Here is a 115,343-nt window from a genome sequence, read left to right on the forward strand (position 1 = left end):
TTCAGATATGACTCACCAAATTGCGTTACGAATTAGTCAATTAATATTGCTTTTGGCGGGACTTGCGCTTTTTGCTCTCGTGGTTTCGGGGTCAGTCAAGGCCATCGCTTCTGAAACGCCGGTTATGCTGTCTCCAAATAAGTTGGTGATACAGGAAGATATTGTGACCGATATTCCCACTGCTGCTCTTGCTTCTCAGCCGGTTGAGGGGGCGCTCTCTCCAATACAAGCGAATATGGCTTCATCTTTTGTCATCAAGCGCGTTCTGAAAATCGACGAACCCTTTGTACATGGTTATTATAAATGGGATGATGAAGGCATACCGGATGGGCCGATCGTGATTACGGTCGATTTGAAAGCGGAATCTCTCTCTGTGTTCAAGGGCGGTTATGAAATTGGTGCGACGGTGATTAAATTTGGAGATGCTCTTAAACCGACGCCGACCGGCGTGTTCTCTATTACGCAAAAAGACGCGGACCATGTTTCCAATATTTATGATGCGCCGATGCCCTACATGATGCGGCTTACCAATGACGGGATTGCGATCCATGGTGCCGATGTGAAATGGGGCTATGGGACGCGCGGCTGTGTTGGTGTCCCGACCGAGTTTGCGCGGCTGTTATTCGAACAGGTAAAGCTGGGTGACCGAGTGATTATTACAAATGGCAAGACACTGGATATCGGTGAACAAATTGTTGCGGGTTGATGATATGCTGAAATCAATCTTCATCATCAAATTCGAAACTGGCTTGGTTATATAGCTTTGTCAGAAGCTCCATGACCTTATCCGAATGAATGTGATTTTGATCAATATGAATGTGGTCCTCTGCGCAGATTAGTTCTGCCAATGCGATGGTTTCATCAGAACACGTAAAGCACTCGCCATCAACGAACAATAAAACTACATTTTCTTCCTGCCGGATGAAGGAAAAGCGGCTGGCAGGATTGCGCTGCAAGGCGGCCCCGCTTGCAAGATATTTGCGGAGTTTTTCTGTCCCGAGCGGCTGATCTGCTTGCCAATCCATATCAGGATATTTGCGGGTGCTATTATATTGCCCAAACCATCGAGCAAAGGCTTTGCGGTCGTCCATTTTCTGCAGCAGCATCTGGTGCAATTTATCGATGGCTTCTTGCGATATCTCACCAGGGTTTTTGGGCTTCTCAAGCGGCGGATCGCGATAACGGTCATCGTCTTTCATTTCTTCAATTAGATCATCAGCCCAGTACCCAATAAGCTCACTGCGCGAAGGGGCACGGAAACCGATAGAATAGGTCATGCACTCATCCCCCATGGCGACACCATTATGTGCAAAGCCGGGAGGGACATAAAGGATATCACCCGGTTCGCATATCCATTCGTCAGTGGCTTCAAATTGGGCTAATAACCGCAAGTCTTCATGTGGCTGTAGTTCGCTATCGCCATCACAATAGCCGCCAACTTGCCAACGGCGTTGCCCACTGCCTTGGATCAAAAATACATCATATTGATCAAAATGGGGTCCCACCCCGCCACCATCTGTGGCGTAACTCACCATGATATCGTCGATGCGCCAATTCGGTATGAAACGAAATGGCTCGATAAGAGCAGCAACTTCCGGCACAAAATGATCAACCGCTTGTACCAATAAAGTCCAGTGTTTTGCATCAATCTGATTAAAACGAGCTTCGGGGAAAGGGCCATGTTCGAGTTTCCAGCCATTCTGGTGGTCAGCTTGTGTGATTAAACGGGATTCAACACCTTCTTCGCAGGCGAGGCCAGCCAGATCATTAGCGTCAAGGGGTGGGATCCAAGACGTCCATGGGCTTTTAATCAATAGCGGTTTTTGCTGCCAGTAATGCTGCAGAAATATGTCGACGTTGAAATTATGAAATTGCATTTATGTTCCATATGATATCCCCATGGATAATCATCAACAATAATGACCCGAAAAACGGAAGCACAGTCTGCCGGTAATGATTTATTCCGATAAACGACGGGAAATAAGTCACGCGATTAAGCGCCTAGTCTATCTCTTCATCAATTTGAGTGAGCTGCCGTAACTGGGCAACTTCTTTGAGGTAGGATTGTATTCCTTTTTTACCATGGCGGGTCAAAGCCACAAATTTCCTGTGGGGATCATCATCATTGGCAACGGTCACGAGTCCCTCGTTACTCAGAGCATCAATCCAGCGAAGACCAGTAGTTGCTCTCATTCCTCCCAATGTCGACATTGCGGTAAGGGAAGCACGACATTTCCCACCTGTTGTGATGAGCAGTTCCAGCAGCACATCCCAACCATATCCGGTCACAATATTCTCGCCAAAATATTTTTTCCGCAGTTCAATTTCGTCTTGTAGAAACTTCGCCAAGTCTCTGAGTGTCATGGCATTTTTGCCGTAGGCTGAAATTATTTCGGTTGCTTCGTTCTCGACCATTTAAAACAACTTTCTTCTGATGACTCTGACATGGCTATAGACAATTCAGCTCAGCGTAAAGACTTGTAAAAAAAAATCGATCGTTTCGACATCCACAAATATATTGTTAGACTGTAGTATGTTATAGAAAAAACAGAGCGAAAAAATATTTTTTTGGCACTTTAGCGCCTCAGACGCTAAGTCGATCCGACAAAGGTTGAGTGGAGGCCGTTTCCGAGTGGAAAATAGTAAAAATGAGCAGCTAAAAGAACCGCGCTTGATAGGCCAACACCCATGGTATGGTGGTCTGGAGTTTCGGACTCTAGCCGAATCCATACCGGCTCTTATATTTGTTTGCGATTGTGACGGTGGTAATATTTATAGCAATGCTCAGTTCCAACGCTACACTGGTCTGATAGCGGATGAGATTCTAGGTGACGGTTGGTTGAACGTAATTCATCCAGAAGATCGGGCACGTGCTGCTGTCACATGGCAGGAAAGCTGGACCCAAGGCCTAGAATATGAAGCCAAATATCGATTTAGAAAGTTTGACGGCGAATATCGCTGGTATTTGGTAAGAGGCGCTCCGGTTCGGGATGGAAATGATGATATCATTCGCTGGATCGGTTCGTGTACGGATATAGAAGATCTGATCGCTCATATTAGCGTACAGACGCATGCTGAAAAAATATTGGAAGCACTTGGATCGGCTTCCGATCTTATGGTCTATGCAAAGAATACGGATGGACAATTTATCTATGTTAATGGCGGATTTCAAACTTTAAGCCAAAAGCTAGAGGCGGTCCTAGGGAAAACGGCTCAAGAGCTTGCGGTGGAGGATACGGAAGGCTTGGCGATCCTAGAAAATGATGCATTGGTGCAGGCAACAGGGCAAGCCCAATCGGTGCATGAAAAATGGACACTCGCCGGAGCCGATACACGTCATTTCCGTTCTACAAAAGTGCCGCTGCCCTTGCCGGATGGCAGTGTTGGAATTGCCGCAGTAAGTGTTGATATGACCAGTTTGGTGACGCTTCAGGAAAAACACGAAGAAGTGATGGTCCACTCGCGGAACAGGATGGATACAATTCCGATCATCACATGGATTTCAGATGAGCTTGGTAATCTTACCGAAGTTAATCAGGCTTGGCATGACCATGCAGGTTTTAATGCGGGTCGGACGGTTGATTTCAAAGATATTATCACGCCGGAAGCGCAAAAGAAATTTTTAGACTATTGGGAGTTTTCTATCAAAACTGGAGAATTGATGGATATCCAGATTGAATTAAAGGACGAAATTTCGGGCAACAAAGCGACATATCGGTCGTTGGCTATTCCAATGGACCGTATGGAAGCGGGTGTAAGCAAGAGATTCTGGTACGGTACTTTTTCTTGATTATCTCGAGACAAGGGCGTTGACTGGCAGGAATATATCCCCTTGCTTCTTCGTTTTAAATATTAACTTTATCGCAAGCACCTGAATATTTGCAGATTTACGTTGCGAGTGCCAAAGGACAGGGATGTCGCAATTGATCCTATTCAACAAACCTTTTGGCGTGCTGTCGCAATTCACGGATCGCGGTACCGAGACAAGTCGGCCGACTCTATCGAACTATATAGATGTACCGGGTGTCTATCCCGCGGGGCGACTGGACCGTGATAGCGAAGGGCTGCTTCTGCTGACAGGTGACGGTAAATTCCAAGCGCGGATTGCGGATCCTAAATATAAGATGCCAAAATCCTATCTGGCACAGGTTGAAGGCGACGCGGAAGAGGCGGCTCTTGATCAGCTGCGGCAGGGCGTTCGTTTGAAAGATGGTTTGACGCGGCCAGCGGAAGTTGAACGCATCGCCGTTCCTTCTCTATGGCCCCGTGATCCCCCGGTTCGTTTTCGCAAGAGCGTGCCTGATTGCTGGCTTAGGCTGACGATCCGCGAAGGGAAAAACAGGCAGGTACGCCGGATGACGGCTGCCGTCGGCCATCCGACGCTAAGGCTTGTGCGGTGGAGTATCGGCGACTGGACTATCGAAGATTTACAGCCCGGGGGATGGCGGGAAATAGAAATCTAATCCGATGCGTGGCGATCAAAGATATTTTTGAATAACGGGTTTAAAGGATATCAAGCCACTTCCACAAAACTGTCGAGCACGCGCTTCTGTCCGCTTTTTTCAAACTCGATTTCCAGCTTATTGCCTTCTTTTTCCATCACCTTGCCATAACCGAATTTGGTGTGGAAGACGCGCATGCCGACGCTGACATCATCGCGGCCCTTATTGCCAAGGGAGACCGCACTGCGGCGCGCTTCCTTGATATTTTTGGGCGTGCTGTCGAAGCTGCCCGTATTGCGTGCGCGTTTCCATCCCGGCCCGCGGCTCGATCCGCGTGCACTATCTGCAAAGGGATCGGCACGTTCTGACCAATTTGCGCGCCACAGGCTTTCGCCTCCCATCATGCTGGATTCTTCTTCAACATGTTCCTTGGGCAATTCGCCAATGAAGCGGGAAGGGATGGAGCTGGTCCACTGACCATAAATGCGCCGATTGGCAGCGTGGAAGATGGTGCATTTCTTCTTTGCCCGGGTGATCGCGACATAGGCGAGGCGGCGTTCTTCTTCCAGCGATGCAATCCCGCCTTCGTCAAGGCTGCGCTGGGACGGGAAGACGCCTTCCTCCCATCCAGCGCAAAAAACATAGTCATATTCCAGACCCTTGGCACCGTGCATGGTTATGATTGTGACCTTTGCCTCATCGCTCGCTGCCTCATTGTCCATTACTAATGACACATGTTCGAGGAAGTCGCCCAATGTTTCATATTCTTCCATCGCGCGTGTTAGCTCGGTCAGATTTTCGAGCCGTCCAGCAGCTTCCGGTGTGCGGTCTGCCTGCAACATGGCGGTATAGCCGCATTCATCGAGCACGATCCGCGCCAATTCGGCATGGGCCATTTCATTAGCATCGGTTCGCCATCGCGTGAAATTGCGCATAAGGTTCGACAGCGTTGTTCTGGCCCGTGCGGGCAATTCGTCCGTATCGCAAATGCTCAGCGCTGCTGCGGCGAGCGGTATCCCTTGTGCCCGGGCCAACCGGTGGACTTTTTCCACAGTTTTATCCCCAAGGCCGCGCTTCGGTACATTGACTATCCGTTCAAAGGCAAGGTCATCGGCGGGTTGCGCAATTACCCGGAGATAGGCGAGGGCATCGCGGATTTCCGCGCGCTCGTAGAAACGAAAACCGCCGATAATCTTGTACGGCATGCCGATAGAGATAAACCGGTCCTCAAATTCGCGCGTCTGAAATTGCGCGCGGACAAGGATTGCCATGTCGTTGAGGGAAACGCCCTTGTTTTGCAGGCTTTCCATCTCCTCCCCCGTGCGCCGCGCTTCTTCGGGGCCGTCCCAGACGCCAGTGACTTGCACCTTATCACCATCTTTTTCTTCGGTCCAAAGGGTCTTGCCAAGACGGCCGCTATTATGGGCGATCAACCCCGATGCGGCGGCCAGAATATGGGGCGTGGAGCGATAATTTTGTTCCAGCTTGACCACTTTCGCATCGGGAAAGTCTTTTTCGAAACGCAGGATATTGGCGACTTCTGCCCCGCGCCAGCTGTAGATGGACTGATCATCATCGCCGACACAGCAGATATTTTTGCGTTCCTGCGCGAGTAACCGCAGCCAGAGATACTGGCTGCTATTGGTATCCTGATATTCGTCAACAAGGATATATTTGAAGCGTTCTTGGTACAGCTTCAAAATTTCGCGGTTGGTCTTCAACAGGTTGAGGATATGCAATAGCAGGTCGCCAAAGTCGCAGGCATTAAGCACCTTTAGCCGGGCCTGATAGGCGGCGTAAAATTCCTGTCCGCGTCCATTGGCATAGCGTTCATTCTCATTGGCATCGAGATCAGCGGGGTTCAGGCCGCGATTTTTCCATTGGTCAATCAGTCCGGCAAGCATCCTTGCGGGCCAGCGCTTTTCGTCTAGTTCCGCAGCCTGAATCAGCTGTTTGAGCAGGCGCAGTTGGTCATCCGTATCCAGGATAGTGAAATTGCTTTGCAGTCCAACCAGTTCAGCATGGCGGCGCAGCATTTTTGAACCGATGCTGTGAAAGGTACCGAGCCATGGCATGCCCTCTACGGCATCACCTACAATCGTTCCGATCCGTTCCTTCATCTCCCGCGCGGCCTTGTTGGTGAAGGTCACGGCCAGAATTTCCGACGGCCACGCTTTGCGTGAATAGACTAGATGCGCCAGCCGCCGGGTGAGGGCAGCGGTTTTGCCAGTGCCGGCACCGGCAAGAACGAGCACGGGTCCTTCGGTGGTCAGAACAGCATCGCGTTGTGGCGCATTAAGGCCGCGGACATAAGGCGGATCATTTTCCGCAGGTATATTAATGGGTTCGGTCACAGGTGAACAGTTAGGGAACATCGGCGGCGGCGGCAAGGGCTATATCATGCAATATTTATCGATCTGACCCAAAGTACAGCTTGCATTTTATGTTGCAGTGCACCATATGCAGTTTAAGTTTGAAATTATTCCATAGTTCGGAGCTTAAAATGAGCAAACGTTTGGTATTTAGCGCGATTATCGCAACCGCATTAATGGCTACAACAGCCGCTTATACGCAGTCGCAAGCTGATCAGAATGTGACGGCAAAGGCCTATATAACCGCTAATAGCTGATATAATGTTCAGGCGGGGCGCAGGATATGTAGTCTCGCCTTGCCGCTGTTGCGCTGGCTTTCCAATTCAAAACCTTTGACGCTGACCTCTTCGTTGCGAGAGGTTTCTATAGCAATCCAGCTGGAGGGCGCGAACCATCCGTGGCGGCCCAATTTGGATAAAGCCACGGCACCGGCCCCCGTTTCATAAGGAGGGTCCATCAGGATAAGGTCATAAGGTTTCCGCGCCGCACCAAGGGCCAGAACCGAACCAATGCGGACATCTGCATCGGCGCTGAGTGTGGCGATATTTTTTTCCAAAGCTTTGAGCGCCTCGCGGTCCTGCTCGACAAAAGTGCAATGGGCTGCACCGCGCGACAATGCTTCCAGCCCAAGCGCACCGGAACCGGAAAACAGGTCAAGGACTTGCAAATCCGCAAAATCGCCCAATCGGCTGGTGAGCATGGAGAAAAGTCTCTCGCGTGTACGGTCAGCGGTGGGACGAGTGGTTTCGCCTTTGGGTGCAATAATTTTCCGACCGCGCCATTTTCCAGCGATTATCCGCATTAGATCAGCTTTTTCCGGAACGCGACCAGATCGTGTTGGCGAACGGCTTCGATTTCACCTTTCGCGAGATCTCCCAGCACGAATGGACCATAGCGGGTGCGGATCAGGCGGGATACTTTAAGGCCCAAGTGTTCTAGTACACGGCGAACCTCCCGGTTTTTACCTTCGGTCAGGGTCATCTCTATCCATTGGTTACGCCCGGTGCGCCGCTCCAGATTTGCTTCAATCGGGCCGTAATGCATGCCTTCTACTGTGATTCCGCGGTAGAGCTCTTCCAGCTGGTTTTGGGTAATGTCGCCGAAGGTTCGTGCGCGATAGGTCCGCTCGACACCGGTCTTTGGTAGCTCCATCTCGCGCTTAAACTCACCATCGGTGGTCATCAACAGCAAGCCTTCAGTGTTTAGATCCAGACGACCGATCGGCATGACGCGTTCCATATCGTCCGGTATCACATCATAAATCGTCTTGCGACCAGCGGGGTCGCGTTCTGCTGTCAAATAGCCATTTGGTTTGTGAAAACGAAATAGTTTGGCGGGCGATGGTTCGGATACAGCTTGGCCATCAACGGTGATGCCGGTCAGATTTTTGAGCAGCAGTGATGGATGGTCAACGGTAACACCGTTTAGCGCGATCCGTTCCTCGCTAATCATACGTTCAATTTCGCGCCGTGATGCGACGCCGGCACGCGCCAGTAATTTGGCAATGCGCTGCCCCTCACGGTTATGCGCTTCTGGCGGTTTGGCCCGGGCGGGTTCTTGCTTTGCACCGCGCGTGGGTGTTGCTTTGTACAGTTTACCTGATTCTTTATCGGTCATGGTTTTTTGCATGGCGGAAAATAAACTTTGCCGCAATCTGTAACCTGTCGGATGGTGCAGACGAATGGCTGGATAGTTGCTTATTCGGAAGGTGTCATGATGCGTCATATAATATTGTCGGCAATGGTTGCTGCAGCAGCATTTGCAGGCTTTATGGGTGTTCAAGTGGCCCAGACATCAAGCGATGTGCCCGCGCAAATAGCTTCACCGCCGCAAATTTTTGGCAATGAAACGGTTTCCCCTAATCCGGTCGTTGTCGAACTTTTCACCAGTCAGGGGTGCTCATCCTGTCCCCCCGCAGATATGCTAGCTTCCCGACTAGCAAAAGATAGCTCCCTGCTGGTGATTACGCGGCCTGTTACGTATTGGGACCGGCTCGGTTGGAAAGACACGCTCGCGCGGGAAGATAATACCAGGTTGCAGCGCAACTATGCCGCCAAGGGTAATACCGGTTCGGGGGTTTATACACCGCAGATGGTGGTCAATGGCGGCGGCGGTGCTGTTGGATCACGGGAAGGCGATATCAGATCGCTGGTCCGGCTAGCGAAAACTAATGATGGTCCGATTATCGAGGCGCAACGCACTTCGAACGGCACCGTCGCTGTAAACATTACGGGTAAGTCCCGCTATATGGCTGGTATTTCCCTTTTGGCATTGAGTTCGTCTGAAAACGTCAGTGTCGGTCGCGGCGAAAATGGCGGACGGAAGTTGCATTATACCAATGTTGTCAAAGCCGAGCGAAATCTTGGCAGTTGGGATGGAAATTCGGCACGCATCACTCTAACTGGCGAAGACCTGAATATATCCGGCGCTGATAAATATGCGATTATCGTACAGCGACCAGGCGCAGGAAAGATTATAGGCGCCAAGCTGCTCGAAATTTAGGGGCATCTGAAAAATCCGGCTAGCTTTCAAACCATTTGCCGCTAGTGTTTCCCTCAGTTCGTGGGAGATAGTAGCGTGAGTGGACAGATAGCAGACACCGGATGGCGTGGGAAATTACCAGCAGGTGTCAGGCCTTACAGTGAAGCGGCTCCGCTCGCGGCTTTTTTCTTGGGCATTTCTTCCGCTTTACCGCTGACAATGATCGCTGCGACGCTTACCACCCGGCTCGCTCAAGCAGGGATTGAAAAGTCCACCGTTACGGCCTTTGCGCTCACATTTTTGGCATATAATTTCAAATGGTTATGGGCACCCATTATAGACGTCGTAAAGCTGCCTATAATTGGCCGCATGGGGCAACGTCTATCATGGTTGATCCTGACTGCTGCAATGGCAATGGCGGCTATTATTTATCTGGGATCTCTGGATCCTTCAGCTGATATTGTCACGGTTGCAGTCGCTGCGATCATGGTCGGTATTGCAGGTGCCACATTTGATGTTGTTATTGACGCGTATCGGATCGAATTGCTGGAACCCGAGCAATTGGGCGTTGGGTCCGGCATGTCCCAATATGGCTGGCGTATCGGCGCAGCTTCAGCAGGGGCAGTGGCATTGGTTATCGCTGCCCGCAGCAACTGGTCCATCGCTTATTATGTCTGTTCGCTGTTTGCTTTGTTCGCTGTTTTTACGGGTTTGGTCATGCGCGAGCCGAGCCGGCGTCAGGAACCACAACCGCTGAAAGGCCCCGTTCAAGCCGCGATCGCATATGCTAGCCCGCTTGTAGAATTTTTTAAACGCTCAGGTGCGCCCGTTGTTTTACTTTTCGTGCTTGTTCACAAGATTGGCGACACGTTAGCCAATTTGACCTTCCGACTATTGTTTGAAGACCTTGGATTTACCAATGACGAGATCGCATTTTACGACGTCAGTCTAGGATTCATTGCTTTTCTGGTCGGCATATTTGTGGGGGGCATCGTTTATTCCCGCCTTGGTATGAAAAAGGCGGTCATGCTCAGTCTTGTGTTGATGGCGGTGAGTAATCTCTCATTTGCGGGTCTTGCTGCCAGCGGCCATAATAATTGGGCGATGGCAGGGGCCATTGGTTTTGAGAATTTCGCGAGTGGTATCGGCGGCGTTGCCGTCGTCGCTTATCTGTCTGCGTTATGTAATTTGAGCTTCACGGCCACGCAATTTGCCCTGCTATCCGCGGCGGCGAGTATCTTGGGTCGTTTCCTGACCGGAACTACCGCAGGGTCGCTGATTGAGGCAATGGGTTATGTTAATTTCTACCTGTTGACGACACTGGCTGCTTTGCCTGGTGTTATCATGTTTTGGCTAATGATCCGCTCGGGATTGGTCGACCGGTCTTTGGGCACCGCTGGGACGGAACATACGGCAGAGGATGGGGCTAAGAACCCAGACTAATCTAGCACTTGCTGATTAGCGTTTAACACCGAACCGGCCAGATACAGCGAACCGGCGACAAGCACGGTTTGCGGTTTCTGCGCAGAGATGTTTTGCAACGCTTTCGTAATATCGGAGGCCTCGGCGATGGCCACATTGATGTTGGCAAAATCATTGATGCCGTGCGCGAGATGACCCTCGACGGGCACGACTGTGATGCTAGCGATTTTCGCTTGGAGCGGTCTGACGATTGCATCGGAATCTTTGTTGGCGAGCATGCCGATGACTAGATGGATGGACCGGTTCGGATAGCTGTGAAAATGGGCTGCCAGAGCTTCTCCCGCATTTACATTATGTCCCCCATCGAGCCATAATACTGTTTTCTCAGGCAGCAATTCGTGCAGCGACCCGAAAGAAAGTTTTTGCAATCGTGCGGGCCATTTTGCCCAACCCATAGCGGCACGATAGGCGGCTTCGGATATTTTTACAGCATCCTGATGGCGCAGTATGGCAATGGCTAAGGCAGCATTATCCGCCTGATGCGCGCCGGGAAGGGCGGGCAGGGGCAGCGTTAATTTTCCGAAATCATCGCGGTAATGAAGTTGGTCTTCATATATAGCTGCATCCCAATTCTCACCGCGCGGCAAATATCGCGCGTGAGTGGATGCAGCATGATCCGAAATTGCCTTATTCATATCTTCACGATATTTCTGGGTCAGCAATGGCGTGCCTGATTTTGCTATACCGGCCTTCTCCCACGCAATACGGACCATCGGATCAGTAGGCACGCCATCTTCAGGCGATAGCAAAAAGGCTTCATGATCAATGCCCAGCGCGGCTATTCCGGTCGCTGCTGGCTTTGGCACAATATTCGTGGCGTCCAACCGGCCGCCCAGGCCAACTTCTAATATACAAGCATCAGCAGGTGTCTCGGCAAATGCGAGCATCGCGGCGGCTGTCGTGGCTTCAAAGAAACTGGGATTTATATCTTCGCTGCGGTCAAGTACGCGGGCCAGTAGTTTAGCCAGATATTCATCTTCGATCAACGATCCGGCTATTCTGATCCGTTCATTGAAGCGTACCAGATGGGGGCTGGTATAAACATGGGCTTTCAAGCCTTCTGCCTCGATCGCCGCTCGTATATAGGCGCAAGTTGATCCTTTCCCATTGGTGCCCGCGACATGAAAAACCGGTGGCAGTTTTAGATGCGGGTTGCCCAGTCGTTTCATGACTGCGCTGATCCGCTCCAGCCCCAGCACATCGCGCCCCGGGGATAGCAGCGAAAGCCGGTCGAGCTGTTTCTGAACCGCCGGATGGTCGGAGCGTGCACCGTCTGCCATAAAGGGTACGGCTAGTTTAAGCCGCAGTTTTCCAAGCCATGAGATAGCCCATGATCTGTGCCAATTGTGCGCGCAATTCCTTGCGATGCACCACCATGTCGATCATGCCATGTTCCAGCAGATATTCCGCTGTCTGGAAACCCTCGGGCAATTTTTCGCGGATGGTGTTTTCAATCACGCGCTGTCCAGCAAAACCGATCATCGCACCAGGCTCTGATATCTGGATGTCGCCGAGCATCGCGTAGCTTGCGGTTACACCGCCCGTGGTTGGATCGGTCAACACAACGATGAAGGGCAATCCCGCCTCTCGCAGCATTGAAATTGCCACTGTGGTTCTGGGCATCTGCATCAGCGACAAAATGCCTTCCTGCATCCGCGCTCCGCCAGCGGCGGTGAAAATAATATAGGGGCATTGATCCTGCAAGGCTCGGTTTGCACCATCTACAAAAGCTTGGCCCACGGCGAGGCCCATGGAGCCACCCATGAATGCAAAGTCCTGAACGGCGACCACACAAGGGAGATTTTCAATTGTTCCAGTGACGGTGATTAGTGCGTCCTGTTCTCCGGTCTTGGTACGCGCGGCTTTGAGGCGATCCGAATATTTCTTCTGATCTTTGAATTTCAGCGGGTCTTCCTGTACCGTAGCAAAGGGAATAATCTTCCAGCTATTCTCATCCATAATCTGAGCGAAACGGATCATCGGCCCAATGCGGCCATGATGTTCGCATTTAGGGCAGATATGCATGTTATCCTCATATTCCTTGAGGAAAACCATGGCTTCGCATTTTTTGCATTTGTGCCAGAGGTTGTCCGGTGTCTCTTTTTTGGCGATCGAGGCGATCTTTTTACGGACGTTGGTGAGCCAAGACATGCGTCAATTCCCTAAATTTTTAACGTGCATTTCTGATAGCATCAGAAAGCGATTTTACATAGTCTTTCACAAGCGGTGCTGCATCAGCGCCGTGTTTCCCGATGATTTCGACAATGGCTGAACCAACCACCACGCCGTCCGCAACACGGGCGATATCAGCCGCCTGTGCAGGTGTACGTACACCAAAGCCGACCGCGACGGGCAAATCGGTTCCTGCCTTCAAACGTGTCACAGCCTCTTCGATACTCGCCTGCGCCGCTTGTTGCAGGCCGGTGATGCCTGCGACCGAGACATAATATAGGAAGCCGGAGGCATTGTTCAGAATTTCGGGTAACCGTTTCGCGTCTGTTGTTGGCGTTGCGAGGCGAATGACCGCTATATTTTTAGCGCGCAATGAATCCCCTAGGCTATCGTCTTCCTCGACAGGAATATCGACGCAGATCACTCCGTCGACGCCCGCGTTGGCGCAAGCATCGGCAAACCAGTCGGCACCGCGGGTTGTCATTGGATTGGCGTATCCCATCAGCACCAGCGGCACAGTCGGATGCCGCTTACGAAAATCAGTCGCAATGCTAAATATATCAGCGGTTTTCGTGCCAGCGCTCAAACTGCGGATATTGGCGGCCTGAATGACCGGACCGTCCGCCATCGGATCGGTAAACGGCATCCCGAGTTCGATAATATCCGCGCCGCCTTCAACGAGCGCGTCAAGAATCGCCGCAGTATCGGCTGCCGTCGGATCGCCGGCGGTGACAAATGCGATCAGCGCAGCGCGGTCGCTTGGGAAAGCTCCGGATAAACGGGTCATATTTTCGTCCCTAACGCCTCAGCGACCGTGAATATATCTTTGTCCCCGCGCCCACACAAATTGGCAAGAATGATCTGGTCCTTGTCCATTTTCACGGCTTCGCGTGCGATGGCGGCGATGGCGTGGGAGGGTTCCAGCGCAGGAATAATACCCTCGGTGCTGCACAGCAGTTGGAAAGCGTCGAGCGCTTCCGTATCGGTGGCGCTGTCATAGCGCACCCGGCCGGATTCTTTCAGCCAGCTATGTTCCGGACCAATGCCGGGATAATCGAGACCGGCGCTGATCGAATGGGCTTCATCAATCTGGCCATCTTCATCTTGCAGCAAATAGGTTTTATTGCCATGCAATATGCCCGGCCTGCCGCCGGCTAAGGATGCTGCATGTTGCTTGTCCAACCCATGTCCGGCCGCTTCGATGCCAAGCATCTCAACACCGGGATCGTCAAGAAACGGATGAAACAGGCCAATAGCATTGGAACCCCCGCCAATGGCCGCAACGAGTAAATCAGGCAGGCGGCCGACACGGCTCAGCATTTGCTCGCGGGCCTCTTTGCCGATCACGCTTTGAAAATCGCGAACCATTTCGGGATAGGGATGGGGACCAGCGGCGGTACCGATAATATAAAATGTATCGTCCACATTGGCGACCCAGTCGCGCATCGCATCGTTCATTGCATCTTTGAGTGTAGCTGCGCCGCTAGTAACTGGCACCACTTCGGCGCCGAGCAATTTCATCCGGAACAGATTGGGTTTTTGCCGCTCGACATCCGTTGCACCCATATAGATTACACAGGGTAAGCCAAAACGCGCGCAAACCGTTGCGGTTGCGACGCCGTGCTGACCAGCTCCCGTTTCGGCGATGATGCGAGTTTTACCCATGCGTATGGCGAGCAATATCTGACCGATACAATTATTGATCTTGTGCGCGCCGGTATGGTTTAACTCATCCCGTTTGAACCAGATTTGCGCGCCTTTTCCTTCCGGCGCATCCTTCCGAACTTTCTCGGTCAGGCGCTCGGCATAATAAAGCGGGCTAGGACGCCCCACATAATGTTCTAACAGATCGTCAAATTCTTCCGCAAAAGCCGGATCTGCCTGCGCTGCACGATAATGTTTTTCCAGATCAAGGATCAACGGCATCAGCGTTTCAGCGACATAGCGTCCGCCAAATTGGCCAAAATGACCACGATCATCAGGTTGGTTGCGGAAGCTGTTGGGATTAGAGTTTGTCATCGGTTCAATCTATTATTTTCGCGTGAGAGGGTCAGCGCAGCTATGTTTATGCGTCGCGCACCGCTTGGCAAAAGGCGGCGATCTTGTCTACATCTTTGACTCCGGGAGATGATTCGACACCGGAAGAAACATCTACTAGCTGGGGCGTGAGGCTTTTTATAGCGTCTCTGACATTATGGATGCCCAGACCACCCGCGAGTCCCCATGGAATCCGGTGTTCATACCCATCAAATAGGGTCCAATCAAAACTGGTTCCGGTGCCTCCGGGCAATGCTTTTGCCGGTGCATCGAACAATAAGCGATCCACTACGCCTTCAAAGCGATTGCTTTTCGCCAATGTCATCTTGTCTCTTACGCCTAGGGCTTTCCACACCTCTATGCCGCCTTGATCACGGACCAGTTTTATCCATTCCGGAGTTTCGCTTCCGTGAAATTGGATCACATCGGGGCGTAAGATATTGATCGCTTGTCCGGTGGTTTTTGCGTCCGCGTTTACCAGTAATAAAACCGTTTTGACGGAATCAGGAACCGCTTGTTTTAGCGTCACTGCCTGCTCAATCGTAACGTGCCGAGGGCTTTTTTCAAAATGCACAAGGCCGATATAATTTGCGCCTGCTTTAGCGGCGGCGCTGATGCTAGCTTGGGACGACAGTCCACATATTTTGATTTGGGTTTTCATTGGTCCGGCCATATCGCACTTATCGGCGCGCGTCATCCTGAACCCGCCTCAAGCCACTAAAAACGTTGTCGTTCAAGTTTGTTAAAGCGTCGCCTCAATCGCTCGCGCCGCTGCATTGGGATCTTCCGCTGCAGTAATAGGCCGACCGATTACCAAAACACTCGCGCCATTATCGCGCGCTGCACGAGGGGTAACGGTACGCTTCTGATCAGCGGCCTTGCCATTGGCAGGGCGTAATCCCGGGACGATGAAATAGCCGCTTTTCCAAAGCTTGCGAGCTGCCGCAACTTCATTGCCGGAACAAACAATACCATCCAAACCAGCTTCGCCAGCTAGATTGGCCAGCCGCTCAACCTGGTCATGCGGGCTGCCACTATAGCCGATTCTTGCCATATCGCGCTCATCAAGTGAGGTTAGCAGGGTCACGCCAACCACTTTGGTACTGCTTCCGGCGGCTGCTTTCGCATCCTCCATCATCGCGCGCCCACCAGAGGCGTGTATAGTGACAATCGCCGGCTCCAGGACATTAATAGCCTGCATTGCTTTGGCCACAGTATTGGGGATGTCGTGCAGTTTCAGATCTAGAAAAATGGGCAGACCGACTTTCTGGATTTCATGGACGCCGTGATGTCCATTGGCGCAAAAGAACTCGAGGCCCAGTTTCAAACCGCCAACATGGCCCTTAATTGATTCGGCCAGCGTGATCGCGTCGTCAAGAACAGGGGTATCAATCGCAACAAATATCGGATTGCTCATATGCCCGTTGCCTTGTCGGTTTTCGCCGTAGTTGGGGCAATTGGTGACACCGCTGGCGCTGGTTCGGTAACTTGCTCTTTGCGCAAATCCAGAGGAGCCTCATCCGATTTTCTTGATGGGGCAGGCGAGGTCGATGATACGGTATTGCCTGTCGTCGTCGTCGGTGCAGGATTGACTGCCGCTTCCAATGTCTTGATACGGCGACTGAAACGCCATTTTGACGCCCGATGGATCAACCAAAGGGGGACGAAGCCCAATAAAAATGCGCCAATGACGAGAACGGGCAATTTGGTATCAATGCGAATATTTTCCCAGATTAGCACTGATGTCGGCGACCAGTTATTGACCGAAAATACGACCAAAATGACCGCCAATATCACCCAGAAAAGCGTTTTTATAAACTGCATATCAGACCCTTATTTGCGTATTTATTTGTGTATTACGCGCAAATTTGATCAGTGACCAGACTTGATACGATATTTGGGGCAAAGCCGGATGCTTCGCCCCGTTAAAGTTTTCAGTCGCCAAAGACGCGGGCAAAAATTGTGTCGATATGTTTGAAATGATAATCGAGGTTAAAGCGTTCTTCCAGTTCTTCGTTAGAAAGCTTTGCAGTGACATCAGGGTCTGCTTTTAGCAGATCAAGCAGAGCAACTTCGCCGTCGGATTCCCAGACCTTCATCGCGTTGCGCTGAACGATACGATAGCTGTCTTCGCGGCTAATGCCTGCTTGGGTTAGCGCCAACAGGACACGCTGCGAATGAACAAGGCCGCCCATCCGGTCGAGATTCTTTTGCATACGCTCTGGATAGATCAGTAGCTTTTCGATCACGCCGGTGAGGCGAGAAAGTGCAAAGTCGAGAGTGATAGTCGCATCAGGACCGATCATCCGTTCCACAGAACTGTGCGAAATATCCCGCTCGTGCCACAGGGCAACATTTTCCATCGCGGGCAGGGCATAGCTGCGTACCATACGGGCAAGGCCGGTTAGATTTTCTGTCAGAATAGGATTGCGCTTATGCGGCATCGCGCTGGAGCCTTTCTGGCCGGGAGAAAAATATTCCTCGGCTTCCAGAACTTCGGTGCGCTGCAAATGACGGATTTCGACCGCAACACGTTCGACGGATGAAGCGATGACGGCCAATGTTGCAAAAAACTGTGCATGTCGGTCGCGGGGAATAACCTGGGTCGAGACGGGCTCTATTTCGAGGCCCATTTTTTTTGCCACATGGGCTTCCACCTTTGGATCGATATTCGCAAATGTACCCACTGCGCCGGATATCGCGCAGGTCGCAATTTCCTTGCGCGCCAGCACTAGTCGTTCGCGGTTCCGTTCGAATTCAGCATAGGCCTGTGCCAGTTTCATTCCAAAGGTTACGGGCTCACCATGAATACCATGGCTACGGCCGATGGTGGGGGTCATTTTATGTTCATAGGCGCGTGTTTTTATGGCCGCGAGAAGCTTGTCGATATCGTCGAGCAATATATCGGAAGCACGTGTTAGCTGGACCGCAACGCAGGTGTCGAGCACATCGCTTGATGTCATGCCTTGATGCATGAAGCGTGCTTCATCGCCGACATTTTCGGCGACATTGGTCAGGAAGGCGATAACATCATGTTTTACTTCACGTTCGATTTCATCAATCCGTGCGACATCAAATTTACCCTTGGCCCAAATTGCTTCGGCCGCTTTCTTGGGGACTACGCCCAGTTCCGCCAATGCGTCGGTCGCGTGCGCCTCTATCTCGAACCAGATTTGGAATTTGGATTCAGGTTCCCAGAGGGCAACCATTTCGGGACGGGAATAGCGCGGGATCATTTTTTCTTTCCTTGATTATCATAAAGCTGGTTAGAACGGTCATTAGAGCCGATGCAGATTTGCCGCCCCGCTAGCATCATGTTGAGGAGTCGGCAATCTGGGATATGATGGGTCGAACACAGGCGGTTTGACAAGTGAGGAGACTGATATGCGTTTAGCAGTATTGACCGGCGGCGGTGACGTTCCCGGCCTTAACCCCTGTATTCGCTCGATAACTATGTCGGCCTTGCAGCGAGGATGGGAAGTTATCGGCTTGCGCCGAGGATGGGAAGGGGTGCTGGAAATCGATCCAGCCGATCCGCAGTCACTTGAGCAAGGCGCAATGGTCCTCGACAAAAATAGCGTGCGGGGCATTGATCGGCAGGGCGGCACAATCTTGCACAGTTCGCGCTGTGACCCGCGTGTGACTGCTGATGGTGATCAAACGCAAAAGGTTCTCGATATTTTAGACGCGCTGAAAATCGATGCGCTGATCATCATGGGCGGCGATGGTACGCTTCGGTTCTCAGCCCATCTGGCTAGTTTGGGCCGCAATGTTATTTCGATTCCCAAGACGATGGACAATGACGTTTTCGGGACGGATTATTGTATCGGGTTTTCCACCGCCGTCACTCGATCGGTGGCGGCTATTAATGCGCTGCGCACCACTGTGGCCAGCCATGAAAGGATCGCAGTGATAGAACTATTTGGGCGCAGATCAGGTGAGACTGCGTTGCTCTCCGGGTTTCTGTCACAAGCAGATCGCACAGTCATTGCTGAGGTTCCTGCAGATATGGATGTGCTTCTCCCTCTGTTGCTGGACGACAAGGCTACGAATCCAGAAGGCTATGCTATTTGTTTAGTGTCTGAAGGAGCAAAACTGGCTGGCAGTGATTCCGATGATAGCGATCTTAGCAAATCGAATACGAATCGCGCGGGCGTCAATATTGGCACGCAACTGGCGCGGGAAATAGAGGCCCGTTCACCGGAACGCACGATTGTGCAGGAGCTTGCCTATTTAATGCGTGCCGGGGAGCCGGACGCGATGGACCGGATGGTTGGCTTTGCCTTTGGCGCGCTAGCCGTACAATTAATTGAGGAAGGTCGCACATCGAACATGGTTTGCCTTACCGATGGCAATTATGGAGTGGTGCCCATTGATACGTTGCTGGGCGGCACCAAAGGCGTCAACGTATCAGGCCTTTATGATGCGCGCCAATATCGCGCTAATCTTGTGCAGATTGAAGGCATGCCGATGTTTCTTTATTGATGAGGTGCTTAAATCAGCCCCTGCGACCGGAAGGACGTATGGCCGTCCTTGCCGATTATGATGTGGTCATGCACCGCAATGCCCAGCCTGCGACCGGCATCGCAAATATCTTTGGTGATGGCTATATCTTGTCGACTAGGCGCACTGTCGCCGCTGGGATGGTTGTGCACTAATATAATGGCGGCTGATCCCAATTCCAAAGCACGCTTAATCACTTCGCGGGTATAAATGGCGGCCTGGTCGATCGATCCTTCACTCACCAATTCATCGCGGATCAGCCGGTTTTTGCTGTTGAGATGCAAGACTCGAACCCGTTCGTTGAGCAGATGCGCCATATCGGCGCGCAAATAGTCTAGAAGTGCCTGCCAGCTGGTCAAGATGGGCTGCTCACGAACCGGTTCAGAAATTAATCTGAGTGCGGCAGCATGAACAATCTTAATCGCAGCGGTGCTCGTCTCCCCCATGCCGGGTACTTGTTTGATCGAATCCCCATCGGCGGTCAGCAGGGCAGACAGGCTTCCAAATGTGTCGATAAGGTTTTTGGCTAGAGGCTTCATGTCCCGCCGCGGGATGGCCATGGTGAGCAGAAATTCAACAAGCTCATGATCCAATAGCGCATTGCTTCCACCGTCAAGAAGACGTTCCCGTAAGCGTGAGCGATGGCCCGCTCCATGATGGGCTTTTGAATTCTCATGGTTTTGTTTGACGTTTTCCAGTTGCGACATTCTCAAATCATAACCTGTCCGTTGAAAAATGGGATGAGAAAGCCGGTCTACATCCGAGATTGGCCGAATATGTCCAATTTCAAACAAATAGAGTAAAAACTATGCGATCCCTACACTTGTACATTGCAACTTAAGGTAGACTTCTGCATTTCAGCAGGAATGGAGGAAGAAACAGATCAAGGCCGATCAGGCAGCCGAATGCGGCCACGGCTATTCATTTATCTGATCCTGTTTTTATTGCTCGCCGGTTTTATCATACTCTGGTTCAGCCGTATCATCATCGCGGATAATTTTGTCCGCTCTGAACTCGATAAATTGGGGATAGAGGCGAGCTACGATATTGAAGACATCGGTTTTCGTAAACAAATTATACGCAATCTGGTCATCGGTGATCCCAGTGCGCCTGATTTAACCGCAGATCTGGTAGAAATTGGCAATAGCCTGAACACGGACGGCGCCGGAATAAATTGGGTTTTTGCACGCGGTGTGAAAGTTTTCGGCCGACTGAAGGACGGGAAGCTGTCTTTTGGTGCACTCGATAAATTTTCCGATCCGGAAGATGATAGCCCTTTGGCGTTGCCGGATATTTCTTTGGTCGTGGAAAAAGCGAAGTTGCGGATCGACACTGATTTCGGTGCGATCGGACTTGCTCTTAACGGCCAAGGTAATTTGCACGATGGATTTAAAGGAGAACTCGCCGCGCTCAGTAAGAAGTTAAATTTAGGTGGCTGCCGGATGTCCGATCCGAGCTATTTCGGTAAGGTGGCGATTAAAGACCGTAAACTCGCATTAGAGGGACCGCTTCGGCTCAAGTCTGCCAAATGCCCCTATTTTGATTTCGCGGCACAGGATATTGGTGTTCAGCTTGCGGTTATTTTGGGGAAGGATTTTACGAGTTGGTCAGGCGATGCCGGTATATCGACCGGGGCGTTGCGTTATTCCGAATATCAAGCAAAAGAAATAAAATCGGCCGTTGCATTCACCGGTGATCTAAAACGCAGCAGCGGCGATATTGATCTTATGCTCGGCCGGTTAAACTCACCATATGGCAACGCCAAGACTGGAACTATTATAGGTCCATTCCAAATCGGCTATGGTGATGATCCGGTAACTGCGCGGTTTAATGGACAGGCTGAAATTCGTTCGGCGCAAATTTCAAATAGCATGCTTATTCAGACATCAGCTTTGGCACAGTCGACCGATGGGACGCCCATCGGTCCGATTGCCCGAAAACTAGCCGGGGCGGTGCAGCAGGCGGGCAGTGCGCTCGATTTATCGAGTGATTTCCGCTTTGATATGGGCGCTATGGGTACGAAATTAGCAATCAACGCTTTTCATGCGTTCTCTCGATCAGGTGGGCGGATTGCGCTCGATGATCCCATTTTACTGACATTTTCGGACAAAGACGTAAAAATGCTTGCCGAAGGCGGCTTCATGTTAAGCGGTGGAGAGTTTCCGCAGGCGAGAATAGATTTAAATGACGGCAGCTTATCGCATGGCTTTTCCGGTAATATAAACATGGCAACTTATCAGTCCGGTAGTGCAAAGCTAAATATTCCCGGTCTCCGTTTCTCGCCTGCTTCGGGAGGAGGGACGAACATTGACGGTCGTGTGATTCTGTCTGGCCCACTCGCGGATGGTCAACTCACCGGGCTTCAAATACCCATCAGCGGTCAATTTGGTCAAAATGGCTTTGCCCTATTTCGAAAATGCGTTGATCTGCAATTTGCCAGTTTGCGCGCCGCCTCTTTCATTGCTGGTCCTACTACCGCGCGCCTCTGTCCGGATGGAGGCAGGGCTATGGTTTCGAGCAATGGGTCCGGCGTTAATATTGCGGCACTTGCACCCTCTTTTAATTTAAAAGGCACGATGGGCGGAACGCCGCTCTCTTTGTCTAGTGGCGCACTCGGTTTTTCGATCACAAAAGGGATTACAGCGCAAAATATATCGCTTCGTATGGGTACTTTGGACAGCATGACAAAGTTTGACGCGGCGCGGTTTAGTGCGGTATTTGGCCGCAATATTTCGGGCAAAATCTCTGGTGCTAATGGACAGATAGCCAATGTACCGCTGTTGATGGAAAATATCGAGGGCGACTGGCGCTATATTGGCGGTGAATTTTTGGCTGATGCGAAGCTGCAGGTCCGTGATGAAAATCAGGTTGAACGGTTCCGGCCTTTGATAAGCGATGACGTGAAGCTGAAATTCGCAAATGGCAAGATTCTCGCCGATGGCATGCTGCACGAACCGACAACATTACGTCAGGTCGCAAAGATCAATATTGTCCATTCGCTGGATAATAGCGTTGGTCAGGCGCTTTTGGATGTCGGTGGGATTAGTTTTGATAAAAATCTACAACCGGAATTGCTGACACCATTAACCTTGGGTATTATTGCCAATGTCGATGGTATTGTGACCGGACATGGGCAAATAAATTGGGATAATAAAGGTAACGGTATTCGAAGCACGGGTATCTTCCGCACCGATTCTGTCAATTTGGCGGCGGCCTTTGGTCCGGTAACGGGGCTTTCGGGCGAAATAAAATTTTCTGATTTACTCGGTCTGGTTACGGAGCCCAGTCAGTCGGTTAACATGGCAGAGGTTAATCCCGGCGTAGCGGTCTTTAACGGTCAGCTATTCTATCGTCTGCTACCGGACTATAAGATGCAGGTGGAGGGCGGCCAGTGGCCCTTTGCTGGCGGCATGCTCTATCTTGAGCCTACAATTTTGGATCTTGGCGAAGATGTTGCACGACGGTTGGAATTCACGGTTGTCGGCGTGGATGCGGCGCAGTTTTTGAATCAATTTGATTTCGAGAATTTGAGCGCAACAGGAGTTTTCGACGGCAAGTTACCAATGATCTTCGATCAGGACGGAGGCCGCATTGCTGGTGGCTATCTCGTTGCCCGCAAAGGGGGCGGGACACTCGCCTATATTGGCGAATTAACTTACGAGGATATGGGAACGTTTGCGAATTTTGCTTTCAACGCTTTGAAATCGATAAAATATCAGCAACTGACCATTGGAATGGACGGCGCGATTGATGGTGAAATCATAACAGAAGTGAAATTTGCAGGTCTTCAGCAAGGGGACAGCGCAAGTAAAAATTTCATTACGAAGCAAATCGCTAAGATTCCACTGGAATTTAATGTCCGCATTCAAGCGCCTTTCATGCAATTGTTAAGCAGTGCAAAGGCTTTTTATGAACCGGAATTGCTTGTTGGTCGGAATTTACCGGCTCTACTAAGGGCGCAGGAAGAACGGGCTACGGAAGCCGTTAAAGCATTGCAGAAAAATTCTGAATCATCTGTTCAGCCACGGGAAAGCGATAATGAACCATAGGATAAGCGAATTGACGTATCGTTTGGATAATGCGATTCGGACAAACATGAAGAACAGAAAGACAACCGGATTGATATTGGGGGTCGCATTGGGGCTAAGTGCCATTCTGGCAGGTTGTGTGCAGGTTTCTGCACCCGATAAACCCATCGTGATTAACCTTAATATCAATATAAAACAGGAAGTCGTCTATCGGTTGAATGGCGACGCGAAAGATTTAATTAATAGTGAAGCGGAGATTTTCTGATGTTTGAGTTTATACGGAAGAATAAAGCGATTGCCATCGTGGGCACATTGGCTTTGACCGCAATTGTAGCAACGCCGGTGATGGCCCAGCGCGATCCCGCCTATGAATCCGCGCGTTCTTCGGGAGCCATTGGTGAAAAGCCGGACGGCTATCTGGGCTATGTCAAAGCTCCATCGGCTTCGGTGAAAGCGCTGGTCGAAGATTTGAATATTAAGCGGAAGGCGGCCTATACTCGCAAGGCACAGGAAACCAATTCGACGGTTGAGCAATTTGCTTTCACTTCGGGCTGCAACCTGATTAACCGCACGGTTGCGGGAGAAAAATACCAAGCACCCGACGGAAGCTGGCAGACAAGAACATCTGTTGAGCCAATACGTGATTCGCGCTGCCCATAAGGCCAAATTGAAACAAAGTTTTGACAAAGGGCGCGCTGCCAATACCAGCGCGCCCTTTTTCGTTTCAAATCGCTGATATTTCTCCGAATTTTCTGCGCCGCAGTATGGCGGTTGACTTGGCGCATCCGCTTTTCTAAACGGGCGCGGTTAGCGGGACTGCTCGCTGTCGTGAGTAGAACCAGGTTAATCGGCTTTTTGGCTGATTTTCTATAGTTTTTCAAAGAATCACGACAGAGAGAAGGTTCGTTAAATCTGATGGACGATGATGCTAAGATAGAGGCGCTTAAGAAGCGGATCGATCAGGCGCAATCGGAAGAGGCGGTCAGATCAGGCAAAACCCAGAAAGGGGTCGATAATAATTATCGGCTCGGAAATCGGGTATTGGCAGATTTGATTGCAGGCATTGGTGGTGGTGCATTGGTTGGCTGGGTGCTGGACCATTTTATCGGAACCGCGCCTTGGCTTCTTTTGATATTCCTGTTTTTGGGGATCATCGTAGCGTTCAGAAATATTATTAAACTCTCAAACGAGAGCGCGAAAAAGAATTAAGTGATTTTGCGTACCGTTTGAATAAATGGGGTCCATTGAGTGGCAGCTGCAGAAGGTAAAATTGATCCAATGCACCAATTTGAGGTGCAGACGATTTTTGAAGGCTTTTCATTAGGTGGTCATCAGATCGCTTTGACCAATAGTGCTGTCTGGATGGGGCTGGCGGTTGTCGTATTATTCGTGTTCATGCGCGGCGGTATGAAACGGGAGCTAGTTCCGGGTCGTTGGCAGATGATGGTCGAAGGCTTTACCGGCTTTATCGACGATATGATGGACGCGAATATTGGCCCCGCGGGTAAAAAATATGCGCCTTATGTCTTTTCGCTTTTCATGTTCATTCTTTTCTCCAACGTTCTCGGGCTTTTGCCAGTTGGCGTACTGGGATTGCATCCTTTTACTGTAACGAGTCATCTGACGGTGACCGGTGTTTTGGCGATTATCAGCTTCGCGATCGTTCTGATTGTCGGCTTTGCCAAGCATAAACTGCATTTCTTCTCGCTGTTCATTCCCGACGGCACGCCAATCCCGATGATCCCCTTCATCTTTGTGGTGGAATTGCTATCCTTCCTCGTCCGTCCATTCAGTCTCGCGCTACGTTTGTTTGTTGCGATGACAGCGGGACATATCCTGCTGAAAGTTCTCGCTGGCTTTGTTATCAATAGCGCGAATGCTGGTGCCGGTTTCGGTGTATTAGTAGGATTACCAAGCTTTGCGCTGATGATCGGTATCAGTGCCCTCGAATTGCTGGTGGCGGTTGTGCAAGCCTATGTGTTTGCATTGCTGACATCGCTTTACATCAATGATGCGGTGAACCTGCATTAATTTGAAACAAGACTAATTTTCCAAACGATATTTTTTGAACAGGAGTAACTATCATGGACGCAGAAGCAGCAAAATTATTGGGCGCAGGTCTGGCAGCAATTGGCGCTGGTGTAGCTGCCGTAGGTGTGGGTAACGTATTCGGTAGCTTTTTGGAAAGCGCATTGCGTAATCCATCAGCAGCGGATGGCCAACAAGGCCGTCTGTTCATCGGCTTCGCCGCAGCTGAACTTTTAGGACTGCTGGCATTCGTTGTCGCAATGATCCTGATTTTCGTTGCCTAATAAATGATATGAAATCGGCGGAGCGGCTTTCATGCTGCTCCGCTATTTCAAAATATTGGAGCCTTTGGTTCGATGCCTCAAATAGATCAAATCGCCGCAACCTATGCGTCCCAGATTTTCTGGCTTTTGCTGACTTTCGGGTTCACATTTTTTGTCATCGGTTTAGGTATGTTTCCTAAAATTCAGGGCACTGTTGTTGCTCGGGATAAAAGGATTGCCGACGATCTGGAAGCAGCGCGTGTCGCCAACGTGACGGCCGATGAACTGGAAGAAAGCTACCGCGTCAAAATGGAAAATGACCGTAGTGAAGCGCAGGGCGTGGTTGAAGCCAGCAGAGCAAAAGCCAATGCGGCTGCCGAAAAGCGCAAAACCAAAGCCAACGCTGATATCGCTGCGAAAGTGGCAACGGCAGAAGCAGATATTAAAGCGCGAGCCGGGGAAGCATTGAAAGAAATTGAAAGCGTTTCCGCCGAAGCCGCACAAGACCTAGTTGCCAAAATCTCTGGAGCAAAAGTGACCAAAGCGGCAGCATTGAAAGAAACAAAGGCAGCGTTGAAACATGGCTGATGAACTGAAGCAAGACGCACAACCGCTAACAGTGAAGCTGGATGCGGCATCTGAGACGGTTAAACATCGCTTGGATACACCGCTGGACAATGAAGGCTTGCCCGTAACTGGCGTGGAAGGTCTTGAAACCGGCCATACCGAAGACGGGCATGTAACACCGGCTGTATTCGGTCTGGACGCGACTGTATTTGTTTCTTTGTCGATGCTGGTTGTTATAGCGCTGGTACTTTGGAAAAAAGTTCCGGCTGCCATTGGCGGATCGTTGGACAGGAAAATTGCGAACATTCGTGAGCAATTGGATGAAGCAAAGAAGCTTCGGGAAGAATCCGAAGAGCTGCGCGCAAGATATGAATCTCGTTTGCGGGCAGCAGATGATGAAGCGGCTGAAATTTTAGCGCAGGCTGAAAGAGAAGCGGAACTGGTCGTTGCCGATGCTAAACAGGCGACGACTGACTTGATTGCGCGTCGCAAAAAAATGGCTGAAGACAAAATTTCTGCTGCTGAGCGCTCGGCCATTGCCGAGGTGCGGGCCAAGGCCGCTGGAGCAGCGACATTAGCTGCGCAGAACCTGATCGCAGGTAAGCACGATGCGGCTGCGGATAAAGCGATGATTGACCAGAATATCGCGGATCTAGGTTCAACCATCAACTAAGTTAAACTATTCGGGCTAGGATTGTGCGCTGGTAATCACCTGCGCCCGAGCTTAGATATATATTATGTCAGGCCCGCAATCTCCCGACCGTTTTAACGAGGATAAAGCCACTTATACCGTGCGCGGTAATGAGACGCCTGACCTTGAAGCGGGCATGGCTGCAATCCGCGAAACATTAAACACATTGCCGACCCGACCCGGTGTCTACAGGATGCAGGATAGTCGTGGTGATGTGCTTTATGTCGGCAAAGCTCGGTCGTTGAAAAACCGTGTCGGTTCCTACGTTCAAATGAACCGCCTACCGCACCGGTTGTTGAGGATGGTCGCGCAAACCCGGTCGATGACGATTGTGACGACCGGTAGCGAGGCCGAGGCGCTGCTTCTCGAAGTGCAGCTGATTAAAAAATTCCGGCCCGCTTATAATGTTTTGTTACGCGATGATAAAAGCTTCCCCTTCATATTATTGCGCGAAGATCATGATTTTCCGCGTATTCAAAAGCACCGCGGGGCGCAAAAGACCACGGGTAAATATTTCGGTCCCTTTGCCAGTGCCGGTTCGGTCAATCAAACGCTGAACGCCTTGCAAAAGCTATTCCTACTCCGGTCTTGTACAGACAGCTTCTTCAAAAATCGTTCGAGGCCTTGTCTCCTCTATCAAATCAAACGATGTTCGGCACCTTGCGTGGATCGGATTTCCAAAGAAGATTATGCTGAACTGGTTGAGGATTCGCGTAACTTTCTCTCCGGAAAATCGACGGATGTGCAACAAAAGCTTGCCGGACAGATGGAAAAGGCATCCGGAGCGCTGGATTTTGAAACGGCGGCGCTCTGTCGGGACAGATTAAAGGCTTTGACTTTCATTCAGGGCAGCCAGGCCGTTAATGCCGCTGGGTTGCCGGATGCGGATATATTCGGACTGGCTGCCAAGGGGTCAACGGTTTGTATCCAAGCCTTTTTTATTCGCGGCGGCCAGAATTGGGGGCATCGCAGCTTTTTCCCGGCCCACACTACGGATGTCGAAATTGAAGAAGTCTTCTCGAGCTTCCTGATGCAATTTTATGACTCGATGCCGCCACCTAAGCTGGTTTTGTTGGATCGTGAATTGCCAGATGCGGCTTTATTGGCAGAGGCTTTGGGGACGCGCTCAGATTATAAAGTCAGCGTGTCAAAGCCCCAGCGCGGCGACCGTTTAAAACTTCTCAAGCAGGCGAGCCGAAATGCGGAGGAGGCGCTCGACCGCAGATTGGCAGAATCATCCACACAGGCCAAAATCATGCGGGAGATGGTCGAACTACTGGAATTGGAGGCTGTGCCAGATCGCATAGAAATATACGATAACAGTCATATTCAAGGATCACATATGGTAGGCGGGATGGTTGTTGCCGGACCCGAAGGTTTCCGTAAGAATGCTTATCGAAAATTCAATATCAAGAACCCTGAAACTAAACCCGGCGATGATTTTGCGATGATGCGCGAGGTGCTGGAACGCCGATTTGCTCGCGCCCAAAAAGAAGATCCCGGTCGGGAAAAAGGCGAATGGCCCGATCTGGTGCTGATCGATGGCGGCAAGGGGCAGATGAGCGCGGCGAAGGATGCTCTCGCTGAATTAGGTGTTGAAGATGTCAATATGATCGGTGTCTCCAAAGGGCCGGACCGCAATGCCGGGCGAGAGACATTCCACTTCATGGATGGCCGCGAACTCAACCTGCCGATTAACAGTCCGGTGCTATTCTATCTCCAACGCTTGCGGGATGAAGCGCATCGCTTCGCTATCGGGGCACATCGCCAGAAGCGAAGTAAAGCCATAGGCACCAGTACGCTGGACGATGTTCCGGGTATAGGCCCGGCCCGCAAAAAAGCGATGCTGCTGCATTTTGGTACTGCGCGGGCCGTGAAAAATGCCTCGCTCGAAGATTTGCAAGGCGCGCCTGGCGTTTCGGCGACGGTAGCACGGAAAGTATATGATTATTTCCATGGCTAGTCTGCGGACCTTGGCAATTATCTGTTCGGTCCGCCCACATGGCGAGCATGGTGCGGTTGTGCGCGCGCTGACCCCGGAAAATGGTCTGATCGCTGGCTATGTGCGGGGCGCACGGTCGCGCACGATGCGGCCCGTGCTTATTCCATCCAATATTGTGCAGGCTGATTATCGGGTAAGGACGGAGGATCAGTTGGCCTCTATGACGGCGGAATTACAGCAAAGCCGTGGCCCTTATCTAGGCGAACCGCTGGCAAGTGCCGCGCTCGACTGGGTAACTGCATTAACCGCAGCCACACTGCCGGAAGAACATAGCTATCCGCAGCTATATAGCGCGTTATCCGCCTTGCTTGATGCAATATGTAGTGCGCCCTCGGCAAAGGGGTGGGCGGTGGCGCTGGTGCGTTACGAATTGCTGCTTTTGTCGGAATTGGGATTCGGGCTATCCCTCAAGGAATGTGCAGTGACGGGCGGCACGGAGGATTTGGTCTATATCAGTCCGAAAAGCGCTATGGCAGTGAGCATTGGTGCAGGATATGCCTACAAAGACAAGCTCTTGCCGCTACCGGCCTTTTTGAAGGTGTCAGATAGCCCGGAATGGAATGATATTTTTGACGGATTGAGGGTGACTGGCTTTTTCCTCAAGCGGCATTTTTTCGAAGATCGTCGCAATGACGTCATGGCGGCACGAACGGTTTTAGTGGACCGTCTGAAAAGGGTGGTTGCCTAATTCATCCGGGCGCGGCAGGGAGTGCCAGAAAGTCACCTATAAACTCTAGGGAAATAACATGCATATTGCGGTGCTTGCCGGCGACGGTATTGGTCAGGAAATCATGGTGGAAGCCTTGCGCGTATTGGAGGCACTGCAATTGCCGACCCTGCGTTTGGATCATGCAGATGTGGGCGGCGTGGCGTATAAAAAACATGGTCATCCTTTGCCGCCCGAGACACTGGAATTGGTCATGGCTGCAGACGCTGTATTATTCGGCGCGGTCGGAGACCCTGATTGCGATAATCTCGAGCGTCATTTGCGTCCTGAACAAGCTGTGCTCGGACTGCGCAAGGAAATGCAGACATTTGCCAATTTGCGTCCGGCCAAAGCCTTTGCAGGACTGGAAAACCTTTCGGCTCTGAAGCCCGATATTGCAGGGGCCATTGATCTTTTGATCCTGCGCGAATTGACCGGAGATATTTATTTTGGCGAAAAAGGTCGCCGCACAACCGATGCGGGGTTGCGGGAAGGCTATGATGTCATGTCCTATGACGAGGAAGAGATTGGCCGTATTGCCCATGTCGCGTTTAAGGCAGCGCAGGGTCGGCGGAAGAAGCTTTGTTCGGTGGATAAGGCCAATGTTCTGCAAACCTCCATATTGTGGCGGGAAGTTGTGAATGAAGTGGCGGCGGAATATCCCGATGTCGAACTGAGCCACATGTATGTCGATAATGCCGCAATGCAGATGGTACGCAATCCGGGCCAGTTTGATGTCGTACTGACCGGCAATATTTTCGGTGATATATTATCCGATCAAGCCAGCATGTGTGTGGGGTCAATCGGGTTGCTCGCTTCTGCTTCTCTGGGTACCGGAACGCGTGGTCTCTATGAACCTATCCATGGTAGTGCGCCCGATATTGCGGGGCAAGGGATTGCAAACCCCTCTGCCATGATATTGTCTGTTGCTATGATGTTGCGTCATAGTTTTGATATGGAGAGCGAAGCGGTCCGCATTGAACAGGCTGTTGCAGATGTGCTTCAGCAAGGCATATTAGGGCATGACCTGGGCGGCAGCGCTACCACTCGTGAAATTGGCGATGCTGTTGTCGCGCAGCTTGCCAGCTAGGTAAAACAGAGTTTAGGATTGTTTCCATGAAAAGAGATACTGGCCAAAATCGAGAAATTACAAAGCATTGGCGCCCAGCGACCAAAGCGATCCGCAGCGGTACGATGCGCAGCGAATTTGGTGAAACGTCGGAAGCGTTATTCCTGACGTCTGGCTATGCTTATGACTGCGCGGAAGACGCGGCCGCACGTTTTAACGGCGAGCAGAGCGGTATGACCTATAGCCGTCTGCAAAATCCAACGGTGCAGATGCTCGAAGAACGCATCGCCATGATGGAAGGTTCGGAAGCTTGTCGGACAACGGCGTCCGGCATGGCGGCGATGACGGCCGCTTTGCTATGTCAGTTGGAGGCAGGCGATCATGTGGTAGCAAGCCGTGCGCTTTTTGGATCTTGCCGCTGGTTGACCGACAGCTTGCTGCCCAAATTTGGTATCGAAACGACGGTCATTGATGGTCGGGAACTGGGTAATTGGGAAAAGGCGATTACGCCAAAGACGAAAGTCTTCTTTTTTGAAACACCTGCCAATCCGACGATGGACGTCATTGATATGCGCGCTGTTTGCGGTCTAGCAAAGGCGAAGGGCATTACCAGCGTTGTCGACAACGCCTTTGCAACCAATGTGCTTCAACGGCCCATGGAATTTGGTGCTGATGTTGTCGCCTATAGCGCGACGAAAATGATGGACGGGCAGGGCCGTGTTCTGGCTGGTGCTATTTGTGGTACGGAAGAGTTTATCGAGGGAAGCTTGCTGGCCTTCACTCGCAATACGGGGCCAACGCTTAGTGCCTTTAATGCCTGGGTTGTATTGAAGGGACTCGAGACTCTCGACCTTCGTATCCGCAAACAGAGTAATAATGCTATCGAAGTGGCCAAGTTTTTAGAGCAGCGAGTAGAGAAAATATTGTGCCCGGGGCTGCCTAGCCACCCTCAACATAATCTGGCGATGAGTCAGATGGAAGCGGCGGGACCGATATTTTCGCTCTATGTCGGCGGCGGACGGAAAGAGGCTCATGCATTGCTTAATGCATTGAATCTTATCGATATTTCTAATAACATCGGGGATAGCCGTTCGCTTATGTGCCATCCTTCATCGACCACCCATCATGGGCTGGGTGAAGAGGCGCGATTGGAAATCGGGATTAGCGAAGACATGCTACGGATTAATGTGGGACTGGAAGACTCCATCGATCTGATCGAAGATTTGGATCAGGCTCTTTCGTCTATCGGTCTTTGAGGCTAGTGTAAGATGATGATGGAATCATTCTTCCCATTTGCAGAAACTACCGATGGTGTAACCGTCAGGGTTTCGGTGACATTTTTGCCGGAGCAGTCCGACATTGACGGTCTACGCTGGTTTTGGGCCTATCACATCCGTATCGAGAATGGGCGCGATAGCGCGGTCCAATTACTGACAAGGCATTGGCGTATTTCTGATGCCCGTGGAGGTTTGCATAAAGTCGACGGTGAGGGTGTTATTGGAGAGCAGCCGATTATCCAGCCGGGAAAATCGCATGATTATGTATCTGGTTGCCCCCTCAACACGCCTAGCGGCGCGATGGCCGGACATTTCGTGTTTGTCGGCGTGGAGCCGGATGCTTTTGAAGTCCGAATACCCAACTTCCCTCTTACCGCCCCTACAGTAGAACAATGAAGCGGACCCATTTACCGCTAAACGGGCTTCGTGTGCTCGATGCCGCAGCGCGGCATCTCAGCTTTACGCGGGCGGCCGATGAACTTGCTGTTACGCCTGCGGCTGTGGGGCAACAGATCAGGGCGCTAGAGGATATGCTGGGCGTGGTTATGTTTCGGCGTACGCCTAAAGGTTTGGAATTGACGGATGAAGCGGCTGCGGGCCTTGATGCGCTGCGGTCAGGCTTTTTAGAATTTGAAGATGCTGTGCGGGCGATGCAGGCGGGGCAATCCTCGCATAAATTGACGATAGCGGCGCCGCGCGATTTGACCGCGAAATGGCTCAATGCAAAGCTTGCCCAATTTTCTAAGGATAATGAGGGCGTTAGTTTTGCATTGGTTGCATCTGAATGCGGCGCAGATTTTACGGAAGCTAATTTGGATGTCGCCATCGGGCTGACCGATGGTCCCGGTGATAATGAAGGCGTTATTTTAGGCGACACGATGTTCGTTAAAGTCGCTGCACCAGGCGGAAAAGCGGGACCAAAAATTGACTGGCCCGGCTGCCCGATTTCTGAAGGCGAAGAAACATTGATGCGGGTCGCCGATGGCGGTCTTGCTATTGAAGCGGCAGCCAATGGTTTTGGCCATGCATGGGTTCCGAAAATGCTGGTACAACAGGATTTGAAGGACGGCCGCGTCGAAATAATCGGGGAGGATAGTAAATCCACCCGCGGTTATTGGCTCGTCGCACCGCTTCCCCAATGGCGGCAGAAAAAAGTAAAGGCGTTCGTCGCCGCATTGTCGGAATAGACTTTGCTGAAAGCGATGATTTAACGCGCGGCGGTTAGATTCAATAACCGGTTCATCATGGATATAAACTTGGTGGCATCTACCGGAATCTGGTTATTATTCCAGCTTCCCGAAACAGCATAAGTCTTGCCGGAGTGGGACTCCGTCAAAAATGCAAAGGATATGACGCCGGGTTCAGACCCGCCTTTCGCTCCGATAACAACCCACCGCAAGGCATCTCCCGGCGGTATGATCGGGTTGATTTTCAATATGTCACGAACTACCGGATCGCCGGTTTTAGCAATATAGTGCAACAGCTTGCTGATATCAGCAGGCGAAGCAAACCATTCGATCGTGTCGATATGCAGCGGCTTGTTGGCAAGATTGGATATGGATACCGAGGGCAAATCCAAACGGTCTTGTTTCGTTTCAATCAGCCTTTGTTGTTCATCTTCGGAAGCGGCAACAAAAGCTTCGCGAAGATCGTCATTGGCCGGCATTTTAAGCGCGAACATTTCCAATGTTGTGAGCAATGGTATTGTTTTTGCGGATTGCGCATGACCTGTAAGCCGCAACATTTCTTCAATATTCTTGCGGCCGAGGGCATTTATCAGGATATCGGTTGCGCTATTATCGCTGATCGAGATCATCAATGTTGCAAGTGTTTGCAGCGTAAGCGGCGCGCCATCGGGCCAATTTTGAAGTACGCCGGAAGGCAGGGATTTGCGGTCCAACGTAACGACATCACTCCACCTGTGTTCCTTCGCCGCTATGCTGCGCGACAGCTCTGCTAATATATAAAGCTTGAACGTCGATCCAATCGCCAATTGCTTGTCTGCATGGAAAGCAGCGACCGTCTGGATTTTTGCACCCGACAAGTCGGCAATCTGGAAACTGGCAATGCCCGGCAGGTCACGAAATTCCTCCGTGATTTTCTGTATGCTATCACTATTTATATTCGCTCCGGTGACTTGCAGGCCGATAACGGGATGGGGAGCGTTGCTATCCAAGACCATCCGCATGGCAACAATGGCTTTGGTATAACTTATCTCGACCGTACCGTCTGTGTTGCTTGCCGGGATAATTCTTCTGATGCTGACGGGCTGGCCATATTGGATGTTGATTTGGCTTAGAAAATTACGGAACTGGGTCAGCGGGACCGCATCTAAAAACGAGCTTGCGAAGAAACTTTCTTCCTTCTGCGAGCCTTTCAAAATTTCCAGCAATTTATCTGCGCGGCTCTGATATTCAGAAGAAACAGGCGAAATTTGGACGGTCTGTGCATAAGAAGGCGCAGAAAAAGCAGAGGTTAGAACAAACGCTGCGATGATCCAGAATCGGCTAGGCCGGTTAGGCATCAATCGCCTCTTCATCAAGGCTGGCCGCATTTTGCTGAATGAAATTAAAACGGTGTTCCGGGTTTTTGCCCATTAAGCGGTCCACAAGATCCTTAACAGCTGCGCGGTTTTCATATTCCTGCGGCAATGTTACTCGGAATAGCGACCGGGTCTCAGGGTCCATGGTGGTTTCTTTCAGCTGGCTGGGATTCATTTCACCCAGACCTTTAAAGCGGCTGACTTCCACTTTCTTGCCTTTAAACGGACCATTTTCAATGACGGCACGCGCTTTATCATCTTGTGCATAGAGGCTCTTACCACCAGCAGTCAGGCGATAAAGCGGTGGACGGGCAAGGAATAAATGCCCTTGCCGGACCAGTTCCGGCATTTCCTGAAAGAAATAAGTCATTAAAAGCGTTGCGATATGTGCGCCATCGACATCAGCATCCGTCATGATAATCACGCGCTCATAGCGCAAATTGTCGGGATCGCAGTCTTTTCGAACGCCGCATCCCAAAGCCAACGTCAGATCGGCAATTTCGGAATTGGCAAAAATCTTGGCGCTATTGGCCGATGCCACGTTCAGGATTTTACCGCGTATCGGCAAGATCGCTTGCGTCTTGCGATTGCGCGCTTGTTTGGCAGAGCCACCAGCACTGTCACCTTCGACGATGAACATTTCTGTGCCCGCCGGATCATTGCCGGAACAATCGGTAAGCTTGCCGGGCAGCCGCACTTTGCGGCCGCTTGTCGCAGTTTTGCGTTTAACTTCGCGCTCGGCTTTGCGTTTTAGCCGCTCGTCCATCCGTTCCATGACAAAGCCCAACAGTGCTTTGCCGCGATCCATATTGTCGGTCAAGAAATGGTCAAAATGATCTCGCACGGCATTTTCGACAAATTTCGATGCTTCTGGCGAAGTCAGCCGGTCTTTGGTCTGGCTCTGGAATTGCGGTTCGCGAATGAACACAGAGAGCATCATCTCCCCGCCCGAAATAATATCATCAGCGGTGAGTTGCGATGCTTTCTTGAGTTGTACGAGTTCACCAAAAGCTCGCAGACCTTTAACAAGCGCATTGCGCAGGCCGGTTTCATGGGTGCCGCCATTGGGCGTAGGGATAGTGTTGCAATACCAGCTATAGCTGCCATCGGTCCAAATCGGCCAAGTGATCGCCCATTCAACACGGCCAGCGCTATCAGGAAAATCCTGACGACCGGCAAAGAAATCTGTTGTAACGCATTCACGGCCGCTCAGCTGTTCGCGGAGATGGTCCGATAGGCCGCCCGGAAATTGAAAAACCGCTTCGGCAGGAACATCATCGCTGGCTTGCTCGGCATCGCATTTCCAGCGTATCTCGACACCCGCATAGAGATAAGCCTTTGACCGGGCCATTTTGAACAAGCGGGACGGTTTGAATTTATTACCTTCACCAAAAATCTCTGTATCCGGAATGAAAGAGATGCTTGTACCGCGACGGTTCGGCGTGCTGCCAACTTCTTCCAGTTTTGATACCGCGATACCTTGGGAAAAGGACTGGCGGTAAATGGTCTTGTTACGCGCCACTTCAACGACGGTATCGGATGATAAGGCGTTGACTACGGAAACACCAACGCCGTGCAGACCGCCGGACGTTGCATAAGCTTTGTCGGAAAATTTACCGCCGGAATGCAAGGTCGTCATAATGACTTCTAGCGCCGATTTACCCGGAAATTTGGGATGGGCATCGACGGGAATTCCGCGACCGTTATCCGTAACCGTTAAACGGTTTTGGCTATCAAGAGTGATCTCGATACGATTGGCATGGCCCGCAACGGCCTCGTCCATGCTGTTATCGATAACTTCCGCCGCCAAGTGGTGGAGGGCGCGTTCATCTACGCCGCCAATATACATGCCGGGGCGTTTGCGGACAGGTTCCAAGCCTTCCAATACCTCAATAGCAGAGGCATCATATTCACCAGGCTTCGAAGTGGTAGGCGGATCAGCGCCAAAAAGATCATCGGACATGATGATCCTATAAGAGCGTGGGAGTCAGACTGGCAAGAGGCTTATTGGGCCTCTTGCCAAATGGTCTGTAAAATATTCTGCTATAGGTCGGATTAGCGGACTCTTGGGCCGCCAAAAGGTAAGGGTGGTGGCGCACGCCGCGCACCGCGTGGCAATTGCGCCTGAAATGCCCGGCCGCAATGTTCTACACAATATGGGAAACCGGGGTTCACTTCTACGCCGCAAAAATGGAAATCCGGTTCACCGGGGTGATTCATCGGCCAGCGACAAATTTTGTCGTTCAGATCGAGCAAACTTGTCTTGTCGGCAATTTCATCACTGGGTTTCGCGGGAACCAAGCGCCGCGGTGGTGCGGGCGGGATCGGTGCCTGTTGATCGCCAGGGCCTTGGCGCAAAAAGCCGCCGGGGCCAACTGAAACGATTTTCGGGCCGTCGGTCCGTGGTACTTTTGATTGTTGCGCAGCATGGGTGCGTGCAGCCGGTGTTGGCGGCGGCATCGCACGGCGTGCAACATGTTCTTCTTTTTGTTTAGGCTTTTTGGTTTCTTTGACCGGCACTTTTTTCGGTTTGACCACCGGCTTCTCGCCTTTCGCGGTCTTCGCTTTCGCTTTTACCGGAGATGGACGGGACTTCAGGCCGAGGCGATGGGCTTTGCCAATCACCGCATTCCGGCTGACGCCGCCTAGCTCTTCAGCAATTTGGCTTGCTGTCAGGCCTTTTTCCCACATCTGTTTCAAATGATCGATACGTTCGTCGGTCCAAGCCATGCAAAATCCTAATTAATTCCAATATCCAACTCAATATAGGCCGGATGGCCATAAATTCAATCAGACATAATATGGGGCAGCAAATATTAGTTGTGATTGCCGCCGCTAGCCGATAGGCGAAAAGCCTATGTTAGACCAGCCTAAAAATAGTGAAGCCGATCAGACCGCTTTTATAGCGCCAACCTATGCAGAACCGGGGGTGGCGGTTATCCGTGGTGTTAATTGGAGCGGCTTTTTCGCGCTCTATTGGAAAGAAGTGCGCCGCTTTTTCAAAGTGCAGCTGCAAACTGTCTGGGCGCCCGCAATTACGACTTTGTTGTTTCTGGTGATTTTTACCGTTGCTCTGGGCAGGGGAGGTAGCACCGTTATGGGTGTGCCTTTTGCTGATTTTATCGCGCCGGGACTAATCTGTATGGGGATGCTACAAAATGCATTTGCAAATAGCAGTTTTGCGCTGTTGGTGGGCAAAATTCAGGGTACGATTGTAGATTATCTCATGCCACCCTTGTCTGTCGGTGAGCTCTTGGCTGGATTGGTCGGGGCAGCGGTAACGCGGGCGTTTCTGGTGGGCTTTGCCGTTTGGGCTGCCATGGCGTTATGGCCTGGGGTTGATGTCAGTATCAGCCATTGGTGGGCCGTCCTCTGGTTCGGCTTCATGGGGTCTTCCATGCTCGCTCTACTGGGTGTGCTAACATCAATATGGGCAGAAAAATTTGACCATTCTGCAGCGGTAACTAATTTCGTTGTCGCTCCAGCCGCCTTGCTGTCGGGCACTTTTTACTCAATCGATCGATTGGCCCCGACATTTCAGGCAATAAGCCATGCTAATCCCTTTTTCTACGCCATTTCCGGTTTTCGGTACGGTTTTCTTGGAGAAGCCGATTCGCCGGTGATAGTTGGCTCTTTCGTGCTGTTAGGCATCAATGTCGCTTTGACAGCCTTATGCTATATCTTGCTGAAAAAAGGCTGGAAGATTAAGTCATAGCCTTTTGTACGGGCTCTAGTGCCGGTGAATGGAGTGGAGCTGGTATTTACCGCCATTGACCGATTTGAACATCCGTCCGACTTCGGGATGCATCACGGGTTCTCCGCTATCATCTTCGAGCAGATTCTGTTGGCTGACATAAGCGACATAGCTGCTGTCGGCATTTTCCGCCAATAGATGATAGAAAGGCTGATCCTTGGAAGGCTGTAAGTCTTTTGGAATGGCGTCATACCATTCATCGCTATTGGCAAATACCGGATCAATATCATAGATGACGCCGCGAAAATCAAACAGACGATGTTTCACGACATCGCCAATTGTGAAATCGGCTCTGAGAACCGCAGGTGTGTCCTTTGGCAACGGATTATTAGATGATATATGTTTGGTTTGTACCATATACGTAATTTAGTCAGTTATCGGATAGATGCAAGCGTAAGCCGTTTGTTTGTGGTCTGTGTGTCTTGGTTGGGAAATTACAGGCCATGGTTTTCGCGCGCGGCTTGTTCGGCGTTTATGGATTTTATGTCAGTGGAGGTGCGTTAGGGATTCGAACCCTAGATACCATCGCTGGCATACCGCATTTCGAGTGCGGCGCTTTCGACCACTCAGCCAACGCACCTCATTGACGGGGCAGCGTGTAGCGATCATATCGAAACCCTGCAACCCATATCAGGGGGTAGTAGGGACTTGGAAATATTCCTCGGGGTATGAACAAGGCCAAGTTCGAACAATATCGCCATATGGTACCATAAAAAAGGGCGACTCCATCGGAACCGCCCTTTCAAAATCTGATATGTTGAACGCTTAGCTTTCGCTAGCAACCACGGGAACCGGCGCATCATTGTCGGCCACTTCGGTCAACGAACCACCCTGTGGCTCACATTCGCCTGCTTCGGTATATTTCCAAGCGTTGCCCTGATAATCGACAACGGCTGTTCCGGCGCAGGTCGTACCTTCGCCAGCGGCGCAATCATTTTCGCCCGCTTTGGCGATGCCGAAACATTTTTCTTTATCTGCCGCAACCACTTCGGTGACTTCTTCGGCGCTGGCGGTTTCCGCGCCTTCGGTTGCTTCGTTAGCGCCGCCGGAACAGGCCGACAAAGCTGCCGCCGCGATGAGTGCGGTTGCGGCTGAACCCAGGTTCATTGTCATTGTCATAATATTCTCCCGATTTTGGTCTTTGAAAAGTTGTTACCATCCTGCACAGTTAATGAGGGATTCGTACAGAACGACCCTTTGGTTACACCATAAGGGAAAAAAGGCAAAATTCTGTCTCTTTTCGGACCTTATTTATTTGATTGGGACAAATTTTAATGGCCGAACGTTTTTCTTTTTCGATCGCCGCCACCGATGGCAAGGCGCGTACGGGAAAAATCACGATGCAGCGCGGGGAAATCCGCACTCCCGCTTTTATGCCGGTGGGAACAGCCGCGACGGTGAAGGCGATGAAGCCGGAAACTGTCCGCAAAACCGGCGCAGATATTATATTAGGCAATACCTATCATCTGATGCTGCGTCCCGGAGCGGAGCGGGTGGCGAAACTTGGCGGATTACACAAATTTATGAATTGGGACCGGCCGATACTGACAGACAGCGGCGGGTATCAGGTAATGAGCCTGACTGATCTCACCAAGATGAGCGAGAATGGTGTGGAGTTCAAAAGCCATTTGGACGGATCGCGCCATATGCTGACGCCGGAACGGTCGATGGAAATTCAACGCCTTCTGGGCAGTGATATTGTGATGGCCTTCGACGAATGTACCAAAAATGGTGCGACGCGTGAGGAAGCGGTGCTTTCGATGGAACGATCGATGCGCTGGGCAAAACGGTCCCGTGATGGTTTTGACAGTGGGAAGGAACATGCCGCAAAAGCTGCGCTCTTCGGTATTCAACAGGGATCACTGGACAAAGATATTCGCGAAGCATCGGCCAAAGCACTGATCGAAATTGGCTTTGACGGCTATGCCATAGGCGGCTTGGCCGTTGGGGAAGGGCAAGAGGCGATGTTCGGTGTTCTGGACTATGCCCCGGATCAATTGCCAGCCGACAAGCCGCGCTATCTGATGGGAGTAGGCAAGCCCGATGATCTGGTGGGCGCGGTTGAGCGCGGTGTCGATATGTTCGATTGCGTACTGCCAAGCCGGTCAGGCCGGAATGGCCAAGCATTTACGGCAACCGGGCCGATCAATATTCGCAATGCGCAATTTGCCGAAGATCTGGAGCCATTGGATGAGGCCTGCGCCTGTTCTGTATGCCAAACCTATAGCCGAGCTTATCTACACCATCTGATTCGCTCAAAGGAAATATTGGGGGCGATGTTAATGACGGAGCATAATATTTCTTTTTACCAATCACTTATGGCAGGTATGCGAGAGGCTATAGCACAAGGCGCTTTTGCTGCCTTTGCCGATAAATTCCGCCGGAAATATCTCGGGCAATGATACAGGGCCTGCCTAAACCCACCAGTCTGCAAGATGCAATCAAGCGCGCGCAAAATAATGCGCCCTATCTCGCCATGGCTATGGAGATACAGCCGGAACTTAAGGCTTTGCTGTTGGGTGAGGATTTAAGTGCGGCTTTTGCTTTTGTAAAAGACGCTGGCCTCGGGGCTGAAACTGTACGCCAAAAACTAAGGTGGGAAAAGCGAGCATTGGCGCTGACACTGGCGGTGGGGGATTTGGCCGGACAGCTTAGCCTGACCGACGTCATTACACAGCTGTCCGATTTTGCCGACCGTGCGCTTGAGGAGGCTTTGGCAGATATATATGCCACCCGCTATCCTGATGCTGATCCGTCGGGTTTTGCCGTCATCGGGCTGGGCAAACATGGCAGCCGGGAACTCAACTATTCCTCCGATATCGACCCGATTTTTCTTTATGATCCAGACAAAATCCCGACGCGTGGCCGTGAAGAGCCGAGCGATTCTTCGCGCCGTATAGGCCAGCAATTGGTCGATGCGCTTAATGCCCGCGATGCTGACGGCTATGTCTTTCGCGTTGATATGCGACTGCGGCCCTCGCCAGAAGTGAGCCCGGTAGCGCTGCCGATAGATGCGGCGATCAGCTATTATGAATCAAGCGCTTTGGCATGGGAGCAGGCGGCGTTTATCCGCTCGCGCTTTGCTGCCGGTGATGCCGAGCTTGGACGCTATTTTTTGGAAACTATCAATCCGTTTATCTGGCGGCGTTCCCTGGATTATGGAGCTATTCGCAATATCGGTGCGGTGTCCGTACAAATTCGGGATCATTACGCCGCGGGTCAAAAATTCGGACCTGGCTATGACCTGAAACGCGGGCGGGGCGGGATCAGAGAAGCGGAATTTTACGCGCAAATGCATCAGTTAATCTATGGTGGCCGCGAACCGGCGCTGCGGGTGCCAGCAACAAGGGACGCCTTGCGCGAACTGGCTGATGCGGGGCGGATCAATGCAGGCTATGCTAAGACTTTGGCTGAATCCTATGAGCTTTACCGGGTGATTGAGCATCGCCTGCAAATGATCAATGATCAGCAAACCCACAGCCTTCCGGACGATAGTGCCGGGATGGACAGGGTAGCACGGCTGCATGGGCTGAACCAAGGGACGGGCCTGCTGGATTTAATAAAGACGCCTGTTGAATCGCTCGGTGTGATTTATGACGAACTGATTGCTTCTGATGATAGTAGCGCGCTCCCGAAATCGGATCAGGCGTTAGAAGCAGCGCTTGAGAGCCGCGGCGTTACACACACCGGCATTTTTGTGGAAAAAATCAAACGCTGGCGGAGCGGTAAAGTAACGGCCTTGAGAAGCACGGCTGCGGTCGAATCTTTTGAGGCAGTTCTACCCGATATGATCGAAGCTATTGCCGGAGCGCCAGATCCACAACAGGCGCTAACTCGGTTGGATGGTCTGATCGACAAGCTGCCGACAGCGATTAACTTTTTCCGCATGTTAGAGGCGCGGCCAGCGCTACGGGAAATGCTTGGCCGGATATTGAGTCATGCGCCGGTATTAGCGGACGAATTGGCCCGCAGAACGGAATTATTCGAAGGGTTGATCGATGCAACCGCATTGGATTTGCCGCCGTGCGTCGAGGAACTAGCGGTGCAGTTTGCACGGCGCGAAGATGGTGATGATTATCAGATGCTGCTCGACCGGGTACGCGCGCGGGTCGGCGAAAAACGGTTTGCCCTTGGCACGCAGTTGATTGAGTCGCGCCACGATCCATTGGCCATTGCTGCGGGATATGCCCGCGTCGCGGAGGCGGCTATTCAGGTGTTGACCGACGCCACGATTTCAGAATTTGAAACAGTCCATGGCAAGGTTGCTGGCAGCGAAATATTAATCCTCGCATTGGGCAGATTGGGCGGGGAGGCTTTGACTCATGCCTCTGACCTGGATCTGATATTTCTGTTTACGGGTGACCATAGTGCTGAATCGGACGGACGGCGTCCCTTGGGGGGTACACAATATTTTAATCGTCTCGCCCAGCGAATTGTCGCGGCCCTGTCAGTGCCAACGGCTGCCGGACCGCTTTATGAGGTGGATACACGGCTCCGGCCCTCTGGTGCGCAGGGGCCAATGGCTGTGACGTTGGAAAGCTTTTATAAATATCAGAATGAAAGCGCGTGGACTTGGGAGCATATGGCATTGACCAGAGCCCGACCTGTCTATGGCAGCGTTAAGGCGCGCGATCAGTTGCAGAGCCAGATTAAAACCATATTGCAGAAGGAAAAAGAGCCGGAAATCTTGCGTAAAGCCGTGCGTAAGATGCGGCTGGATATTGTCGAGCACAAACCACCAAAAGGACCATTAGATACCAAGCTTATGGAAGGCGGGCTAGTGGACTGGGAGTTTATCATTCACTTCCTTCAGCTGAAAACCGGGGATGCGTTGTACCCGCAATTGGACAAGGCCGCACTGGGATTGGCCGCCGCGGGGCATCTAAATGAAAATATGGTCGCTGCGCATGAACTCATGTCCCGTTTGCTTGTCGCATTGCGGCTAATGTCGCCGACATGCGATTATCCGGCGGAAACAAGTCGAGAGCTTATCGCCAAAGCGGCCGGCCAAGAAAGTTGGGATGCTCTGTTAAGCGGGTATGATGTGGCTCGCCAATGCGTTATCGACGAGTGGAATCGGCACTTGCGGCCGGACCCCGATGAAATATTAGGAGATATTATATGATAGATGTTGGCGATAAAATGCCGGACATGGACTTGACCGCCCCCGATGGTAGCACAGTGAAATTGTCTGACTATCGCGGCAAGAAGCTCGTTCTTTTCTTCTATCCTAAAGCCAGTACACCGGGATGCACGACGGAATCGAAGGACTTTTCCGCACTATTGCCGCAATTTGAAAAGGCCGGAGCTGCTGTGCTGGGCATGTCTGCAGACAGCCCGAAGCGTCAGCAAAATTTTATCACCAAACAGGAATTGACCGTCGATATTGCGTCGGATGAAAGCACTGCATTTCTTGAAAAAATAGGCGTTTGGGCCGAAAAGAAAATGTACGGCAAAACCTATATGGGCATTATTCGGTCGACCTTTTTAATCGGGCCGGATGGCATGGTACTTCAGGCTTGGCCAAAAGTTAAGGTCAAAGGTCATGCGGAAGAAGTACTGGCCATAGTTCAGGCTGCATAGGCGCGCCAGAAAATGACTGTCGTTGGAACCATGCACTCGTCTGCGGGCGAAGCGATCCGACACGTTCTTATGATGCCAGATCCTGCGACAAAGGTCATGGCTGCGCGTCTTGCCACCAGACAGTGGCGTAAGGGCATATTGACGGCGGATTTTAGCACTGAAATGCCGGATGTCCCCGCACGTCCTGCACGGCCGGAATTGTTGCGGCCCGGACAAATGCCCAGAAGAGGCAAGGGGACATCTGTCACAAAACGCATAGCATTAATTCATGCCTTGGCTCATATCGAATTTGTCGCCATCGATCTGGCATTTGATATGATCGGGCGTTTCGGCGCTGAATTTCCGCGTGAATTTGCAGATGACTGGTTTCGTGTAGGCGCAGAAGAAGCAATGCATTTCGTTTTGCTTGAGCGACGGTTGCGCGAGATGGGCAGTTTCTATGGAGCATTACCAGCCCATGATGGTCTTTGGGATACGGCGAAAGAAACAGCATATGATGCCTCTGCGAGATTGGCCATTGTCCCGATGGTACTAGAGGCGAGAGGACTGGATATCACGCTCGATACGGTTGCGCGCTTTGAAGCGCAGGGTGATCCGTTCACCGCAAAAGTTTTAAACCGCATATATCATGACGAAATAAATCACGTCTTTTTTGGAACCAAATGGTTTGAGTGGTGTTGTAATAGGCAACAAAGCGATCCTTATCGCCACTGGAAAAATCTTGTAAAAACCCACTTTCGAGGCGGGTTAAAGCCTCCATTCAACGACTCAGCGCGCCTTGCTGCCGGTCTGACCCAAGAATATTATCTTGGTATTGAATAATTAACCAAAATAAACTTACTTCGAGTCTCAGAGACGGGGGACAGACATTCTGTCAAAAATTAGGACCAAGGTTTTTTGGTTCCCAGTAGCAGGACTCGATCAGTATATGACCGATAGCGTAGTAGGATTGTTTCAGAGCGTTGTGAAAAAAGTCACAACAGTCGCGATTTTTGGATCAGCAATGATTTTTTCTTCCACCGCGATGGCCGCTGCTGCGGATGATGCCGGACTTCCGGTAGATGCATTGAAAAATGCGGCTTCCGGACCCGATAATATATTGGGTGAAGCCGATCCTGCTTTTCGTCTACTTTTTAACAGCTGGTCGGGGCAGGGAAAAGCCGCTCCTGTCAAGCTGACCATTCCATCACGTAAACCCGTTGAAAATTTTAAGCTGACCAGTTCTTACGGCTTTCGTTCTGACCCTTTCCAAGGTCGCCGTGCCCGTCACAAGGGTTTGGATATGGCTGGCCCTATCGGTACGCCAATCTATGCAACAGCTGATGGTATTGTCGGCCGGTCTCAATGGGTTAATGGCTATGGCAATTATATTGAAATCAACCATGGTAACGAAATTCAGACTCGCTACGGCCATATGTCTCGTTTGAACGTGGCAGCTAATACGCGCGTTAAGAGCGGTGATCTTATCGGCTTCATGGGCTCCACGGGGCGTTCGACCGGTAGCCACCTTCATTATGAAGTGCGTATTGCTGGCGAAGCGGTTAATCCCATACCTTTCATGCAATCAGGCGATTTTCTTTTGGCTCAAAAAGCTACTCCCGGTGCTGCTTTAGGTGGACCTGCGGAATAATTTAGTCTAAACAAGACACACCTTTGGGAGAGGGTGCTCTAAGGGATCGATGATGCTGAAACGCTGATCGGTCCTTTTTTTTGCCTGAATCAATTTTCGACGCTTTTTCTCTCGGCTTCTTTTGACACTGTGCTGCACAGTCCCTATCTTAAGAGCATGACCCAGACCGTCCAAACTTCCGAACAAGAAATCGGTCAGGATATTTTCCTGACTAGCAATGCTGCGAAACGTGTGGCAGCTATTGCCGAAAAGCAAGCTAAGCCAGCGATATTGCGTTTGTCAGTAGAGGGCGGGGGATGTTCCGGTTTCCAATATCGCTTCGGTTTAGCCGAACAAATCGAACCAGATGATATCGCGGTAATAGAGTCCGGCGTAACTCTGGTCGTTGATGAAATTAGCCTTGACCTTGTCCGTGGTAGTGCCGTTGATTTTGTCGAATCTCTGGGCGGCAACGCGTTTCAGGTTACAAATCCCAATGCTGCATCCGGTTGTGGTTGCGGTTCCAGCTTTTCCATCTGATCGCGCCATCAATGAGAATCGCTAGTTTCAATATTAATGGTATAAAAGCTCGCCTGCCGCGCTTGTTGGAGTGGCTCGAAGAGACCAAGCCGGATGTTGCCTGTTTGCAAGAAATTAAAACGCAGGATGAAGGTTTTCCAGCCGCCGAGTTTGAGAAAATCGGCTATGGTGCGATTTGGCACGGGCAAAAAAGCTTTAACGGCGTTGCCATTCTAACCAAGGATCAGCAACCCGAAGAGATTAAGCGCGGTCTTGACGGGGAACCTGAGGATGAACATAGCCGCTATCTTGAGGCAAATGTCAAAAACCTTAATGGCGAAACCGTGAGGGTGGCGAGCATTTACCTGCCCAATGGTAATCCGCAACCGGGCCCCAAATTTGATTTCAAACTGCGTTGGATGAAGCGGTTGCGCGACCGTGCGGCGGAAATTTGGCAAGAGGAAGTTCCTGCCGTCCTTGCAGGGGATTATAATGTTATTCCTCGCGACAATGATGTGTTCTTGGTCAAAGCAATGGAAAATGACGCTTTAATGCAGCCCGAAAGCCGGGAGGCATATCAGCGTATTTTGCATGATGGTTGGACCGATGCGCTAGGAGTCATCTATCCCGCCGGTAAAATCTGGACCTATTGGGATTATCGCAGCGGCGGTTGGCAGCGAGATCAGGGATTTCGGATCGATCACCTGCTGCTTAGCCCCTTGGCGGCAGACCGGCTGCATAGTTGCGGAGTTGATAAAGAGCATCGCGGACGGGAAAAGGCCAGCGACCATGCGCCGACGTGGGTTGAACTGAGCCTCTAACCCATTTTCAATGCGTCATACTGATTTTTGATAATCTTTTACCGATAAACCGATCAGATCGCTTTTTCATATAGCGTATAGACCCGGTTCACCTTGGATTCGATGGCATCGGCAATCGCGACCATCCCTTGATTATCTTCCAATACCCAGCCCAGCTCTCCGCGGACAGCGCCATATTTGGATACGGCTTCGCGCCGGATATATTCGATCATCATAAACGCCATCTGGCTAGCGATCCGGCTGTTTTGAAATTCCTTGATCACGCCCATTAGCGGCACGCGCATGGTCGGGGATTTTGGAAATTTTAGCCACCATAGCAATTTGGCCCAGTTAAACGGCAGCAAACTACCATTCATACCTTTGAGCCGGTCATTAAGATCGGGCAGTGTCATCAAGAAAGCAACTGGCTTGCCTTCGAGTTCTGCGATCATGATGAGGTCTTCATAGACTATCGGTTTAAGCTTCACACTGACATGGGCGATTTCATGGTCGGTTAGCGGCACAAAGCCCCAGTTGTCCGACCACGCATCATTAAGGATGTTCATGATGATTTTTGCATCGCGGTCAAAATGCGATTTATCGACCTTGCGCAGCTTGAGTTTCCTATTGCGTTCTCCAGATTTGACAATCCGGTCAATCAGCGGCGAAAACCCATCTACAATGGGTAGATCATAGGTGATCAGCTCTTTGGCGCTTTTATAACCTTCAGCCTCGATCCAGCGTTGATACTCGGGCTTATTATGGCCCATCATCACGGTCGGACTATGATCGTGACCGGTTGTTAGCAAGCCGGGTTCATCCCAGATTGATAGGCTAAGCGGTGCAATGACACGGTGCATGCCTTGCGCTTTTAGCCATTTCTCGGCTCTTTCGATCAGGCTTGTCGTAACTGCTTCATTGGCCGCTTCCAACATGCCCCAGTTGCCGGTGCCTGCTCCTAGGCCCTTTTCTACCGGTTGTTCAAGCGCCAGATGGTCAATATGCGCGCTGATACGGCCAACCGGCTTGCCGTCTTGGCACGCGAGGAAAAGCTGAACGGTGGCATGTTCGAAAAACGGATTTTTCTTTGGACTGAGCAGCGCATAGACTTCGGATTTGAGCGGCGGCACCCAATGAGGGTCGTCAGCATTAAGACGATAGGCCAGTTCCACAAATTTCTTAAGCTGGCCCTTGGTCGAAACAGCTTCTATGATTATATGCGATGACACTGTAATGATTGCACCTCTTGAGCAGATATTTGCACTAAGCTTTGCGGTTCTGTGGCGGTAATCGGGTCAATATGTCAAGCGCTCGAAACTGCCTTGTCGATGCCGCAGATCAGTTTGATAAACCATAGCAATGCCATTATCTCGCCACGATGTCCTGCTGTATATTGCCCTATAGAGAAGACAGGAACTTATGAACGCTACATCCCCTCAGGCTAAAGACGCCAATATGTTAAAGGACGCCGTTGTTGCAAAGGCGGCGAAAATCGCAGCTTTTGATGATAACGAGCTAATCCGCACTGCGGCAAATGTAACGCGTGACCTGAACGTTGTGCGCCCTGCGATCTATTGGACCGATTTGCTGACCTCGGCCCTGATTGGATATGGTGCGATGGTTGCCGCGATCATGGTCGATAGCATCGGTCTGGCCATTTTGGCGGGAATCATTTCGGTTCTGGCACTTTATCGTGCGGGCAGCTTCATTCATGAGCTTACCCATATTCGGCGCGGGTCCTTGCCGGGTTTCCGGTTCGTATGGAACGCCTTGATCGGTATTCCGCTATTGTTACCGTCCTTCATGTACGAAGGGATTCACAATCTCCATCATGCCCGTACACGCTATGGCACGGTCGAAGATCCTGAATACTTGCCGCTGGCTCTGATGAAGCCTTATACAGTGCCACTTTTTGTATTGGTGTCCGCTTTGGCTCCGGTCGGTCTATTCATTCGTTATGCGTTGCTGGCACCGCTGTCAGCAGTGATCCCGCCGCTACGCAGAGTAGTTGTCGAGCGTTATTCCGGTTTGATAATAAACCCCGAGTTTCGTCGTCGCGCGCCCGAAGCTGAGTTTAAGAAAATATGGTATGCGCAGGAAATAGCGGCGACCGTTTGGGCGATAGGATTATTGATGGCTGTGGCGGTCGGTTTTCTACCGATGAGGGCCTTTTTGATCGCGGTGGCAATTGCAGCGGGTGCGGTGGTGCTCAACCAAATCCGTACTTTAGTGGCGCATTTGTGGGAAAATGACGGTGATGTGATGAGCGTGACCGAACAATATCTTGATAGTGTCAACGTCCCGCCGCCAGGATTTTTGCCTGCTTTATGGGCGCCTGTGGGGCTGCGCTATCATGCGTTGCACCATTTGCTACCCGGTGTGCCTTATCATGGCTTGGGTGAGGCGCATCGCCGTATAACCCAAGCGCTTCCAAAGGATTCGACCTATTATCGCGCCAATCATACCGGTTTGTGGGGGCTTGTTGCTGGGCTGGTTCGGGGAAGCTCTGGTCATGCCGCATCGGCGCAACCGAGCATAACCGGTTAAGTCTATTCTTCGGTTCTGATTAATACCGTTTCGCCAATCAGGAAGAAGAGCATGAATGGTGCCCATGCGGCCAATATGGGCGGATAAGCACCGATAGTGCCCATGGCGAGCGAGAAATTGTCCGCCACAAAATAGGCGAAACCCAAGGCCATGCCGAGGACGGCACGAACGAATAATTGCCCGGATCGGGCGAGTCCGAATGCGGCAACCGCGCCTAGCAGAGGCATCAATATTGACGATAACGGGCCGGAAATTTTGTGCCACAGGCTAGATTCCAACCCCATTGTCGGGCGGCCTGCTTCTTTCAATTCAGCTATTGCTGATTGAAGTTCCATGAAGGAAAGTGCCTCGGCATTCACATTGGCAAGGGTGAACTGATCGGGACGCAAAGCCTTGCCGATCGTAATGCTGTCTTTTTGCTCTTCGGTACCGGTAACCACGTTAAATCGTGTCACGCCTGTCATCGTCCACGAAGATCCGGTGAACCGGGCTTCTTTGCCCTGCATCAGGCTACGTAAACTATTATCGACGCGGTCGTAGATTGTGATATCCCGCAAAATCACATCATTACCGCTTCCGATCACTGTTTTTGCGTTGACCAGACTATTGCCGTCCCGGACCCATATATTGGTCCGCACGTTGCTGGCTTCGGGTATTGGTCCATATTCCACTTTTTCCCATGCTGATAGCCGGGCTGTCGCGGGAGCCACAACAATTTCATTATACAGGAATGATATAATGGCGACGAGCATGCTGGCGATGATCAGCGGTGCCAGAATTTGGTGCGCGGATAATCCGCCTGCTTTCATCGAGATGACTTCGCTATTTTGGTTGAGCGTGGCAGCGGTAATGATGGTACCCAGCAATACCGCAAAGGGCAGGAAGCGGGCGACTAATTGCGGCGCTCGCAAAGTAACATAGGTCCATAATTCCCCTTGCCCATTGCCTTCTTGTGCTAGAATGCGTCCGCTTTCGCCGAGCAGATCCAGAGCTTGTAGCACCAGTACCAGCATTGCCAGCACAGCGAAGGTGCGAAGCATCAGCATTTTCGCCATGTAAATGGCCAATGTCCGCGATGGGAAAAAATCCATGGCTATGAGTCTCCGTTCATCGGGTTTTGGGTTGAGCGGTTATTCCCGGACATCGGCACGCTTTCGGCTAAAATTAAGTATGCTTTTGAACACACCACCAAATTTTGAAAAGGCCTTTTCTAGCGCTGCAATAGGCTGCCCGCCAGGGACATGGGCGACGATATAGTACATCCAGATGATCAGGCCGCTAAACATTAAAAACGGCAACCATAGGGCTATTACGGGTTCAACTATGCCCAATGCGCCGAGATCTTCGCCATATTGGTTAATCTTGTGATAAGTGACAATCATCACGATTGAGACGAAGACACCCAATGCCGAATTGGATCTTTTGGGCGGTATCGCCAAAGCCACGGCCAAAAGCGGCATGAGCAGCATCATCACAACTTCTACCATGCGGAAATGGAAATTTGCTATGCTCTGGTTCCGTTCGTTTAACGGACGCGCGCCATCCAGTCCGACACGGACCAGTTCCGGAATTGTATATTCCAGATCTTTGCCGCCTCTTGATCGAAAGGCTTCTATATCGGGCAGATCAATTGGTAAATCATGGCTGCTAAAGCTCAAAATACGGGGCTTTTTATATTTGGGGGAATCATGGATTAAAACGCCTTGCGACAAACGCAATATTATCGTGTCGGGATCATCGGTTGCCAAAAACTGTCCACTCTCTGCAGTGACTGACATAACTTGCCCAGATTTACTCTCGGCCCGCACAAACATGCCGTTTAATTTTGTGCCATTATCGCGGCTTTCCTCGATCCGCATCGTCATTCTTGAGCCCAAATTGGTAAATTCGCCGACCTTGATCGATGCGCCCAACGCACCGGACCGCAGTTCAAAGCGCAATTCCTCGTAATAATAGCGCGACAAGGGTTGGATGAAGCCGACAAGCGCGAGATTGACCAGCATCAGCGCGACGGCAAACATATAGGGAACCTTTAAAAGGCGGCCATAACCCTGACCCACAGCCCGAAAAACATCTAGCTCCGAACTAAGCGCAAGCTTGCGGAAAGCCAGTAATATGCCCAATAACAGGCCGATCGGAATGCCGAGCGAGAGATATTCCGGCATCAGATTTGCAAGCATCCGCCACACGACGCTAACCGGGCCGCCTTCCGCTGCAACAAAATCGAACAGACGCAGCATTTTTTCGAGCACCAGCAACATTGCCGCGATCACAAGCGTGCTAATCAGCGGAACAGCGATCAATCGGGCGATGTATCGGTCGGTAGAACTAAATAATTTCAACTTATAGTCGCCCTCTCACCATGTTTCTGCCGCAAATCATTCCCATAACCATAATTATATCAGGGGGCTGATTCTCTATCCGCAGCAGTTTGAACGCGGGTATAACGACTAGGAGTATTTTCGTCATGTTGAAATTTGCTGCGTCTCTTGCGCTTTCAACCGCCCTTTTGGCTGTGCCTGTATCTGCGTCTATCGCAGGACAGAAAATATCCAACGACCTGAGCAAGTGCCGGAGTGGCAATGGGCCAGCGGTGTTGGTGAATTTAAGCGGTGTTAAATCCTCATCCGGAAAAATCCGCGTGCAACTCTATCGTGGTACTAAGGCGGAATGGCTGAAAAAAGGCGCGTGGATCAATCGTATTGAAACGCCCGCTAAAGCCAATGCCATGGCCATTTGTGTGCCAGTTCCATCCAGCGGAACCTACGGGATCGCTGTGCGCCACGATATGAATAGCAATGGCAAGACCGACATTAGCAAGGATGGTGGCGGCATGTCGAACAATCCAAGCATCAATATTTTTAACTTGGGTAAGCCCGGTTACGAGAAGACCGCTTTTCCAGTGGGTAATGAAGTGAAGTCGATCAATATTGAGATAAAATATCTGTAACGGGCAGATATTACTAAGGAACGGGCAATTAAATAATGGCCAATGTAGCGCTGCTTTCTAATCCAAATTCTACGGGAAACCGCGCGATATTGCCGGAAGTGCGTTCTTATTGCGCAAAGAACAGCGATGTTTTTCATTATGAAGTCGACGATGTTGATGAAATAACCAAAGCGTTAGAGACAATAGCCAGAGTGAAGCCGAAAGTGTTGGTCATCAATGGCGGTGACGGCACAGTGCAGGCAGCCTTGACGGAATTATACCAAGGCGGGCATTTCGGAGACAATCCTCCGCCAGTTGCCGTCTTGCCCAATGGTAAAACCAATTTAATTGCATTGGATCTGGGCGCGGAAGGCAATCCTTTAAAGGCGCTGGAGCGGATTGTTGAAATGGCCAAGCATGATTTGCATGAGCATCTGGTCAACCGTGAACTGATTGCATTGTCTGATGGTAGTAAGGATAGTAAAGTCGTTCTAGGCATGTTTCTCGGCGGTGCGGGATTGTCGGAATTCATCCTTTATTGTCGGAACAAGATTTATCCGCTCGGTTTGCCCAATGCGGCTTCCCATATATTGACTGTTTTTGCCGCATTAGCCTCGGTATTATTCGGCATACGCGCGAAATTTCTGCCCAACCTGCCATCACCGATCAGCATTTCACTGATCAGGAAGGGTCAGTATCAGGGTAATTTCGCTATTGTAATTGTGACGACGCTCGAAAAACTATTGTTGATGCGCCGGCTGACAAGGGCCGCCGGTAACCCCGGGCGCCTGCAATTCATGGCGATTGACCAGAAACCAGCGGCCTTGGTCCGTTTCATGATTTCTGTGCTATTTGGCCGATTGGGAAAATCGGTCCAAAAAGGCATCCATCTGGAACAAGGTGACATGATTCGCATCGAAGGCAAGAATAGCAATGTCGTGATGGACGGCGAATTATTCTTTGCACAAGAAGGCCAGCCAATTGTTTTGAAATCAACCAAACCGGTGTCTTTCCTTCGCCTCGCTGCTTAGGCTATCATATAGCGAGTGAGCGACCTTAAACATCTGATCGAAGCGGAGCTGGCAGAGCCGGTTGAACCGCGCGTGGCCGCTTTCGCAGCGTCTATTGCGGTGCAATATGGCAATGCCTCCCGCGCCGTATTATTTTACGGATCATGCCTACGGACCACAGAGCTGGAAGGGCAGATGCTCGATTTTTATCTGATCGTCTCCTCTTATGAGGCGGCCTATGGAAAAAGCTGGCTGGTGGGCGCGAACAAGCTGTTGCCGCCGAATGTATTCCCGGCCGAAAATGACGGCCTGATCGCCAAAATCGCAGTGTTAAGCGAAGCAGATTTTCACCAGTTAAACCGACGCGAAGCCAGCGCCGTCAGTGTCTGGGCCCGTTTCGCCCAACCGTCACGGATGCCTTGGTTTGCGGATGAAGCGGCGCGCCAAGCCGTGATTGAGGCGATAGAAGGCGCGCCGGTTACGTTGTTGAACGGCGCTTTGGCTCATGCCGACGAACTGGAGCAGCCGGTATCGCTCCCGCAGTTGTGGGAAAAAGGGTTTGCCTTGACCTATGGTGCGGAATTAAGGGCCGAACGCAAAGGGCGTTCGCAATCGGTGATCGCCTTTGCCCCCGACCGTTATGAAGAATTTGGTTTAGCGGTAATTGGACAGACCGCTATTGCCGCGAAATTACTGGATGGCAAGGTTATGATAGCCACTGGTCAGGAAAAGCAGATAGCGGCAGAGAAAAACCGTTGGCCCCGATTGCGCCGCAACGGCAAGTTGCTCACGTTGGCGCGCTTGGCCAAGGCATCAGGCACTTATGCTGGCGGCATTGATTATCTTGCGTGGAAGATAAACCGCCATGCCGGAACGGATTATGTAATTAAGCCATGGCAGCGAAAATGGCCGATATTGGGCGCACTCACGATGTTACCGCGCTTAATAGCGGGCGGGGCGATTAAATAGTCGCTACGCTGTTTACCGGCTGACGGGGCTATATTTAAATCGCACCGACTGTTTTACCTGCGGCTGCGAACATGCCTAAAATCTGGTCGACTTGTTCCGATGTATGTTCGGCACAGAGGGAACACCGCAATAATGTCATATTGGCCGGTGTCGCTGGTGGCCGTGCTAGATTGACGTAAAGCCCTTCTTCTAGCAATGCCTGCCACATCATCGCACCCCGTTCGAGGTCGGGCATGATGACCGCAATAATCGCACTTTGCGCTTCGGCTGTTCCCAGTTCGAAACCCAGATCGCGCAGGCCTTTGTGGAGCTTTTTGCTATTTTCCCAAAGATGCACCCGTTTATTGCCCGCATGCATCAGCTTGCGGATCGAAGTACTGGCCGTTGCCATAACGCTTGGCGGCAGTGAGGCGGTGAATACATAGGGACGGCAAACCAGCCGCAAGATTTCAAATTTCGGATGGTTGGAAACACAAAAACCGCCAACCGTGCCGACCGATTTGCTGAACGTGCCGATGATGAAATCAACATCATCGATTACGCCTTGGTCTTCACAGACGCCGCGGCCATTTTCACCGATAAATCCCATTGAATGGGCTTCATCGACTAGCACCATCGCGCCATTTTCTTTGCACACGCGGACCATTTCCTTGAGCGGGGCGACGTCCCCCATCATGGAATAGACGCCCTCGAGGACGACCAGTTTCCCGGCGTCTATGGGCAAACGTTTGAGCCGCTTTTCCAGTGCTTCGACATCATTATGGCGAAATGCGACAATTTCGGCATTGCCCATGGAGCAGCCGTCGTAAATGCTGGCATGGCTATCAATGTCGAGAATGACATAGTCACCCTTGCCAGCCAACGCTGAGATGATACCCAAATTTGCCTGATAGCCGGTGGAAAAGACCATCGCATGGTCCATCGCATAAAATTCTTTAAGCGCATCTTCGCAGTCGCGGTGCAGGCTGTAGGTTCCATTGAAAACCCGGCTTCCGGTCGTGCCGGAACCAAATTCTTTGAGCGCTTTAATGCCCGCTTCGCGCACGTCATCGTCAAACGTCATACCCATATAATTATAGGTGCCGAGCAGGATGGTTTCCTTGCCATTGCAAATGGCGACGGTGGGGGAAATAACTTCTTCCATCACCAGAGAAAACGGGTCCTTCACGCCGGTGGCGAGCAGGGTTTCGCGTTCCTGGATCAGCGGATCATATTTGGATAAAAGATCGGTCATTTTACTCTCAATTCTAGCTATCCCTAAAAACTTTCGGGATAGCGATGATGTTGTTACTGATCCATCAACTTGGCAACCGCATCGGTAAGCTGTCCGACAGTCTCAATCTCGGCCTGCATATTCATCGTGATGATGATGTCAAACTCATCTTCCACAGCTGCGACGAAATCCATTACCGTCAGGCTGTCCCATTCCAGATTGCCTGCGAAGGTCGTGCTATCGGTCAATTCCGCGCCCTTGTTGTTGAACGGCCCGATCAAGGCTTCTACCTTGGTCATAATTTCTTCGCGACTTGCCATATAATATTTCCTAACTTTTCGGCTCAAAATTGCCCTAAGCGACCTTTGCCAACCAGACATCCCCATTGGCAAGCGAATAAGGCCGAAACAGGGCACAAGAATGGGGATATGCACGGTCGCTTGCCCAATTGCACCAACTATGCCACTCTTGCACCGCATCGGGTCGCATCCAATGAGATGAAAAGGGCAACGGAAACATGACCGAAGAGCGGAAATGGCCAGATGATGCTGTTTATGCATTGCGGACGACACAACAACATCATGTGCAACTCAGCATGATGGCGGATCACAAAGCCAATATGTTAATCGGTGCGACTTTTGTCGTTTTTACGCTGGCCATTGGTCAAAGTCAGGCGGGCGATTTATCCTTACCGCTTCTGATATTGGCGATCTCTGCCTTTGCCTCGGCGGGATTAGCAGCCATTGCGGTCATGCCTGCAACGCAGCTACGTGCCAATAGCGATCCTAACATGCTGTTTTTTGGCTGTTTTACTCGCCTTACGGAAGATGAATTTATCAACCGTCTGCTCGATCAGGAATTTAAGAGTCAGGAAACAACCTATCGGGCGATGTTGCGCGATATTTATCAAATGGGCGTCATTTTGGGGCGCAAGAAATATCGCTATCTCGGTTGGGCTTATCGCGTTTTTCTAGTGGGATTGGCGCTGACTTTTGCCAGCTATCTGACGGAGCAATTTACCGGGCCGCTTATCTAAACGGGCTGATTCTGTCAGCCGTCAGAGCCAGTCATTTTGCCGGTACCATTGGGCCGTGTCTTTCAGGCCTTGCCTCGTGTCGATATGGGGCATCCACAGATCAGCAGGTAAGCGCTTGGCAGGATCGATGGTCCAGTCATCATGGCAAAAGTAATTCACCCGGTCCGCTGTCAGCTTAGCCTTGTCGCGGCGGAACAGACGGTCGGCCTTTGCTCCGAATTTCAGGATAAATTTCGGTGTTGCCACTGGTTTGATACGCTTGCCAACGGCCCAGCCGATTGCCTTGGCGAAACTTGTTTGGGTCCAGCCGCCGATTTTACCGTCATCAACCTCAAAGATCTGGGCGGTCAGTTCTTCATGTTCGGGAATGAGCGTCATTAAGGCGCGCGACAGATCATCCACATGAATGGCCGATAGCAGTCCATCGGCATTGGGCGGCAAAGGAATGAACCCCGTTTTCGCCGATTTGAACATATCGAGCGTATCTGCATCACCGGGACCAAAAACCCAGGGTGGGCGGATGATCGTCCAGTCCAGCCCGCTGGCTGCGACAATTTTCTCTGCCTTGGCTTTGCTATCGCCATAGATGGACAGCTTGGGCAGGGTGGCGGCGAGCGATGACACATGGATGAAGCGTTTGCATCCCGCCGCTTTTGCCGCTTCGACTAACGCCAGAGTGCCGTTTACATTGCCTGCTTCAAATGCTGCGCGGTTGGGCGCGTTGACGACGCCCGCAATATGGATCACGACTTCCGCGCCATCACATAGCTCGGTAAGGCTAGCGCTATTGTCTAGTGCGCCGCGCACCCATGTCACATTGGGTCGGTCATCCTGTGTCCGGCGGGTTAGCGCACGCACTGGAAACCCGGCTCGAACTGCGAGGTTGAGCAAATGTCCGCCCACGAAGCCGGTTGCGCCGGTTATTGCCAGAGTTTGCTTGGTACGCATAATCTATCTGCTTAGGCTGTGCGTCAAACCAGAACCATCTGGTTCCGGTGCACCACCGCACTGCGCGGAGCATAGCCAAGTAGAGCTTCTAATTCAGAGCTTCGGCGTCCGATAATCTTGGCGCAATCCATCGCATCATATTCGGTCAGGCCGCGCGCAATAATCTTGTCATCTGCATCGGCAATTTCGACAACATCGCTACGGTTAAACTGTCCTTCGATGGTGATGATCCCTGCAGCAAGCAAGCTGCTGCCTTCGGTCAAGGCCGCCGCGGCCCCCGCATCGATGGTAATCGTACCGGCAGAGGTCAGCCGCCCGCCGAGCCAGCTTTTGCGTGCATTGGCATTGCCGCTGGCCTTGAACAAGGTGCCGACATTGGTCAGGGCATAGCGTTCCAAAGGATGGTCTTCTTTACCAGAGATGATTGACAATTCGATTCCCGCAAGATTGGCTATCCGGGCGGCTTCCAGTTTTGATGACATGCCGCCAGAGCCAAGGCCGGAGGATGAGCTGCCATCCGCCATTGCCATGATCCGCGCATCGACTTGCTCGACCAACCCGATAAACTGCCCTTCGGTTTCACTACCGGGCGCACGATCATACAGGCCGTCTATGTCTGACAAAAGATAGACACGGTCCGCCGAGGCCGCCTGCGCAACTCTCGCGGCCAGCCGGTCATTATCGCCAAAGCGGATTTCGTCAGTGGCCACGCTGTCATTCTCGTTAATCACGGGAACGGCGCGGTGTTCTATCAATTTTTCGAGTGTCGCTGTGGCATTGAGATAGCGTTTGCGATCTTCCATATCGTCGAGCGTGAGCAGCATCTGCGCCGCCGTAATGTCATGTTCGCCCAATAGTTCGGACCATAAGCTGCTCAGCGCGATCTGGCCCACAGAGGCTGCGGCCTGCGCATCCGCGAGGCTCGCACGGCCGCCTTTTTCCAAGCCCAGCTTGCGCGCGCCGAGAGCAATGGAACCGGATGACACAATAATCACCGATGCCCCATCTGCATGGCGTTTCGCAATATCGGAAACCAGCGTTTTCAGCCAGTCCCGGCGCAGATGGTCATCACTGCCGACCAATAAAGACGAGCCGACTTTTACAACGATTATCTCTTTATCTGGTGCGCTCACAAGGGCGACCAGTCTGCTTTTTCCCCCTCGTCGCCATCGGCTTTTGCGGCACTGGCGGAGCTTGTGTTTTTTTCAATCGAGCTATGGCCGCCCACAGCTTCCAGTACTTTATCCAGCACCACTTCTAAGCCTTTTCCGGTGGCACCGGAAAGCGGCAACACATCGGTAGCGCCTGCGGCACGGAGATCAGCGGCGATTGATTCCATCAGCTCATCGTCGAGCAGGTCCGCCTTATTCAGCGCCAATATCTGGGGCTTTTCGGCAAGACCGCCGCCATATTGTTCTAGCTCTTTCGTCACTGTTTTCCAAGCGGCAACGGGATCATCGCCAGTGGCATCGATCAGGTGGAGCAATATTTTGCAGCGTTCAATATGGCCCAGAAAACGGTCGCCAATGCCTGCGCCTTCTGCCGCGCCGTCAATCAGGCCGGGAATGTCGGCAAGGACGAATTCGCGGGATTTATGCTGCACTACGCCCAGTTGCGGGTGAATGGTGGTAAACGGATAGGCGCCCACTTTGGCATCCGCATTGGACACAAAATTGATCAGCGTCGATTTGCCCGCATTGGGCAGGCCGACCAGCCCGGCATCCGCAATCAGTTTAAGCCGCAACCAGACCGCAGCTTCTTCGCCAAGTTCACCGGGTTGATGCTGGCGCGGGGCGCGGTTGGTCGAGCTTTTATAGCTCGCGTTACCACGTCCGCCGATGCCGCCTTCCAGAAATAACTCTTCCTGCCCTTCACGGGTAAAGTCGAGCAGCACATGTTCTTTATCTTCGGAAAGAACCTGCGTGCCAACCGGTACTCTGACGATCCTGTCTTGACCGCCCGCGCCGGTACGGTTGCGTCCAGCGCCGCCTTTGCCGCGCTGCGCTTTTAAATGCTGTGCGTAGCGAAAATCGATCAGGGTATTGAGCCCTTCGACCGCTTTAAAGATGATGTCGCCACCTTTTCCGCCATTGCCGCCATCGGGGCCGCCATATTGGATATATTTTTCGCGCCGGAAACTGACAGCACCAGGCCCGCCCTGACCGGAACTGACATAAATTTTGGCTTGATCTAAGAAATGCATGATTGTGCATTTAGGGATGAAAGGCGCGAAATGCTAGGCTTTCATTCACCCATTTGCATTTGTTTCATTTGTGCGACAAGCGGATCATTGGGATATACCCATTCCTCGCCAATAACCTGATCAACGGCAAGTTGTTCCAGAACCGCATCAGCCCGACCATCTTGTCGCAAGTCTGGTGAAAACTACAGATGCGCGCTTCCTATAAATCGCTTTAAATCCCACCCGAAAACCTGGAAAGACGATCTAGTGTCCGCATGCTCTTATGTAAATGGGCCTTGTCCCAGCAAATCGGCTGAGAAACTCGACCAGTCAGAATATCCGAATGTTTCAGGGTCTTGAACAGCGAGTATCCTTCTGGATTTGTTGGCGGCAGTGTCGATGTCTTGCGGTATGATTGCACGATCCGTCATCAAAGACCGAAAGGTACGAACAATGGGCGCCGCAAAATCGGAAGGCGACTCCCCGATCACTATGGCCAATTCGTCATGGTTCATGCGCACCAACGTTCCGACGGGGAGAATACCGAGGCTTTCTACAAAATCCCGGAATATTAATTTGTCAAAGTGGCCTGACCATGTCTGCATTTTTGCAAGCGCCCGGGATGCGGACAAGGGAGTGTTATATGACCTTTGAGAGGTAATCGCATCATAGATGTCACAGATTGATGACATCCGTGTAAAAAGGCTGAGATTGTCGGCTGGAATATTCCCGGGATATCCTGTCCCGTCCATTTTCTCATGATGGCCGATGCAAACTTCTAAGGCGATATCGCACACGCCAGCCGACGCTGATAATATATCATGCCCTCTTTGCGGATGGTTACGAATCTCCGCCCATTCGGTATCAGTGAGTTTTCCTGGCTTCAGCAATATATTGTCAGAAATAGAGGTCTTGCCAACATCATGTAATAGGCCAGCCATGCCTATATCGTGTATCTGGGCATCTGGAAGGCGCAGTTTGCGAGCTAAATTTATCATCAGTGCACAGACCGCAATGGAATGAAGATAAGTATATTCATCCTTGGTTTTAAGCCTGGCCATATTGAGGATGATCGCAGGGTCAACGCTAACCGAATTTGAAATGCGATCGACCAACGGTGCCATTTTGCGCAATTTGACGGGATTGCCTAAGCGAGCGTCTTCAAACATACTCATAACCGCGGTTCGTGAGCTTTTTATGAGCGTCGACGCTTTCCGAACCTCGTTTGCGTGCTCGCGCCGAGAAAGTGGCTGGAATTCTTCTCCCACTAGCTGAGTTAATGGCGTTTGATGGTTTGTTGCCATTAGCGAGGCAGAACGGGCTGGCGATTTTCTTGCCAGAGATGGCTGATAATGCGCGGAAGGCTTTGGCAAGCCTTTGCCCTTTCTATCGTCGATGGTGACTTGGTCTATGTCGCTGGATATAAGCATTTCCAAATGCTCGGCCTCAGTTAATAAAAACCGGGAGCGCCAGAAAGGGTGCTCAAACCAAGAGCCATCAAAAGATGAAATAAACATCCCTAATTCGAGTTGGCTGGTCTTGATCTTGTGAAGCATTTGGCGCCGCCTTCATCTTTGCCGATTGCAATTTTCAATTAACGGTTAAAATGCGGTTTAGTTAAAGCGACACTTATTTTAAGTTCGGGTTTAAATGCGTAGGTTCACTATGCGCGTGAATAGTCGGACTTGATGCGTTTACTACTGCCATTGTGATATTGATGAATGCGAAAGAGCGTCTATGCCTTCCGCAGGAAGACGCTAAAATGACTGAGATATTGTACAGAACTAAGGGGTAATTATGACCATAAAAGTTGAATTTTACTTCGACCTTTCCAGTCCGTGGACTTATTTGGCATTCCACAATATCCAACCGATAATCGCGGAAGCGGGCGCGCAGATCATATGGAAACCATTTCTGGTTGGCGGCGTGTTCAATGCCGTGAACCAGAGTGTGTACGCCGCTCGCGAAGACCCTGATAACCGTAAATTTGTTCACAGTTTCCGCGTAATGAAAGATTGGGCGGCGCTGGCTGGAATAGAAATGAATTTTCCGAGCGAACATCACCCCGTCAAATCGGTGCTGGCCATGCGTGCTTGTTGCGCATTAGAAGGTGATCAGGCAGCTCTGTTCAAATTTGCGACCGCTGCATTCGAAGCTTATTATGGCGCTCAGCGCAATCTGGATGACCCTGCGACCTTGATCGCTATTGCCAACGAGATTGGCATGGATGGAGAGGAGCTAGCCGCACAAACGCAGGAACAGCGGGTTAAGGATCGACTGAGGGCTAATACAGAGGAGGCGATAGAGCGCGGAGCGTACGGGTCGCCTAGCATCTTCGTTCCGTATCTTGATAAAGACGGGAAGGGGGAAAAAATGTATTTTGGTAATGATCAGTTGCCGTTGATTAAGCGAGCGATTAAACTCTCAGGACAATCATAATCGAATCCAGCTTTTACGGAGCCTCATCATGTCAGAACGCGTTACTATCTCGGTCAAAAATCATATCGCCGATGTTCGGTTCAATCGTCCAGACAAGATGAATGCTCTCGATTCAGAGCAGATTGATGCGATTATCGACGCGACCGATAAGTTGGCGGTGATGAAGGATGTGCGGGCAATTGTAATTTCCGGCAACGGAAAAGGATTTTGTGCCGGTCTTGATATGTCGAGCTTCGCCAACTCGGCTGTCACCAGCAGCCTAATTGAACGGTCCCACGGCAATGCAAATAAATATCAGCATGTCGTGCTGCAATGGCGGCGACTGCCGGCTCCGGTGATTGTGGCTATCCATGGCGCTTGTGTTGGCGGCGGCCTACAATTTGCTTCTGCCGCGGACATTCGAATTGCAGCGCCGGATGCCAAACTTTCTATCATGGAAATGCGTTGGGGCCTGATCCCGGACATGGGGAGTTATGCAACTTGGCGCAGCTTTGTCCGGGATGACATCTTGCGCGAACTGACCTATACCAATCGGATATTTTCAGGCGAAGAAGGCAAGGAACTGGGTTTTGTGTCGCATCTTTCCGATGATCCGCTGGCCAAAGCTATGGAGCTTGCAGCAGAGATTGCAGGCAAGAATCCTGATGCGATTAAGGCGGCAAAGCGCCTTATAAACAAGCTACCGGACATGAACGAAGACGAGATTCTGATGATGGAAAGTGTTGAGCAGGATAAGATCGCTCGCGGACCTAATCAGAAAGAGGCCGTCATGTCCTTCATGCAGAAACGAACTGCGAGCTTCGACGACTAGAAGCTAGCCGCGGTTTACTTGCTGCGCTTCCAGTGCGGCCCGGAACTCTGCGTCAATTGGCTTGGCACCCTGCTTGTCGGTCAGCACTAATGTGGTCGTGCAGGTCGCGACGCATTGGTCATTCTGGAATGCTGCCGAAATAATCTCCCAAGATGAGTTGCCAATTCGACCGATGCCGCTGCAAATTTCTGCGTCATTCGGGAAGTGGGCCTCGCGAAGATAATTGATCTGCAAGGCTGCGATCAGCCAACGACTGCCTTGTAAACGGTTTTTCATACCTATAGAATGGTTAAACCGAACCCGACCATTCTCGAATAGATCGGCCATAGCGACATTGTTAATATGACCCAGCACGTCCATATCTCCAAAACGGGTTTGGGTGATATTAGAAAAAGGGTAGCTGGCTTTTGAAAGCTGCCAAAGTTCAGGTTTGGACATAGTTGTTCTTCTAATTTTGTGATTGAGAATATTAGTTCATCTTGGCGACAAGATCTTGCTGTAATGTTTTGCAAGCATAAACATACATGCTGCCAGCTACAAAGAATATACTGACAATATAAATCATCGACCAGCGGAGTCCTTCTGCACTGGCAGTCAGACAGGTTTGTGCTTTCGCAGCACCTAGCGCGGCGATCAGCTCATCCGGCTTACCCTTACAGAGTTGAGGAGTTAGGTCGGCAGCAAATTGCGATGCCGTCAGATGGGCATTCATTAAAATGTCGCTCAAAATTCCGATAGCCAGCGGACCGCACCCATAGCCGATAAGGTTTACAACAAACAGGAACAGGGCGACCGCCGTTGCCCTCGATCGTGGGCTCGCGACGCCTTGGCATATTGTATATTGCGCACCGAGATAGCCGTAATGGAGGACGGCTGCGACAATGAGTAAGCCGAGCGCAAAGGGAACACTTTCGGTTGTGAATCCGAGCCAGTAGAGCGGCACACAGACAATGAGCATGATGCCCGGCAACCAGGCGACGACATTGGGATAACGACCACTAAGTTTCTCGGTCAGGTATCCAGTGATAAACGCACCAAAGGAGGCCGCAAGACCTATGGGCACTGCGATTTGCAGCGCAACTTCCGATATCGACATTTCGTGAACGCGCTGGAAAAATGCGACTTGAAAATTGGTGATGCCGTAGCCGACAAAAGCCACAAATGCGGCCGCAAACATATTGATCCAGAAAGTCGGTTTAGCAGAAAGTTCCTTGACCGTGTCGACAATCCCCATTTTTTGAGGCTTCGTAGCGGTCGGAGGATCGGCATAGCCGCGCGGAGGCTCTTTCACGGTCCACAAGAAAATTAACCCAAAGATAATCCCTGGGATGCCCAATGCGAGAAAAGCCTCACGCCATGAAAACATCTCCGTAATAGGCCCACCAAAAGCATTTGCGAGCACACCGCCTAAAGTTATACCCATAGTATAAATAGCAATCGCCCGTGCTCGGCTGCGCGGCGGGAAATAATCAGAAATAATCGAATTAGCCGCTGGAGTCAGGCCAGCTTCGCCAACACCTACGCCAATGCGAAATACTAATAAGGCTATGAAACTGCCTGCTATTCCGCAGAGCGCAGTCATAAGCGACCAAAGAATGACGCTGGCGGCAATGATTCTAACCCGGTTTATGCGTTCAGCCAGTCGCGCGATGGGAATCCCAATAATAGTGTACATGAGTGCAAACCCAAAGCCGGACAGCAAACCAAATTGCCAGTCTTGCAGTTTGAATTCTTCGATAATCGGTTGTGCAACGACACCGATTAGGATCCGGTCAATGAAATTCAATGTGTAGAGAAGCATCAAAGAAATGAGCACGTAATTTCGATACCTGCTTGTACCAAATGCTTGTCCAGTATTGGTAGCGGGCGAGCCCTGAGTCAGGGATGCGCTCATATTGTCTCCTAACAAATTTTTTTGAATGATGGCCTGATCTGTCAAGCAAGTCCAGCACCCAATTAACTGTTTCTCGCAATAGCGAATTAACTTTATTTACATAATGTTACATCGAGATATATTTGGTAATATGCAGTCGTCGAGATGGTGGGCATCTGCTCTGTCCCTAATCGGGATCGTCTAAGCTGGTGACGTTATCGAAACATTTGGGGTACGGTAAATGAATGAGTATATTTTTCCGTCTATAGATGCCCTGCAAAAGGAACTGCTGCTTTTTGCGAGCCTATGTTTCATAATAGGATCCGTTGATGACGTCATATTTGACGCGATGTGGATTGCTCATTCGGTGAAGCGAAAGCTGTTGATCTATAGTCGATACGATCGTGCCATCGTAGAGAATTTGCCGCCTTCAGATCAAAATCAGCCACTGGCTATATTTGTCCCGGCATGGCGAGAAGCAGCCGTTATCGGCGGGATGCTACGGCGCTGTTTGGATCAATGGAGTCATAAGAATTATCGCATCTATGTAGGTTGTTATCCTAATGATAATGCAACTATCGCAGCGGTAGCCGCCGAGGCGAACAGGGTGGAAAATATACGCATCATTATCTGCGACCATGATGGTCCAACATCTAAAGCCGATTGCCTGAACCGTTTATGGCGTGCCTTGTGCCGAGACGAGATACTTGAGTCCACCAGTTACAAGGCTATTGTTCTTCAGGATGCGGAGGACTTGGTGCATCCTATGGCACTGCAGTTGTTTGATTATCTCATAGACCGGGCATCTTTGGTGCAAATACCCGTCATTCCTCGCCGTGCTTCACAGTCCATGTGGGTCGCTGGGCATTACGGCGATGAATTCGCCGAGATGCATGGAAAACAAATGGTATTAAGAGAGGCGCTCGGCGTGTCGATACCCTCGGCCGGTGTTGGATGTGCCTTTAGACGGGATGCATTGGGTAAGCTATCCGCTCAGACACGGGGTAAACCGTTCGATGCCGCAAGTTTAACAGAAGATTATGAATTAGGTCTCAACTTGACCGATGGAGAAGCCAGAGGGATTTTTGCCCGTCTTAAAGACCAGCAAGGTCAATGGGTGGCAACTCAAGAGTTTTTTCCAGATAATTTTGAAGATGCAATTAAGCAGAAAAGCCGATGGATGATTGGCATTGCATTGTCGGGATGGGATCGGCTCGGCTGGAAAAAATGTTGGCGAGAAAACTGGATGCGGCTGCGCGATAGAAAGGCCAGTTTTGCAGCGATTATTCTGGCACTGGCATATGTCGCGATGTTGCTGACTGGCCTGTTATACGTCATCGGATTGACAGGCATCTATCAACCACATCCGCTTTCTAGTCTTTTGAAGACAATGTTAGTTTTCAATGCATTTTTTCTGGTCTGGCGATTGGCAATAAAGGGCTATTTTGTTTTTGCGCTTTATGGTTTGCGCGAAGCTCTTTGGTCGATCCCCCGAACATTCGTTGCCAATATAATCAATATATTAGCCGCAAAGCGAGCGTTGACCCAATATTTTCAAATTCTAGCCGGTGCGCCAGCCAAATGGGAAAAGACAAACCACTTCTATCCTAAGATGGATGAAGTTAAACAATTGAGGGCCACCAATAATGTCCGCCGGAAGCCATGAGCCCATGCCCGTTAGAAAAGGCGCGCCATTATGGGCATTCTCGACCATATTCCTTGTATGGATATTGGGACGTTTCGCTTGGGAAGCTTTCAGCCCCTCTGTGGAGTTGCCGCCTATTGTAGTGGCAGCAGTCAAAATAAAAGGACTACAGCCGAGTGCGTCAATAGAGAGGAAGCATTCATTATCTCGATCTGTATTTTTTAATCGATCGACGAGAATCTCAGTTAGATTTGAATCCAAAGACGTTCAAAAGCAAAGAGCCATTTACGCGGTGAAGCCGAAGGTTTTAAAGACCGAACAATCAAAATCGTCGTCAGAACTTCCACTTATATTTCGAGATTTACGGGAGCAACCCAAATCGGTCATTATCGACAAGAGTTTATTTTTGGCACCGCGCCGTCCGGTTTCTAAAACGAATCTTGAATCCAGCTATTCTCGATTACCCAAACCCCTTTCTGGATATTTTTGGTCCTTCGTCCGATCAGGCGATGGTTCTGATCGTTTTGGGCAGGCCGTTCCAATGCTACAATCATCAGGTGGTCAATATGGCGGAAGCCAGGCAGGTGGCATCTTAACTTATCGATTGACGGGGGATCGACAACGGAATCTTTCGGCATTTGTTCGGACCTCAACTGCGCTTTTTACAAAAGGTGAAGAGGATGTAGCGGTCGGGATGAAGCTGAAACCGGTGGGCAAAGTTCCGATATCTTTTTTTGCTGAGCAGCGCGTTGGTGTGGGGTCGTCACTCAAACGCGGAACTGCATTTTACCTAGCGGGCGGATCTGGACCCGATCCGTTTTTATTTGGTACCGCTTTGGAGAGTTATGGGCAGATGGGGTACATATTTTCTAATGATAATAGCTACTTCTTCGATGCTTCGGCTAATGTTCAGCGAGACATTTTAAAGCATGGCATTTATAAATTAACAGCTGGGGCGGGTGTCTGGGCAGGTGGGCAAGAAGGATTGCAGCGCTTTGATATTGGGCCTCGGGCCAATCTCTATATCCCGGTGGGTGAGGCGGATGTGCGGTTTTCACTGGATTGGCGACAACGGATGGGAGGAAATGCGGCACCGGAATCCGGAGTTGCTCTGACCGTCGCGATGGGATTTTGATCAACATTTAATGTCACTTATTTGTGATTTCAGGAAATTTCTTCAACATCAATAGATCAAGTCCCTTTATCCGGTCACGAAAAGGGATTAGTCCCTGGAATTATGGATATTTACCTCCCTATTGCTAACCTGTCGGTTAATGCATTTGTTATCGTATTGCTCGGTGGGTTAGTCGGTATTCTGTCCGGTATGTTTGGCGTCGGCGGTGGGTTTTTGACTACACCGCTTTTAATATTTTACGGCATCCCTCCAACGGTTGCCGCTGCATCCGCCTCGACTCAGGTTACAGGGGCCAGTATTTCCGGTGTCGCGGCGCATATGCGCCGCAAGGGAGTCGACTTCCGGATGGGCGGAGTGTTGGTTGTCGGCGGTATATTCGGGACGTTCATTGGCACAGGATTGTTTCAAATTCTGCAAAGCTGGGGCCAGATTGATACGGTGATTTCGGTGCTTTATGTGCTGATGCTGGGTAGCATCGGCGGTCTGATGGCGAAGGAATCCTGGGGCAGTGTAAAGGCTGTTCGCTCAGGCAAACCGCTGCCGGCCCGTAAAAGGCGGCACCATCCGCTGGTTGCCAACCTTCCCATGCGGTGGCGTTTCTATCGTTCTGGCCTCTATATTTCCCCGATTGCACCTTTTATACTGGGTCTTTTAACCGGTATATTGACGATGCTTCTCGGAGTAGGCGGTGGATTTATCATGGTTCCGGCTATGCTCTATTTACTCGGCATGGGCGCACAAGTGGTGGTCGGTACGTCTCTGTTTCAGATATTATTTGTCACCATTGCTTCTACCATGATGCACAGTATGACCACGCGCGCGGTTGATATCGTTCTGGCTGGCCTGCTCCTCATAGGTAGTGTTACCGGGGCGCAATTGGGCGCCAAGTTTGCTCAGCGAATGCGGCCTGAATATTTGCGGCTGGCCCTTGCTGTCATGGTTCTGCTCGTTGCCATCCGCATGGCGCTGGGGCTTGGTTTCCGGCCTGACGAAATTTTTACAGTGCAGCTACTATGACTGACACTAGATCAAAATTTACGAAGATTATCGCGGGTCTAGGCATATTGTTTCTAGCCACCGCCAATGCGCCCATATTAGTGCCGGATGTGTCGCAGGACAAAATTAGTATTAAAGGCGATTTTAACGGTGCACAGCTCTTACTCTTTGGCGCGATTACTTATCCCGCCGGAACCCGTAATCGTGACCGTGCCGATATTGTCGTTGTTCTGAAGGGACCGACAGAATCGATCGTTTTGCGAGAGAAACAGAAAATCGCCGGTATCTGGATTAATGCCGCAAGCAGTGAATTTCGTTCCGCTCCCGGCTATTATGCCGTCGCATCTTCTCGGCCGGTGGGAGAGATTGTCGATGCGAAGACAGCTGACATTTACGAACTTGGTCTCGACCATCTGCAATTGTCGCCAGCGGGTGCGATAGACAGTAAGGAACTGGGGCGGTTCACCTCTGGATTGGTGGACCTTAACACCCGCAGCAGCCTATATAAGAATCTGCCCAACAGCGTCGAAATTACCGATTCTGTTCTTTATCAGGCACGGATCAATTTGCCTGCCAGTGTGCCTGTCGGTAAATATTCCGCTGAAACCTTCCTGATCATTGATGGCCGCGTTGAGGCTGCAGAGATTAAGGATATCACGATTGAGAAAATCGGATTAGGTCGGTTTATTACTAACCTGTCTCAGCAAAATGGTTTTGTTTATGGCCTTTTGGCGGTGCTCATCTCCGTCATATTTGGCTGGGGCGCGGGTTATATTTTCCGGAAAATGTGACGAAAACGAACTGTTTCAGCCGATGTTTACCAATTATAAAGGCTGCTAAATATTCCTTAACCATGAGGCACTAATCCTGTCGCCAGAGAAACGATACAGGATTGCGCCTTCATGTCAGATATGAGTTCCCACAATTTTCCAGCGGCACGGCCGCTACCGTCGGCTCATAGCGATCAGGTGGAGCCAGTGACGGCGCATGCTTCTGCACCGCCTCAGAAACGTTCCGAAGGCCATAAAATCGGCGAAGTCATTGAAATTGCCGGATCGGGGTCGCGCATCCTCATGGATGCAGCCGTTCTTGCTAGTCTAGCCGAACATCCTGATGCGACGGTTAGAATGGCGGGACAGGTCGGTAGTCAGGTTAAAATCCGTGTTGGTGCGACATGGCTTCTTGCCAATATCCGGACCCAGAAACTTCATGAAAGACAGAGTGGCCTGATTATCGCCGAAATTGATTTCCTTGGCGAAGGTGATGAAGAGCGTCTGACCGGACATATTTATAATTTCCGTCGCGGTGTGACCCGCTATCCTATTCCCGGTTCCGTCATCTATGCTGTGACAACGGCGGATCTGAAACAGGTATATGCATCCGATGGCCGGGCCAATGTAGAAATTGGTACAGTTTACCCCACCGATGATATTCGTGGTGCGCTTTATGTTGATGCCTTGCTCGGCAAGCATTTCGCGCTCTTGGGTTCAACCGGTACCGGTAAATCGACTTCTGCGGCGCTGATCCTGCACAAGATATGCGACATCGCACCAGAGGGTCATATTTTGATGATCGATCCGCATGGTGAATATTCCGCAGCGTTTAAAACCAATGGCCGTTTGTTCGATGTGAACAATCTCAACCTGCCATATTGGTTGATGAATTTTCAGGAACATTGCGAAGTCTTTGTCAAATCCAGTGGTGATGACAAACAGATGGATCGCGATATTCTGGCCAAATGTCTGCTTGCTGCAAAAGCAAAGAGTCAGGCCGCAGCAGGTGTTGCGAAGCTGACGGTCGATAGTCCGGTTCCCTATCTGTTGTCGGACCTTACCAATATCATCCAGAATGAAATGGGTAAGCTGGATAAATCAACCAACACTGCGCCGTTTATGCGATTGAAGACGAAGATTGACGAGATCAAGGCCGATCCGCGTTACAGCTTCATGTTCTCGGGCATGTTGGTCGGTGATACGATGGCGGATTTCCTGTCGAAAATTTTCCGTCTGCCAGCGGATGGCAAACCGATTTCGATTATTGATGTGTCGGCGGTTCCGTCCGAAATCACGCCAACGGTTGTTGCAGTGCTGAGCCGCCTTGTTTTCGATTATGCCATTTGGGCTCGTAACGAACCGAGTCGGCCAATGCTGCTGGTTTGTGAAGAAGCCCACCGTTATATTCCCAATGATGATATCGCGGGTGAAAGCAGTGTCCGTGACATATTAAGCCGGATTGCCAAAGAAGGCCGTAAATATGGCGTGTCACTTGGCCTGATCACGCAGCGTCCATCGGATTTGGCTGAAGGCGTATTGTCACAATGCGGTACAATCATCTCTATGCGTCTGAACAATGACCGTGACCAAGCCTTTGTGAAGGCCGCTATGCCGGAGGGCGCTCGCGGTTTTCTGGATTCTATTCCTGCACTCCGTAACCGCGAATGTATCGTCTGCGGCGAAGGTGTGGCGATTCCTATTCGGGTGTCGCTCGATAATCTGGCAGAAGAGCGCCGTCCTGCATCGGAAGATCCGCTATTTTCAGAACTATGGCGCGAACAGGGTGGTGAGGAAGAGATTATTACCCGTGTTATCAAGCGCTGGAGAAGTCAGGGCCGGTAAAACTGCGGGGAGGGTTGTTTTGCAATGTTCGCCACAGCAGCCCAAACGCCAAGCTTCGTCATCCTGAACTTGTTTCAGGATCTATTTGGAGGCCAGCGCCTGTCTTATTGATAGATCCTGAAACAAGTTCAGGATGACGATGTGTGTATTGTGATGAGCTTAGCCCAACCGATCCAAAGCGGCCTTTAACCGTTCCGCTTCCGCTTCTTTCTCGGCCAGATCAGCGCGCGCTTTTTCGACTGCTTCGGGTTTGGCTTTCTCGATAAAGTTCGGATTGCTCAGGCGGCCACTCAGGCTTTTCGCTTCCTTTTGCGAGGCTTCCATTGCCTTGTTCAGACGTGCTTTTTCCGCATCAATGTCAATCGCGCCAGCAAGGGGCAACACATAGGTCGCACCATCAATAACGATTTGCGCGGTCGCACCTTCAGGGGACGGATCGAAGGAGAAGCTCTCCAACCGACCGACGCGATCAAGGGCAGAGCCCTGACGCGCAATCCGTTCTTGCAGGTTGCTATCGCCATCGCGTACATGAGCGGCCATTTTCGTGCCCGGTGCGATGTTGAGTTCGACTTTTGCGGTACGGGTCGCCGAGATCAGTCTGATCAGCCAATCGACTTCAGCCTTGGCATCTGTATCAATCGCGGCCTTTGGTTCGGGCCATTTGGCGACGATCAGATCATAGTTCCGGCCGCCGGTTTCTGCCGCCATGCTGTGCCATAATTCTTCGGTGATAAAGGGCATGAAGGGATGCAGCATCACGATGATTTGATCGAGTACCCAACCGGCCACGGCCCGGGTTTCATCTGCAGCAGCGGCATCTTCGCCCTGCAAGACGGGCTTGATCAGTTCCAGATACCAGTCGCAGAACCGGTCCCACGTAAAGTGATAAATGGTGTTCGCAGCCGCATCGAAACGCAGGTCACCCAGCGCTTTGTCGAGCGAGGCCAGCGTTTCGACCACTTCGGAAATAATCCAGCGATTGACCGGAAGGCTGGCTTCGGGCGCGGCGAGTGTTGTGCTGCCGCCAATGCCATTGGCTTCACAGAAGCGTGAGGCATTCCATAGCTTCGTCGCGAAATTGCGATAGCCTTCGACCCGCTTGTCATCCATTTTAATGTCGCGGCCCTGGCTTTCCATCGCCGCCATGAAGAAGCGCAAAGCATCGGCGCCATATTCGTCAATCAGGCCGAGCGGATCGACCACATTGCCCTTGGACTTGGACATTTTCGAACCATCTTCCGCGCGCACCAGTCCGTGCAGATAGAGCCGCTTCCACGGCACTTCACCCATCATTTTGATGCCTTGCATCGCCATCCGCGCATCCCAGAAGAATAGAATGTCAAAGCCGGAGATCAGCAGGTCATTGGGGTAATGGCGTTCGAGGTCTTTGGTTTTTTCGGGCCAGCCCAGCGTGCCGAATGGCCAAAGGGCAGACGAGAACCATGTGTCTAGGACGTCTTGGTCGCGATGTATCATTACTGATCGAAGTGAACCTGTATCCATCGAGACATGTACCATGCCATCGGGCATTTCTATATCTCGATCGTTTGTGCTTAGAACAGAATAATCAGGACCATAATAAGTCCTAGCCAAGTCAATCGCTTCCTCTTCTGTTTGAGCGACAAAAATCTCTAAACCGTCGAGATTGTTTTGGTCCGTAATTAGGCGATTCCCATCCTTCTTCGGCCCAAACCATGCCGGTATCCGATGCCCCCACCATAGTTGCCGCGACACACACCAAGGCTGGATATTCTCCATCCAGTTGAAATAGGTTTTTTCCCAAGTCTTGGGGACGATTTCAATCGCTCCCGACTTCACCGCTTCAATCGCAGGTTGGGCGAGGGTCTCAGCATCGACATACCATTGGTCGGTCAGCCATGGCTCAATAACCACGCCGCCGCGATCACCAAAAGGCGTCGCAATCGTGCGTGGCTCGGCATCATGTTCTACTTCTTCGCCGTCTTTGTTTTTGCTGACATGAGGGATGAGGAAGCCTTGTTCCTTCATCTGCTGCACGACTAGTTCGCGTGCGCCCTTGATACCATCTTTTTTGAAGCGATGCAGGCCGATATATTCGTCGGGAACAAGGCCGTCAGATGTCTGGCAAACATTGGCTTCACCATCGAGCATGTTGAGCATATCACCAGCTGCAAAACCGGCGCGTTTGCCAACTTCGAAATCGTTAAAGTCATGGCCCGGTGTGATTTTTACCGCGCCGCTACCCAGTTCCGGATCGGCATGCTCATCCGCCACAATTTTGAACCGGCGTCCGGTTATCGGTTGCAGAATTTCTTTGCCGATGACGCTTTGGTAGCGTTCATCGGTAGGATGAACCGCAACCGCCATGTCGGCGAGCATGGTTTCAGGCCGTGTTGTTGCGACTTCGATATAGTCGCGGCCATCATCCAATGTTACACCATCCGCGAGCGGATATTTAAAATGCCAGAAACTGCCTTTGGTATCGACCGTCTCGACTTCCAGATCGGAAATCGCGGTTTTCAGGGCAGGGTCCCAGTTGACCAGTCGTTTGTCGCGGTAAATCAGGCCGTCGTTATAAAGGTCCACAAATACCTTGAGCACGGCTTCGTTCATGCCTTCGTCCATGGTGAAGCGTTCGTTGGACCAGTCCATCGAACAGCCCAAACGGCGAAGCTGTCCGGTGATCGTGCCGCCGGACTCTTCTTTCCATTCCCAGACTTTTTCGACAAATTCTTCGCGGGTAAAATCGGTACGCTTTTGCTGCTGCTCGTTCATCTGCCGCTCAACCACCATCTGGGTGGCGATACCGGCATGGTCCATGCCGACGACCCAAAGCGCATCCTTGCCCTTCAGCCGTTCGTGGCGGATGACAATATCCTGCAATGTATTGTCGAGTGCGTGACCAATGTGCAAACTTCCGGTAACATTGGGCGGCGGATTGACGATAGTAAACGGCTCCGCCTCGCTGCGTTCAGGACGAAACTGGCCGGATTGTTCCCAATGTGCATACCAGCGTGCTTCAATGGCCGCAGGGTCGAAATTTTTATCTAATGTCATGCGATGCCTTTGCCAGCGGTTTTGGCGAGGGGCAACCCGGAAACTAAGCGCGTTTTATTTGGCGGGCTTTTCCTTTGTCCATCTCGCCATCCAGTCGAACACTGTCTTATGCCATTGCACGCTATTCTTGCCGTTTAATATCCAATGGTTTTCATCCGGGAAGATCAGCAGTTTGGATGGTACTTCATTTTCCTGAAGCGCGGTAAAGGCCATCAGGCTTTGCGTGTAGGGGATGCGGAAATCCTTTTCGCCATGGATGACTAACGTCGGGGTTTTCCATTTCGCGATATGCTTGACGGGATTCCATTTTTCCGGATTTGGCCGCGTCGTCCAAGGGCCACCATGATCCCACTGGTCAAACCATAATTCCTCTGTGCTGAGCGACATAGAGCGCAGGTCAAACACACCGGCATGGTTGATGATACAGTCAAACTGATCCGGCCATTGGCCCGAAATCCAGTTCATCATATAGCCGCCATAAGAGGCACCCAAAGCGCAGGAACGTGACCCGTCAATCTGCTTGTCGATCTTCACCGCAGCGGCGTAACCCAGTTTCAGGTCTTCGAGCGGTTTTCCGCCCCAATCCTGATTAATGCTGTCGGTAAACGCCTGTCCGTAACCGGTCGATCCGTGAAAATCGACAGTAACAACGGCATAGCCCTGCGCCGCCATAACCTTGGGATTCCAACGGGTTGACCAGCCATTGCCAAAGCTGCCTTGCGGACCGCCATGCACCAGAAAGGCCATAGGAAGCTTGCCCTTGGCCCCTGCCGGCTTGATGATCTGACCCCAAACCTGATCGCCTCCCGCCCCTTTGAAATTAAAGCGTTGCACGGCAACTTTGTCAATTTCGGCTAGTTCTTTGGCGTTAATATTGGTGAGCTGTGTGATGGTGCCATCGGCTGCGCGGCGATATATATTGTCCGGCGCTTGCAGGCTGTTGAGCGTGTAAATCATCGAACCGTCTTTAAGCGGGGTAATGTTGCCGACGCTGCCTTCTTTGGTCAGCCGCGTCACTTTGCCGTCCGCTATGTCCACGCGAAATGCAGGACAATCCAATACGTCCTGTGCGGTGACGATCAAGGCTGTGCTGTCGGCTGTCCAAACTATGGAACTGACGGAGCGATCCCAGTCACCTGTCAGGATGCGCGGTTCTTTGCTGCCTTTGGTCAATAGCTTAATGACCATCCGGTCGCTTTCATATCCCGGACGTTCCATGGCAGCCCATGCAAATATTTCATCGTCTGGTGAGAAGGCTGGCAAACTGTCGGTCGATTGGCCGTTACCCGGCATTGGCTGGGGGGTGGCCTCTGATCCATCAACAGCTACGCCGTAAATGTCCAAATTGGTCGATTTTGGTTCATTGCGGTCTGCGTTGCGCAGCGTGAAGGCGAGGCCGTCACCTTCCATAAACCATGCAATTTCTTCGCCGCCGCCAAAGGGCTTTGAAGGGCTATCGCCGATCAGATCACCATCTAATGGCTGGCCGTTGCCACTTAATTTGCCATTGTCGAGGTCGAAAGCAAAAATCCGGCTATAATTGCCCGGCGTTTCCCAACTCGACCAGTGACGAATAAATAACTCCTCATATTCCCGTCCGGTACCGGGGCCGGACAGGGCGCGATTGCCGTCTTTATCACAACCAAAGGTCGGGCAATCTTTTGCAACATCACCCCAAACAGCTATTTTACTGCCTTCGGGTGAGAGTTTGAAACCCGCAATATCAGCCTTCAAATCACTAGCCTGAACTGGTTCGCCTTCCTGCCCTTCGGCTGTAATTGCCACTTGCCAAAGCTGTTCGGTTTTGCTGGCGTCTGAAAGATAGTAAATGGTTTTTCCATCAGCGGAGAAGGCCGGACTATGTTCGCTTGCATTAGGCTCATCGGCAATGCGTACAGGAGCCGCATCGGGTTTCGTGAGATCGAGCAGATAAAGCGCTGTTGAGCGTTCATAGCTTTGCGGATCGGTCTCTGTAACACCGAAGGCGGTCCATTTTTCATCCTGCGAAACCGCCGGTACACCAAGGCGCTTCAGCGTCGCAAGATCCTCTGCCGTCATTGGCCGTGCGGATGCAATCGGCGCAGAAAATATTGTGCTAGCGGTTAGCAGGGCGATGAATGTTGCTTTTGATAGATTTTTCATGCGACCGAACTTAGCACGTCCGTCCGTCATGGCAATCGAGATTAGATTGGGCAGGATCAGCTTCGGTAAAGCTACTTGTTGCTAATCCGCTGAATCTCGCGTGAGACCATTTCTTCAACCAGTTTTGGCAGATTGTCGTCCAGCCATTCTTTTAGCATCGGTCGCATAAGATCGCGGGTCATATCTTCCAGTGATGTGCCATTGCTCGGTTTTGCGGGTGCAGAGTCGCTAGCGCCTTCCATAGCTACCAGCGCGGAGAGTGACTGGCGCATCGAATCGAGCTTCTGATCATTAATCAAACGCTCTTCCTTACGGCGATCGCCAAACACGCCGCGAGCGGAAGAGGCAATATTGTCTGTGACCTCATTGGTAAGCTCCAGTATACCGTCATCACGATCGGAAACTTTATCGGAGGGCTGACCCATCTGGTCTTTTTTGGCGGCGATTATTTTCGGTATCGGTGCAATGGGGGTAACATTATTGGAAACAGATTTGATGCGTGGTGCGGCTTCGTTGCTTTGCGACATATCTTCGCGCTTCGCAGCCGGGCGTTCCGTGTCAATCGCCTTGTCCTCCGCGATGATCCGTTTGATCGAAGACAGAATTTCCTCCATCGAAGATTCCTTATTATGTTCCGCCATTTGCAAAGTCCCCAAACTCAATATTACCAAAGCAGCTCGCGCTATTGGGCCACCTTAGCCTATTAACCATAGCATCGGCAACTATTTGCCTGTTGATGGAGCGCTAATTTCTACCTTTGGATACTGGTAGAGGTTCAATATCGGCTGTCTGCGCCGGAGTATTGACCGTATGGGTTGCCTGGGGCTCAGGATTTGGATCGGACTGAAAATCGTAAAATTGACCTTTAACTCGGTCATAATTGACTTGCGGATCATAGAGCGGTCCGCCGTCGAGGCCCAAGTCACGGGCTTCCGCCCGCCCCATTGCGGCCAGCAGGGTGAAGCCGGCAACATAGCTGTTTCGCCGTGCCGTTACCAGTTGCACCTGTGCATTGAGCAATTCCTGCTCTGCGTTTAATATGTCGAGAATAGTTCGGTTACCGACGCTATTTTCAGCACGAACACCTTCCAGAGATAGAGCGCTAGCAGCTACTGCCCGTTCTGATGACTGGATAACACGTTCCGACGCCCGCCAGCTGGAATAGGCCGCACGCGTTTGCGCGATAATGCTGCGTTCCGTTTCGATAAGCTGTTCATAAGCCTGCCCGGATCGGGCTTGTGCCTGACGCACCTGAGCTGCGGGACGTCCACCTTGATAGATAGGAACGGTCAGGCGCACACCGGCTTGGGCATCGGATTGTTCCTGAACCAGAGTGGCGCTGGCGACGCTGCCGCCCAACGTATCCAGATAATTCACATAGCTGCCCTGAGCATAAGCTGAGACTGTCGGTTTGACGACACCGCGCGCGGTTTTAATGTCCCATTCTGCGGCCTCACTGCGTTCTTTTGCCGCCAACAGGTCGGGATTAAATTGCAAGGCAATGTCCACCGCTTCATCTGGCGATTCTGGCAAATTGGGCAGGGGCGGCGGTGATTGCAGCTCGCCGGGAACTTGTCCGACCAACGCAATATAATTTTCCTTACTGCTAATTAAATTGGCGCGCGCAGTTTCCAGCTCGCCTTTGGCTACTTCTAGCCGTGATTCGGATTGCGCGACGTCGGTGCGGGTCAGATCGCCAATTTCAAAGCGGTCGCCGGTTGCTTCCAGATTAACATCAAGCACACCGACATTGGCGCGGTTTAATTTGACGACGGCTTCATCGCGCATGACGTCCATATAGGCGGCAACTACATTGCTGAACAAACTGGCCTCTGTGCCGCGCAGATCATATTGACCGGCAGAAACCCGAGTCTTCGCGGCGCGGACCGAGTTTTTGACCCGACCGCCGGAATAAATGGGGACGCTAATGTCACCGCTTGCGCTGGCTTGCCGAAGCGGTGCTGTGAAGCTGTTAGCGTTGCGCAGGAAATTTTCCTGATAGACAAAGGTGGACCCGGAACTTGGACGACCATCTGCCTTTGCGATGGCGACATTTTCATCTTCTGCACGCTGTCCGGCCTGAGCCCCCGACAATGTGGGGTTAGTTTTATAAGCGGCTACAAAAGCTTCGCGGAGCGTATCGGCATGGGCTGGGCTGGAGAGGGTCGCAATGGCGACGGCGCTAAGCAACAGATTGCGCTTACTCATTGAAAACGTCTCCTGGAAAATATGTGCAGAACAGTCTGCATATTAGAAACTGAAGCTCTTTGCCTGTTCAAAGCCGGGCAGGACAGTGCCGCCGCAATCCGCAAAAAATTGATAGCCGATCGTGTCACCGACTTTATACCCGACGACCAGACGAACAACGCCTTTGTCCATTACTGCCCCGACCAGACGTCCTGCATCCGCAAGCTGGTCGGTCATCATTGATGGTATTGCCTCTGCAATGCCATCAATGATGATAACCGAATAGGGCGCGTTTTTGGCAAAGCCTTCGCCATGATTTGCTTGCTCAACCTGCACATTGTCGAGTGCGCTGAGATTGTCTTTTGCCTTGGCAGCGAGTTTGGCCGATTGTTCGACCGCAACGACTGAACCGGTAAGTTGCGCCAGCACAGCGGCGGTGTAACCGGTCGCAGCGCCGATAAGCAGGACATTGTCATCCTTCGTCAATTCCGCTGTGTCCAAAAGGCGCCCCGTGGCTAGCGGAGCGTTTAAAGACCGTCCCTCACCAACGCTCACACCGCGGTCGGAATAGGCGACGCTACGAGATGCAGCGGGCACAAAATCTTCCCGGGCGATGTGGCTCATTGCGGCTATAACGCGCAGATCGCTGACATCGCTTGTCCGTAATTGGCTTACCACCATGGATTTGCGCATTTCTTTAAAATTCTCGTGACCCACAATACCACCTTTGATGCGTTTGAGTTTCGCCTATGCCATTCCTGTATTATTAAGGCAATACAGTATGTTCGTCATTCATGCGCTTCTAGCTGCACTTATCGATGCCGCCAAGACGGATTTCAGCGTTTTTTCAATCATAGCGACTTTTCCGCGACATTATGTCGGGCCGCGGAGATAAGTTATTGTTGACATCTGGCATAAAGCAAAGCAATTGCGCTTCCTCTCCGGCCCGATGGCGGAGTGGTGACGTAGCGGATTGCAAATCCGCGCACCCCGGTTCGATTCCGGGTCGGGCCTCCAAACACTTGGTTTCCTCCATTTCTCTAATTATAGATATAATGAATGGTGTCCGCCGGCTTATGGCTTCGCGACGACGGCTGGCGTAGTCGAACGGAATAAAATATCGGTGTCGGTATTGCTTCGCAAAAATCTGTTCCGCCGTTAAATTCGAAATGAACAAGTTTGCAGAGAAACCGACTCAAATACATATCTTATTTCGGTAAATTGGATCCCCCGTGAGGAATCTAACTTGATGCTCGCTGATGTTCGCAGGCCGCCGTTTTCCTAGCTAAATCATAAGGTATTAAGCCGATTTTATTTGGCAGTTGTTCGTTGACAATCGCCTCCAGTCACATCACAGTGTGGGAACAACTAGGGGATCAATCTATGCCGAAATTAACCGCTCTGGCGGTCAGGAACGCCAAAACCGGAAAGCATGGTGACGGCGAGGGTCTTTACCTTATGGTGAAGCCAAGTGGCGCAAAATCGTGGGTGCTTCGAATTCAGGCGGATGGGAAACGTCGAGATATTGGTCTGGGGACCGTGGAAACATCACCCAAGACCGACGACAGTAGTCTAGAGGTCACTATTCCTATACTGCAGCGTAAAGTGCTTTCGCTCGCGGAAGCGCGGCAAAAGGCGGGGCTGCTCAGAAGCGCGGCGAAATCGGGCCTAAATCCAATCGAAGAGCGCGATCGCGAGAGGCAGAAAGTTCCAACCTTTCAGGAAGCGGCCATATCGACACACAACTCGTTGCAAAAGGGATGGACCAAAAAGAATGCGGATGCTTTTCTCAATTCCCTGACCAAGCATGCCTATCCAACCTTGGGGGGGAAAAGTGTTCATCTGATTTCTACGTCCGATATCATCACTACGCTCGAGCCCATTTGGAGCGACAAACCCCAGATTGCGAAGAAAGTTCGTCAGCGCATTGGAACGGTATTAAACTTTGCGCACGCGAAGGGCTGGCGACCAACAGAAGCACCGCAGAAATCTATTAGTAAAGGCCTTCCTAGACAACCTAAGCCTGGTCACTTTGACGTGATGCCTTACCGGGAAGTTCCGGCGTGGGTTGCTGCTCATATTCACAACGCGCCAACGCAGGGTCGTAGAGGGCAGCTCCTTCAGATATTTACTGCGTCACGTCCAGGAGAAGTTCGCGGAGCTCAATGGGGCCAATTCGACTTCGCTGAGCGTCTTTGGCATCGTCCAGCTTGGTTAATGAAAGAAAGAGTTACGCATACTGTCACGCTCAACACAGGCGCAATAGAGCTTCTTGAACAGATTCGCTCGGAACTAGAATTCGAGCCGCAGCCAACCGACCTGGTGGTTTCTAGCCCTACCGGCAAAATGCTCTCAGATGGAACGTTCAACAAAGTATTACGCGATGCCGGCCTCTCTCATGACACTCATGGCTTCCGCAGTTCGTTTCGTGACTGGGCAGCGGAGAATGTGCCGGAGATACCAGATTCTGTTGCGGAGGCGGCCATCTCACATGTCGTGCCCGATAGAGTTGTGCGTGCGTATAAGCGGACCTCTTTCATTGAGATGCGCCGCACATTATTGCAGAAATGGAGCGATTATTTGCAGGGTTTGGAGACTTTGGCGTGACGTTTATATCGCCCGTATCACTTGCTATCGCATATATGGTCGGACAATTGTTGGCGGCCCTGATGCGTAATGCTTTCAGGAAAAAGTCAGAATTATCCGACTTTAGTTACCTGGCGCTGCTATAACTGTCCTCCAACCCCTTTAAATTTTTCCACGAAAGTCGACATTTTTTCGAATACACGTTGCTTTACGACGCGGAACTGTGGGCTCAAAGGGCTCATTTTGGGTAAGACCGCATTCAGATCAGTGCCATTCTCGCTGGCAAATTCGCGTTTAATAGAAGTAACTAAATAACGTTTTGCTGCTTCTGAGTTAAGATTTTCAGCAACGATAATTTCTTCAGCTTCACGGCGCTGTTCCTTCTGGGCAAATGAGTAAAATGCCTCAAGAATATCGGCTTTGTCGCTAATTATATCAAGGTCAGTCTGATTTATGAAATCCACCAGAAGGCTCTCTTTCGCTCGGTTCCCAAAGCTGGCGCCGATTACCCGGCGGGCATCTTCGATCAGATCGTCTTTGTCCTTCACGTTTTTGTTTTTCTCAAAGATTAGCTCAAGAATATAGTCAAGATTGAATTCCTGCGATTTAAGCAGATCGACTTCAAAAATAACATCGTCCCACTCGACGGTGGATTGCGCGTTTTCATCTGACGCTCTTTCCCGGCGCAACCAATCACGAATGTCATTATACGTTGATCTGTAATCCTGGACTTTTCGTTCAGCTGGCAACGTAACAGCCGCAAGGTCGTGTATCTCAGAATCATTCAGGTAGTAGGCTTCTTTGAAGGCTTCGACGACTTTAGAATCGCTTTGATCCACTGTTTGAAATGCTTTCAGCGCGGCAAATTCATCGTAATTCTGAAGGACATTTTCGGCCCTCAGATACTCGCCAAACAGTTTTGAGAACGCCTTCTTATCTGTCTCGTTCACGATTTCATCAGGTTTCGGGAAGCGTTCCTTGAGTTCATGCAATATTTCTACAAACCCACGCCGGGCTAAGCCCGTGGCTAAGTCTGTGAAACCCTCCATGTATTCCTTATAGCTCTTTTCCAGAACCACGTTCTTGGTATTACTGTCACCAAAAAGCGTGATTGCATCGATGGTCGCCTGCTCCAAATCACGAAAAGCAACGATATTACCAAATGTCTTGGTGGCGTCATAAATCCGGTTGGTTCTAGAAAATGCTTGCAGCAGTCCATGGTAGCGTAGGTTTTTATCAACAAATAAAGTGTTAAGGGTAGGGGCATCAAATCCGGTAAGAAACATTCCGACAACAATTAGCAGGTCAATGTCTTTGGATTTTACCCGGCTTGCCAAGTCCCGGTAGTAGTTCTGAAAGCCGTTGCTCTCGGTGCTGAAATTTGTTTTGAAGAACGTGTTATAGTCAGTGATGGCAGCATTTAAAAACTCCTTTGCGCTCCTGTTCATCGCCGACACATCAAAACCCTCGTCCTGAATATCGCCGACTGCATTCTGCTCTTCATTGGCCGCAAAAGAAAAAATTGTAGCGATCTTTAGCGGCCGCTCGCTATCTGCTTGCAGCGCATTTAAGGTTTCATAATACAGCTTAGCGGCGTCCACGCTGCTGACGGCGAACATTGCATTAAAGCCGTCGCCTGTATTCATGCGATGAGTTTTCTGGCGGAAGCTGTTAAGGATATATTGCGAAACTTCGCGGATTCGCTCTGGGTGCAACAAGGCCTGCCGGTTCTCTGCAGCGTTGAGCTTTTGATCATCCTGCTCGGTTTCGATATTCCTGAATCTCGGGCGGACATCATTGTAGTCGACCTTAAACTTCAGCACTTTTTCATCGCGGATGGCGTCGGTTATAACGTAAGAATGCAGCTCCCTGCCGAATACGCTGGCGGTTGTATCTGCTCCCAAAGCATTCTCGGGAAAGATCGGGGTTCCGGTGAAGCCAAATTGATAGTAGCGCTTGAATTTCTTCTTAAGGTTCTTTTGCGCTTCACCAAACTGGCTGCGGTGGCATTCGTCAAAAATGAAAGCCACCTGCTGTCCGTAGACAGGCAGATCGCCTTCGATCTTCATCAGATTGTTGAGTTTCTGGATTGTGGTGACGATGATCTTATTATCGTCTTTATCCAGATTGCGTTTCAGCCCGGCGGTGTTGTCAGAGCCGTTGACACTATCAGGCGAAAACCGCTGATATTCCTTCATTGTCTGATAATCGAGATCCTTGCGGTCCACGACGAAGAATACCTTGTCGATGAAATCCAGTTCAGTGACCAGCTGCGCGGCCTTGAAACTGGTCAGAGTTTTGCCAGAACCGGTGGTGTGCCAGATGAAGCCGCCACTTTCAGGCTTGCTCCACCCCTTCGCTTGATAAGAGCTGTTGATCTTCCACAAAATGCGTTCCGTGGCGGCTATTTGATAGGGACGCATCACCAGCAACGTGTCGCTGACATCAAAAACCGAAAATTGCAGCAAGACATTTAGCAGCGTGCGCTTCTGCAGGAAAGTAGCAGTGAAGTCCTTCAGGTCTTTGATCAGGCTGTTGTCGGATTTTGCCCAGTTCATTGTGAAATCGAAACTGTGCTTATCGCGCTTGGTGGTATTTGCGAAATAGCGGCTATCTGTGCCGTTAGAGATCACGAAGATTTGCAGATATTTGAACAGAGAATTGTCGCTGTTGAAGCTTTCTTTGCTGTATCGGTGGATCTGGTTGAATGCCTCGCGGATAGCGACGCCGCGCTTTTTCAACTCAATTTGGATCAAAGGCAATCCATTCACCAATATGGTCACATCATACCGGTTTGCATGAACCCCGGCCTGTTCAAACTGCTTGATCACCTGCACTTTGTTGCGTGCGATATTCTTCTTATCGACCAGCGCGATGTTTTTGATGCGGCCATCATCGAACACGAAATCATGAATATGGTTGTTCTGAATTTTCTTGGTTTTCTCAATGATGTTATCGCTGGGCCTATCCAGATAGGTTTCGGTAAAGTGCGCCCATTCGGCATCGGTAAAAGTCACGCTGTTCAGCGACTGGAGCTGCACCCGCACATTGGCCAGCATGGCAGCGGGGGTTTTGAGGTTGGGTAGAAATTCATAACCCTGATTAACTAGATCGCGGACCAGCTCGCGTTCCAGATCATCTTCGCTCTGATAATGCTCGGCAGCAGTCCATTCTTTGGTGTATTTGTCCAGAACGATGAAGTTGTTCGATTCAGCTATGGGTTTCGTCTGCTCAACCATTTTGCTCGCCTTGTTGCCAATAGCCGTAATTATCGATCAGGTTATCAAGCAACAGCTTTACGATTTGCTTTTCTGGTTGCGTCGGCTCCCGGACCTCTTCGCTGGAAAGTGTCGAATGGTTGGAAAACTGGATGACCCGGTTCAGATAGGATTTCTTATCACCCTCCACCGTGTCAAGCAGATCTCCCCATTGCCTGTGGCCTAGAAAGGCTGCCGTCTTCTCGTAAAGATTGCGCAAAAGCGAAAAGTGATATCGTTCAATCCGGTTTGCAGAGATTGCCTCTTCCAGCACTCTCCTGAGATGCAAATGGTATGAAAAGCTCTTGTTGGAGTCACCGAATTTCACGTTCAGGTCATAGGTCCCATCGTCCAGGCGCTCCAAAAGATAACAACCATCACTTTTATTTTGTTTCTTCAAGCCAAGCTCGTTGTGCATGACATTGTAAAATAGTGGGCTGTGGGTTGTGATGATAAATTTCAGCTCAGGCGGAGCCTGATTGATCAATGCAGCCAAATTTACCGCCAGTTCGATAAGATGGTTTTCATCGAGCGAGGTCACCGGATCATCAATGAAAACATATTCCAGCTGATTGAACTGATCGGTATCTCTGTCATCGGGTTCTGCGACCTGAAGCACTCCACTGGCAACTTCGAGCAGGGTGTAGAAAAGGCTCCAGATGAAAATACTCTCTTCGCCCTTGGATATTTTGAAGTTACCCGAAGGCGTATTGCCGCCAGTTTCGACCGAAAAGGTCACTTCGGAAAACGCCTTTATCGTGCTCTCGTTGCCGGCTTGGTCCTGACGCTGATACTCCTGATTGAAGCTTGGGTTCAGCTTGTCATTTGTGTAGCGCTGAAAGTTCCTCGTGACATTAACCTCTTGACCCTGCTCTTTGAAAATAAAGTCAGTGAAGCTGTTCTGGTGAATCATCAGCTTGAGCTGAGTATCATCTAAAAGATCGTTATCCCAATAAAACAGATCTTCGGTGAAGGCGCTGTAATAGAGGATTTTTTCACGCCCGGGCGGAGCGTCTTCTTCATATGATTTCGGCGCAACCAAGTCCTTCAGAACGCGGGAAAGGCGGGTCTTTCCGGTGCCATTGAAAGCGTAGATCAGCTGAACCTTCTTGCCATTATTCTCCGCTCTGTCGCGAAGCTGCTGAGCAATATCTTCTAGTCTTTTGCCCATTTTATGTCGCTACCTCCGGCTTTGCGAAGCTCAGCAGCAGGTCGCGATAATATTGATATTGCTGGTTCCGCAGCGCTATTTCGCGCGGAAATCCTTCGCTGAGTGAATTGGTGAGGGTGTCCATTTTATCCAGAATACATGCAATCCGAATCTGCTCCTCTAAGGACCGTTTGGGATCGTCAGGATGAGGGATCGGAATTTTCAGCTTGGCTTTAAGAGCGTTCGAGCTCAGATTTGGCTGAGCACCCCCTCCAGCGAGTGTGTAAATCTGTTGATTTTGCGAAAGTAGAAAGTGGTATAGATACCGATTATTTAATGAATCTGGATTTGGTAGAAATTTTCCTACGCGCTGATTGAGATAGGCGGTGTTCTCGTGCGGATAGTAGCCGATCTTTCCAGTTGTCGCTCCAGACATAGCTACTAAAATATCGCCTTTTGAAATGGCGTATGCTTCTGTATTTTCTTTGTAATCAGCAGGATTGAAATATTTAACACCGTCCAATTGGATGGTTCCGCCGGATACATTTGTAATCCTGATAATTGGACGACCTTCTCCGCGAAAAAGCTTGCTTTTAAAAGCAAATCCGTTCTTGAATTCACACACTTGACCCAATGCCTTCAAGTCCATCTCACCATCTTTAAAGGTCAGGAGCTGGTTGCGGAAGTAATTGTATTGCTTTTTGCGGGCTGTAAGCTCTGCTGTAAGCTCTGCTGTAAGCTCAGTGAAAGCGTCCAGAATCCGGACAATCTCACCCTGAATCGCAAGCGACTTTTTCGGGTTCTCGGGGCAGGGGATGGGGACATTGAAAGCTTTGACCTTTCCGTCCGAAATTGCCGGATAAGCAGAACCACTCTGTTGCTCTTCAACATATGTTTTGAACTGAGCGGAGCCGATCCAGTGTAGTAGCCAACCGGGCGATACTTTAGACGGGTCCGGGCGAAGGACACAGTAACCCGTGCTTGCTACTTCACCAGACCATTCAGGTGAGATAAGGCAAAACCTTTGCTGAGCAGGTCTTGTAGTTGCGAAGATCAAGTCATCAGTTTGAACTAGCTTTTGAGCACGACTAGGAGCGGTATCTCTTGTAATCTCGTTGGTTTCAGAGATTATTCCAGTTTCTCGGTCTACCGACGACAAATCGATATATTGATACGTTCGGTCAGTATCCGACCATTTGATGTTGCTCGTGGGCAGCGTAACTTTTTCCAAAGGCACCCATTCCACATTAGCCTTGTCCAGCAGCTTCTTTAGAAATCCCGCCTCGATCATGCTTCAATCTCGGCAACGATGGCGTCGATATCGCTGCGGAGCTGGTCAATCTTGGCGACAGTCACCTTCAGTGCTGCATTCAGCTCGGTGATATTCACCACCTCGCGCGTATCTTCAGCTTCCACATAACTGCTGACCGAGAGATTATAGTCGCTTTCGACAACCCTATCATACGGCACGGTTTTCGCGATGTGCGCCACGTTCTCTTTGGTATCAAACATCTCGATAATCTTGGTGATGTGGCAATCTTCCATCAAATTATTGTTGGTGCCTTTCTTGAAGAACGCCTCGCCGCTGGCTTCGATAAACTGGACGCCAGTGTCGGTCTTGTTTTTGGCCAGCACTAAAATCGTCACCGAAATGGTCGTGCCGAAAAACAGATTGGGCGCGAGAGAGATCACAGTTTCGACGAAATTATTATCGATCAGATATTTCCTGATTTTCTGTTCCGCGCCGCCGCGGTAGAAAATACCGGGAAAGCAAACAATTGCTGCACGGCCTTTGGCCGATAGATAGCTAAGCGCGTGTAGCACGAAGGCAAAGTCGGCCTTTGACTTAGGCGCCAGAACACCGGCGGGTGCAAACCGTTCATCATTGATCAGCGTGGGATCATCCGACCCCTTCCATTTGACCGAATAGGGCGGGTTGGAGACAATCGCATCAAAGGGCTTATCATCGCCGAAATGCGGATGCTCCAGAGTGTTGCCTAACTGGATGTTGAACTTGTCATAATTGATGTTGTGCAAGAACATATTCATGCGGGCGAGGTTGTAAGTGGTGTGATTGATCTCCTGCCCAAAAAAGCCGTCTTCGATCACATGATTATCGAAATGCTTTTTGGCTTGCAGCAGCAGGGAACCTGAGCCAGCTGCAGGATCATAGATTTTATTGACGCTGGTCTGTTTATGCAACGCTAGCTGGGCGATCAGTTTGGAAACGTGTTGCGGGGTGAAAAACTCACCGCCCGATTTGCCCGCATTGGCGGCGTAGTTGGAAATGAGGAATTCATAGGCGTCACCGAATAGATCGCCTTCGTTGTCTCCAAAATCTCCCAAATTTAAGCGCGCCACACCTTTGAGAACTGCGGCCAAGCGAGAGTTCTTATCTTTCACAGTATTGCCCAGCCGATTGCTGGTCGTATCGAAATCGGCAAATAGCCCCTTGATATCCATTTCTGATGGGAAGCCGCTGGCGGATGCCTCGATCGCGGTAAAGGTCGCGGCCAGATCAGTGTTCAGACTTTCGTTGGTATTGGCCGCAGCGACCACATTCGAAAACAGCTGGCTGGGGTGAATGAAATAACCTTTGGTTTTGGTGGCATCCACTTTTACATCGTCTGGTATGTCACTGTCGGCCATCGTGGCATAGTCAATGCTGTCATCACCGGCTTCGATATAGGTTACGAAGTTTTCGCTGATGAAGCGGTAGAACAAAGCGCCTAAGACGAACTGCTTAAAATCCCAGCCATCAACCGCGCCGCGCACCTCATTTGCAATTCGCCAGATTTCTCGGTGCAGTGCGTCGCGTTGTTGCTGGCCAGTCATTTGTATTTTCCCCGAAACTTTATGACCTTGCCTACTGACTTAATCTAAGGATGCTTGCAATAACTTGCGTAGTTTAAAACACTACATTTATCCGTCCGAAGTAAACAGGTAGGTTTTTTTTAACTTTTGCGATGGTATTTGAGCGCCAGTAGGCTCAAATTTAAGCTCTTAAAAACGGTAACAGAATCCGATGACAATATCTGCGGGTGGCTAAATTAATAGGAGCAGGGCTGCAAACTTTATATTTACCGGCATTTAGCGAGCAAGAAAGTCTTTCTAGGCTCTTTTCCAGGTAGCTGCACGCGCCTCATGTCCGGAATTTCATGGGCGAAATTATATTTCAGAGCGAGCATGAAAGGCCATGTATCCTTCCGCGTTTTCCAAAGTTCTAATGATTTGCGCTCACCGTATGTTTTAATGAGCCACTCCCTGCAGATTTTAAAAACAATATTTTTCTGGTCTTGTGGTAGCTTCGCCGCGTTAAATTCTGGCAAAAGATCAGGCTGGTTATAATCAGCTAAATCCATAAACGGCGGATAGTCGCCATTTTCCAAGTTTTGGGCCAATCCTCGATTATTAATGGAGCTAATGGGGGCCGCAGTGATGGAATATTGCTGGTGATCTTTGTTTAGAAAATCGGACCACACGGAATAATTGTTTGGTTCATTATTAACGACCTCGTCCGCTTCTACCTTCGAAATCGGTTTTGTGGGGGCTTTATTTAGCACTACCTTTAAGTCCGATATCGAAATCTGTGACGCATTGTGCTTTGTTATTCCAGCGACCTCAAATTTCTGAAGAAGCTTATGCTGATAGCTGAACACTTGGCGTTGGTCTTTTACGGAGTGCAGAAGCTGTTGCTTGACGCGTGTAATTTCGAAGTTTGTGTCGGAGATCACATTGGAAATCCAATGTGCAATAATTTCTTGATTATCGCGACGCCCTTGCAGCATAGCTAATCTTTCCAGCAGCGCAAGCCTGTCTGTATTCGGTCCCGAAATATTCTTGCCGCGCTTTGGCAGTTCGAACTCAAAATCCTTTATCTCTTCAGCAATCTGACCGAACTCTATTGCGGCTTCGTTTTCTGCAATTTCGCCGTCCGTAATGCGGTCCATCAGGATGCCTAGATGTGCACATTTTTGGTCGAGCAGCTTACGATGCGCGATATCTTGCCTGGCACGCTCAATGTTGTTCGGCCTACCCATTTTCTTTTTCGCTGTCATTGCACTACAGTGTGTCCCCAAAAGTAGTTTATCAAGCTAATAATTTACTTTTGGGAAAATAGGCATCTAGATGTTCTCATTCCATAACTATTGAGACAGCAGTTTTCTGGCTGCTGTCAGGTCACTGATGACCAAATGGATGGCGCCCAGTTTCGCGCTAAGGAAATAACTATGTCGATTATCCAAGAATTAATGAGCAGCACTGCGTCACGATCACCCATTCGCGACGAAGTTAGGATACACTGGGCTTCAATTATAGAAGCTGAAGAAGCTGGCTTTTCAATGGCGAGCATTTTTCGTTTGTTGAAAAAAAATGACCATCCTGTTGGTAAAGGATACAGCAGCTTTGCAGCGGCAGTAAAATACTGGAAAACTCACCCGTCATTAGAAAATCAAAAGGCGCCAGAGCCTTCGCAAGCAGCTGTTCCGGTTAGAAGTGATGAACCATCGGCTGTTCCTCAGATCGAAAAAGGTCAGACTGCGCGTTTGCCTATAAATCCCTACGCTGATGTTCGTGGCGGCAATGATTTCGGAGGGGAGTGATCATGATTGAATCTCAAAACACTCAATCTCAGCTTAACCCTATGCAGCAGCTTATTTTGGTGATTGTCATAACAAATGCCGGTGGAGAAGGTAAAAGCCTGTTCGCACAGCTGATGAAGGCCTTGCTCCTACTTGCAGGCCGGACCGTGGAATTAATCGACGGTGATCTTGGCAACAAGGCGACAAAATTGGCTGATCCGACTGCCCGATCCCTCGGTTGGGGTATTAGTCCTGATACGGCCCAGATAATCTTCAAAGAAACTTATGGTAAAAATGTCGTTCTCGATTTTGGCGCTAACGCCATGGCATCGGGACAATACCACGAGTTTATTTTTGGCTTGCAGCAACTTTTTGGTGGTGCTGGCTATAAATGCGTGGCGTTTTTGCCAGTCACGCCTCATAAAACTGGCGCAGCCGAAGGCGTTAAAAAACTCGGCCAACAACTTACCGGATTTGAACCCATCTATGTCAAGAACAACAAAGATGGGTCGGGAAAATTTGATGGCAGCTTTGAAGGTTTGACAACACTTGATCTTGGCTACCTTAAGCCTGGATTGATTGAATACCTGAAAAGGGATGGAGAAACAATTCATTCATCGATTGTAAGCCCGCCGGAGAACTGCCGAAAGGCGAGCCACCTAATTGCTGATTGGGCTCGTCAGCTTGTTGGCGACAATACGGCAATGAGTAAAATGCTGCCTCAGGTAAAGGCCGCACTGGAGAAATTTCCAAAACCTCCATCACCGCTTAGGTTCAACTTCGACTCTATTGCTTCTGTGACTGATGTTAATCTCGAACTTAATGTGATCAAAAGCAAGGTTCTTGGAGCTATTGAAGAAGGCGGATTTAGTGGAGAAAGCCTCCGATCTGTTGCCGATCGGATGGATAACGGAACTCTCTGAACTCTTCCCGGTCGCCTCATAGCGATCGGGAAATTTTCTATTTATGTTTCGGCATAGTCATTCTAAAAATAACACATTGCACATACAACCTGATGGCATTTTGTATTTATATTAGGCGAACGTTATACGATCTAAGTGTCCAATGCTCTTCCATAGTAATTGTAGTGTTCTTAAGCGCACTTCCGCAGTTTGGGCAGGCGCCCAAACTGCCGTGCGGACAGCCTTGCGGCAGCCGTTTATTGTTAATTTCCAATCCCAGGCCAATGCCATATCATTGGATATACATTGACTTAACATTCTGATAAATAACAATAATTACTTCTACTTCAAATATCCATGTCCTATAATATGTTTTGAAGGAAATGATTATGGCAACGAATGCACAGCTCGAACTAGCAGACCGGATTGCAGCGTCCCGCATTAAATTCTCACTCATACAGCAAGGCATGCTGGAACCTGATGGATATAAGACGTCATTTAATCCGAAGGTGCGCACCGTTGCAAAAGATGAGACAGCAACCAAAGGGCGTCGCGGGCAAAATACGATATCGTTTCATATCCCATGTTCTCGGATGCACCGGTTTACCGATAAGAACGGAATGACATCGTTTCATTTGTCACACAAATCCATCACCCGGGTAACTTATGAAACTTATCAGGAAGGCACCCGCGTGTCCCCGGGCGCAGCAAAGAGTCATTGCTCCTATATCGAACGGGATGCCGCGGTTGCACGCCTTGACCCTGTAGAGAAGCTGGTCGACGAATTTGAAGTTCAATCATTAAGTCCAGACGGCGTTTCTCAGTGTAAAGATGTCGCCAAACTTTCAATTAGTTCCGACCTTCCGATTGGGAAAGCGGCGGACGGTCAGTTCGGTAGCATGATTATTGACCAGGATATTTATATCACTCGGGACAGCGCTGTTTCACGTCAGCCCGATGGGCATCGAGCACTTATCACCAACATCGATGATGATGATCGTGCTCGCGCGGAATATTGGGCTTTGGTTGAAGAAAATGAAGCCAAGCCAAGTCCGGACAAAATGTCATTTCGATTTGCGGATAACCAAAAGTTCTGGTCAGCTGTATCGAAAGATGAGCAATGTCCGCTGTCGTTAAAAAGAGCGCTTGCAGCAACCGATGCAGACTGCGTGACGAAGTTGGATATTGAATCGATTGAACAGATGCGGGATTATCTATCGTCTCAGCCGGGATGCATTCTGCCCTCAAAGGGAAAAAAATCTAAACCCACTTCCGATCCGGTTGCTAAATTTCATAAAGGTCGCGGGGGCCGTATGCAGTTTCGCCTGACAGGAGAGTTGCCGAACGAATTGTCGGCCCCTCAAATGTTTGCGCTTCTCAAGGACATCACTGAAGAATTTTCCAAACGCAAATTGCCATTTGTGGCTGTCATGCATGCACCTGATCACCAGAACAACGACCGAAACTGGCATTTTCACCTCATCTATCATGATCGGCCATGCAGGCGTATCACACAAGGTGATATCGCTACACTGGAGCAGCAGGGCTATGGCACTGATCGGTTAAAAGCCGGACAATGGGACTTCACTGCGGTCACAACAAAGCAGCACCGTTCCAATGGCCGAGCCGTGCCGCTCAAACATAAAAAAGTGCGCGAGGTAGCGGAAAAACGATGGATTGAAACCTTACGAGAAATTTGCTCGGAAATTACAAATCGTCATCTGGAGCAAGCTGGACATAAACGCCGTGTGAATCACCGTTCAAACGAACGAAGAGGGATTGCGGCAGAACCACCGGAGCATCTAGGTTCAGCATTGGCCGCCGCAGAGGCGCGCGGTGAAGTCACGGACCGAGGTATTGAAAACGAAAGGCGTCAATGGGAAGCAATTATGGCGCAGGCTGATGCAAAGCTCGAGGATAGGCTATCGGATATCGGACAGCGGACTTCAAATGCCGACCGAGAAAATAGCAGCGCCGGCAAGAACCCTGCGCTAGATCAAGAAATTATCGCTGCAATGACACAGGCCGCCAGACTTGAGCACGAGGCGTTTGTGCTTGATCAGAATATGCAACGCGCTCGCTCACGGGCAGCGACCTTGAAGATGAAGAATGAGCAATTGCTGGCTGCTTACCGGAAAGATTCCAAATCTGTATCGCGATCACAATATCAAGAGGCCAAACGCCTTGTAGATGCGGCTTCGGCATATTTGCTCGCTTTGAAAGGGGCACTCGAAGACGAAAGCCAATTGCTAGCCGATTGCCTTGAAGCGGCGAATGGAGCTAACAAAAAAACAAAACTTCTTATCGATGCTCAGAGCCAGGATAATGTCAGGTCAATGTCAGTTTCGGATACGACAAGTGTTCCAGTAATGACCACCAAGCTATCTAATGCGGTGGAGGATACTAAAGTGCCTGAACCGGCTCCTGTGCCGGCTTTTCCGGTCAATCCCGATCCTACAATCGAAAAACCGCGAACGAATGCAGGTTTCTCGCATGCTAATGAAATAAATTTCAGGAAGTGGGAAAAATATTACCATAACGCCGATCAAAAGATAGATGATTATTTGGCAAAGCATATCAAACGGCTCGAAGCTGAGGAATCTAATAAAAAGGTTGAAGCCGAGAAAAGGGAAAAAGTGGAGGCCGCTGCCGCAGAAAAATTGCGCGTAAAAGAAGCCAAGAAGAATACAGGTAATAAGTTTAATGCGCAGCAGTGGCAAATTGGCATGGATCCATTCGATCGGTTCTGAACTGCTGCCGGAATATAAAATTACATTCCTGTCCCCTTTTTCCGGCCGACTGCAATTGGGCCGGTTGCCGACAGTCCGCAATTGGTGATCCAGCACGGAAAGCTGACTTTCAGCTTTCGCCCCAATGCCGGACATAGCGACGGTTATGGGCCGACACTGAAAGCGGTCGTTTATCAAAGCGCACACACGGGTCCCTTCATAAGAACAGTAGGGAGTTTGATGGACGGACCCATAGGAACGTCGACTACTCGAATGCGCTCCAATCCCATGCGCTGGTAAAACGGCTCGGCATTAAGCCCTGCGAACGCTTGAAACTTCGTAATTTTGGAATTCGACGCCTCAATCGCGCATCGATTGTAGATCGAGCGACCTATACCTTCTCTTGCGCGATCCGGATCAGTTGCGAAGTGACGTAAGTGGGCAAGGCCCGGTTTGACCTCTCCGCTTCCCGGCTTCTCGATCGTCCAGCCCCCACAGCCGATTAGGCGTTCACCGTCTTCTATCACGTAGTAAGTTCTCGAGGCCAACAAAGTAGGATTTGCCCTCGTCATTTCTGGTAGAGCTACTGCAAGCACAGCTGCGTCATACGACGCTGCCATGAGGGTCGGATACGCCCGTTCAAAGAGAGCCGTTACGCTTGGGGCGTCGTTGAGTTCAGCAGTTCGCAGGCGCATCATTCTTCTCCGTGTTCAAAAAACTGTCGGTTGAGCTTACAGCCATCGTCATAACCACGCGACTGGAACGTCCGCAATCGTGCATTTGCAACCCATAACCGGACCGTTCGTTTCCCACCCAGTTTCGGTCATTCGAACTGATTAGAAGGCAAACAAAAGCGGCTGGTCGGCAACCGCCCCAAATTGCGACATTCCCGTCAACTCGTTTGTTTCCTGCATCCGGACGATCAAGTCACTAAACCTTATTGCAACTGCGCGCCCAATCTCGGTCACACCACTGTGGAGTTGTGCTGCCCGAAAATCGTTGTAGCTGAAAAAGCAGATGATCAGAGACGAATAGAATGATCGATACTAATCGCGAAGAGGTCCAATGGGAGTAATTAACAGCGCAAAATTTATGATTGCTGCTTGTGATAAAGAGTAGCTATAAGCAGAATTTTTACCTAGTGCTAATTCTTTGAGTAGGGGTATTCGTGAGCTTCAAAGATCTCGCAATGAATTTGGTGACGCTCGGCGGATACGAGCAACTTGAGGCTGCGAAGGCCACCTACGCTTCCCACTGCCGAGAATACCAAGATAATCGAAACAAGCTATACTCGCTGGAGAGCGAGAGAGAGAATAATATCTCTACTCTCGGAAAATTGGTAGTTGAAAGCTTCAAGGCAGCCAAAGCATCACGGAAAATGCTGAGCTATGTTGGTGGCCGCCATCTCGTTTCGTCATCTGGAATTACACTGCCCCGTTCTGAATTCTGTCAAAAAAATCCCATATCCAATGTAGATCGTATCATTGCGGACTATTCGTCATCCGTTGCCATTGCGGGAGGTGCAGGTGCTGGAGCCGCTGTAGCAGCGGGCTCTTGGTCGTTGGTTGCGCTAGTTGGTTCAGCGTCAACAGGCACCGCTATTTCGACGCTCTCAGGAGTAGCCGCTACAAACGCTACGCTCGCATGGTTCGGTGGTGGCGCATTAGCCGCTGGTGGAGCGGGTATGGCAGGCGGCACCTTAGTTTTGGGTGGAGTGACTTTAGCCCCAGTTATCGCGGTAGCGGCTTGGCATTCCCGGTCAAAGACAAAGGAAGTCAACCAGGAAACAGATAAAATTCGATACGCTGATTTACAGATTCGCCAAGCTATTGGGTCAACGCAAAACACTATCAAAATGATAAAGCTTTCCTTAGAAGCAATTCGTCCATCGGCGGAAACACTTCAACGGAAGGTGAAAGCTGCAAAATCTTCATTATTTCCAATATGGGGGTGGTCGCTAATCGTCAGAATTATGAAAAATGCATTAGGTCGGAATTTTTATTCTGATGACGAATATGAAATTTTAGATTCTCTCGAATTATCGATGATAGAATTCGTTAGTTGTTTCGAGCGGCTACAGACCGGGCACAGTGAAGATACAAATGGGGGGCTGAATTGAGAGAATTTAGCATATATTCTAATTCTAAGGGCACGTCGCGAGCAGTAAAGAATGGATGGTGTTGGCCCGCCTTCTTTTTTGGAACGGTCAGAGCAGCAAACAAAGCAGATGCCATAAAAGCACACACTGGATTGCCAACATAATCACGTGATCAAAATTCTATTCGAAGGGCGGCGTGGCAGTTGTATCGGAACGCTCGGTCCAAACCGGCCATTCTCATTCCCGCCCAGCTCAAACCATTCGGGCTATGTCCGGCTTCTCAGTTTCCAAAATAAAACGAGACTGTCGGGAATCCACCCAGTTTCGGCCATTCAAATTGATTAAATGGATTATTAAAGCGGCTGGTCAGCAACCACCCCAATTTTGGTCGTTCCAAGCTCGACCTAGCGTCCGAAACCCGACGGTATTTACCTGCTGCATATCCAGAAAGAATCTGGCAGGGTAAGTTCGAACCTTGCAGATAATATTTCAAGTAGGACGCACATGACATTTTCAATCCGCGCTGAAGAGAACGACGCAGACCGCGGGTTTATCGAAGGTCTAAACCCTCGACTAACAGAAGTCATTGAAGCTCCCGCTCACAGCAAAAGGGAGGTTGAGCTATTCCAAGACGGTTTTACCGCGACGGCTTGGAATAGCGATATAGGAGAAAATGCGACTTTTATAGCTATCCAGGAATGTGGCGAGAGAATTGGTTATGTGAATGTCCGAGAAGGCATGGACGAGATTGCTGGCAAGAAGTGCGGTTACATTGCGCTCTTGGCAGTAAAACCCGAAGCAGAGGGTCAAGGCGTAGCGCGTTCACTTGTGAATGAGGCGGAGCAATGGGCCAAGAAAATGGGGTATGCACGTCTAGCGTTGGATGTATTTGCGAGCAATGACCGAGGGTTGCGGTTTTACGAAAAGGCTGGCTTTCGGCACGAAACGGTCCGCGTGATCAAACAAATTTGACTCATAATGATGGTTTTGACCCCGACGTTTCAAGCTAATAGCTGCCAGCGAGCAAACTGCCCCGTTTCGGCCATTGCATTGAGTCACATTTGACTGGGTTTGTTAGTTATTTTGACTGTGCCCACTACATTAACCTTACGAACGTCGCTCTGCGCCATCCGCTGTGTTGCGATGACGAAGAGCAAGAAGCCGATCTGACTCATGAGCTGGGGACTTGAAATCACATACCTTAAAAGCGTGCCATCGCGCATATTAAGGGCTGTCAAAGCGAGGTTATGGGCGACGTTGGTCGTAATAACGGCAACTGTTGCCGGCACTCCGATCTTCGGTCGGACGAACAAGAGGACTGCTACCAGCGGATCAATGACCGTCAGGCTTGACCAGTAAACGGCACTTGCCAAGCTCGCCCCATGATAATCCCAGAACAATCCGTGTTGAAGCAAGATGCGAGCGTGATTGATGCCGGCAAGGAAGAGGCACGCCGCCCAGATGCTCCTGATGATACGGTCCCGACGCTCCATGGAGCCATGCTAAAATATCGACCACCGGTTTTCAAACCAATAATTCGCCTGTCAACGGTCATCCCCGTTTGAACCCAACGCTTCGCTTTCCTGATCGATCATCCTTTTCGGGAAACCTGTAATGCGCGGTGACGGCAGTAATCATCCATGTATTCCCCAAAGCAGTCTGTCAGCGTCCCACCCAGTTTCGGACATTATGGTTTGACCGCATTGAGTTCAGGCAATGGCAGCTTTCAGGAACGTGCGCCGACCTTGGGAATGACGACATTTGGGGCGCGAAGCGGACGTAGGATATAGCTTTCGCAGTCGTCCGCACTTAGAGCTGGGTGAAATTTACCAATCGGCTCCTGCTTCCACTCAATACTGCAGTGCAATCGGATTCTCAGAATTTAACTACACCCTCAAATGCCACTTGAATCCGGCGCAGCATGCGATCACAATTTGCCCGCCATGACCTTCTTTGATCTAGTAAAACTGCTCCGCGAGGAGACAATTCTGGGTGTTGAGATTGGTTTGACAGTCGCTATAATTTTTCATTTATATTCCTGAAACAGCTTTTCTTTATGTTCGCTTTCTGTTCTCGCTGAGCAATGGGTTCCAATAAGCAAAAACCGATTCTCCCGAAGGCATTTTCCACGGTTGGAAACATGCGCCTCAATGGCATCCAGATCAAAGCTTGGTGCACAAAATGCCAAATGACATTCAAAGTCGACCTTGTGGCTCTCATCATGGTCAAAGGCCCGGACTATTCATTAGTTGGCAAGCATCCGCCGTGCCGAATTTATGATTGTGACGGCCGATGCAATTTCTTGGTATCGTCTGACAAAGGAACGCCAATGATTACGCTAGACCGATGGACTGATTAATTTTCACCTTCAGCCAGCATCTGCTGCCCATAAGCTGGATCATACAAATCCTTGATCAGTCTGCCATTGACATTAACTGTGATGGAAACGGCACCGCAAACTTCTCCGCCTCATCTCCTGACAACCAATCGTCATAGTCCTCAGGATGCAAAATCACCGGCATGGCTTTGGGATGGATTGGTTTGATAAGCGGATTTGGTTCGCAGGTTAGAAACGCAAAAACATTGCCTTCATCGGAAGGTCGCCAGATCCCGGCGAAAGCGGACACAGAAGCTTCGTCGACCTTAAACCAGCATTCCTCTCTCCCCGCATTAGGCTTGGGCTCTGCAAACTGCGTGAAGGGCACAAGACAGCGATTTTCAGGCTTTGTCAGCATCGAGCGCCAGAACGAGCTGGAAAGATTGCGGACGTTGGTTATTCGCTTTGTAACGGTCGTGCCAGGGCGCTTCCCTTTCATGGTCAGCGGAACGCCCCATTGCATGGTGTCCAGTTTCTTCTGACCGTCATCCACGCGGGCAACTATGCCCTGATATTTCGGCCAGACATCGATCTTGATTTCAGAGAACGGTGTATCATCAACCGCGCCAATATATTCCTTCCAAGTGGGAATAGCTTCGGGATGGTTTTGATAATGGTTGCACATTTTTTCAGCCGTTCAAAAACTTTGTGTGTGGTGATTGCTAATCGCCATACCATAGCTCGTCAAACCGGGTTGATCCCCTAGCTAGGGCTCCACGTTGGTCGAGAGAATGGGTGGCAACTAACATTGTTGGCTCGAGACGAGGGTAGGGGGTTGGGGCCTGCAATCGGGTCAGACGTAAGATGCAGGGTAGCGCAGCATCGGGATAGGTAATTCAGAAGAGAGTAATTCTTTCAGAAAAGCAGAAAGTTTGAATCATGAAGTTGAAAGGAAAAATTCCAGCTTCGTGGTTCGAAACCACTCAGCGCGGCACAGCCGCAAAGGAAAGAATCTCATGAACTATACCATTCCAGTTAACCCATCCAACTACCAAAGCGGCGTAAATGATATCTTGCTCGCAATTGAAAACGAATTCTGTGCCTCTATTGCTACGCCATGCCCGGGTTTGAATACACTAGTTATGGGAGGCAGTAGATTAACCAAAGAAGCGGAATTCGACCTTGCTGAATACTCTTTTGAACAGGACTGGAACATAATCTATGTCGCTCTAGGTAGATCAAAATATGATTCCAAGCATCGGCTGGACGATATGAAAATCAGCTTTTTCGACGCGAGCGGATGGGGCGAAGCCATAGTGTATGATGACTGCAGAATTTGGAAAGAAGGAGCCTTGGCCCGTCTCGTGCTTCAAACTAGCGAACCGCTAGAGATGAATGTAAGAATAAACGGGGATATCGAAATACGCGATGGCGAATGTTCCTACCACGAGCACGGGTTCGACCTCGCCCGCATGGATCTGGGAAAGCGACTGACGCAGAAGCAGTTATCGGTCCCGGTCATCGGCACTATCGGAGATGCTAATGTAATCTTTGATATACAGACCTTGCCTAAAGCCTTGGTCGCCGATTGATTGGTTAAAGCGGAAGCGGTCACCCCAAAAGTTCGTCAGAAGCGAACACCTGCAAATCAATACCCGAGTAATGAAAGGGTTATTGAATTAGGGGGTAGAGGGGAAAAGCGGAGGCCGAGCCCGGCCCCGTGGCTTCGCCATAACTGGCAGACAATTAAGAAAGCGTAAAGAGCAGGAAAGATATTTGCTGACAGGCTGCTCAGCAGCCACTGGGGGACGCAGAAAAAGGTCTGCGTCCCCCAGAGCGCCTGAGAGGCGCCTTTGTCCGCTTACGGCGGACGTGCCCGAAATTCTATATATCGGGATTTTCCACTCTCCTCTTCAAATTCATCTATTGTCTTAGGCATCGTGATCGACTGCAAGTCGTTTATAATTTTTACTTTTTTCATTTTTAAGGACTCCATATGCCGCGCAGGCGGCCATATTCTTTTTTCCCTTCAACCCGGGAATTTCAAATTTCCCGTTCTTCAAACAGTTCTTTTTCAAACTGCCGCTATTGCGGCGCAGAAAAGGACCTCAATGCATGGTGTTCAAGGTATCGGCACGGTAACGGGCAAGAAGCGAAACTGCCGTTTCGGTAGCGGCCCAATTGCTCTCGTTTCGAAATGCGCCCAACATCGGTTATTGAAGTTGCGCCGCCGATCTCCCGAAAACGGACATTGATTGGTTAGAAAGCTGATTGGCTGTTTTGCGCTCGATAGTGACGTGCGATATAACTATACAAGCGACGGCATGGCAGTCTTAAACGCATGATGCTGTTTACGGGCGCGCGACGGATTTTATCTTTTTAGAAGCAATTAGCAGCAGCATCAATTATGTCGGTTACGCCATGCGTATCGAACGAACCGGCCCTGTCGAGCCACTGACCCCACGCGTCGAGCGCTTTATTCTTGAAGCTTTGCGCGGTCACTCACTCGATGATCCTGACAATTCGGAGCAACTTCGGCCAGACTACGCTTGCTTGCGCGGTCTCGTAGCCATTGAGCTGAAAACGCTTGCAGATGACGGTAAGGATCGGATTGAAAATCTGGTCGAGCAATTACGGCGTCGTCCGGATTGGCCGATTTTTCTCGGAAGCGCCCCGATGGATGCCATGATAAAGAATACGGACGACCCGGAAGGCATCGGTAAGCAGGTGCTCGAACGGGTGGGGCGAGGCATCACTCGCCCGTTACAGAAAGCCAATCGCCAGCTTGAAGCGCACGAGAAGGATTACCCGCGCACTAGTCTCGTAAAAATTCTAATCCTCGTAAACGAAGACCACGAAGCCTATGATCCGCACATTGTGTCCTATATTCTTTGGCACGCCGTGCGTCGCCTAAACAACGATGGCTCGCCGCGCTTCGCCCACGTCGATGCAATCATCTACTTCACCGAGCGTCATGCAACTATCGTGGAAAACCTTCTGACTTTTCCACTCACCGTGGTCGAAGGGAACGGCGTTTACGATGCGCCTTGGAAATCGGATGTCCTTGAGTTCATCCAACGCGCCTGGATACGCCATTGCGGTTACCCAGAACTATCCCTGAAGCAACCACAGGCGTCCGACTTCACCACCATTGACCATATTCCCGAACAGGCACCACGTCACGAGCGCTGGCGAACCAACTATCGTCGCAATTCTTACCTGCAACCTTTGACCAACGATCAACTGCGTGATCGATTTGATGAGATTATGCTGATCAACACCCTGAGCTTTCTCAAAGAGCCGCCCGTCGTAATCCCAAAGGAACAAACAACCGCCAACATGGAGCGGTTCACCCACATGATGCTCGAAATGGCCAATCGCGCCATTCCTATCACCGCGTTTGCCTACGATCCACGGCGCGATATTGCCGCTGCTCGACGGCTCGGTCTGCCCGAAAACGTCGAAACATGGATTTTGCGGATTGAAGCAGAAAAGTGACAACGAATTTGAAGTGAATGTCTCCTTTGCGCCCCAGCCTGTTTAAAACCTGCCATTCCGCTACCAGCCCAATTATCGTCAGTCCGAAATGCGCCCACTCCCGGTCATAGAAGCTCAATCGCGGATTGTCTGAAAACGGACAACTCTACCGTTCAGCCTGGAGGGTTGGCATCAGGAGACTCCTGAAAGAGCAGATCTACTTGCAGCGATGCACGAAAAGCTCGTTAGATAGGCAAGCGGATTAGTGCGAACGACGGAACATTTCTCGGCAAACGATTGCATTCGCCTGTTTTTTTGGAAGTGATGCGCCAAGATCGAGCCAGTGGACGCAATTGTAATATCTCTGAGTATCGCGGTCTATATACTGGTTGAGAATCGTTTCTATCCGCTTTTTGGGTAAACTTTCGATGCATTTCAGCGTGAAAATGATGCGATACTCATCATCTTTTTTGTCCAACTCAGCTATGATCGCATCATTGCTCAGATTCCTGAAAATGCTTTTTGGGTAAAGCTTAGTCAGTGCCTTTCTTATCGGCGCAGACATATCCGCATTAAGCAAATCGGCAATGCGGTGTTTCCCAAGTTTAAAAATCGCGGCAGCCTTCTCCTCGGCAAATATGTTATAAGAGAAATCTAGCAGACCGCGGTTACCCTTCGATGACGACGTAAGGCGCTCGATGCGACCGACATCGGACCAGTCACCAAAGTTGGCTAGATATGCCAAAAGCTCGGGCGAAAGGTCTATCTCGGTCGAATCGAGCGTGGCTCTAATTAGCCCGATGTCTGACTTGATCTTAAGACCGCACAAAACGGCAATCGCACGGGAGCAAAGCTTTTTTTGATAGAAATCCCAGAGCTGGTAGACTTTCGTGCGGTAATCGTCTTTGATCCCTGGGATAGCTTCAGCCTGTTTCACCTTCTCCTCGAACATCGACGCGAACTGATCGCGAAGATTTGCGCGTATGTCGTCTGAAAGCCTTCGACTAAACTTTCCATAAAACGCGAACAGTTCCTTTTCGTTGAATACCCCAGCCTCGGCGACTAGTTGCTTGAGCTGGTCAAAATCCTTTTCTCCCATCCGATTTTCAAGATATCGATCATAGTAAGTTTCATCTGTCTTGGCTGCCTGAAGTAAACCTAGGCCAAAGGTAGCCTTCTGGATAGTAAGGATGGTCTTTACAGTTTCGAAAGCCACCGGAAACTCACCGTTCTGGAGGCCTTCAACCGCCAGGAGACGGATTTCATGGTTACTGTCACTCAAAAGTATCTGGGCCGCCGCCTCAGTTAGTTCGCCCCTTTCGATAAGCAGCTTCGTCGCTTTAAGCCGTATGGTGTCCGGCTTGGCAGAAAGGCATTCTGCGAGAATGTCTGTTGAAAGCGCGCTCGGTGTCGAAAAAATCATCTCGACAGAGGATTCGATGACCTTATCGACGCCCTGCGAACAGATATATTTAAGCGCTTCTTCACGTGAAAATCGAGCTTTTATGGTCGCAACGATGGTATCCAGTTTTGCTTTTCTGTGGGGCGGATAGCCTGCGGAGATTTTTTCGATAATCTCGATTTCGTCCTCCGCGCCATTATGGCTCAGAAATTCGGCGGCCGCACTAAATGCCTGATTATTATCATCAGCGTCCAGCCAGCGCGTTACGATCGTTTCTCTGGTGAAATTTTCATCAAACTGTGGGACAGGTTCACCAATTATCTGAAGCAGCCTGATCGCGTTCCCCTGCACCTCGGTATCACCTACAATCGCAAGAACCTTTATCCTTTTGAATAGCTCCTCTTTCATGCCCAGATCGACCAGCCATCGCCACAAAGGCACGTTTTGATGGTGAAAACCGACGATGCCGCAATCCACCAGAGCGCGAATTTCCTGCAAGGAGAATGACAGCTCTTTCTTATATCGGAAGATCAGGTTTGCATCGTGATTTCCTAAATAGAGTTCGTCATTGCCAGAACCCTTCAAGGAGGCTGCGATCAACCGAAATCTGGCGACTTCATAGGGGCTGGTCTGTTCGTTTTCGCCGGTGCGTATCGATATTGCTGACAGAAATTCAATAGCCTCCGGATCGAAGAGCTTCTTATCCGTTGGCGATATCTGACCCGCATCTTCCTGAGGAGATTGCTCTGCTTCGCCTTTAAATGATCCGGGCAGCGCATGTTGGTCAAATTCGTGCCACCCGATTTCGTTGATCTTACTGCGAACGAGATCACGAAAATCGGCCGTTTCCGTAAAATCCTTAAAAATATGCGCTTTTCGTCAATGCACTGCTTGCGGAAATCCTTGACCTTTTGGAACTCTAGTCCTGGCTCAAGGCCATCGGGGACGTTCACTGCCTTGAAATAGAGAGCAATATCTTTCATCGATCCGGCAGCTGTGAGGTCTTTTGCGCGACAGAATTCTTCTTCAAATCCGGAGGTAAATGCGCTGGCTTCGAGATCGGGTTTGGTGCCCCATCGGTTCCAAAGAACACCTATAAAATATTGACATTTGTCGAGATCGACATTGATCAGGCTCTGCGGGCGTTGGTAGCCGGGGATTGTATCCTCCCAGCCAACTAGCTTCAATTGGCACCCCCAGTGCTCTGAGTGCGCCTGATTTACTTCTTGGATAATTTCGCGTGTTGCGCGTCGTTCTTCCTCGAGCCCGCCTGGAGATCCTATAAAAATGCGAACAATTCTAATGCTATCTGACAAGCCCAATTGCCCCCCCCATCGTTCGAAAACAATTTATTACATATTTCGGCAATAAGTATGTGAGCTTAATTTGGCAACGAGTTAAGCCATCGGTTTGATAGGCGATCATCCATTCGCGCACCGCTGGTCGATAAACGGCCTTCCCGTTTACCTCCGCATGAATCCACACTGGGAAAAGCGGCAGATCTATCTTCCGCGTCAAAAGTAGAATAGCATCCGGCTGAAGCCTCGTTTTTGAGGTTGGAATATGAATGGAAAATTTTTCCGTCGGCCAGCCTCCTACCAAGAGGTATATCATGAATATAAAGACCACCGCTGGGCATTCACCTACAGGCCACCCGCCCGGAAACGAAGAAGATAAGGTTCGAGTTTTGCATCGGGTCACGCCATTCCAGGATTGGCCAGAGTTATCAGACCCAGTCGAACCTCTGATGAACGTTGCGATCCTCGATACAGAATCCACTGGCCTTGATCCCATTCGCGATGTTGTAATCGAAATTGCCATCGCATTTGTCATCGTCGATGCGATGGGACGAATTGTCAGCATCGAAAGTGCAGGGAAGTCATTGCAAGACCCCGGCGTTCCTTTGTCGCCAAAGATCATCCAGCTCACCGGTCTGACGGACGAGATGTTGGCAGGCCGAAGCATCAATACCGCTCATATTGCAACACTCCTGAATGGGATGGATGCCATTTGCGCTCACAACAGCTTTCATGATCGGCGATTTGTCGAGAGACTGCTCCCAGATCTTGATGCAAAGCCATGGATCTGCTCCATGCGCGATTGCGATTGGGCTGGCTGGGGCTTTGATGGGGCCAAGGCCGATCATCTGCTGATGCAGGCTGGCATGTTTAATCCGGTCAAGCATCGCGCAATGGATGACGTGACCAGTCTCACCAATTTGCTGACCTTTGTCACGCCCTCCGGCAAAACTGCCTTGGGCGAAGCAATTGACAACGCCCGCCGCGACACGTGGCTATTTGAAGCGCGCGGACTGCCATATGATTATCGCCAGATCATAAAAGATCGAGGCTGGCGCTGGAATGGCAAGGTCTGGTGGACTGAAGTCGCGCATGATCAGCGCGAGGCAGAAGAGGCTTGGTATGCGCGGGCTTTAAAGCCGTTTTCGGGCACGCCGCATATCGAGCCAATCACATGGCTGGAGCGATACCGCTGAATCCTGAAGATTAAGAAACGGGCAGCCAAAAAGCTGCCCGGAGAACAATGAAATTGAAAGTGAATTTGAGCTTCCGAAGTGAATGGAAAAGCTCCGTCCAGAAAGGACGTCACTAAGAAAAGGAATATAGAATGAAGAAGAATACAACTGGCGCGGGCTGTCCGCGCAAGGCGATGACGCATGCCTTGCGCTATGAGCTGGGTTTGCAGGCAGAGCGGACTGGAACCTGCGCCATAACCTTTGGAGCTATCAGTTTTCCATCCGAGGCAGTGTTCAACGCCGCTGCAGATGCTGCCATCGATAACAGGCATGACATGATAGTCAGCGTCTGGGCCGATAATAGCTGTGAAAAACCATCTGGCTATGCGCTGATCCTGCGTTCCATTGGCGGCGCTGAAGTTTTGGAAGTCGAGCCAGCGCAGCTCGATAAGAGCCGGCCATTGGTTATGGTTTCACTCGACCGAAAGCGGATGTTCTTTTTGAACGAGAGAGCCATTGTCGTGGAAGCAAAATGCGACCGTGGAGGAAAGGTCGAACGGGCAATCCGCCGGGGCAAATCCATATTGGACAAAGCTGCCGCTGATGGCTCTGAGCGGACTGTCCGATGGGAACACACCCGCGTCACCGTTGAAGGAGATATTGTCAAAACCCGGAACAACTAGATCTTCGCAGCATATTTTTATTCACCAGCCAAACGGGCGGCATCTTCGGATGACCGCCCGTTTGGCGTTTCAGGACAGTTTTTATGAAACCTCCCATATATTCGGAGAGGATCGTCACCTTTTCCGTCACCTACCATCCCTATCGCCGCAACACCGAACGGTTCATTCGCGCTTTTGGTGCCTTTGAAGTCAATTTCCAGTCTGGTGACGATGTATTGTTCACGCGCCATCATCATACATATCCGGACAAGGATCGAACCGCTCCTTTACTGGAAATGACGAAGCTGCTGGATCAACAAACCGACTGCGTTTGCACAATTCTGGAAGCTCCGGGCGGGTCTCACCGGCCAAAGCACAAAGCCGATTTTGCTGACGATGTCGTTCGTGCTCTACCGATCTTCAATCTCGGTCTCCACCGCAAGATCCATGTTCACCGGACAGAGGACCAATATGTCAGGGTCAGCGCCGAATTGTTCGGTATTCCTCTGGCTTCGGAGATGGCCGGGCCATCAGAAAAATCCCGGCGAGCAGCAGATCACGCACAGGCGCTGTGGCTGTCATGGGTGTTCAATTGTCTCGCCGAAGATCCGGATCAGGCCAGCTTGGTAGCTGCCTTCCAGGCTTGGCGCCGTGTTGACGACCTCCGTCCCGTTACTTTTTAACAACAAGAACCTGCTGCACGTCAGCAGGAGAAAGAAAAACTATGCAAAAATATACAATCCTCGACACCGAAATGGTGTTCGACCGTTACCTTACCGAAGCCTATCAGGAAATTAATCCTGACTGCCACAAAACCCGCATCGCTGCGCGCAAACTGAATATGATCGCATTGCTCGATATCAGCATCGATGATCTTGGCCGGATATCGGTCGGCAAATTGCGCAGCTGGACAACAGAACATCAGGATGAAGGAGCGATGTTGTCCGCTGCCTTCGATGATTTACGCGCTAGTGCCGATCGGACGTTGGTCACCTATGGAGGCTCAGCGATGGACGCCAAAGTCATGGAACTTGCAGCTATGTCGCATGATCTCGCCCTGCCTCCACAGCTTGTCCAGGCTTTTGGGCCCCGCACAGTGCGTCCAGCCCATCTGGATATCAACGCAGCGATGAAAGGGTTTGGCAAAACCTGGCATCATCTTTCGGAGGTGCTGATCCGGATCGGTATTCCGGTGGCGTTGATACGGGATAAGGCCAACCCAGATTTGCCGTTTGAAACCGGAAACTGGGACCTTGCACGACAGCATTGCGAACTGGATACCTTGCTGACGGCGATTGCTTTAGTTGCATGGCGGCGCATTCAGGGTGATCCATGTCTTCGTATTCCGGAAGCTACCTTTGCATTGATTGATGGATATTTACGGCAGCGACCAGAAGCGATAGCTCGGTCGATTTTGGAGGGAGAGCAGACAGGTCTTCTAGAGAAAGTCTTTGGGGAGGCAGCAGAGGCGGCTTAAAACTGAATGGAGTTGCGCTTCTTGGCAATCCCAATTTACTCCCGCTCAGAGTCGCGTGATAGGTTGGGATTGCCAAATGGTCGTGTTTTCGCCTGTGGCTGGGAAAGATGCTGATCAGCGATCTCACCATTAGGCGAAATTTCCTGTATCTATTTTTGTCCGACCGATAGGCTACATCGTAAAATGCTTCCTCTCTAAAACGAAACGACTGGGAGTCCGTTACGTCCGAAAATTATCAGGCGGAAGGATTTAAAGAAAGTAACGCTTGATGCTCTCCACTGTGATGACCGTGCGGCTGCCGATCTTCTTACGGACTAGCGTCCCGTCGTTCATCAGATCGTTGATCTTTGTTCGTCCAATCCCCGTCGATTGCATGACCTGAGCGATTGTCGCGGTCAAGTCACTGTCCCGTATCGGAGGCTGGACCTTCTCAGGTGGATTCATATGAGATTCGGCTGACAGCTCGGCGTTCGATTCAGGTGGTTGCGTCGGAATAGTCGCTTTTTTAGCCTTGCAGGATGCAATCGGTTTTGGCTCAGAACAGTAGCGTCCCAACACGTTGCCCAGAGATGCGTCCGAAAACCTTATCCCGGTAATCTGGACGTCCGGTTCACCGCCAATAAGGTCAGAGCCAGCTAAGCGCGCGGTGCCGCCGTTCAATGCTTCAGCGGTTTTGCCATCCGCGATGATCCGTTGCCATACTTCTGCTGGGATCGCGGCGTCCCTAACGGATTGCGGAGCCTGACCGGCTGATGTAGTAGTCCGCATCAACGCATATGTCTTAACCAGCCCAGCTGCGGCGTAGTCTGCCAGAATCGATTGAGCTTCGGCCAAGCCTGCTTCTTCGACAAGTTTGATTGCTTTGGAAGGCAACAGTGGTGTGTGGGCGCTCATTTGAATCCTTTTTTCGTTCTCTGGTCACATACCGAAAAAAGGTAAATAAGCGCTTTCTTACACCCTACTTTGTTCGCCATTGTTCGCCGTTGGCCGTTTTTCAACCTGATCCGAGTGTGGGAATGAAAGTGGGAGCGCTTCATCAAAATTAAGCACAATAATCTTGAATATCAATATCTTATGGAAGAGTTATTGGATCCCCCGTGAGGATTCGAACCTCAATTAACGGAGTCAGAGTCCGTGGTATTACCATTATACGACAGGGGAGTGCCGGTGGGCGCAATAAGCCGACGGTGATGGTGGGTCAAGGCTTTTCAAATTAACCGTTGGATGTCCCGTTTTACGCTAAACTCTTGCACATCGGTCGGGCTGCCGTTATCTCTGATGCTAAGTACCGGCGGTATTATCTGATCCGGAGAAATATAAGAGTATCGGTTATGGTGGATGAACCATCCCCATCGCCGCAAATGCAGGACGTCGAAAAATCTGCAACGATGGACCGTCCGAAACATGCGGCGAATTATAAGAACGGGAGTCGAAATGCGTCTCCCTCTCATTACAATGGTGCCCGCTGGCCAAAGCTGCGGTCCTATGCGGCAATTGATTTAGGCACGAATAACTGCCGGTTACTGGTGGCAAAACCGTCTTCTGATGGCTTTATCGTTACGGACGCTTTCTCTCGCGTTGTGCGGTTGGGCGAAGGTCTGGTTGAGAGCGGTCGTATCAGTAATAGGGCTATGGACCGAGCTGTTGCGGCCTTGTCCATCTGTGCAGATAAATTGAAGCGTCGCAATGTTACGCTCGCCCGTTCCGTTGCCACAGAGGCTTGCCGCCGCGCCAGCAATGGTGAAAAATTTATTGACCGTGTACGGCAGGAAACTGGCATCGCACTCGATATTATTACCGCTGAGGAAGAGGCGCGACTCGCCGTTTTGGGTTGTCATATCTTGCTGGAGCCGGGCGACGGGCCTGCCTTGATATTTGACATTGGTGGAGGATCGACTGAACTGGTGTTGGTCGACACGACTGGGCCAGCTCCGGAAATTATCGATTGGCTGAGTGCCCCTTGGGGTGTGGTGTCGTTGACCGAAAGTGAAAGATATGACGGCGATGATGTTGCGGCTCGGGAGCAAGCTTTTTTAAATATGCGCGCGCGGGTTACAGACAGTTTTGCAGAATTTGCTGAGCGTTTGCCGATATCGGAGGATAGCGATTTCCGGTTACTGGGAACGAGTGGAACGGTAACAACGCTCGCTAGCCTGCATCTCAAACTGCCGCATTATGACCGCAAGGTAATAGACGGTTTAATTGTACCGGCAGAATCTATGCGTGATATTAGCGCAATGCTGGCGGCCTGCTCTCCGGATGAACGTGCGGCGATACCGTGTATCGGTAAAGAACGCTCAGATCTGGTTGTCGGTGGCTGTGCCATACTGGATTCCATATTAGATATTTGGCCTGCTAGCCGTGTCGGTGTGGCCGATCGCGGTATAAGGGAAGGCATATTGCGTTCGCTGATATCGTCTAACGAGCAAAGGCGCCCGTCATGAATGGAGAGCGGCCATGAGTAGAGGCAGATCAGGACAACGTGAAAAGGTAAAGACCGCGAAGGGCCGAAAAATCGGCTCGACCCGCTGGTTGGAGCGGCAACTAAATGATCCCTATGTCAAACAGGCGAAGGCGGACGGATATCGTTCGCGCGCGGCCTATAAGATTTTGGAGCTGGATGAGCGATTTAAATTTGTTCGCAAGGCAAAAGCGGTCGTTGATTTGGGAATTGCCCCTGGTGGATGGGCGCAGGTTATTCGGAAATTTGTGCCTAAGGCTAAGATTGTGGGCATCGATCTGTTGCCTGTGGATGCGATTGAAGGCGTCACTATCTTTGAAATGGACTTCATGGATGACAGCGCGCCGAAAAAGCTGATTGATGCTTTGGGCTGTGCCCCTGATCTTGTTTTATCGGATATGGCAGCAAATACTGTCGGTCACCAACAGACCGATCACTTGCGCACCATGGGTCTGGTCGAGGCCGGAGCCTATTTTGCAGTCGAAAATTTACAGGAAGGCGGGGATTTTGTCGCTAAGGTTCTGGCTGGCGGAACAGATAATGATTTGCTGACATTACTGAAAAAGCATTTCAAAACCGTCAAACATGCCAAGCCGCCTGCAAGTCGCAAAGGGTCATCCGAATGGTATGTTGTAGCCCAAGACTTTAAGGGACGGAGCGAATAATTCCTTCGGCCAAGGTAATAAAGGCCTATTTGGAACTGCGCGCTGCAGCGATCATTTCTTTCAAGCCATCATAGCCAATCGCACCCACCTCGGTTCGGTTGCCCACAACAAATGCCGGTGTACCGGTAAATTGTAGTTTTCGGGCGATGGCAATGTTATTCTGTAGCTCTTTTTGGGCTTCAGGCGTCGCCATAAATTTCCGTGCTGCCGCTAAGTCGATGCCGACTTCTTTGGCTGCATTTTCAATTGTTGAGGGGGTTGGCCGTCCGGTCGCGAACATGGTTTCGTGAAAGGCGAAATATTTGCCCTGCTTTGCAGCGGCCAATGCCATTAATGCCGCATCATTGCTTGCTTCGCTGAGAATCGGAAGTTCGCGAAACACCACTTTGACTTTTTTGTCTTCTTTCAAGACACGCCCAATATCGGCAGTGGTCTGTTTGCAATAGGGACAGGCAAAGTCAGAATATTCGACAACGATTACATCACCATTGGGATTGCCCGCAAAGGCAGTGCCCGCAAATGGGGCTTCGATATCGGAACGGATTTCATCGATTGCAGCTGTTTTCTGCCGATTTTGCAAAATCTCTATTGCTTCGGGTATGATTTCGGGATTTTTGAGAATATAGTCGTGGACAATGGCTTCAATAGCGGCTTGTTCTTTTACATCGATACCCGCTGTCATCGCGGCTTGAGTAGCCTTCCCGCTTGCTGGAGCGCCGCTTGTTTGAATGAACCAGACGGCCGCAGCCGCCGCTATGGCCAAACCACCACCAACCATAATCATCCACTTTCTATTCAAATGTTCCAACTTTTATCCATTTAAAAAACAAAACTTCCTTGTCGGTGCTTCGTCCGTTTGCCCATAAACATTACTGGCTGGGATTATTATTGGGAATGCCATAACTGCGATTGAGGCGATGTAATACCTTTTATCGAGACTGTTGGTCCCTCCGGTCTAGCGCCGTCGTTTATCCTCTCGCTCAAATTCATTCTTTGCGATTAAGGAAATATCCTGTGCGCGGATCCACTCGGGCGTATTTTCCTGTATTCCCGCCATGGCGATTTGTGAGCTGCGAATAGCACTGCTATAATTGCGTTGTAGCAAGGCACTTTCCGCAGTTGCGAGCTGGGCGCGAGCTGTATCTCCTTGATGGGAATATACAACGCCTAGTTGATACCAGGCAAATGGGTTTTCGTTGTCCTTGGCTACCGCTGCTTTCAACACGCGTTGCGCTTCTTCAAAATGGCTATCATCTTCGGTTGCGATCAAGGCATGGCCAAACAGGCTAGCGATTAGGGGCTGGTTATTGGTTAATTGGACCGCCTTGCGTAATGACGCTATTGCGTCAGCTGGTCTACCGGACTCCAGCATTATCTGTCCGCGAAGTTCCAAAAAATATGGGTCGTTCGGTTCATCTTTCAAAAGGTTATCGACCTCTAACAAGGCGCGGTCGGGATAGGCGCTTTTATGCCATGCATAAGCGCGGGCATAACGTGCTGGGATGCTTTGATCGCTTTCCGGATATTTCCGCAGCGTTGTCGCCGGTTCGCTGGTGAAACCGAGCAGCTTTGCTTTTACGCGCTGAAATCGCCTCTCAATGTCGGGATCAGGAACAGCATCCCATGCCGGATCAGCCTGATAAACGTCTCGGAGTAGAGTGACACGTTCGCCCGAAAGCGGGTGAGTACGGCCATAGCTGTCTTCCTGCGGAATACCGAGGCGGAACTCGTAATTTTGCAGTTTTTTGAAAAAATCAATTGAACCTCTGCCGGTAATACCTGCACCGGATAGATAGCGCGCGCCCGCTGAATCGGCGCTGCGTTCTTGAATCCGGCTAAAGGCGAGGAATTTTCCGGTAGCCGCTTGCTGGCCCGCCGCCAAAATTCCCGCGCCAGCATCACCCGCGCCGGCTGCGATGGCTGCTGCACCCAAAATCAGACTAAGAATGGTTATGCCGGTTGCGGTTTTTACGCCTTCATTAAACCGGATGACATGGCCGCCGGTAATATGACCTAGCTCGTGGGCCATAATGCCCTGAATTTCTACGGCGCTGTCCGCTGCTTCAATGGTTCCAGAATAGAAAAATATCCGCTGTCCGCCCGCCACGAAAGCGTTAATCTCACTGCTATTGATGAGGACAACATCGACATCTTTTGCATCGAGCTCTGACACTTTGACTAAAGGGGCTACCATGTCGCTGAATAAAGCTTCGGTTTCTGCGTCCCTAAGGATGGATTGAGCGGCGACCGGTTGCACTGCGATAGCGATCATTGCGAGCAAGGCGGTGATTAGTTGTCCGATACGGGACAACGAAAGACGGGCCTTAGGTTTGCGCATATTATCAATTGGCGAAGTCATGAATTTCCTTCGGATGAAGCCCTGGCGAATATACCTTCCTTTTGGCCTGATGAGGCTGAACCTGCGATGAAAATAGAACCGGCCTCTACCCGCTTTAACGGACAGAGGCCGGTTTATATTCTTCAACCAAAAGTACGTTGCCACCAGCCGCCGCGCGGCGTCCCGGTTTTTTCAGTAGTACTTTCGTCGCCGTCGCTATTTTTGGCTGTGCTTTCATCCGCTTTTTGCGACAACGGCTTTTTTACCGCTGTTCTTTTTGCCGCCGGTTTCTCTACAGTTTCCGGAGTATCCGCAGTTTTTGGCACTTTCACAACGTCAGCATCAGCTTTCTTTGCTCTTGACCGAGGCGCTCTTTTTGCTGCCGGTTTTTCAGCTTTGTCTGCGCCGGTGATTTCTGCCGGGACATCCGTCGTTTCCGGCACTGTTTTGGCTTTACGCGGTGCGCGGCGGCGTTTGGGCTTTTCATCGGTTTTTACGGTTGCCGCTTCGTCTGTTGCAGAGGCATCTTCTGATGTAGCAATCGGCGCATCGGCCTTCTTGCGTGAGCGACTTGCCCGTTTCGGCTTTTCTGCCGGCTCTGGTCTAGTTTCCGTCACGGTTTCTGCTGTTGGTGCGCCTGCATCTTCTGACGCTGCTGCCGTATCGGCCTTTACCGTATCTACAGCTGACTTGCGGTTGCGTCCGCCCCGGGACCGGCGTGGTCTCGGCTTATCACTATCTCCAGTGCCTTGTTCTGCCGGTTCTGGTTGGCGTTGCTCGGCTTGTTGATTCTCGCTATTGCTGTCATCACCTTCGACTGTTTCGTTGTTACGATCAGCACCACGCCCGCGCCGCCCGCGCCGCCGCCGGCGCTTGCGAGGACGCTCTTCGCTTTCTTCGCCCTGCTCGGCTGCTTCAGCTTCTTCAACAACTTCGACGATCTCTTCTTCCTCGTCATCATCGTCGATAATGGGCTCGAATTTCGGAGTATTTTTAGGAGGCCCACCGGCGCCCTTCACTTCCATACGGGCGCCTTCAATCTCTCCGTCAGGAGTTATTTCCACTGATACGCCGTAGCGTTTCTCAATCTCGTCAATCTCATGCCGTTTGCTGTTCAGGACATATATTGTTGCTTCCTGGCTGGCGGTGAGGGTGATCTGGCTGGCTTTGCCTTTTGCAGCTTCTTCCTCGATCAACCGCAGGGCCGATAGAGCAGAAGAGGATGCTGTGCGAACAAGGCCCGTGCCTTCACAATGTGGGCAAACCTTGGTTGATGCCTCGAGGACACCTGTACGCAAGCGTTGCCGGCTCATTTCCAGCAAACCAAAACTGGAGATGCGGCCCACTTGAATGCGCGCACGATCATTTTTCAATGCATCGCGCATTGCCCGCTCGACTTTGCGGATATTACCATGGCGATCCATGTCAATAAAATCGATCACAACCAAACCAGCCATATCGCGAAGGCGTAATTGACGGGCAATTTCTGCTGCTGCCTCAAGGTTAGTTTTTACGGCTGTAGCTTCAATGCCATGCTCACGGGTTGAACGCCCCGAGTTAATGTCGATCGATACCAATGCTTCCGTCGGATTGATGACAAGATAACCACCGGACTTCAACTGAACTTCGGGCTGATACATTGCCGATAGTTGATCTTCGACTCCATAGCGTTGGAACAAGGATACCGGATCGGCATAGCTTTTTACCCGCCGGCTATGGCTTGGCATCAGCAATTTCATGAAATTCTTGGCCGCAGCATAACCATCTGCGCCCTCGACCAATACTTCTTCGATATCGCGATTATATATGTCACGGATGGCACGTTTAACCAGATCACTGTCGCTGTGGATCAATTTGGGGGCCACTGCGCCCAAAGTATTCTCCCGAACTTCATCCCAAAGACGCGCAAGATAATCAAAGTCACGTTTGATTTCTGGCTTCGTGCGAGATAGACCTGCGGTCCGAACGATGCAGCCCATTGTATTGGGCAAGTTCAGATCGGCAATGATGGTTTTTAACCGCTTCCGGTCACCGGCATTATTAATTTTCCGGCTGATACCGCCGCCATGAGACGTATTGGGCATGAGTACACAATAGCGTCCGGCGAGACTTAGATAAGTGGTGAGGGC

At 50.7% G+C, this 115,343-nt stretch carries 104 protein-coding genes and 3 tRNA genes (1 of these 107 cut by a window edge); 56 read left to right on the forward strand and 51 right to left on the reverse strand.

Annotation, left to right across the window (positions count from 1 at the left end; all coding sequences use genetic code 11):
• Nucleotides 1–7: 7 nt before the first annotated feature.
• Nucleotides 8–706: a L,D-transpeptidase family protein gene (locus V7676_RS02540; protein WP_335658090.1), complete on the forward strand. Its 699-nt coding sequence runs from the start codon at nt 8–10 to the stop codon at nt 704–706.
• Between the two features lie 13 nt (nt 707–719).
• Here V7676_RS02540 and V7676_RS02545 read toward each other — a convergent pair whose 3' ends face one another.
• Together V7676_RS02545 and V7676_RS02550 are read right to left on the reverse strand one after the other, a co-directional pair.
• On the reverse strand, nt 720–1,877 hold the full coding sequence (locus V7676_RS02545; protein ID WP_335658091.1) for a cupin domain-containing protein: 1,158 nt from the start codon (nt 1,875–1,877) through the stop codon (nt 720–722).
• A 124-nt stretch (nt 1,878–2,001) separates the two neighbouring features.
• Complete coding sequence (locus V7676_RS02550) at nt 2,002–2,415, reverse strand: hypothetical protein (protein WP_335658092.1); 414 nt, start codon at nt 2,413–2,415, stop codon at nt 2,002–2,004.
• Nucleotides 2,416–2,671: 256 nt separating this feature from the next.
• Here V7676_RS02550 and V7676_RS02555 point away from each other — a divergent pair, with 256 nt between their 5' ends.
• Nucleotides 2,672–3,790 carry a PAS domain-containing protein gene (locus V7676_RS02555; RefSeq protein ID WP_335658093.1) on the forward strand — a complete coding sequence of 373 codons (1,119 nt, stop codon included), beginning with the start codon at nt 2,672–2,674 and terminating at the stop codon, nt 3,788–3,790.
• A gap of 124 nt (nt 3,791–3,914) precedes the next feature.
• On the forward strand, nt 3,915–4,463 hold the full coding sequence (locus V7676_RS02560) for a pseudouridine synthase (protein WP_335658094.1): 549 nt from the start codon (nt 3,915–3,917) through the stop codon (nt 4,461–4,463).
• 50 nt (nt 4,464–4,513) lie between these two features.
• On the opposite strand, the gene V7676_RS02565 is transcribed toward V7676_RS02560, so the two are convergent.
• Complete coding sequence (locus V7676_RS02565; RefSeq protein WP_335658095.1) at nt 4,514–6,817, reverse strand: ATP-dependent helicase; 2,304 nt, start codon at nt 6,815–6,817, stop codon at nt 4,514–4,516.
• 128 nt (nt 6,818–6,945) lie between these two features.
• Here V7676_RS02565 and V7676_RS02570 point away from each other — a divergent pair, with 128 nt between their 5' ends.
• Nucleotides 6,946–7,071 carry a hypothetical protein gene (locus V7676_RS02570; RefSeq protein ID WP_335658096.1) on the forward strand — a complete coding sequence of 42 codons (126 nt, stop codon included), beginning with the start codon at nt 6,946–6,948 and terminating at the stop codon, nt 7,069–7,071.
• A gap of 8 nt (nt 7,072–7,079) precedes the next feature.
• Here the strand turns inward: V7676_RS02570 and rsmD are convergent, their stop codons facing one another.
• Together rsmD and V7676_RS02580 are read right to left on the reverse strand one after the other, a co-directional pair.
• Nucleotides 7,080–7,616 (reverse strand): 16S rRNA (guanine(966)-N(2))-methyltransferase RsmD, encoded by a 537-nt coding sequence (gene rsmD, locus V7676_RS02575; RefSeq protein ID WP_335658097.1) that lies wholly within the window; start codon nt 7,614–7,616, stop codon nt 7,080–7,082.
• Nucleotides 7,616–8,431, reverse strand: coding sequence for a pseudouridine synthase (locus tag V7676_RS02580; RefSeq protein ID WP_335658098.1), 816 nt, complete (start codon nt 8,429–8,431; stop codon nt 7,616–7,618). The genes rsmD and V7676_RS02580 overlap by 1 nt, the downstream gene beginning before the upstream one ends.
• A gap of 96 nt (nt 8,432–8,527) precedes the next feature.
• On the opposite strand from V7676_RS02580, the gene V7676_RS02585 reads away from it, so the two are divergent.
• Nucleotides 8,528–9,316 carry a DUF1223 domain-containing protein gene (locus V7676_RS02585; RefSeq protein ID WP_335658099.1) on the forward strand — a complete coding sequence of 263 codons (789 nt, stop codon included), beginning with the start codon at nt 8,528–8,530 and terminating at the stop codon, nt 9,314–9,316.
• 75 nt (nt 9,317–9,391) lie between these two features.
• A complete protein-coding gene (locus tag V7676_RS02590; RefSeq protein WP_335658100.1) occupies nt 9,392–10,738 on the forward strand; it encodes an AmpG family muropeptide MFS transporter in 1,347 nt (448 codons plus the stop codon).
• Here V7676_RS02590 and V7676_RS02595 read toward each other — a convergent pair.
• The 8 genes from V7676_RS02595 to purB all read right to left on the reverse strand — a co-directional run bounded on the left by V7676_RS02595 (nt 10,735) and on the right by purB (nt 18,222).
• Nucleotides 10,735–12,057, reverse strand: a complete 1,323-nt coding sequence (locus tag V7676_RS02595; protein ID WP_335658101.1) for a bifunctional folylpolyglutamate synthase/dihydrofolate synthase — start codon at nt 12,055–12,057, stop codon at nt 10,735–10,737. The genes V7676_RS02590 and V7676_RS02595 overlap by 4 nt on opposite strands.
• 16 nt (nt 12,058–12,073) lie before the next feature.
• Nucleotides 12,074–12,928 carry an acetyl-CoA carboxylase, carboxyltransferase subunit beta gene (accD, locus tag V7676_RS02600; RefSeq protein WP_335658102.1) on the reverse strand — a complete coding sequence of 285 codons (855 nt, stop codon included), beginning with the start codon at nt 12,926–12,928 and terminating at the stop codon, nt 12,074–12,076.
• Between the two features lie 19 nt (nt 12,929–12,947).
• Entirely contained in the window at nt 12,948–13,736 is a 789-nt protein-coding gene (trpA, locus tag V7676_RS02605) for a tryptophan synthase subunit alpha (RefSeq protein WP_335658103.1), read from the reverse strand.
• Complete coding sequence (gene trpB, locus V7676_RS02610; RefSeq protein ID WP_335658104.1) at nt 13,733–14,968, reverse strand: tryptophan synthase subunit beta; 1,236 nt, start codon at nt 14,966–14,968, stop codon at nt 13,733–13,735. Before trpB ends, trpA begins: the two co-directional genes overlap by 4 nt.
• Before the next feature lie 46 nt (nt 14,969–15,014).
• On the reverse strand, nt 15,015–15,683 hold the full coding sequence (locus tag V7676_RS02615; protein WP_335658105.1) for a phosphoribosylanthranilate isomerase: 669 nt from the start codon (nt 15,681–15,683) through the stop codon (nt 15,015–15,017).
• 45 nt (nt 15,684–15,728) lie between these two features.
• A complete protein-coding gene (pyrF, locus tag V7676_RS02620) occupies nt 15,729–16,403 on the reverse strand; it encodes an orotidine-5'-phosphate decarboxylase (protein WP_335658106.1) in 675 nt (224 codons plus the stop codon).
• The gene (locus V7676_RS02625) at nt 16,400–16,810 is read right to left on the reverse strand and encodes a hypothetical protein (RefSeq protein WP_335658107.1); all 411 of its coding nucleotides are present in this window, start codon (nt 16,808–16,810) and stop codon (nt 16,400–16,402) included. The genes pyrF and V7676_RS02625 overlap by 4 nt, the downstream gene beginning before the upstream one ends.
• A 110-nt stretch (nt 16,811–16,920) precedes the next feature.
• Entirely contained in the window at nt 16,921–18,222 is a 1,302-nt protein-coding gene (gene purB / locus V7676_RS02630; RefSeq protein WP_335658108.1) for an adenylosuccinate lyase, read from the reverse strand.
• A gap of 148 nt (nt 18,223–18,370) precedes the next feature.
• On the opposite strand from purB, the gene V7676_RS02635 reads away from it, so the two are divergent.
• On the forward strand, nt 18,371–19,471 hold the full coding sequence (locus V7676_RS02635; protein ID WP_335658109.1) for a 6-phosphofructokinase: 1,101 nt from the start codon (nt 18,371–18,373) through the stop codon (nt 19,469–19,471).
• An 8-nt stretch (nt 19,472–19,479) separates the two neighbouring features.
• On the opposite strand, the gene radC is transcribed toward V7676_RS02635, so the two are convergent.
• Entirely contained in the window at nt 19,480–20,196 is a 717-nt protein-coding gene (gene radC, locus V7676_RS02640) for a RadC family protein (protein WP_335658110.1), read from the reverse strand.
• A gap of 198 nt (nt 20,197–20,394) precedes the next feature.
• Here radC and V7676_RS02645 point away from each other — a divergent pair, with 198 nt between their 5' ends.
• From V7676_RS02645 to V7676_RS02710, 14 genes are all read left to right on the forward strand, one after another.
• Nucleotides 20,395–23,538: an intermembrane phospholipid transport protein YdbH family protein gene (locus V7676_RS02645; protein ID WP_335658111.1), complete on the forward strand. Its 3,144-nt coding sequence runs from the start codon at nt 20,395–20,397 to the stop codon at nt 23,536–23,538.
• Nucleotides 23,539–23,584: 46 nt separating this feature from the next.
• Nucleotides 23,585–23,782: a YnbE family lipoprotein gene (locus V7676_RS02650; protein WP_335658112.1), complete on the forward strand. Its 198-nt coding sequence runs from the start codon at nt 23,585–23,587 to the stop codon at nt 23,780–23,782.
• Nucleotides 23,782–24,177 carry a YdbL family protein gene (locus V7676_RS02655; protein WP_335658113.1) on the forward strand — a complete coding sequence of 132 codons (396 nt, stop codon included), beginning with the start codon at nt 23,782–23,784 and terminating at the stop codon, nt 24,175–24,177. Before V7676_RS02650 ends, V7676_RS02655 begins: the two co-directional genes overlap by 1 nt.
• 255 nt (nt 24,178–24,432) lie before the next feature.
• Nucleotides 24,433–24,726, forward strand: coding sequence for an AtpZ/AtpI family protein (locus V7676_RS02660; RefSeq protein WP_335658114.1), 294 nt, complete (start codon nt 24,433–24,435; stop codon nt 24,724–24,726).
• A 39-nt stretch (nt 24,727–24,765) separates the two neighbouring features.
• Nucleotides 24,766–25,548: a F0F1 ATP synthase subunit A gene (locus tag V7676_RS02665; protein ID WP_335658115.1), complete on the forward strand. Its 783-nt coding sequence runs from the start codon at nt 24,766–24,768 to the stop codon at nt 25,546–25,548.
• A 53-nt stretch (nt 25,549–25,601) separates the two neighbouring features.
• Nucleotides 25,602–25,829 (forward strand): F0F1 ATP synthase subunit C, encoded by a 228-nt coding sequence (locus V7676_RS02670; protein ID WP_108809819.1) that lies wholly within the window; start codon nt 25,602–25,604, stop codon nt 25,827–25,829.
• A 72-nt stretch (nt 25,830–25,901) separates the two neighbouring features.
• Nucleotides 25,902–26,396: a F0F1 ATP synthase subunit B family protein gene (locus V7676_RS02675; protein ID WP_335658116.1), complete on the forward strand. Its 495-nt coding sequence runs from the start codon at nt 25,902–25,904 to the stop codon at nt 26,394–26,396.
• A complete protein-coding gene (locus V7676_RS02680) occupies nt 26,389–27,048 on the forward strand; it encodes a F0F1 ATP synthase subunit B family protein (protein ID WP_335658117.1) in 660 nt (219 codons plus the stop codon). The genes V7676_RS02675 and V7676_RS02680 overlap by 8 nt, the downstream gene beginning before the upstream one ends.
• A 64-nt stretch (nt 27,049–27,112) precedes the next feature.
• On the forward strand, nt 27,113–29,029 hold the full coding sequence (gene uvrC, locus V7676_RS02685) for an excinuclease ABC subunit UvrC (protein WP_335658118.1): 1,917 nt from the start codon (nt 27,113–27,115) through the stop codon (nt 29,027–29,029).
• Entirely contained in the window at nt 29,022–29,756 is a 735-nt protein-coding gene (recO, locus tag V7676_RS02690) for a DNA repair protein RecO (RefSeq protein WP_335658886.1), read from the forward strand. Before uvrC ends, recO begins: the two co-directional genes overlap by 8 nt.
• Nucleotides 29,757–29,814: 58 nt before the next feature.
• Nucleotides 29,815–30,864 (forward strand): 3-isopropylmalate dehydrogenase, encoded by a 1,050-nt coding sequence (gene leuB / locus V7676_RS02695; RefSeq protein ID WP_335658119.1) that lies wholly within the window; start codon nt 29,815–29,817, stop codon nt 30,862–30,864.
• Between the two features lie 26 nt (nt 30,865–30,890).
• Complete coding sequence (locus V7676_RS02700; RefSeq protein ID WP_335658120.1) at nt 30,891–32,099, forward strand: trans-sulfuration enzyme family protein; 1,209 nt, start codon at nt 30,891–30,893, stop codon at nt 32,097–32,099.
• An 18-nt stretch (nt 32,100–32,117) separates the two neighbouring features.
• On the forward strand, nt 32,118–32,516 hold the full coding sequence (gene apaG, locus V7676_RS02705) for a Co2+/Mg2+ efflux protein ApaG (protein ID WP_335658887.1): 399 nt from the start codon (nt 32,118–32,120) through the stop codon (nt 32,514–32,516).
• A complete protein-coding gene (locus V7676_RS02710; protein ID WP_335658121.1) occupies nt 32,513–33,307 on the forward strand; it encodes a LysR family transcriptional regulator in 795 nt (264 codons plus the stop codon). The genes apaG and V7676_RS02710 overlap by 4 nt, the downstream gene beginning before the upstream one ends.
• Before the next feature lie 20 nt (nt 33,308–33,327).
• Here V7676_RS02710 and V7676_RS02715 read toward each other — a convergent pair whose 3' ends face one another.
• The 3 genes from V7676_RS02715 to V7676_RS02725 all read right to left on the reverse strand — a co-directional run bounded on the left by V7676_RS02715 (nt 33,328) and on the right by V7676_RS02725 (nt 37,392).
• Nucleotides 33,328–34,644 carry a serine hydrolase gene (locus V7676_RS02715; protein ID WP_335658122.1) on the reverse strand — a complete coding sequence of 439 codons (1,317 nt, stop codon included), beginning with the start codon at nt 34,642–34,644 and terminating at the stop codon, nt 33,328–33,330.
• The gene (parE, locus tag V7676_RS02720; protein WP_335658123.1) at nt 34,637–36,625 is read right to left on the reverse strand and encodes a DNA topoisomerase IV subunit B; all 1,989 of its coding nucleotides are present in this window, start codon (nt 36,623–36,625) and stop codon (nt 34,637–34,639) included. Before parE ends, V7676_RS02715 begins: the two co-directional genes overlap by 8 nt.
• A 92-nt stretch (nt 36,626–36,717) precedes the next feature.
• Nucleotides 36,718–37,392, reverse strand: coding sequence for a GcrA family cell cycle regulator (locus V7676_RS02725; protein WP_335658124.1), 675 nt, complete (start codon nt 37,390–37,392; stop codon nt 36,718–36,720).
• A 127-nt stretch (nt 37,393–37,519) separates the two neighbouring features.
• Between V7676_RS02725 and V7676_RS02730 the strand changes: the two genes are divergently transcribed.
• A complete protein-coding gene (locus V7676_RS02730; RefSeq protein ID WP_335658125.1) occupies nt 37,520–38,377 on the forward strand; it encodes an ABC transporter permease in 858 nt (285 codons plus the stop codon).
• A 15-nt stretch (nt 38,378–38,392) separates the two neighbouring features.
• Here the strand turns inward: V7676_RS02730 and hspQ are convergent, their stop codons facing one another.
• The 3 genes from hspQ to V7676_RS02745 form a co-directional block, all read right to left on the reverse strand.
• Nucleotides 38,393–38,773 (reverse strand): heat shock protein HspQ, encoded by a 381-nt coding sequence (gene hspQ / locus V7676_RS02735; protein WP_335658126.1) that lies wholly within the window; start codon nt 38,771–38,773, stop codon nt 38,393–38,395.
• A gap of 133 nt (nt 38,774–38,906) precedes the next feature.
• A tRNA-Ser gene (locus tag V7676_RS02740) sits at nt 38,907–38,996 on the reverse strand.
• 185 nt (nt 38,997–39,181) lie between these two features.
• On the reverse strand, nt 39,182–39,535 hold the full coding sequence (locus V7676_RS02745; protein WP_335658127.1) for a BufA1 family periplasmic bufferin-type metallophore: 354 nt from the start codon (nt 39,533–39,535) through the stop codon (nt 39,182–39,184).
• A 155-nt stretch (nt 39,536–39,690) separates the two neighbouring features.
• Between V7676_RS02745 and tgt the strand changes: the two genes are divergently transcribed.
• From tgt to xth, 7 genes are all read left to right on the forward strand, one after another.
• Nucleotides 39,691–40,818, forward strand: a complete 1,128-nt coding sequence (gene tgt, locus V7676_RS02750; RefSeq protein ID WP_335658128.1) for a tRNA guanosine(34) transglycosylase Tgt — start codon at nt 39,691–39,693, stop codon at nt 40,816–40,818.
• Nucleotides 40,815–43,541 (forward strand): bifunctional [glutamate--ammonia ligase]-adenylyl-L-tyrosine phosphorylase/[glutamate--ammonia-ligase] adenylyltransferase, encoded by a 2,727-nt coding sequence (gene glnE / locus V7676_RS02755; RefSeq protein WP_335658129.1) that lies wholly within the window; start codon nt 40,815–40,817, stop codon nt 43,539–43,541. Before tgt ends, glnE begins: the two co-directional genes overlap by 4 nt.
• A complete protein-coding gene (locus V7676_RS02760; RefSeq protein ID WP_335658130.1) occupies nt 43,538–43,999 on the forward strand; it encodes a peroxiredoxin in 462 nt (153 codons plus the stop codon). Before glnE ends, V7676_RS02760 begins: the two co-directional genes overlap by 4 nt.
• 12 nt (nt 44,000–44,011) lie before the next feature.
• Complete coding sequence (locus V7676_RS02765) at nt 44,012–44,821, forward strand: ferritin-like domain-containing protein (RefSeq protein WP_335658131.1); 810 nt, start codon at nt 44,012–44,014, stop codon at nt 44,819–44,821.
• A gap of 106 nt (nt 44,822–44,927) precedes the next feature.
• On the forward strand, nt 44,928–45,629 hold the full coding sequence (locus tag V7676_RS02770) for a M23 family metallopeptidase (RefSeq protein ID WP_335658132.1): 702 nt from the start codon (nt 44,928–44,930) through the stop codon (nt 45,627–45,629).
• A 156-nt stretch (nt 45,630–45,785) separates the two neighbouring features.
• Complete coding sequence (gene erpA / locus V7676_RS02775) at nt 45,786–46,148, forward strand: iron-sulfur cluster insertion protein ErpA (RefSeq protein ID WP_335658133.1); 363 nt, start codon at nt 45,786–45,788, stop codon at nt 46,146–46,148.
• A gap of 11 nt (nt 46,149–46,159) precedes the next feature.
• Nucleotides 46,160–46,948, forward strand: coding sequence for an exodeoxyribonuclease III (xth, locus tag V7676_RS02780; RefSeq protein ID WP_335658134.1), 789 nt, complete (start codon nt 46,160–46,162; stop codon nt 46,946–46,948).
• Nucleotides 46,949–47,001: 53 nt separating this feature from the next.
• On the opposite strand, the gene V7676_RS02785 is transcribed toward xth, so the two are convergent.
• Complete coding sequence (locus V7676_RS02785; protein WP_335658135.1) at nt 47,002–48,156, reverse strand: N-acetyltransferase; 1,155 nt, start codon at nt 48,154–48,156, stop codon at nt 47,002–47,004.
• A 190-nt stretch (nt 48,157–48,346) separates the two neighbouring features.
• Between V7676_RS02785 and V7676_RS02790 the strand changes: the two genes are divergently transcribed.
• On the forward strand, nt 48,347–49,474 hold the full coding sequence (locus tag V7676_RS02790; protein WP_442955385.1) for a fatty acid desaturase family protein: 1,128 nt from the start codon (nt 48,347–48,349) through the stop codon (nt 49,472–49,474).
• 2 nt (nt 49,475–49,476) lie between these two features.
• On the opposite strand, the gene lptG is transcribed toward V7676_RS02790, so the two are convergent.
• Nucleotides 49,477–50,571, reverse strand: a complete 1,095-nt coding sequence (gene lptG, locus V7676_RS02795; protein WP_335658889.1) for an LPS export ABC transporter permease LptG — start codon at nt 50,569–50,571, stop codon at nt 49,477–49,479.
• A 33-nt stretch (nt 50,572–50,604) separates the two neighbouring features.
• Nucleotides 50,605–51,816, reverse strand: coding sequence for an LPS export ABC transporter permease LptF (gene lptF, locus V7676_RS02800; protein WP_335658136.1), 1,212 nt, complete (start codon nt 51,814–51,816; stop codon nt 50,605–50,607).
• A 125-nt stretch (nt 51,817–51,941) separates the two neighbouring features.
• Between lptF and V7676_RS02805 the strand changes: the two genes are divergently transcribed.
• From V7676_RS02805 to V7676_RS02815, 3 genes are read left to right on the forward strand one after another with little or no spacing between them, the layout of a single operon-like run.
• A complete protein-coding gene (locus V7676_RS02805; protein WP_335658137.1) occupies nt 51,942–52,424 on the forward strand; it encodes a DUF2141 domain-containing protein in 483 nt (160 codons plus the stop codon).
• Between the two features lie 35 nt (nt 52,425–52,459).
• Entirely contained in the window at nt 52,460–53,434 is a 975-nt protein-coding gene (locus tag V7676_RS02810; RefSeq protein WP_335658138.1) for a diacylglycerol/lipid kinase family protein, read from the forward strand.
• 15 nt (nt 53,435–53,449) lie between these two features.
• Nucleotides 53,450–54,382 carry a hypothetical protein gene (locus V7676_RS02815; RefSeq protein ID WP_335658139.1) on the forward strand — a complete coding sequence of 311 codons (933 nt, stop codon included), beginning with the start codon at nt 53,450–53,452 and terminating at the stop codon, nt 54,380–54,382.
• Between the two features lie 34 nt (nt 54,383–54,416).
• Here V7676_RS02815 and spt read toward each other — a convergent pair whose 3' ends face one another.
• Nucleotides 54,417–55,616 (reverse strand): serine palmitoyltransferase, encoded by a 1,200-nt coding sequence (gene spt / locus V7676_RS02820; RefSeq protein WP_335658140.1) that lies wholly within the window; start codon nt 55,614–55,616, stop codon nt 54,417–54,419.
• 53 nt (nt 55,617–55,669) lie between these two features.
• On the reverse strand, nt 55,670–55,915 hold the full coding sequence (locus V7676_RS02825) for an acyl carrier protein (protein ID WP_335658141.1): 246 nt from the start codon (nt 55,913–55,915) through the stop codon (nt 55,670–55,672).
• Nucleotides 55,916–56,112: 197 nt separating this feature from the next.
• On the opposite strand from V7676_RS02825, the gene V7676_RS02830 reads away from it, so the two are divergent.
• Complete coding sequence (locus V7676_RS02830) at nt 56,113–56,631, forward strand: Pycsar system effector family protein (RefSeq protein ID WP_335658142.1); 519 nt, start codon at nt 56,113–56,115, stop codon at nt 56,629–56,631.
• A 21-nt stretch (nt 56,632–56,652) separates the two neighbouring features.
• On the opposite strand, the gene V7676_RS02835 is transcribed toward V7676_RS02830, so the two are convergent.
• The 4 genes from V7676_RS02835 to V7676_RS02850 form a co-directional block, all read right to left on the reverse strand.
• The gene (locus V7676_RS02835) at nt 56,653–57,579 is read right to left on the reverse strand and encodes an NAD-dependent epimerase/dehydratase family protein (RefSeq protein WP_335658143.1); all 927 of its coding nucleotides are present in this window, start codon (nt 57,577–57,579) and stop codon (nt 56,653–56,655) included.
• A gap of 23 nt (nt 57,580–57,602) precedes the next feature.
• Entirely contained in the window at nt 57,603–58,712 is a 1,110-nt protein-coding gene (gene proB / locus V7676_RS02840; RefSeq protein WP_335658144.1) for a glutamate 5-kinase, read from the reverse strand.
• On the reverse strand, nt 58,709–59,782 hold the full coding sequence (obgE, locus tag V7676_RS02845; protein ID WP_335658145.1) for a GTPase ObgE: 1,074 nt from the start codon (nt 59,780–59,782) through the stop codon (nt 58,709–58,711). The genes proB and obgE overlap by 4 nt, the downstream gene beginning before the upstream one ends.
• Before the next feature lie 260 nt (nt 59,783–60,042).
• Complete coding sequence (locus V7676_RS02850; RefSeq protein WP_335658146.1) at nt 60,043–61,317, reverse strand: HD-GYP domain-containing protein; 1,275 nt, start codon at nt 61,315–61,317, stop codon at nt 60,043–60,045.
• 241 nt (nt 61,318–61,558) lie between these two features.
• On the opposite strand from V7676_RS02850, the gene V7676_RS02855 reads away from it, so the two are divergent.
• Both V7676_RS02855 and V7676_RS02860 read left to right on the forward strand, forming a co-directional pair.
• The gene (locus tag V7676_RS02855; protein WP_335658147.1) at nt 61,559–62,200 is read left to right on the forward strand and encodes a 2-hydroxychromene-2-carboxylate isomerase; all 642 of its coding nucleotides are present in this window, start codon (nt 61,559–61,561) and stop codon (nt 62,198–62,200) included.
• Nucleotides 62,201–62,228: 28 nt separating this feature from the next.
• Nucleotides 62,229–63,011 (forward strand): crotonase/enoyl-CoA hydratase family protein, encoded by a 783-nt coding sequence (locus tag V7676_RS02860; protein ID WP_335658148.1) that lies wholly within the window; start codon nt 62,229–62,231, stop codon nt 63,009–63,011.
• Between the two features lie 3 nt (nt 63,012–63,014).
• On the opposite strand, the gene V7676_RS02865 is transcribed toward V7676_RS02860, so the two are convergent.
• Together V7676_RS02865 and V7676_RS02870 are read right to left on the reverse strand one after the other, a co-directional pair.
• The gene (locus V7676_RS02865) at nt 63,015–63,449 is read right to left on the reverse strand and encodes an acyl-CoA thioesterase (protein ID WP_335658149.1); all 435 of its coding nucleotides are present in this window, start codon (nt 63,447–63,449) and stop codon (nt 63,015–63,017) included.
• Between the two features lie 31 nt (nt 63,450–63,480).
• Nucleotides 63,481–64,905 (reverse strand): spinster family MFS transporter, encoded by a 1,425-nt coding sequence (locus V7676_RS02870; protein ID WP_335658150.1) that lies wholly within the window; start codon nt 64,903–64,905, stop codon nt 63,481–63,483.
• 220 nt (nt 64,906–65,125) lie between these two features.
• Here V7676_RS02870 and V7676_RS02875 point away from each other — a divergent pair, with 220 nt between their 5' ends.
• The 5 genes from V7676_RS02875 (at nt 65,126) to V7676_RS02895 (ending at nt 71,275) form a co-directional block, all read left to right on the forward strand.
• A complete protein-coding gene (locus V7676_RS02875) occupies nt 65,126–66,550 on the forward strand; it encodes a glycosyl transferase family protein (RefSeq protein WP_335658151.1) in 1,425 nt (474 codons plus the stop codon).
• A complete protein-coding gene (locus V7676_RS02880; protein WP_335658152.1) occupies nt 66,531–67,664 on the forward strand; it encodes a hypothetical protein in 1,134 nt (377 codons plus the stop codon). Before V7676_RS02875 ends, V7676_RS02880 begins: the two co-directional genes overlap by 20 nt.
• Nucleotides 67,665–67,766: 102 nt before the next feature.
• Nucleotides 67,767–68,681: a sulfite exporter TauE/SafE family protein gene (locus V7676_RS02885; protein WP_335658153.1), complete on the forward strand. Its 915-nt coding sequence runs from the start codon at nt 67,767–67,769 to the stop codon at nt 68,679–68,681.
• Nucleotides 68,678–69,451: a TIGR02186 family protein gene (locus V7676_RS02890; protein ID WP_335658154.1), complete on the forward strand. Its 774-nt coding sequence runs from the start codon at nt 68,678–68,680 to the stop codon at nt 69,449–69,451. Before V7676_RS02885 ends, V7676_RS02890 begins: the two co-directional genes overlap by 4 nt.
• 111 nt (nt 69,452–69,562) lie before the next feature.
• A complete protein-coding gene (locus V7676_RS02895; RefSeq protein ID WP_335658155.1) occupies nt 69,563–71,275 on the forward strand; it encodes an ATP-binding protein in 1,713 nt (570 codons plus the stop codon).
• Between the two features lie 159 nt (nt 71,276–71,434).
• Here V7676_RS02895 and V7676_RS02900 read toward each other — a convergent pair whose 3' ends face one another.
• The 5 genes from V7676_RS02900 to V7676_RS02920 form a co-directional block, all read right to left on the reverse strand.
• On the reverse strand, nt 71,435–74,311 hold the full coding sequence (locus tag V7676_RS02900; RefSeq protein WP_335658156.1) for a valine--tRNA ligase: 2,877 nt from the start codon (nt 74,309–74,311) through the stop codon (nt 71,435–71,437).
• A 54-nt stretch (nt 74,312–74,365) separates the two neighbouring features.
• Entirely contained in the window at nt 74,366–76,453 is a 2,088-nt protein-coding gene (locus V7676_RS02905; protein WP_335658157.1) for a S9 family peptidase, read from the reverse strand.
• A gap of 71 nt (nt 76,454–76,524) precedes the next feature.
• Nucleotides 76,525–77,094 (reverse strand): DUF2497 domain-containing protein, encoded by a 570-nt coding sequence (locus tag V7676_RS02910; protein WP_335658158.1) that lies wholly within the window; start codon nt 77,092–77,094, stop codon nt 76,525–76,527.
• A 103-nt stretch (nt 77,095–77,197) separates the two neighbouring features.
• Nucleotides 77,198–78,661, reverse strand: coding sequence for a TolC family outer membrane protein (locus V7676_RS02915; protein WP_335658159.1), 1,464 nt, complete (start codon nt 78,659–78,661; stop codon nt 77,198–77,200).
• A gap of 42 nt (nt 78,662–78,703) precedes the next feature.
• Complete coding sequence (locus V7676_RS02920) at nt 78,704–79,333, reverse strand: protein-L-isoaspartate O-methyltransferase family protein (RefSeq protein ID WP_335658160.1); 630 nt, start codon at nt 79,331–79,333, stop codon at nt 78,704–78,706.
• A 250-nt stretch (nt 79,334–79,583) separates the two neighbouring features.
• On the opposite strand from V7676_RS02920, the gene V7676_RS02925 reads away from it, so the two are divergent.
• Nucleotides 79,584–79,657 (forward strand) — tRNA-Cys (locus tag V7676_RS02925).
• Nucleotides 79,658–80,023: 366 nt separating this feature from the next.
• Complete coding sequence (locus V7676_RS02930) at nt 80,024–81,247, forward strand: tyrosine-type recombinase/integrase (protein ID WP_335658161.1); 1,224 nt, start codon at nt 80,024–80,026, stop codon at nt 81,245–81,247.
• A gap of 119 nt (nt 81,248–81,366) precedes the next feature.
• On the opposite strand, the gene V7676_RS02935 is transcribed toward V7676_RS02930, so the two are convergent.
• From V7676_RS02935 to V7676_RS02955, 5 genes are all read right to left on the reverse strand, one after another.
• Entirely contained in the window at nt 81,367–84,465 is a 3,099-nt protein-coding gene (locus tag V7676_RS02935) for an HsdR family type I site-specific deoxyribonuclease (RefSeq protein WP_335658162.1), read from the reverse strand.
• Nucleotides 84,458–85,525, reverse strand: a complete 1,068-nt coding sequence (locus V7676_RS02940; RefSeq protein WP_335658163.1) for an AAA family ATPase — start codon at nt 85,523–85,525, stop codon at nt 84,458–84,460. Before V7676_RS02940 ends, V7676_RS02935 begins: the two co-directional genes overlap by 8 nt.
• A 130-nt stretch (nt 85,526–85,655) precedes the next feature.
• A complete protein-coding gene (locus V7676_RS02945) occupies nt 85,656–86,924 on the reverse strand; it encodes a restriction endonuclease subunit S (RefSeq protein ID WP_335658164.1) in 1,269 nt (422 codons plus the stop codon).
• Nucleotides 86,921–88,468: a type I restriction-modification system subunit M gene (locus tag V7676_RS02950; RefSeq protein ID WP_335658165.1), complete on the reverse strand. Its 1,548-nt coding sequence runs from the start codon at nt 88,466–88,468 to the stop codon at nt 86,921–86,923. Before V7676_RS02950 ends, V7676_RS02945 begins: the two co-directional genes overlap by 4 nt.
• Before the next feature lie 245 nt (nt 88,469–88,713).
• The gene (locus V7676_RS02955; protein ID WP_335658166.1) at nt 88,714–89,691 is read right to left on the reverse strand and encodes a hypothetical protein; all 978 of its coding nucleotides are present in this window, start codon (nt 89,689–89,691) and stop codon (nt 88,714–88,716) included.
• Nucleotides 89,692–89,862: 171 nt separating this feature from the next.
• Between V7676_RS02955 and V7676_RS02960 the strand changes: the two genes are divergently transcribed.
• From V7676_RS02960 to V7676_RS02970, 3 genes are all read left to right on the forward strand, one after another.
• Entirely contained in the window at nt 89,863–90,234 is a 372-nt protein-coding gene (locus tag V7676_RS02960) for a hypothetical protein (RefSeq protein ID WP_335658167.1), read from the forward strand.
• 2 nt (nt 90,235–90,236) lie between these two features.
• On the forward strand, nt 90,237–91,136 hold the full coding sequence (locus tag V7676_RS02965; protein ID WP_335658168.1) for a hypothetical protein: 900 nt from the start codon (nt 90,237–90,239) through the stop codon (nt 91,134–91,136).
• A gap of 368 nt (nt 91,137–91,504) precedes the next feature.
• A complete protein-coding gene (locus V7676_RS02970) occupies nt 91,505–93,865 on the forward strand; it encodes a MobA/MobL family protein (RefSeq protein ID WP_335658169.1) in 2,361 nt (786 codons plus the stop codon).
• Nucleotides 93,866–94,038: 173 nt separating this feature from the next.
• Here V7676_RS02970 and V7676_RS18815 read toward each other — a convergent pair whose 3' ends face one another.
• Nucleotides 94,039–94,542, reverse strand: a complete 504-nt coding sequence (locus V7676_RS18815; RefSeq protein ID WP_442955386.1) for a GNAT family N-acetyltransferase — start codon at nt 94,540–94,542, stop codon at nt 94,039–94,041.
• Nucleotides 94,543–95,012: 470 nt separating this feature from the next.
• Between V7676_RS18815 and V7676_RS02975 the strand changes: the two genes are divergently transcribed.
• Nucleotides 95,013–95,963: a hypothetical protein gene (locus V7676_RS02975; RefSeq protein ID WP_335658170.1), complete on the forward strand. Its 951-nt coding sequence runs from the start codon at nt 95,013–95,015 to the stop codon at nt 95,961–95,963.
• 483 nt (nt 95,964–96,446) lie between these two features.
• Nucleotides 96,447–96,914 carry a GNAT family N-acetyltransferase gene (locus V7676_RS02980; protein ID WP_335658171.1) on the forward strand — a complete coding sequence of 156 codons (468 nt, stop codon included), beginning with the start codon at nt 96,447–96,449 and terminating at the stop codon, nt 96,912–96,914.
• An 83-nt stretch (nt 96,915–96,997) separates the two neighbouring features.
• Here the strand turns inward: V7676_RS02980 and V7676_RS02985 are convergent, their stop codons facing one another.
• Nucleotides 96,998–97,435, reverse strand: a complete 438-nt coding sequence (locus V7676_RS02985) for a hypothetical protein (protein ID WP_335658172.1) — start codon at nt 97,433–97,435, stop codon at nt 96,998–97,000.
• Nucleotides 97,436–98,356: 921 nt separating this feature from the next.
• Entirely contained in the window at nt 98,357–98,944 is a 588-nt protein-coding gene (locus V7676_RS02990) for an SOS response-associated peptidase family protein (RefSeq protein ID WP_335658173.1), read from the reverse strand.
• A gap of 331 nt (nt 98,945–99,275) precedes the next feature.
• On the opposite strand from V7676_RS02990, the gene V7676_RS02995 reads away from it, so the two are divergent.
• Together V7676_RS02995 and V7676_RS03000 are read left to right on the forward strand one after the other, a co-directional pair.
• Nucleotides 99,276–99,851, forward strand: a complete 576-nt coding sequence (locus V7676_RS02995; protein WP_335658174.1) for a hypothetical protein — start codon at nt 99,276–99,278, stop codon at nt 99,849–99,851.
• A gap of 829 nt (nt 99,852–100,680) precedes the next feature.
• Nucleotides 100,681–101,757, forward strand: coding sequence for a hypothetical protein (locus V7676_RS03000; RefSeq protein WP_335658175.1), 1,077 nt, complete (start codon nt 100,681–100,683; stop codon nt 101,755–101,757).
• 241 nt (nt 101,758–101,998) lie between these two features.
• Here V7676_RS03000 and V7676_RS03005 read toward each other — a convergent pair whose 3' ends face one another.
• Complete coding sequence (locus V7676_RS03005) at nt 101,999–103,738, reverse strand: hypothetical protein (protein ID WP_335658176.1); 1,740 nt, start codon at nt 103,736–103,738, stop codon at nt 101,999–102,001.
• Complete coding sequence (locus V7676_RS03010; RefSeq protein WP_335658177.1) at nt 103,735–104,460, reverse strand: DUF4062 domain-containing protein; 726 nt, start codon at nt 104,458–104,460, stop codon at nt 103,735–103,737. The genes V7676_RS03005 and V7676_RS03010 overlap by 4 nt, the downstream gene beginning before the upstream one ends.
• A 290-nt stretch (nt 104,461–104,750) precedes the next feature.
• Here V7676_RS03010 and V7676_RS03015 point away from each other — a divergent pair, with 290 nt between their 5' ends.
• From V7676_RS03015 to V7676_RS03030, 4 genes are all read left to right on the forward strand, one after another.
• Nucleotides 104,751–105,632, forward strand: coding sequence for a 3'-5' exonuclease (locus V7676_RS03015; RefSeq protein ID WP_335658178.1), 882 nt, complete (start codon nt 104,751–104,753; stop codon nt 105,630–105,632).
• Nucleotides 105,633–105,763: 131 nt separating this feature from the next.
• Nucleotides 105,764–106,294 (forward strand): hypothetical protein, encoded by a 531-nt coding sequence (locus V7676_RS03020; protein WP_335658179.1) that lies wholly within the window; start codon nt 105,764–105,766, stop codon nt 106,292–106,294.
• Nucleotides 106,295–106,377: 83 nt separating this feature from the next.
• Nucleotides 106,378–106,956 (forward strand): hypothetical protein, encoded by a 579-nt coding sequence (locus V7676_RS03025; RefSeq protein ID WP_335658180.1) that lies wholly within the window; start codon nt 106,378–106,380, stop codon nt 106,954–106,956.
• A 41-nt stretch (nt 106,957–106,997) separates the two neighbouring features.
• A complete protein-coding gene (locus V7676_RS03030; RefSeq protein WP_335658181.1) occupies nt 106,998–107,750 on the forward strand; it encodes a hypothetical protein in 753 nt (250 codons plus the stop codon).
• A 249-nt stretch (nt 107,751–107,999) separates the two neighbouring features.
• Here the strand turns inward: V7676_RS03030 and V7676_RS03035 are convergent, their stop codons facing one another.
• Both V7676_RS03035 and V7676_RS03040 read right to left on the reverse strand, forming a co-directional pair.
• A complete protein-coding gene (locus V7676_RS03035; RefSeq protein ID WP_335658182.1) occupies nt 108,000–108,644 on the reverse strand; it encodes a hypothetical protein in 645 nt (214 codons plus the stop codon).
• A gap of 193 nt (nt 108,645–108,837) precedes the next feature.
• A tRNA-Gln gene (locus V7676_RS03040) sits at nt 108,838–108,911 on the reverse strand.
• Nucleotides 108,912–109,081: 170 nt separating this feature from the next.
• On the opposite strand from V7676_RS03040, the gene V7676_RS03045 reads away from it, so the two are divergent.
• Nucleotides 109,082–110,194, forward strand: coding sequence for a Ppx/GppA phosphatase family protein (locus tag V7676_RS03045; RefSeq protein WP_335658183.1), 1,113 nt, complete (start codon nt 109,082–109,084; stop codon nt 110,192–110,194).
• Between the two features lie 13 nt (nt 110,195–110,207).
• Nucleotides 110,208–110,876 (forward strand): RlmE family RNA methyltransferase, encoded by a 669-nt coding sequence (locus V7676_RS03050; protein ID WP_335658184.1) that lies wholly within the window; start codon nt 110,208–110,210, stop codon nt 110,874–110,876.
• A 25-nt stretch (nt 110,877–110,901) separates the two neighbouring features.
• Here the strand turns inward: V7676_RS03050 and V7676_RS03055 are convergent, their stop codons facing one another.
• The 3 genes from V7676_RS03055 to V7676_RS03065 form a co-directional block, all read right to left on the reverse strand.
• Nucleotides 110,902–111,660 carry a DsbA family protein gene (locus V7676_RS03055; protein WP_335658185.1) on the reverse strand — a complete coding sequence of 253 codons (759 nt, stop codon included), beginning with the start codon at nt 111,658–111,660 and terminating at the stop codon, nt 110,902–110,904.
• A gap of 171 nt (nt 111,661–111,831) precedes the next feature.
• Complete coding sequence (locus V7676_RS03060; RefSeq protein WP_442955387.1) at nt 111,832–113,235, reverse strand: M48 family metalloprotease; 1,404 nt, start codon at nt 113,233–113,235, stop codon at nt 111,832–111,834.
• A 122-nt stretch (nt 113,236–113,357) separates the two neighbouring features.
• Nucleotides 113,358–115,343 carry the 3' portion of an Rne/Rng family ribonuclease gene (locus V7676_RS03065; protein WP_335658186.1) on the reverse strand. It continues 723 nt past the right edge of the window, so 1,986 of the gene's 2,709 nt are visible here — the last part of the coding sequence; its start codon lies beyond the right edge, outside the window; it ends in the stop codon at nt 113,358–113,360.

Origin of the sequence: Parasphingorhabdus sp. (assembly GCF_036963805.1) — a bacterium.
In the GTDB taxonomy this organism is placed as follows: Bacteria; Pseudomonadota; Alphaproteobacteria; order Sphingomonadales; family Sphingomonadaceae; genus Parasphingorhabdus.

Coding starts and splice junctions, on each gene's coding strand:
- V7676_RS02540 (WP_335658090.1), top strand. CDS start 8: ATGACTCACCAAATTGCGTTACGAATTAGTCAATTAATATTGCTTTTG.
- V7676_RS02545 (WP_335658091.1), bottom strand. CDS start 1,877: ATGCAATTTCATAATTTCAACGTCGACATATTTCTGCAGCATTACTGG.
- V7676_RS02550 (WP_335658092.1), bottom strand. CDS start 2,415: ATGGTCGAGAACGAAGCAACCGAAATAATTTCAGCCTACGGCAAAAAT.
- V7676_RS02560 (WP_335658094.1), top strand. CDS start 3,915: ATGTCGCAATTGATCCTATTCAACAAACCTTTTGGCGTGCTGTCGCAA.
- V7676_RS02565 (WP_335658095.1), bottom strand. CDS start 6,817: ATGTTCCCTAACTGTTCACCTGTGACCGAACCCATTAATATACCTGCG.
- V7676_RS02570 (WP_335658096.1), top strand. CDS start 6,946: ATGAGCAAACGTTTGGTATTTAGCGCGATTATCGCAACCGCATTAATG.
- rsmD (WP_335658097.1), bottom strand. CDS start 7,616: ATGCGGATAATCGCTGGAAAATGGCGCGGTCGGAAAATTATTGCACCC.
- V7676_RS02580 (WP_335658098.1), bottom strand. CDS start 8,431: ATGACCGATAAAGAATCAGGTAAACTGTACAAAGCAACACCCACGCGC.
- V7676_RS02585 (WP_335658099.1), top strand. CDS start 8,528: ATGATGCGTCATATAATATTGTCGGCAATGGTTGCTGCAGCAGCATTT.
- V7676_RS02595 (WP_335658101.1), bottom strand. CDS start 12,057: ATGGCAGACGGTGCACGCTCCGACCATCCGGCGGTTCAGAAACAGCTC.
- accD (WP_335658102.1), bottom strand. CDS start 12,928: ATGTCTTGGCTCACCAACGTCCGTAAAAAGATCGCCTCGATCGCCAAA.
- trpA (WP_335658103.1), bottom strand. CDS start 13,736: ATGACCCGTTTATCCGGAGCTTTCCCAAGCGACCGCGCTGCGCTGATC.
- trpB (WP_335658104.1), bottom strand. CDS start 14,968: ATGACAAACTCTAATCCCAACAGCTTCCGCAACCAACCTGATGATCGT.
- V7676_RS02615 (WP_335658105.1), bottom strand. CDS start 15,683: ATGACGCGCGCCGATAAGTGCGATATGGCCGGACCAATGAAAACCCAA.
- pyrF (WP_335658106.1), bottom strand. CDS start 16,403: ATGAGCAATCCGATATTTGTTGCGATTGATACCCCTGTTCTTGACGAC.
- V7676_RS02625 (WP_335658107.1), bottom strand. CDS start 16,810: ATGCAGTTTATAAAAACGCTTTTCTGGGTGATATTGGCGGTCATTTTG.
- purB (WP_335658108.1), bottom strand. CDS start 18,222: ATGATCCCGCGCTATTCCCGTCCCGAAATGGTTGCCCTCTGGGAACCT.
- V7676_RS02635 (WP_335658109.1), top strand. CDS start 18,371: ATGCGTTTAGCAGTATTGACCGGCGGCGGTGACGTTCCCGGCCTTAAC.
- radC (WP_335658110.1), bottom strand. CDS start 20,196: ATGTCGCAACTGGAAAACGTCAAACAAAACCATGAGAATTCAAAAGCC.
- V7676_RS02645 (WP_335658111.1), top strand. CDS start 20,395: ATGCGGCCACGGCTATTCATTTATCTGATCCTGTTTTTATTGCTCGCC.
- V7676_RS02650 (WP_335658112.1), top strand. CDS start 23,585: ATGAAGAACAGAAAGACAACCGGATTGATATTGGGGGTCGCATTGGGG.
- V7676_RS02655 (WP_335658113.1), top strand. CDS start 23,782: ATGTTTGAGTTTATACGGAAGAATAAAGCGATTGCCATCGTGGGCACA.
- V7676_RS02660 (WP_335658114.1), top strand. CDS start 24,433: ATGGACGATGATGCTAAGATAGAGGCGCTTAAGAAGCGGATCGATCAG.
- V7676_RS02670 (WP_108809819.1), top strand. CDS start 25,602: ATGGACGCAGAAGCAGCAAAATTATTGGGCGCAGGTCTGGCAGCAATT.
- V7676_RS02675 (WP_335658116.1), top strand. CDS start 25,902: ATGCCTCAAATAGATCAAATCGCCGCAACCTATGCGTCCCAGATTTTC.
- V7676_RS02680 (WP_335658117.1), top strand. CDS start 26,389: ATGGCTGATGAACTGAAGCAAGACGCACAACCGCTAACAGTGAAGCTG.
- uvrC (WP_335658118.1), top strand. CDS start 27,113: ATGTCAGGCCCGCAATCTCCCGACCGTTTTAACGAGGATAAAGCCACT.
- recO (WP_335658886.1), top strand. CDS start 29,022: ATGGCTAGTCTGCGGACCTTGGCAATTATCTGTTCGGTCCGCCCACAT.
- leuB (WP_335658119.1), top strand. CDS start 29,815: ATGCATATTGCGGTGCTTGCCGGCGACGGTATTGGTCAGGAAATCATG.
- V7676_RS02700 (WP_335658120.1), top strand. CDS start 30,891: ATGAAAAGAGATACTGGCCAAAATCGAGAAATTACAAAGCATTGGCGC.
- apaG (WP_335658887.1), top strand. CDS start 32,118: ATGGAATCATTCTTCCCATTTGCAGAAACTACCGATGGTGTAACCGTC.
- V7676_RS02710 (WP_335658121.1), top strand. CDS start 32,513: ATGAAGCGGACCCATTTACCGCTAAACGGGCTTCGTGTGCTCGATGCC.
- V7676_RS02715 (WP_335658122.1), bottom strand. CDS start 34,644: ATGCCTAACCGGCCTAGCCGATTCTGGATCATCGCAGCGTTTGTTCTA.
- parE (WP_335658123.1), bottom strand. CDS start 36,625: ATGTCCGATGATCTTTTTGGCGCTGATCCGCCTACCACTTCGAAGCCT.
- V7676_RS02725 (WP_335658124.1), bottom strand. CDS start 37,392: ATGGCTTGGACCGACGAACGTATCGATCATTTGAAACAGATGTGGGAA.
- V7676_RS02730 (WP_335658125.1), top strand. CDS start 37,520: ATGTTAGACCAGCCTAAAAATAGTGAAGCCGATCAGACCGCTTTTATA.
- hspQ (WP_335658126.1), bottom strand. CDS start 38,773: ATGGTACAAACCAAACATATATCATCTAATAATCCGTTGCCAAAGGAC.
- V7676_RS02745 (WP_335658127.1), bottom strand. CDS start 39,535: ATGACAATGACAATGAACCTGGGTTCAGCCGCAACCGCACTCATCGCG.
- tgt (WP_335658128.1), top strand. CDS start 39,691: ATGGCCGAACGTTTTTCTTTTTCGATCGCCGCCACCGATGGCAAGGCG.
- glnE (WP_335658129.1), top strand. CDS start 40,815: ATGATACAGGGCCTGCCTAAACCCACCAGTCTGCAAGATGCAATCAAG.
- V7676_RS02760 (WP_335658130.1), top strand. CDS start 43,538: ATGATAGATGTTGGCGATAAAATGCCGGACATGGACTTGACCGCCCCC.
- V7676_RS02765 (WP_335658131.1), top strand. CDS start 44,012: ATGACTGTCGTTGGAACCATGCACTCGTCTGCGGGCGAAGCGATCCGA.
- V7676_RS02770 (WP_335658132.1), top strand. CDS start 44,928: ATGACCGATAGCGTAGTAGGATTGTTTCAGAGCGTTGTGAAAAAAGTC.
- erpA (WP_335658133.1), top strand. CDS start 45,786: ATGACCCAGACCGTCCAAACTTCCGAACAAGAAATCGGTCAGGATATT.
- xth (WP_335658134.1), top strand. CDS start 46,160: ATGAGAATCGCTAGTTTCAATATTAATGGTATAAAAGCTCGCCTGCCG.
- V7676_RS02790 (WP_442955385.1), top strand. CDS start 48,347: ATGAACGCTACATCCCCTCAGGCTAAAGACGCCAATATGTTAAAGGAC.
- V7676_RS02805 (WP_335658137.1), top strand. CDS start 51,942: ATGTTGAAATTTGCTGCGTCTCTTGCGCTTTCAACCGCCCTTTTGGCT.
- V7676_RS02810 (WP_335658138.1), top strand. CDS start 52,460: ATGGCCAATGTAGCGCTGCTTTCTAATCCAAATTCTACGGGAAACCGC.
- spt (WP_335658140.1), bottom strand. CDS start 55,616: ATGACCGATCTTTTATCCAAATATGATCCGCTGATCCAGGAACGCGAA.
- V7676_RS02825 (WP_335658141.1), bottom strand. CDS start 55,915: ATGGCAAGTCGCGAAGAAATTATGACCAAGGTAGAAGCCTTGATCGGG.
- V7676_RS02830 (WP_335658142.1), top strand. CDS start 56,113: ATGACCGAAGAGCGGAAATGGCCAGATGATGCTGTTTATGCATTGCGG.
- V7676_RS02835 (WP_335658143.1), bottom strand. CDS start 57,579: ATGCGTACCAAGCAAACTCTGGCAATAACCGGCGCAACCGGCTTCGTG.
- obgE (WP_335658145.1), bottom strand. CDS start 59,782: ATGCATTTCTTAGATCAAGCCAAAATTTATGTCAGTTCCGGTCAGGGC.
- V7676_RS02850 (WP_335658146.1), bottom strand. CDS start 61,317: ATGCTTCACAAGATCAAGACCAGCCAACTCGAATTAGGGATGTTTATT.
- V7676_RS02855 (WP_335658147.1), top strand. CDS start 61,559: ATGACCATAAAAGTTGAATTTTACTTCGACCTTTCCAGTCCGTGGACT.
- V7676_RS02860 (WP_335658148.1), top strand. CDS start 62,229: ATGTCAGAACGCGTTACTATCTCGGTCAAAAATCATATCGCCGATGTT.
- V7676_RS02865 (WP_335658149.1), bottom strand. CDS start 63,449: ATGTCCAAACCTGAACTTTGGCAGCTTTCAAAAGCCAGCTACCCTTTT.
- V7676_RS02870 (WP_335658150.1), bottom strand. CDS start 64,905: ATGAGCGCATCCCTGACTCAGGGCTCGCCCGCTACCAATACTGGACAA.
- V7676_RS02875 (WP_335658151.1), top strand. CDS start 65,126: ATGAATGAGTATATTTTTCCGTCTATAGATGCCCTGCAAAAGGAACTG.
- V7676_RS02880 (WP_335658152.1), top strand. CDS start 66,531: ATGTCCGCCGGAAGCCATGAGCCCATGCCCGTTAGAAAAGGCGCGCCA.
- V7676_RS02885 (WP_335658153.1), top strand. CDS start 67,767: ATGGATATTTACCTCCCTATTGCTAACCTGTCGGTTAATGCATTTGTT.
- V7676_RS02890 (WP_335658154.1), top strand. CDS start 68,678: ATGACTGACACTAGATCAAAATTTACGAAGATTATCGCGGGTCTAGGC.
- V7676_RS02895 (WP_335658155.1), top strand. CDS start 69,563: ATGTCAGATATGAGTTCCCACAATTTTCCAGCGGCACGGCCGCTACCG.
- V7676_RS02900 (WP_335658156.1), bottom strand. CDS start 74,311: ATGACATTAGATAAAAATTTCGACCCTGCGGCCATTGAAGCACGCTGG.
- V7676_RS02905 (WP_335658157.1), bottom strand. CDS start 76,453: ATGAAAAATCTATCAAAAGCAACATTCATCGCCCTGCTAACCGCTAGC.
- V7676_RS02910 (WP_335658158.1), bottom strand. CDS start 77,094: ATGGCGGAACATAATAAGGAATCTTCGATGGAGGAAATTCTGTCTTCG.
- V7676_RS02915 (WP_335658159.1), bottom strand. CDS start 78,661: ATGAGTAAGCGCAATCTGTTGCTTAGCGCCGTCGCCATTGCGACCCTC.
- V7676_RS02920 (WP_335658160.1), bottom strand. CDS start 79,333: ATGCGCAAATCCATGGTGGTAAGCCAATTACGGACAAGCGATGTCAGC.
- V7676_RS02930 (WP_335658161.1), top strand. CDS start 80,024: ATGCCGAAATTAACCGCTCTGGCGGTCAGGAACGCCAAAACCGGAAAG.
- V7676_RS02935 (WP_335658162.1), bottom strand. CDS start 84,465: ATGGTTGAGCAGACGAAACCCATAGCTGAATCGAACAACTTCATCGTT.
- V7676_RS02945 (WP_335658164.1), bottom strand. CDS start 86,924: ATGATCGAGGCGGGATTTCTAAAGAAGCTGCTGGACAAGGCTAATGTG.
- V7676_RS02950 (WP_335658165.1), bottom strand. CDS start 88,468: ATGACTGGCCAGCAACAACGCGACGCACTGCACCGAGAAATCTGGCGA.
- V7676_RS02955 (WP_335658166.1), bottom strand. CDS start 89,691: ATGACAGCGAAAAAGAAAATGGGTAGGCCGAACAACATTGAGCGTGCC.
- V7676_RS02960 (WP_335658167.1), top strand. CDS start 89,863: ATGTCGATTATCCAAGAATTAATGAGCAGCACTGCGTCACGATCACCC.
- V7676_RS02965 (WP_335658168.1), top strand. CDS start 90,237: ATGATTGAATCTCAAAACACTCAATCTCAGCTTAACCCTATGCAGCAG.
- V7676_RS02970 (WP_335658169.1), top strand. CDS start 91,505: ATGGCAACGAATGCACAGCTCGAACTAGCAGACCGGATTGCAGCGTCC.
- V7676_RS18815 (WP_442955386.1), bottom strand. CDS start 94,542: ATGATGCGCCTGCGAACTGCTGAACTCAACGACGCCCCAAGCGTAACG.
- V7676_RS02980 (WP_335658171.1), top strand. CDS start 96,447: ATGACATTTTCAATCCGCGCTGAAGAGAACGACGCAGACCGCGGGTTT.
- V7676_RS02985 (WP_335658172.1), bottom strand. CDS start 97,435: ATGGAGCGTCGGGACCGTATCATCAGGAGCATCTGGGCGGCGTGCCTC.
- V7676_RS02990 (WP_335658173.1), bottom strand. CDS start 98,944: ATGTGCAACCATTATCAAAACCATCCCGAAGCTATTCCCACTTGGAAG.
- V7676_RS02995 (WP_335658174.1), top strand. CDS start 99,276: ATGAACTATACCATTCCAGTTAACCCATCCAACTACCAAAGCGGCGTA.
- V7676_RS03000 (WP_335658175.1), top strand. CDS start 100,681: ATGCGTATCGAACGAACCGGCCCTGTCGAGCCACTGACCCCACGCGTC.
- V7676_RS03015 (WP_335658178.1), top strand. CDS start 104,751: ATGAATATAAAGACCACCGCTGGGCATTCACCTACAGGCCACCCGCCC.
- V7676_RS03020 (WP_335658179.1), top strand. CDS start 105,764: ATGAAGAAGAATACAACTGGCGCGGGCTGTCCGCGCAAGGCGATGACG.
- V7676_RS03025 (WP_335658180.1), top strand. CDS start 106,378: ATGAAACCTCCCATATATTCGGAGAGGATCGTCACCTTTTCCGTCACC.
- V7676_RS03030 (WP_335658181.1), top strand. CDS start 106,998: ATGCAAAAATATACAATCCTCGACACCGAAATGGTGTTCGACCGTTAC.
- V7676_RS03035 (WP_335658182.1), bottom strand. CDS start 108,644: ATGAGCGCCCACACACCACTGTTGCCTTCCAAAGCAATCAAACTTGTC.
- V7676_RS03045 (WP_335658183.1), top strand. CDS start 109,082: ATGGTGGATGAACCATCCCCATCGCCGCAAATGCAGGACGTCGAAAAA.
- V7676_RS03050 (WP_335658184.1), top strand. CDS start 110,208: ATGAGTAGAGGCAGATCAGGACAACGTGAAAAGGTAAAGACCGCGAAG.
- V7676_RS03055 (WP_335658185.1), bottom strand. CDS start 111,660: ATGATTATGGTTGGTGGTGGTTTGGCCATAGCGGCGGCTGCGGCCGTC.
- V7676_RS03060 (WP_442955387.1), bottom strand. CDS start 113,235: ATGACTTCGCCAATTGATAATATGCGCAAACCTAAGGCCCGTCTTTCG.